This window comes from Streptomyces sp. NPDC055955, from assembly GCF_042270245.1.
In the GTDB taxonomy this organism is placed as follows: domain Bacteria; phylum Actinomycetota; class Actinomycetes; order Streptomycetales; family Streptomycetaceae; genus Streptomyces.
In genome coordinates, this window is sequence record NZ_JBHJYS010000011.1 from 1 (window position 1) to 115343 (window position 115343).

Here is a 115343-nt window from a genome sequence, read left to right on the forward strand (position 1 = left end):
TGCGGCCACGGCGGGCCCCGCCCCGGCGGCACGGGGCGGGCCCCGCCGTGGCCTCAGCCCCGCTCGCGCAGACGCCGCCAACACGGCCGAGGCGACGGCCGGTTGACCTACGGCTCCTGTCGCTCACCTCGGTGAGAATTGGTCTACACCCTTGACCCGCTCATGGGGCGGAGGGTACCCATGGTGACTGTTCGGCTGCACAGATGTGAAACCCCCCGCGATCCACGACCTAGTCGCTCGTCGAAGGGACCGTTTGTGAGACAGCAACAGAAGCAGCGCCGCAGGACCGCCCGGCTGTTCGGTTCGCTGCTGCTCGTCGCGGCCGCGGGGGTGTCCGCCGTCGGCGCCGCCCCGTCACCGGGTGCGGGATCCGCCGCCGCGACCCCGCTGGGCCAGGTGATACCCGCTCCGGCGTCGGTGGCCGCGGGCGGACCGGCGTACGAGATCACCTCGAAGACGCGGATCCGCGTCGAGCGGGACTCGAAGGAGGCGCGGAGCGTCGCCGACTACCTCGCGGGCGTGCTCAGGCCCTCCACCGGCTACCGGCTGCCGGTCACGGGCCAGGGTGGTCACGACGGCATCCGGCTCGAACTCAGCGGCAGGGAGAAGGGCTTGGGTGACGAGGGGTACCGGCTCGTGTCCGGCCGCGGCTCCGTCACCATCACCGCCCACAAGGCCGCCGGTCTCTTCCACGGCGTGCAGACCCTGCGCCAGCAGCTGCCCGCCGAGGTGGAGGAGAGCAGCAGGCAGACCGGGCCGTGGCTCGTCGCGGGCGGCACCATCGAGGACAGCCCCCGGTACGGCTACCGCGGCGCCATGCTCGACGTCTCCCGGCACTTCTTCGGGGTCGACAAGGTCAAGCGCTACATCGACGAACTCGCCCTGTACAAGGTCAACAAGCTGCATCTGCACCTGAGTGACGACCAGGGGTGGCGCATCGCCATCGACTCCTGGCCGAAGCTCGCCACGTACGGCGGGTCCACGCAGGTCGGCGGCGGGCAGGGCGGTTACTACACCAAGGCCCAGTACAAGGAGATCGTCCGGTACGCCGCCTCGCGGTACCTGGAGGTCATCCCGGAGATCGACATGCCGGGCCACACCAACGCGGCGCTCGCCTCGTACGCGGAGCTGAACTGCGACGGTGTCGCGCCGCCGCTCTACACCGGCACGAACGTCGGCTTCAGCTCGCTGTGCGTCAACAAGGACCGCACGTACGACTTCGTCGACGACGTGATCCGTGAGCTCGCCGCCATCACGCCCGGCAAGTACCTCCACATCGGCGGCGACGAGGCGCACTCGACCAGCCATGAGGACTACGTCACGTTCATGGACAAGGTGCAGCCGATCGTCGCCAAGTACGGGAAGACCGTGATCGGCTGGCACCAGCTGACCGGCGCCACTCCGGCGAAGGGCGCCCTCGCCCAGTACTGGGGTCTCGACGGGACCAGCGCGGCCGAGAAGGCGCAGGTCGCGGCGGCGGCGCAGAAGGGGACGGGGATCGTCATGTCGCCGGCCGACCGTCTCTACCTCGACATGAAGTACAACAAGGACACCCCGCTCGGCCTCGCCTGGGCCGGGTATGTCGAGGTGCAGCGCTCGTACGACTGGAACCCGGGCAGCTACCTTCCCGGCGTTCCGGCGTCGGCCGTCCAGGGCGTCGAGGCGCCGCTGTGGTCGGAGACCCTGTCGACCTCCGCGCAGGTCGAGTACATGGCCTTCCCGAGGCTGCCGGGTGTCGCCGAGCTCGGCTGGTCCCCGCAGGCCACGCACGACTGGAACACGTACAAGGTCAGGCTCGCGGCGCAGGCTCCGCGCTGGGACGCGCTCGGCATCGGCTACTACAGGTCGACGCAGGTGCCCTGGCCCGCGGGCTAGGTCACCGCAGGCGAACGAGTGGGGCTCCGACCGACGCCGCAGTCGCTGTGGACCGCGGCGTCCTGGGAGCCCCACTCACGTCTACGCGATCGGGTTCGCCAGCGTCCCGATCAGCTGAAGCGCTCCCGACGGGTCCGCGAGGTCCACCATCTGCTCGTTGTTGCGCAGCTGGAGCCGGTTGAGGCAGGACAGCGTGAACTCCGGGGCGAACATGTCGTACTGCCTGAATTTGTCGGCGAGTTGGGGAGCCGATTCCTGGTAGTCGCGGACACAGTCGGCGACCGCCTGCCAGAACGTGTCCTCGTCGAGCACGCCCTCCGTGACCAGGTTCGCCGCGAGGAAGCGGAAGAAGCAGTCGAAGACGTCCGTGAAGACGGACAGCAGTTTCTGGTCGTCGGGAACCTCGACCCGGATCCGGTCGACGCCGGGCGGGAGGACCGCGTCGGGGTCCATGACCGCGATCTCCTCGGCGATGTCCTTGAAGATCGCCCGCTGGACCGTGCCGTCCTCGCCGAGTACCAGGATGACGTTCTCGCCGTGCGGCATGTACACGAGGTCGTACGCGTAGAAGCTGTGCAGCAGCGGGGTGAGGTACGACCGCAGGTACGGGCGCAGCCACTCGGCGGGCGTCAGGCCCGAGCGCTCGACGAGGGCCGCGGCGAACGAGCGTCCGTCGGCGTCGACATGGAGCAGCGAGGCCATCGTGGCGAGGCGCTCCCCGTCGGCCAGGGACGGGACGGGCGACTCGCGCCACAGAGCGGCGAGCATTTTGCGGTACGGGGAGTAGCGGTCGGTCGCGGCCTCGTACTCCAGGTGCCGGTAGCCGACGGCCGCGCGCTCGCGGATGATCGACAGGCCGGTCGCCTTGAGGACCTCGTCGTTCTCGATGAGCTGCGCGAGCCAGTCGTTGATGGCCGGTGTGGCCTCCATGTACGAGGCGGACAGGCCGCGCATGAAGCCCATGTTGATGACGGACAGGGCCGTCTTCACGTAGTGCCGGTCCGGGTGCGAGGCGTTGAAGAACGTGCGGATCGACTGCTGCGCGACGTACTCGTCGTCGCCCTCGCCGAGGAGCACCAGACGGCGCTGGGCGACCTCGGCCGCGAAGGTGACCGACAGCTTGTTCCACCACTGCCAGGGGTGGACGGGGATGAGCAGGTAGTCGTCCGGGTCCAGGCCCTGGTCCGTGAGCGTGGCGGCGAACCGCGCGAGGGTCTGCTCACCCAGCTCGGCGCGCAGGTGGGACTCGTAGTCGAGCCCGGCGCCGGCCGTGAAAGCGGCCCGCTCCCGCGTCGCCGCCAGCCAGATCAGCCGGATCGGGCTCGCGGTCTCGGGCGCGTAGGAGAGGTACTCGTGGACGCCGAAGCCGAGCCTGCCGTTGTTGGCGACGAAGCAGGGGTGGCCCTCGGTCATGCCCGTCTCGATCTCCTGGAAGGAGCCGTCGAGGGCGAGGGAGGCCGCGGTGACCGGGGTCTTGGCGAGCTTGTAGCAGGTGCCGGAGAGGGTGGAGGAGATCTCCTCCAGGTAGACCGGCAGGATCGCGTCGCTCAGGCCGAGTGAGGTCTTCAGCTCGATGAGGAACTCCAGCGCGCTGAGCGGGAGTTCGCCGCCGTCGCGGTGGCGTGAGATCGAGTCGGCGCGGACCTGCCAGTGGTCGAGACGCAGGCGGCGGGCGCTGAAGCGGTACTCGGTCGCGCCGTCGTCGGAGCGCACCGAGTACCGGTCGCCGTCGAGGCGCTGCGGCGTGAGGAGACGCTCGTGGGTGAACTCGGCGAGAGCCTTGCGGATGAGGAGGCGGTTGGCCTCGGCCCAGCGCTCGGGGGAGAGGTGGGTGACGGCGTCGGAGAGCGTCATACGGCGGCCACCCCCGTGGCGGCGAGGAACTGCTCGCGTGTGCAGAAGCTGAGCAGCGCCTGCTTCTCGGGCTTCTGGACGACCCGCGCGGGGACGAAGCCGACGGCCTCGTTCAGGGCATGCACGGCCTTGTTGCGCACGTCGGGCTCGACGACGACGCGCCGGGCCGCCGGGTCGGCGAACAGGAACTCCATCACCGTGGTGATCACGGCACGGGTGAAGCCCGGGATGCGGACGTCGCTGGGCGCCGTCAGGAAGTGCATGCCGACGTCGCCGGGCTCGGGCTCGTACAGGCCCACGAGTTCGACGTGCGCCGGGTCGTAGCGCTCCATGAGGAAGGCGGGTTCGCCGTCGTGGAGGCCCAGGAACGCGTCGTGGTGCTCGGCGGCGGCTATCGCCATGTACTCGCGCTCCACGTCCTGCAGTTTCGCGTCCTGCATCAGCCAGAACGCGGCCTTGGGGTCGGTGACCCAGCGGTGCAGCAGCTCGGCGTCCGCGACCGGGTCGAGGGGGCGGATGCCGAAGGTGCCGGTGGGGGAGCCGGTGGGGGTGCTCATGCGGCGAACTCCTGGAACGCGATGGTCTTCTCTACGGGGTAGTACTCGGTGCCGAGCAGCTCACGGATGATGTACGCGTTGCGGTACGCGCCCATGCCCAGGTCGGGTGAGGTGATCGAGTGGGTGTGCACGCCGGCGTTCTGGACGAACACGCCACGGCCCGTGGTGTCGACGGAGTAGTTGCGGGCGAGGTCGAAGCGGCCCCGGCTGTCCCAGTTGAGCCGGTCACGGACCGGCTCCAGGAAGGCGGGCGTCTCGTACGTGTAACCCGTGGCCAGGATCAGGCCGTCGGTACGCAGCTCGAAGTCCTTGCCCTGCTCCTCCTGGCGCAGGCCGAGCGTGTACGTACCGTTCTCGTGACTCGCGCTCCGCAGAGCCGAGTTGGTGAGCAGCCGGGTGGGGACGGGCCCGGCCAGGTTCTTCTGGTAGAGCAGGTCGAAGATCTCGTTGATGAGGTCGCCGTCGATGCCCTTGAAGAGGTTCTTCTGCCGGTTCTCCAGGCGGTAGCGGGTCTCCTCGGGCAGCGCGTGGAAGTAGTCCACGTACTCGGGAGAGGTCATCTCCAGCGTCAGCTTCGTGTACTCGAGGGGGAAGAAGCGCGGGGAGCGGGTGACCCAGTTGAGGCGGTAGCCGTGGACGTCGATCTCGCTGAGGAGGTCGTAGTAGATCTCCGCGGCGGACTGGCCGCTGCCGACGAGGGTGATCGAGTCCTTCTGCTGGAGCTCCCGCTTGTGGTGCAGATAGCGGGAGTTGTGGATCGCGTCGCCACCGAGGCCCCGGCAGGGCTCGGGGATGTGCGGCGGAGTGCCGGTGCCGAGGACGAGGCGCGGCGCGCGGTAGGTCTCGCCGCCCTCGGTGCTCACGACGTACACCTCGGCGGCCTCGTCGTACGACACCTGCGTGACGGTCGTGCCGAAGCGGATGCTGGTGAGTTTCGCGGCGGCCCAGCGGCAGTAGTCGTTGTACTCGGTCCGCAGGGGATAGAAGTTCTCGCGGATGTAGAAGGAGTACAGCCGCCCCGATTCCTTGAGGTAGTTCAGGAAGGAGTACGGGGAGGTCGGGTCGGCGAGCGTGACCAGGTCCGACATGAACGGCGTCTGGAGGTGGGCGCCCTCCAGGAACATCCCCGAGTGCCACTCGAAGTCCGGCTTGGACTCCAGGAAGACACCGTTCAGTTCCGCTATCGGCTCGGTGAGGGCTGCCAGGCCGAGGTTGAAGGGGCCGAGGCCGATCCCGATGAAGTCGAGGGGATCAGGGGACTCAGGAAGCTTCGACAAGGTTCTCTCCCAGGTACTGCTCGGCGTGGCCGGCGATCAGATCGAGGACCGCGACGATGTCGTCGACGGTGGTCTCGGGGTTGAGCAGGGTGAACTTCAGGTAGTGGCGGCCGCCCACCTTGGTGCCCGCGACGATGGCGTCGCCGGAGGCGAACAGGGCCTTGCGGGCGTACAGGTTGGCGCGGTCGATCTCGGCGGGGTCGGTGACGCCGGCCGGGATGTGGCGGAAGACGAGGGTGGACAGCTGCGGTTCGACGACGACGTCGAACCGGGGGTCCGCGGCGAGCAGCCCCCAGGCCTTGCCGGCCAGGTCGCACACCTCGTCGAAGAGCTGCCCGACACCGTCGGCGCCCATCACGCGCAGCGTCATCCACAGCTTGAGCGCGTCGAAGCGGCGAGTCGTCTGGAGGGACTTGTCGACCTGGTTGGGGATGCGCTCGGTGACCATGCGGCGCGGGTTGAGGTAGTCGGCGTGGTACGTGGCGTGCCGCAGGGTGGCCGCGTCCCGGACCAGGACGGCGCTCGAACTCACGGGCTGGAAGAACGACTTGTGGTAGTCGACGGTGACGGAGTCGGCGCGCTCGATGCCGTCGAGGAGGTGCCGGTTCTTGACGGAGGCGAGGAGCCCGCAGCCGTACGCGGCGTCGACGTGCATCCAGGTGCCGTACTGGGCGCAGAGCTCGGCGATCTCGGGGAGCGGGTCGATGGAGCCGAAGTCGGTGGTCCCTGCCGTGGCGACGACCGCCATCGGCACGAGGCCCTCCTCGCGGCAGCGCTCCAGTTCCCGGGCGAGGGCCACGGTCCGCATCCGCTTGTCGCGGTCCACGGGGATGGTGACCACGGCGTCGGGCCCCAGGCCGAGGAGCGTCGCGGACTTCTTGACGCTGAAGTGGCTGACCTCGGAGGCGAACACCCGCATTTTCGTGGGGTGTTCGGGGTTCTCGGACTTGGTCTCGTCGCGGGCGAGCAGCAGCGCCTGGAGGTTGGACTGGGAGCCGCCGGAGGTGAAGACGCCGTCGGCGGCGGGGCCGAGGCCGATACGGCTCGTGGTCCAGTCGATGAGCTTGCGCTCGATCAGGGTGCCGCCGGCCGACTGGTCCCAGGTGTCGAGGGAGGAGTTGACCGCGCTGAGCACGGCCTCGCCGACCACGGCCGGGATGACGACCGGGCAGTTGAGGTGGGCGAGGTAGCGCGGGTGGTGGAAGTAGACCGCGTCGCGGAGGTAGACCTCTTCGAGCTCGTCGAGTGCGGCGGTGGTGTCGAGGAGGGGCTTGTCCAGGTCGACGGCGTCGATGCGGGGGGTGAGCTCGTCGACCGTGACCCCGGTGAACGGCCGCTCGGTGGTCGCGAGTTTGGCCGCCACCCGCTCGATTCCCTCGGTCACGGAACGGCGGTAGTGCTCCGCGGTCGTGTCGTTGAGCAGGTGCGAGCGCATGAACGGTCCTCCGGGTGGGGGCAGGAATGCGGGTGAGCGGGGAAGACGGGCGGCATGGGAGAGGGGCGAGGTCCCAGCGCCTGACTTAGGTTAGCCTAACCTAAGTTGTGCTGGCGACCCCGCCCCTCGTGAGTGGCCGGAATGTGCTGCCCGTCAGTTCTCCGCAGCCGCCTCCTGGGCCTCGGCGACGCGCAGGCCGTCCTCGCTGAGCCCCTTGCGCCAGTAACCGACGAACGTCACCGACCGCTTGTCGTAGGCGCGTTCGCGCACGAGATGGCGGCGCAGCTCCTTCATCGTTCCGGACTCGCCCGCGAGCCAGGCGTACGGACTCGACGCGTCAGGCAGCTCCGCCGCGCGGATCGCGTCCAGCGCGGACGGCGCGTTCTCGTCACGCACGAGCCAGGTGACGGTGACGTCGCCCGAGGTCTCGATCGCGGGGATGTCCTCGCGGTGCGGGACCTCCAGCCAGACGTGCGCGGGCAGCTCCGGCGGCAGCCAGGCGAGGATGCCCAGGGCGGCGGGCAGAGCGGTCTCGTCGCCCCACATCAGGACGTGGTCGGCGCCCTCGTGGGGGCGGCAGCGCACGGCGGTGTTGTCGGCGACCGCCGGGCCGAGGACCGTCACGCGGTCACCGGCCTTCGCCGCCTCGGCCCAGACGCAGGCGGGGCCCGCGCCGCCGGGGCCGTCGTGGTGCAGGACGAAGTCGATGTCGACCTCGCCGGGTTCGCCGGGCGCGCGGCGCTGCCCGCTGACCGTGTACGAGCGCATCACGGCCCGCACGTCGTCCGGGAGGGCCCGGTACGCGGCGTGCCAGGCGCGGCCGTCGTCACCCGGCTCCGCGGCCGGCAGGACGGGGGCCTGTTGGCCCGGCCGCGGCAGGAACAGCGACAGGCTCTGGTCGCGGCCCCCGGCGTGGAAGTCCACGAGGTCGGGCCCGGTGAACGTGACGCGCTGCAGCGACGGACCGAGCCGCCGCGTCCGCGTCACCTGGAGGTCGAAGAATCGGAAGGGTGCGATCGCGGGGGACTCGGTCGTCGTCATGTGTGTCAGCCGACCTTCTTCGCCTTCTCGATGGCCTCGGCGAGGTCCTCGAGGATCGGGGCGCACTTGGCGTACGAGTAGATGGGCTCGGTGACGCGCGGGATGACCTGGCCGGCCTTGACGGCGGGCAGCTTCTTCCAGGTGGCCTTGTCGAGGTCGGCGGGCTGGATGGCCGACGTCCGGTTGTCCATCATGATGATGTCCGCCGGGTGGGCGTCGATGTTCTCCCAGCTGAGGTTCTCGAACCAGCCGCCGCTGGCCTTCTTCGCCTTCTCGGTGGGCTCCACGATGTTCACGCCCAGCGACTTGAAGTACTCCAGGTCGGCGGAGAGGTTGGAGCCGGAGACGTAGAAGATGTCCTGGCTCGCCGAGCCGACGAGCACCCGGATCTCGGGACGGGCCTTGGCGGCCTTGCGCAGGCGGGCGGCCGCGTCCTCGAAGCGCTTCTTCGCCTTGACGGTCTTCTCGGCCTTCACGTCCGCGCCGAGCGACCCGGCGAGTTCGAGCAGCCGCGCCAGCGGCTGGGTCATCTGCCGGTCGTAGACGGAGATGCCGACACTCGGGGCGAGTTCGAGGATCTTGTCCGCGGACTCCTCGGGGACGTACCAGAGGGTCCCCTTGTCGTCGAACATCGTCGACACGAGGAGGTCGGGGGCGAGCGCCGCGTACTTCTCGATCTTGAACTCGCCCCAGGTGTTGCCGATGACCGTCAGCTTGCTGACGTCCATGTCGCCGGCCTGCACGTCGGCCTTGCCGCCCTTGGTGGTCGTCGGGCCGAAGACGCCCTTGACCTCGATGCCGTAGTCGAACAGGGCGGCGGCGACACCGGTGAACGCGACGATGTTCGCGGGTGTCTTGTCGCTCTTCGCCGTCGTGCCGCGGTCGTCCTTGAAGGACCAGGGGCCGGACTTGGCGCTGCCCGACTTGGCGCCCGAGCCGCTGTCCTTGGAATCGCTGCCGCAGGCGGCGAGCGCGGCTCCGAGGCCGAGGGCGCCGCCCGCGGCGAGGATGCCGCGACGGGAAGGGGTGGTGAGACGGGCATGGGACATGACAGTGGCTGCTTTCGTGACGAACGGAGGGCCGCTGGCCGGATTCTGGCTTAGGTTAACCTAACCTAAGAAGATGTCCAGAGGGCCCCCTCGTCGCCGCCCTCTCAGCCCGTCAGACCCAGCTCCCGCGCGATGAGCATGCGCTGCACCTCGCTCGTGCCCTCGCCGATCTCCAGAATCTTGGAGTCGCGCCACATGCGGGCCACCGGGTACTCGTTCATGAAGCCGTAGCCCCCGTGGATCTGCGTGGCCTCGCGCGCGTTGTCGACCGCGATCGTCGACGAGTAGAGCTTGGCGAGCGCCGCCTCCTTCTTGAACGGCTCCCCGCTCACCAGCCGCGAGGCCGCGTCACGCCACGCGAGGCGGGACGTGTGCGCCTTCATCTCCATGTCGGCGATCTTGAACTGGATCGCCTGGTACGAGCCGATGGTGCGGCCGAACGCATGCCGTTCCTTGGCGTACTTGACCGACTCGTCCACACAGCCCTGCGCCAGACCCGTGGCCAGCGCGGCGATCGCGATGCGGCCCTCGTCGAGGATGCGCAGGAACTGGGCGAATCCGCGGCCCTGTTCGCCGAGCAGGTTGGCCGCGGGGACCCGTACGTCGTCGAAGTGCAGCTCACGCGTGTCCGACGCGTTCCAGCCGACCTTCGAGTACGGCGCCGCCACCGTGAAGCCCGGCGTGCCGGACGGCACGATGATCGAGGAGATCTGCGGCTTGCCCTCGGGGGAGCGGCCGGTGACCGCCGTGACCGTGACCAGACCGGTGATGTCCGTACCGGAGTTGGTGATGAAGCACTTCGTGCCGTTGATCACCCACTCGCCGGTCGCCTCGTCGATCCTCGCCGTCGTACGGGTCGCGCCCGCGTCCGAGCCGCCGTCGGGCTCGGTCAGGCCGAACGCGCCGAGGATCTCGCCGGAGCACAGCCGCGGCAGCCACTCGGCCTTCTGCTCCTCGGTCCCGAACAGATGGAGGGGCATCGCGCCGAGCGAGACGCCCGCCTCCAGCGTGATGGCCACGGACGAATCGACGCGCGCCAGCTCCTCCAGGGCGATCCCGAGAGCCAGATAGTCGCCACCCATCCCGCCGTACTCCTCCGGGAAGGGCAGCCCGAACAGGCCCATGCGGCCCATCTCCCGCACGATCTCGTACGGGAACTCGTGCCGCTCGTAGAAGTCGCCGATCTTCGGGGCGACGACGTCGTGCGCGAACTCCTCGACGGTGCGGCGGAGTTCTTCGTGCTCGCTGCTCAGGCGGTGGTCCATCTTGTTCACTGCTCCTGTAGGGGCTGTGCCGTCTTCACGAGGGCGCGGACGGTGCGGGACGGGCTGGGCCGGCCCAGCTGTTCGGCCATCCACGCGCTGGTGGCGGTGAGACGGCCCAGGTCGACCCCGGTCTCGATGCCGAGGCCCGAAAGCATCCACACGAGGTCTTCGGTGGCGAGATTTCCGGTGGCGCTCTTCGCGTACGGGCAGCCGCCGAGGCCGCCCGCGGAGGCGTCCACGGTGGTCACTCCGTGCTGGAGCGCCGCGAGGGTGTTGGACAGGGCCTGGCCGTAGGTGTCGTGGAAGTGCACGCCGATCGCGTTCGTCGGCACGCCCTCCTCGTTGAGCTCGGCCAGGAGCGTCTGGACGTGGCCCGGCGTCGCGACGCCGATCGTGTCGCCGAGGCTGAGCTCGTCGCAGCCCATGTCCATCAGGGCCTTGGCGACCCGGACGACCTGGTGGACCGGGACGGCGCCCTCCCACGGGTCCCCGAAGCACATGGAGAGATAGCCGCGCACATGCGCCCGGCCCTCCTTGGCGCGGGTCACGACCGGCTCGAACATGGCGAGCGCCTCGTCCACCGTCCGGTTCAGATTGGCCTTGGCGAACGACTCCGTGGCGCTGGCGAACACGGCGACGCGGCGCGCCCCGAGCGCGAGGGCCCGGTCCAGACCCCGCTCGTTCGGCACGAGGACGGGCAGGTGCGGGCGGGCCGCGCCCTCGAAGTTCTGGAGCATCGGGAACAGGGCTTCGGCGTCCGCCAGTTGGGGCACCCACTTGGGGTGCACGAAGCTGGTCGCCTCGATGGTGGTCAGGCCCGCGGCCGCGAGGCGGTGCACGAACTCCGCCTTCACCTCCGTGGGAACCGTCGCCTTCTCGTTCTGCAGTCCGTCACGCGCGCCGACCTCGTGGATCCGCACGCGCGCGGGCAGATCCTGGGAGGGCACGACCATGGGCAGGGCGGTGGGTGCGGGGTTGCTCATGCCGTCATCTCCTCGTGGGGCGTGACGACCGCGAGGATCTGGTCCATCGCGACGGTCGTGCCCGGCGTGACGTCCAGTTCGGCCACCGTGCCGGCGTGCGGGGCGGAGATGACGTGCTCCATCTTCATCGCCTCGACCACCAGCAGGCTCTGCCCGGCGGCCACGTCGTCGCCGACAGCCACCTTCACCACGGTGACCGTGCCGGGCATCGGAGCGGTGAGAGAGTCGGCGCCGGAGTGCGCGGCGCCGGTCAGCGAGGCAGCCACCGGGTCGAAGTCCTGCACGTGCCAGGCGTCGCCCTCGCGGCCCAGCCAGTCACCGGACCGGTGGAAGGTGTGGGTCAGGCCGTCCAGGTGGACGGTGACGCTGTCGGCGCCGACGGTGTGGGTGCCGCGCGCGCGGTGCGTGACGGGTTCGCATCCCGCGGCCTTGAGGTGGAAGTCGACCGGCGCGGGCGTGCCGCCCAGGCGCCAGCCGGTCGGCTGCGCGAACGGGTCGGTCCAGCCGGACCCCGACGGCGTCAGGGCCGCCTGGCGGACCGCGGCCGCCGCCTCGTACACCTCCTCCGGCACCTCGCCGGGGACCAGGCCGTCGGCCTCGCGCTCCACGAGCCCGGTGTCCAGCTCGCCGGCCACGACCGCCGGGTGCGCGAGCAGCCGCCGCAGGAACCCGGCGTTCGTCGGCACGCCCAGCGTGACCGTCCCCGCGAGAGCGGCGCGCAGCTTGCGCAGGGCGGTCGCCCGGTCGGGCCCGTACGCGATGACCTTCGACAGCATCGGGTCGTACAGGCTCCCGACCTCCGTGCCCTCGCTGAGGCCGGAGTCGGTGCGCACCCCGTCGCCCTGCGGCTCGCGCAGCGAGACGACCGTGCCGCCCGACGGCAGGAAGCCGCGCGAGGGGTCCTCGGCGCAGATCCGCGCCTCGACCGCGTGCCCGGTCAGCTCGATGTCGCCTTGTGCGTACGGCAGTCGCTCACCGGCGGCGACCCGCAGCTGCCACTCCACCAGGTCGACGCCCGTGATCAGCTCCGTGACCGGGTGCTCCACCTGGAGGCGGGTGTTCATCTCCATGAAGTAGTACGACGAAGGGTCGTTGCCCGGCACGATGAACTCCACCGTGCCCGCGCCGCGGTACCCGCACGAGCGGGCCGCCTGCACCGCGGCCTCGCCCATCGCCGCGCGCGTCGCCTCGTCGAGGAGGACGCTCGGCGCCTCCTCGATGATCTTCTGGTGGCGGCGCTGGAGGGAGCACTCGCGCTCGCCCAGGTGGATCACGTGCCCGTGGCCGTCGGCCAGGACCTGGATCTCGATGTGCCGGGGGCGGTCGACCCAGCGCTCCACGAGCAGCGTGTCGTCGCCGAAGGAGGCGCGGGCCTCGCGGCGCGCGGCCGCGATCTCGTCGCCGAGCAGCGCCTCGTCACGCACCAGGCGCATGCCTTTGCCGCCGCCGCCCGCGGACGGCTTGAGCAGTACGGGCATGCCGATCTCCCGCGCCGCGTCCGCCAGTTGGGCATCGGTCAGGCCGCTGCCCGACGAGCCGGGCACGACCGGGACCCCGGCCGCCTTCACCGTCTCCTTGGCGCGGATCTTGTCGCCCATGAGGGAGATCGCGTCGGCGGAGGGGCCGATGAAGACGAGCCCGGCGTCGGCGCAGGCCCGCGCGAACGCGGCGTTCTCCGCGAGGAAGCCGTATCCCGGGTGGACGGCCTGCGCGCCCGCGCGCGCGGCCGCTTCGAGGAGCCGGTCCACGCGGAGGTAGCTCTCGCCCGCGGGCGGCGGCCCGATGCGGACGGCCGTGTCGGCCTCGCGCACATGGCGGGCTTCGGCGTCCGCGTCGCTGTACACGGCCACCGAGCGGATGCCGAGGGCCCGCAGCGTACGGATGACGCGGACGGCGATCTCGCCGCGGTTGGCCACAAGAACGGTGTCGAACATGCACGTGTTCATTGGGGTTCCCTCCCCTCACATCCGGAAGACGCCGAAGCCGCCGGACTTCTCCGGCAGTGGCGCGTGGGCGCAGGCGGTCAGGGCGAGGCCGAGGACCTGTCGGGTCTCCAGCGGGTCGATCACGCCGTCGTCCCAGAGCCGGGCCGTCGCGTAGTAGGCGTTCCCCTGCTCCTCGTACTGGGCCCGGATCGGCGCCTTGAAGGCGTCCTCGTCCTCGGCGGGCCACTGTTCGCCCCGCGCCTCCATCTGGTCGCGCTTGACGGTCGCGAGGACGGAGGCGGCCTGCTCGCCGCCCATCACGGAGATCTTGGCGTTGGGCCACATCCACAGGAAGCGCGGCGAGTAGGCCCGGCCGCACATCGAGTAGTTGCCCGCCCCGTACGACCCGCCGACGACGACGGTCAGCTTCGGCACGCGGGTGCTGGCGACGGCCGTGACCATCTTGGCGCCGTGCTTGGCGATCCCGCCCGCCTCGTAGTCGCGCCCCACCATGAAGCCCGAGATGTTCTGCAGGAACACCAGCGGGATGCCGCGCTGGTCGCACAGCTCGATGAAGTGCGCGCCCTTCTGGGCGGACTCGGAGAACAGGATGCCGTTGTTCGCGACGATCCCGACCGGGTGGCCGTGGATGCGGGCGAAGCCGGTGACGAGGGTCTGCCCGAACTCCGCCTTGAACTCGGCGAACCGCGAGCCGTCCACCACGCGCGCGATGACCTCCCGCACGTCGTACGGGGTGCGCGAGTCGACCGGCACCGCGCCGTACAGCCCCGCGGGGTCCACCTTCGGCTCGATCGCCGGGGTGACCGACCAGGGCAGCGGGCCGCGCTCCGGGAGCGTCGAGACGATCGTCCGCACGATCCGCAGCGCGTGCGCGTCGTCCTCCGCGAGATGGTCCGTGACGCCCGAGACCCGGGAGTGCACCTCGCCGCCGCCCAGCTCCTCGGCGGTGACGACCTCGCCGGTGGCGGCCTTCACCAGGGGCGGGCCGCCCAGGAAGATCGTGCCCTGATTGCGCACGATCACGGCCTCGTCGCTCATCGCCGGGACGTACGCGCCGCCCGCCGTGCACGAGCCGAGGACCGCCGCGATCTGGGGGATGCCGGCGCCCGACATCCGTGCCTGGTTGTAGAAGATCCGCCCGAAGTGCTCGCGGTCGGGGAAGACCTCGTCCTGCATCGGCAGGAAGGCGCCGCCCGAGTCCACCAGGTAGACGCACGGCAGGCGGTTCTCCAGGGCCACCTCCTGGGCGCGCAGGTGCTTCTTCACCGTCATCGGGTAGTACGTGCCGCCCTTGACCGTCGCGTCATTGGCGACGATCACGCACTCGTGGCCGCTGACCCGCCCGATCCCGGCGATCACCCCGGCGGCCGGAGCCTGGTCCCCGTACATCCCGTCGGCCGCGAGCGGCGCCAGCTCCAGGAACGGGGAGCCCGGGTCGAGCAGTGTGTCCACGCGGTCGCGCGGCAGCAGCTTGCCGCGCGCGGTGTGCCGGGCGCGGGCCCGCTCACCGCCGCCGAGCCGGGCCGCGGCCAGCTTGCCGCGCAGCTCGTCGGCCAGCGCCTCGTGCGCCGCCTCGTTGGCCCTCCAGGCCTCCGACGCGGGGTCCGCCGCGCTCGTCAGCTCCGGTGCCTCCTGCATCGCGCAGTCCCCTCATTCGGCTCGCGTCGTTCGGCTCACTCGGTTAATGAGCGTTAACGCGTTTCCCTCAGGTTAACGACCGCTAACGTCGCTGTCTAGAATTACCTTCATGGCCACCAGAACCGACGCCCCCACCCGCCGCGAGCAGATCCTCAAGGAGGCCGCGCGGCTGTTCGCCGAGCGCGGGTTCCACGGGGTCGGTGTCGACGAGATAGGTGCCGCGGTCGGCATCAGCGGCCCCGGGCTCTACCGCCACTTCGCAGGCAAGGACGCGATGCTCGCCGAACTGCTCGTCGGCATCAGCGGGCGGCTCCTGACCGGCGGCAAGCGCCGTCTGGCCGAGTCCGACGGCGGTGACCCCGAGGCGCTGCTCGACTCGCTCATCGAGGGGCACATCGACTTCGCCCTCGACGACCGTCCCCTGATCACCCTGCACGACCGTGAGCTGGACCGCCTGCGCGACAGTGACCGCAAGCTGGTGCGTCAGCTCCAGCGCCAGTACGTCGAGCTGTGGGTCGAGGCGGTGCGCGAGGTCTATCCGGGCCTGGTCGAGCAGCCCGCGAGGGCCGCCGTGCACGCCGTTTTCGGCCTGCTCAACTCGACCCCGCACCTCGGCAGGTCCGGCGGGCTGCCCGGCCGCGAGGCGACGGCGAGCCTGCTGCACCGCATGGCCCGCGGGGCCTTCGGGGCCGCCCAGGCGTGACGTGCGTCTCTGGACGCTCCAGAAACTGGCGGGTAACCTAAGCTGAGCAAGCGCTTAGTCGTGCAGTGATGCCGTTTCCGAAGGAGCAGGTCGTGCGCCGTACCGTTTACAACGAGGACCACGAGGCGTTCCGGGACACCATCCGCGCCTTCATCGAGGCCGAGGTCGTGCCCGTCTACGACGAGTGGTTCGCGGCCGGGCAGGCCCCGCGCGACTTCTACTACAAGCTCGCCGAGCTCGGCGTCTTCGGTATCCGCGTGCCCGAGGAGTTCGGCGGCGCCGGCATCGACTCGTACAAGTTCGAGGCGGTGATGTACGAGGAGACCTCGCGCGCGGGCGTCCAGTTCGGCGGCTCCGGCGTGCACGTGCTGCTCGGCCTCCCGTACATCAAGATGCTCGCCACCGACGAGCAGAAGAAGCGCTTCCTGCCGAAGTTCGTCTCCGGCGAGGAGATGTGGGCCCTCGCGATGACCGAGCCGGGCACCGGCTCCGACCTCGCGGGCATGAAGACCACCGCCAAGCTCTCCGAGGACGGCACGCACTACGTCCTCAACGGCGCCAAGACCTTCATCACCGGCGGTGTCCACGCCGACAAGGTGATCGTCTGCGCCCGCACCGACGCGCCCACCGCCGAGGACCGCCGCCACGGCATCTCCCTGTTCGCGGTGGACACCAAGTCCGAGGGCTACTCCATAGGCCGCAAGCTCGACAAGCTCGGCCTGAAGACCTCCGACACCGCCGAGCTGGCGTTCGTCGACGTGAAGGTCCCCGTCGAGGACCTCCTCGGCGAGGAGAACAAGGGCTTCTACTACCTCGGCCACAACCTCGCCTCCGAGCGCTGGGGCATCGCCTTCGGCGCCTACGCGCAGGCCAAGGCTGCCGTCCGGTTCGCCAAGGAGTACGTCCAGGAGCGCGCCGTCTTCGGCAAGCCCGTCGCCTCCTTCCAGAACACCAAGTTCGAGCTGGCCGCCTGCCAGGCCGAGGTGGACGCCGCCGAGGCCGTCGCCGACCGCGCCCTGGAGGCCCTCGACGCGGGCGAGCTGACCCCCGCCGAGGCCGCCAGCGCCAAGCTGTTCTGCACCGAGGTCGCGCACCGCGTCATCGACCGCTGCCTCCAGCTGCACGGCGGCTACGGCTTCATGAACGAGTACCCGATCGCGCGCCTGTACGCGGACAACCGCGTCAACCGCATCTACGGCGGCACCAGCGAGATCATGAAGACGATCATCGCGAAGGACATGGGCCTGTAACCCGCCCGTCCCTCCGCCTTCTGTAGAACTGGCTGTATGAATCAGGCACTGGAGTCCCTGCTCGATCTGCTCGACCTGGAGCAGATCGAGCAGGACATCTTCCGCGGGCAGTCCCGCTCCGCCGTGGTCCCCCGGGTCTTCGGCGGACAGGTGGCCGCCCAGGCGCTCGTCGCCGCCGGGCGCACCGTCCCCGGCGACCGGCACGCCCACTCGCTGCACGCGTACTTCCTGCGGCCCGGTGACCCGGGCGCGCCCATCGTGTACACGGTCGACCGCATCCGCGACGGACGCTCCTTCACCACACGCCGCGTCGTCGCCGTCCAGCACGGGCAGCCGATCTTCCATCTCTCGGCGTCCTTCCAGACGTACGAGGACGGGCTCGAGCACCAGGCGGCCATGCCGCCCGCGCCCGACCCCGAGACGCTGCCCACCGCCGCCGAGATGCTGCCGCGCTACGCCGACGCGTTCGTCGAGCCCGGCGTCGCCGAGCGGCTCCTCGAAGCGCGCGAGGCCGTCGACCTGCGGTACGTGGACGCGCCGCCGTTCGGCAGCGTGGGCACCCCGCAGGAGCCGCGCTCACAGGTCTGGTTCCGTACGAACGGCAAGCTCGACGGCGCCATCGACCAGCCTCTGCTGCACGTCTGCCTCGCCACGTACGTCTCCGACATGACACTCCTCGACTCCGTGCTGCTCGCGCACGGGCGCGGGGGATGGGCCGTGGGCGACGTGGTCGGCGCCTCGCTCGACCACGCGATGTGGTTCCACCGGCCGTTCCGCGCGGACGAATGGCTCCTGTACGACCAGGAGTCGCCCTCGGCCTCGGGCGGGCGCGGCCTCGGCCAGGCCCGCATCTACACGCGCGACGGACAGCTCGCCATCTCCGTGATCCAGGAGGGCGTCGTCCGCGTCCCGCGGTGAGCCCCCGTGGTTCGCGGCGCGCGGGGATCGGACATACCGTCACGTGCATGGGCACGAGCGCTGAGCAGAGTGGGACGGCCGCGGACGCGGGAGAGGACGGCGGGGGCGAGAGCGTCACCACCGTCCTCGTGGCGGCCGCCGCCAATCTCGGGATCGCCCTCGCCAAGGCCGTCGCCGGAATCATCAGCGGGTCGAGCGCCATGCTCTCGGAGGCGGCCCACTCGGTCGCCGACACCGTCACCGAGGTGCTGCTGCTCACCGCGCTGAAGCGCAGCGAGAAGCCCGCGGACGAGGAACATCCCCTCGGCTACGGGCCGGAGCGCTACATCTGGGCCCTGCTCGCCGCCGTCGCCACGTTCGTCGGCGGCGCCGTCTTCTCGGTCTACGACGGCATCCACACCCTGATCGCCGGCGAGGAGCTCGGCGACCCGCTCATCTCGTACATCGTCCTCGCCGTCGCCTTCGTCCTGGAAGGCTTCTCCCTGCGCACCGGGGTCAAGCAGGTCCGCGGGGAGGCCGCCCGCACGGGGGCGGCCGTGGGCCACTATCTGCGCCGCACCCCCGACACGGCCGTCAAGGCCGTCGTCATGGAGGACTCGGCCGCCCTCGTCGGCCTGCTCCTCGCCGCGGGCGGACTGCTCGGCGGTCAGCTCACCGGCTCCGGCGTCTGGGACGCCATCGCGTCCCTGTGCATCGGTGCGCTGCTCCTGTACGTCGCCTGGGTCCTCGGACGGTCCAACGCCGAACTCCTCATCGGGCGCCCGCTGCCCAAGGCGGTCCGCCTGGAGATCCGCGAACTGCTCGCCGGCGTCGAGCACATCGAGGCCGTACTCGAACTGACCACCCTCGTCCAGGGGCCGCGCGAGGCGCTCGTGGCGGCGAAGGTCGACCTGCGCGACACCTCGACCGCCGCGCAGATCGAGTGGGCCTGCGAGGAGGCGGCCGCGCGGGTGCGCGAGCGGTTCCCGAACGTGACCCGGGTCTACCTCGACCCGACGCCCGGGTTCGCGCAGCGGCGCGAGGAGGGGCTCAACCCGTGGGGCTGAGGCCCGCCGCGTCGAGGAGATAGGCCGTCATCGGGTCGTAGTGGCGCGGGCTCGTGACGTGGTCGTCGAGCGGCACCGTCACCTGAAGGGTGCCCTCCGCCTCGCCGACGAACAGCGCCGGGTCGTTGCAGTCCGCGTATCCGATGGAGTCGATCCCCCGCTGGCCCGCGCAGCCCGCCCAGCCGTGGTCGGCGACGACGAGGTTCGGCAGCGGGCGCCCCTCGCGCTCCAGGCCGTCCAGGATCCGCGCCATGGGGTCCGGGGAATGCGTGTGCCAGAGGGTCGCGCCGCGCTCCAGGACCGCCACGTCCGCGAACTGGAAGACCATGCCCTCGTCCGTCGACAGGCCCTCGGGGATCACGACGATCTCGCAGCCCGCCGCGCGCAGCGCCGCGGCCGTCGCGCGGTGCACGTCGAGGAGGCCGCCCGGGTGGCCCGTCGCGAACAGGACGCGCTCCTTGCCGGCCGCCGCCTTGCGCAGCCGGGCGCCCATCCGGTCCAGGGCGTCGACCGTGAGCTGCGGGTCGATGGTGTCCTGGCCGAAGCGGTACTCGGGGTCGTCGTTCACGCCGCAACGCTCCGCCATCACCGCGAGGACGTCCTGCTCGTCGGTCCAGCGGTCGCCGAGCTCCAGGCCGAGCCAGTAGTGGCGGTCGCCGTTCGCGAGCCTGCGGTAGTGGGAGAGGTTGTTGTCGCGGGGTGTGGCCACGTCGCCCGCGATGCGGGTGCGGATCAGATGGTCGACGAGCGCGTCGCGGCTGGGGATCCCGGGTATCGGCATGCCCCCCATTGTGCCGTCGGGCGCTGAGAGGAGCCCCGATGTCCCGGAGGGTGGGACGGGGGTCACTCAGCGTGGCGCAGAGCGAACCACAGCTCCATGCGCACGTCGGGGTCGTCCAGGTCGGTGTCCAGGAGCGTGGCGCACTTCGCGATGCGCTGCCGCACCGTGTTGCGGTGGACGGCGAGCGCGGTGGCCGTGCGGTCCCAACTCCCGTGCAGGGACAGCCAGGTGCGCAGTGTCTCGGTCAGCGCGGGGGAGTGCGCGATCGGGGCGAGGAGCGTCCGGGCGTGCGCCGTCACCTCCCCCGGGTCGAGGAGCGAGGCGAGTCCGCGCGCGTCCGCGTGGTGGTGCACGAGCGGGGCGCGGGTCGCCTTCGCCCGGGTCAGGGCACGCGAGGCCTGCGCGTCGGCCGCCGCCAGGTCGTCCGTGGGCGCCGCGCCGCTCACCCCCAGCACCCAGCCCTCCTGGGCGACGACCTCCTGGCCCGCGGGGAGCAGGGCGCGTACGAGGGAGTCGGTCGCGTCGAGGAGGGGCGTGCCGAGGGAGACGGGGGGAGGGGACGGACGGTCGGGCGCGGCGTGGACCACCCGCCACGTGCCGTCGCCGAGCAGCGCCGCGACGGCGGCCGGCTCCTCGCCGAGCAGGAGCCGGACCAGGGCCGCCGAGCGCGCCGTCTCGGCCGTCGTCTGGTGTTCGCCCGTGAGCAGGGAGAGCAGGACCACCGCCACCCCCGCGATGGTGTGGTCGCCGGGGTCGCGGTGGCCGACCGCCGTCCCCAGCGCGTAGCCCTGGCCGCCGCCCAGCGCGTACGCCGCCAGGTGCGCGCCGCCCACCGTGTCCGCAGCCGACGTGGGCGCGGGGAAGAGACGGGTCTCGCCGGGGCGCACGATCCGCATCAGCTGCGCCATCGCCGCCCTCACCTCGGCCGACGGATCGGGACCGGCCCGGCCGACCTCCGTGCCGTCCGGCGCGGTGAGCACCGCCCAGCCGCCGGTGCGCTGCGCCAGCTGCCGCAGCACCGCGGGCACCGGGTAGGGGCGTGCCGCCGCCGTGGCGAGGCCCTGCTGCGCCTCGCTGACGCGGCGCAGCTCCGCGTGGCGCGCCTGGGCCATCAGCTGCCACACCGCGCGGGTCACCCCGCTGAACGTGGAGTGGGGCGGCACCTCGAGCAGCGGCAGCCCGTGCCGCTCACAGGCCTCGACCAGGGCGCGCGGCACCGTGTCGTGCACCGGCGCGACCCCGAAGCCGAGCGCCGCCCCGCCCGCCGCGACGATCCGCGCCACGTAGTCGTCGTAATAGGGGCCCGTGCCCGCCGACTCCGTCGCGTGCACCCCGGCGGTCAGCAGCAGCTCACCGCCGAGCAGATACGGGTACGGGTCGGCCATCTCGGACGTGTGCGCCCAGTGGATCACCGTGTCGGGGCCCACGGGCGGGCCCGCGATCTGGCGCAGGCCCAGGTCCTCGCGGGCGAGCAGCGCGGTGAGCGGCACCGGCGGGGTCGGCGGAACGGCCGGTGCGGGGGGCGCGGAGGGGCCTGGCGGGCCCGCCGTCGGCCGGGTTGCGTCCGGCATGGTGGATGTTTTCTCCATCCAGTCGCGGGAGAGTGGATAAAAAGTACACTTCAGCGTTGCTTTCAGGCCACCTAAGGTCGTGCCGACCGCAGGCCCCGGGTACGGGCGGATGTCCCCACGGCCGGTCACCCACCCCCATCTGCACGACACGCCACCGAGGTGCGCGAAGGAGGGCCCTATGGCCGTCGACTACACAGTGATCGTCGTCTATCTCGCCGGCATGCTCGCCATGGGCTGGTGGGGCATGCGCCGCGCCAAGTCCAAGAGCGAGTTCCTCGTGGCGGGCCGCAGGCTCGGCCCGATGATGTACTCCGGCACCATGGCCGCGATCGTGCTCGGCGGCGCCTCCACCATCGGCGGCGTGGGCCTCGGCTACCAGTACGGCCTGTCCGGCGCGTGGATGGTCTTCACCATCGGCCTCGGCCTGCTCGCCCTGTCCGTGTTCTTCTCGGCGCGCATCGCCCGCCTGAAGGTCTACACCGTCTCCGAGATGCTCGACCTGCGCTACGGCGGCCGGTCCGGACTCATCTCCGGCGTCGTGATGTGGGCGTACACGCTGATGCTCGCCGTCACGTCGACCATCGCCTACGCCACGATCTTCGACGTGCTGTTCGACATGAACCGCACCATCGCGATCATCCTCGGCGGCTCGATCGTCGTCGCGTACTCGACGCTCGGCGGCATGTGGTCCATCACCCTCACCGACATGGTGCAGTTCGTGGTGAAGACCATCGGTGTGCTGCTCCTGCTGCTGCCGATCGCCGTCATCAAGGCCGGCGGCTTCAGCGAGATGAAGGCCAAGCTGCCCACCGAGTACTTCGACCCGCTGGGCATCGGCGGCGAGACGATCTTCACCTACGTGCTGATCTACACGTTCGGCATGCTGATCGGCCAGGACATCTGGCAGCGCGTGTTCACGGCCCGCAGCGACAAGGTCGCCCGTGTGGGCGGCACCGTCGCGGGCACCTACTGCCTGGTCTACGCCGTCGCCGGCGCCGTCATCGGCACCGCCGCGAAGGTCATGTACCCGAAGCTGCCCAGCGCCGACGCCGCGTTCGCGACCATCGTCAAGGACGAGCTCCCCATCGGTGTGCGCGGCCTGGTGCTCGCCGCCGCGCTCGCCGCCGTCATGTCGACGTCGTCCGGCGCCCTGATCGCCTGCGCGACCGTCGCCAACAACGACATCTGGTCGCGGCTGCGAGGCGCCATCAAGCCCTCCGGCCAGAACGCCGACGAGCCCCACGACGAGGTGAAGGGCAACCGCCTCTTCATCCTGATCATGGGCGTCGCGACGATCTGCATCGCCATCGCGCTCAACAACGTCGTCGAGGCCCTGACCGTCGCCTACAACCTGCTCGTCGCCGGGCTCCTCGTGCCGATCCTCGGCGGTCTGCTGTGGAAGCGCGGCACCGTGGCAGGCGCCCTCGCCGCCGTCTGCGTCGGCGGACTCTCCGTCATCGGCCTGATGTGGGGCTACGGGATCCTCGCCAACGAGCCCGTCTACTACGGCCTCCTGCTGTCCCTCGCCGCCTTCGTCATCGTCTCCCTGGCCACCAGGCCGACCGACGCCGCGGTGCTCGCCACCTGGCGCGAGCGGCTCGCCGGGCGCGGGACCGAGGCGGACGCGGAGCCGGCCACCGCCACCCAGTAATTTCAGAATGCGCTGCGTAGCCCCGTCCAGGGCTGCGCAGCGCCTTGAAGCGTAGGAAAGAAGGCAATTCGCATGAGCAGCAACGAGACGCCCCGCGGTCCGGTCGACTCCTCCCGCGTCCCGCGGTACGCCGGTCCCGCCACCTTCGCCCGGCTGCCCCGCCTCGACGAGGTGGGCACCGCGGACGTGGCCGTCGTGGGCGTGCCCTTCGACACGGGCGTCTCGTACCGGCCGGGTGCCCGCTTCGGCGGCAACGCGATCCGCGAGGCGTCCCGGCTGCTGCGCCCGTACAACCCGGCGCAGGACGCCTCCCCGTTCGCCCTCGCGCAGGTCGCGGACGCCGGAGACATCGCGGCCAACCCGTTCAACATCAACGAGGCCGTCGAGACGATCGAGGCCGCGGCCGACGACCTCCTCGGCACCGGCGCCCGCATGATGACGCTCGGCGGCGACCACACCATCGCGCTGCCGCTGCTGCGCTCGGTCGCCAAGAAGCACGGCCCGGTCGCGCTGCTCCACTTCGACGCGCACCTCGACACGTGGGACACGTACTTCGGCGCCGAGTACACGCACGGCACCCCGTTCCGCCGCGCCGTCGAGGAGGGCATCCTCGACACCGAGGCGCTCTCCCACGTCGGCACGCGCGGCCCGCTGTACGGCAAGCAGGACCTGACCGACGACGAGAAGATGGGCTTCGGCATCGTCACCTCGGCGGACATCTACCGCCGCGGCGCCGACGAGGTCGCCGACCAGCTGCGCCAGCGCATCGGCGACCGCCCGCTGTACATCTCCATCGACATCGACTGCCTCGACCCGGCCCACGCGCCCGGCACCGGCACCCCCGAGGCCGGCGGCATGACCTCGCGCGAGCTCCTGGAGATCCTGCGCGGCCTGTCGTCCTGCAACCTCGTCTCCGCCGACGTCGTCGAGGTCGCCCCGGCCTACGACCACGCGGAGATCACCGCCGTCGCCGCCTCGCACACCGCGTACGAGCTGACGACGATCATGTCGCGTCAGATCGCGCAGAGCCGCGCGGCGAAGTAGTCCTGGTCGGGTTGTGGACACCCGTTCCGCTGGGGGTCCCCCAGGTCCTTCAGACACCTGAGGGAGGAACGGGTGGGCGCAACCCGGCCACCGGGCCGCACCCGACCGACCACGCCACGCCCCGAGGGACCCATGACCCACGACCACGACCTGGAACTGCTGCCGACGGCCGCGCAGACCGAAGCCGCCCTGAACCCTCCGCCCGGCCGCAACGGCGGTGACCTCGTCGTCGAGACGCTGCACGGCCTCGGCGCGTCCACCGTCTTCGGGCTCCCCGGCCAGCACGCGCTCGGCATGTTCGACGCGCTGCGCCGCTCGGACCTGCGGTACGTGGGCCTGCGCGTGGAGAACAACGCGGGCTTCGCGGCCGACGCGTACGGGCGCGTGACCGGTGAGGTCGCGCCCCTCCTGCTCTCCACAGGCCCGGGCGCGCTGATGTCGCTCGCCGCGCTCCAGGAGGCGGCGGCCGCCTCGGCGCCGGTCCTGGCCATCGGCAGCCAGATCCCGGTCGCCGGGCTCGGCGGCGGGCGCCACGGCTATCTGCACGAACTGCGCGACCAGCAGGCCTCGTTCCGGGACGTGGTCAAGTCCGTCCACACCGTGCGGACGCAGTCGCAGATCCCCTCCGCGATCGCCGCCGCCTGGGAGTCCGCCCTCACCGCGCCGCACGGCCCGGTGTGGGTGGAGATCCCGCAGGACGTGCTCCTCGCACAGACGGCCCTTCCGGTCGTCACGGCGATGGACGCGACCCCGCGCGACCTGGTGCCGCGCCCCGAACTGACGGCCGTGGCAGCCGACCTGCTGTCCCGCGCCGAGCGCCCCGTGATCATCGCGGGCGGCGGCGTCGTACGGTCGGACGCGAGCGGCAAGCTGGTCGCGCTCGCGGAGAAGGTCGACGCCCCGGTCGTGTGCACCTTCGGCGGCAAGGGCGCGTTCCCCTGGGAGCACCCGCTCTCGCTCCAGTCGTGGATGGAGGACCGCCACACGACGGATCTCCTGGAGGACGCGGACGTCCTGCTGGTCGTCGGCTCCGGCCTGGGCGAACTCTCCTCGAACTACCACACGTTCGCGCCGCGCGGCCGGGTGATCCAGATCGAGGCGGACGCCGGAAAGCTGGAGTCCAACCACCCGGCGCTCGGCATCCACGCGGACGCGCGCCTGGCGCTCTCGGCGCTCCTGGAGACGGTCACGGAGCGGGTGGACCCGTCCGCACCCGAGCGGGTCTCGGCCCTGCTCGCCGCCGTCCGTGAACGCCTCGACGGCCAGGACCTGGCCTTCGAACGGGAGATCCTGGGTTCTGTGAGGGCGGCACTCCCGGCCTCCTCCCCCTCCTTCTGGGACATGACGATCCTGGCGTACTGGGCCTGGTCGGCGTGGCCGGGCGCGCTGCACTCGGCGCAGGGCGCGGGCGGCCTCGGCTACGGCTTCCCGGCCGCGCTCGGCGCCGCCGCGGCCGACCCGTCGAAGCCGGTCCTCGCGGTCTCGGGCGACGGCGGCGCGATGTACTCGATCGCGGAACTGGCCACGGCGAAGCAGTACAACCTGCCGGTGACCTGGCTGATCGTGGACGACGGCGGCTACGGCATCCTGCGCGAGTACATGACGGACGCGTTCGGCGAAGCCACGGCAACGGAACTGGCCCGCCCGGACTTCGTGGCGCTCGCCGAGTCCTTCGGGGTCCCGGGCGTACGCACGTCCCCCGAGACGCTTCAGGAGGACCTGGCCAAGGCCCTCGCGGAACCGGGCCCGTCGGTCGTGGTACTCCCGGCACTGCTGAAGATGTTCGCGCCCACGCATCTGGGCTGAGGTACGCATCCGGGCTGAGGTGACCGGGGCGACCGGTTGTGCGCGCGGCGGCCCCCGGGAGATGTCCTCCCGGGGGCCGTTGGCGTTTGCGGTCCCTGGTCCGCCTGGGGGTGCGTCCACGGGGTGCCCGGCAGCGCCATGACGCACTCCCGGATCTGTCGGGGTTCGTACAACCCTTCGCCCCCACCCAGGAGTCATGTGAGGCGAGTGCGCTCGATCGGAGCGTGCTCGGTTCGTTCCAGGGGGGAATCGCATGACTCGCCGCATATCCATAAGCGCTGCCCGTGTGCTCCCGGCGGTCGTCGCCGCCGGAGTCCTCGTGCCGCTCGTCGCGGGCGCCGCGCCCGCGTCCGCCGCGACCACACCGCAGGTCACCTGCACCTCCGGCAAGGCCGGCCTCGCCGCGAAGCTCCAGAAGGACATCACCGCCGCCCTCGCGAGCCGTAAGGGGACCGTCGCCGTCGGGCTCCACGACCGGACCACGAACACCACGTGTTCGCTGCGGGCCACGTCCTCGTACGACTCCGCCAGTGTCGTGAAGGTGACCGTTCTCGCCACGCTGCTCTGGGACGCCAAGAAGACCGAGCGGTATCTGACGACGCGCGAGGCGAACCTCGCCACCGCCATGATCACCAAGTCGGACAACGCGGCCACCACCTCGCTGTGGAAGCAGCTCGGCACCACCAAGGTGAAGGGCTTCCTCAAGGCCGCCGGGATGACGCGGACCGTGCCGGGGTCCGGTGGCTACTGGGGGCTGACCCAGATCAACGTCCAGGACGAGCAGAAGCTGCTCTCGCTGGTCACCGCCAAGAACTCCGTCCTCAGTGACAACTCCCGCGCCTACATCCTCAAGCTCATGGGGAAAGTCGTGTCCTCACAGCGGTGGGGGACCCCGGCCGGCGCGCCCTCGTCCGTCGCCGTGCACGTCAAGAACGGCTGGCTGCAGCGCTCCACGCACGGCTGGCGCGTGCACAGCATCGGCGCGTTCCAGGGCGGCGGACACGACTACACGATCTCCGTCCTGACGCACGGGAACAGCACCATGAGTTACGGCGTGGACACGATCCAGGGCGTGGCCAAGGCGATCCACAAGGATCTGACACCGACCGCCCCTGCTGCGTCCCGCTACACGCCGACCACCACCCCCAAGGAGGCGTTCGTCGCTGCGCCCGGGAACTGACGGAACCGGGACCTGAGGACCAGGGCGGCTCGGACCTTGGTCCCGGTCCGCTCCCCGATTTGTTGCGGCGGGATGAAATCCGCCGGTCTCCGCGTTGGGCCTCTCGGCAGGTCAGGACAACAGGAGGCGGACACGTGGCGGAGCAACGGGGCTGGGGCCGGCGTCTGGCCGGGTACGCGTGGCGGTACCCGAAGGACGTCGTGCTCGCGCTCGGCGCGTCGCTGGGCGGCATGGCCGTCATGGCGCTGGTGCCGCTGATCACCAAGGTGATCATCGATGACGTGGTCCAGGACCACACCCGCTCCATGGGCCCGTGGGCCGGCGCTCTGATCGGCGCCGCCCTCGTCGTCTACGTCTTCACCTACATCCGCCGCTACTACGGCGGCCGCCTCGCGCTCGACGTCCAGCACGACCTGCGCAACGAGATGTACGGGACGATCACCCGGCTCGACGGCCGGCGTCAGGACGAGCTGTCCACCGGCCAGGTCGTCGGCCGGGCGACCAGCGACCTCCAGCTCATCCAGGGCCTGCTCTTCATGCTCCCGATGACCATCGGGAACGTGCTGCTCTTCCTGATCTCCCTCGTGATCATGGCGTGGCTGTCCCTGCCGCTCACCCTCGTCGCGCTCGCCGTCGCCCCCGCCCTCTGGTTCATCGCCAAGCGCAGCCGCTCCCGCCTCCACCCCGCCACCTGGTACGCGCAGGCGCAGGCCGCCGCCGTCGCCGGGGTCGTGGACGGGGCGGTGTCCGGCGTGCGCGTCGTGAAGGGCTTCGGGCAGGAGGACCAGGAGACCGGGAAGCTCAGGGAGGTCGGGCGGCGGCTGTTCGCCGGCCGCCTGCGCACCATCCGGCTGAACTCCAAGTTCACCCCCGCACTCCAGGCCGTGCCGGCCCTCGGTCAGGTCGCGATGCTCGCGCTCGGCGGCTGGCTCGCGGTCCGCGGCCAGATCACGCTCGGCACGTTCGTCGCGTTCTCCAGCTACCTCGCCCAGCTCGTCGGCCCCGTCCGCATGCTCGCCATGGTCCTGACCGTCGGCCAGCAGGCCCGCGCCGGCGTCGAGCGCGTGCTCGAACTGATCGACACGGAGCCGTCCCTCGAGGACGGCACGAAGGATCTGCCCGCCGACGCTCCGGCGACGGTCGAGTTCGACGACGTGTCGTTCTCGTACGAGGGCGCCGACCGCTCCGTACTCGACGGACTGTCCTTCGAGATCCCGGCGGGCCAGACCCTCGCCGTCGTCGGCTCCTCCGGCTCCGGCAAGTCGACCGTCTCGCTGCTCCTGCCGCGTTTCTACGACGTCACGCACGGTGCCGTCCTGGTGGGCGGCCACGACGTGCGCGAACTGACCCTCGACTCGCTGCGGGCCGCGATCGGGCTCGTGCCCGAGGACTCCTTCCTCTTCTCCGACACCATCCGCGCGAACATCGCGTACGGCGCCCCCGACGCGAGCGACGAGCAGATCGAGACCGCGGCCCGCGCCGCCCAGGCCGACCGCTTCATCGCCGAGCTCCCCGACGGCTACGACACGACCGTCGGCGAGCACGGCCTCACCCTCTCCGGCGGCCAGCGCCAGCGCATCGCGCTCGCCCGCGCCATCCTCACCGACCCCCGTCTGCTCGTCCTCGACGACGCCACGTCCGCCGTCGACGCGCGGGTGGAACACGAGATCCACGAGGCACTGCGCGGCGTCATGGCCGGCCGCACCACCCTCCTCATCGCGCACCGCCGCTCGACCCTCGGCCTCGCCGACCGCATCGCCGTCCTCGACGGCGGGCGCCTCGCCGCGATCGGCACCCACGAGGAGCTGGAGGCCGGATCGGCCCTCTACCGGCGCCTGCTCACCGACCCCGACGAGCTCGGCGGTGTCTCGCCGGGCCACGTCACGCCCGCGCTGCCCGACGAGGACACCTCCGTACGCGACGAGCTGGACGCCGAGTTCGACGCCGAGCGAGGCATCACCCCCACCCTGTGGACGGGTGACCGCGAGGCGAAGAACGGCGAGGACCGGGCGCTCGCCGGGATGCCCGCGACGCCCGAGCTGCTCGCGCAGGTCGAGGCCCTGCCCGCCGCGACCGATGTCCCGGACATCGACGAGGCGCGCGCCGTGACGGCCGAGGAGTCGTACGGGCTGCGCCGCCTGCTGCGCGGATTCGGCGCGCCTTTGCTGATCAGCCTCGTGCTCGTCGCGCTGGACGCGGGCATGGGGCTGCTGCTCCCCGTGCTGATCCGGCACGGCATCGACGAGGGTGTCTCGCAGCTCGCGCTCGGCGCCGTGTGGGCGGCCGCCGGACTCGGCCTGGTCACCGTGCTCGTCCAGTGGTGCGCGCAGATCGGCGAGACCCGCATGACGGGACGCACCGGCGAGCGGGTCCTCTACTCGCTGCGCCTGAAGATCTTCTCCCAGCTCCAGCGGCTCGGCCTCGACTACTACGAGCGGGAGCTGACCGGGCGCATCATGACCCGGATGACGACCGACGTGGACGCCCTGTCGACGTTCCTCCAGACGGGCCTGGTCACCGCCTTCGTCTCCGTCGTCACGTTCTTCGGCATCATGGGCGCGCTGCTCGTCATCGACGTCCAGCTCGCCCTGGTCGTCTTCGTGACGCTGCCGCCGCTGATCGTCGGCACGTTCTTCTTCCGCCGCTCCAGCGTCAAGGCGTACGAACTCGCCCGTGAGCGTGTCTCGGTGGTCAACGCCGACCTCCAGGAGTCCGTCGCCGGACTGCGGATCGTGCAGGCGTTCCGGCGCGAGCGCGCGGGCGCCGAGCGGTTCGCCGAGCGCAGCGGCGCCTACCGCAGCGCCCGTATCCGCGGCCAGTGGCTGATCTCGGTGTACTTCCCGTTCGTGCAGTTCCTGTCGTCCGTCGCCGCGGCCGCGGTCCTGATGGTGGGCGCGGGCCGGGTCGAGGCGGGCACCCTGACGACCGGCGCGCTCGTCGCGTACCTCCTGTACATCGACCTGTTCTTCGCGCCCGTGCAGCAGCTCTCCCAGGTCTTCGACGGCTACCAGCAGGCCACCGTCTCGCTCGGCCGCATCCAGGAGCTGCTCCAGGAGCCGACGTCCACGAAGGACGCGGAGGAACCCCTCGACGTCCTCTCCCTGCGCGGCGAGATCGCCTTCGAGGACGTGGACTTCGCCTACGGGGCCGCCGACGGCTCCGAGGCGGCGCTCAGCGACGTGGCCCTGCGTATCCCCGCCGGGCAGACCGTCGCCTTCGTCGGCGAGACCGGCGCGGGCAAGTCGACCCTCGTCAAGCTCGTCGCCCGCTTCTACGACCCGACGGCGGGCCGCGTCACCGTCGACGGCACCGACCTGCGCGCCCTCGACCTGACGAGCTACCGCCACCGCCTCGGCGTCGTACCGCAGGAGGCGTACCTCTTCCAGGGCACCGTGCGCGACGCCATCGCCTACGGCCGCCCCGACGCGACCGACGCCCAGGTGGAGGCGGCGGCCCGCGCGGTCGGCGCGCACGAGATGATCGCCACCCTGGAAGGCGGCTACCTCCACGAGGTCGCCGAGCGCGGCCGCAACCTGTCGGCCGGGCAGCGGCAGTTGATCGCGCTGGCCCGCGCCGAGCTCGTCGACCCCGACATCCTGCTGCTCGACGAGGCGACCGCCGCGCTCGACCTCGCCACGGAGGCTCAGGTCAACCAGGCCACGGACCGGATCGCGGGCAAGCGCACGACCCTCGTCGTCGCGCACCGGCTCACCACCGCGGCCCGCGCCGACCGGGTCGTCGTGATGGCCGACGGGCGCGTCGCGGAGGACGGCACGCACGCCGAGCTCCTCTCGCTCGGCGGGCGGTACGCCGAGCTGTGGCGGACCTTCGCCGGCGAGCCCGAGCCCGAGGCGGAGATCAGCTCTTCGCTGTGACGGAGGACCGGTGCAACCACCGGCCCTGTGTGCGGCGTCCGTTCATCAGTACGCTGTGGCACACGTGACGGGAGGGACGACGGTGGGTGGAGGCATGAGCGAAGGCGGCATACGCAGACGGCTGGCGGCCGCGGCGGCAGTACTGACCTCCTCGGCGCTGCTGGCCCTGGCGGGTCCGGCCGTCGGCACGGCCCAGGCCGCGGCGATCTGTCCCGGCCACAAGGTGCGCACCCTGCCGTTCTCCACCGGCAGGACGGTCCTCTACCGCAGCGGCAACTACCTCTGCGCGGTCACCCTCACCAAGCGCGACGGCGTACGGCAGAAGATGTCGGTCAGCGTGCAGGCGCGCGGCAGCAGGCCGGTTCAGGACAGCGGGCGCTACACCCACCACGCGGGCCCGGTGACCGTCCACACGGGTCACCGCTGCGTGTGGGTGAGGGGTGCGGTCGGCGGGGCGTCGGTGAGCTCCGGCTGGATCCTTTGCTGAACGCGCCCCGTGCGCTCACAGAACATCAAGAACCCCTGACAGAACAGATGTTCCTCCGCTAGGTTCCGGTGCGCATCTGTGTTCTACAGGGGAGTATGCATGCGCAATGCGCTGAGATGGCTGCTGGCGCTCGTGGTGCTGATAGGCACCGTGAGCACGGCCACAGCGGCCACCGCCGCTCAGGCCCGGCCGGCGGCCGCCGACACCAGTACCGATATCAAGGACCGGCTCCTCGCCATACCCGGCATGAGCCTGGTGGAGGAGAAGCCCTACACCGGCTACCGCTACTTCGTCCTCAACTACACCCAGCCGGTCGACCACCGGCACCCGTCCAAGGGCACGTTCCAGCAGCGCATCACCGTGCTGCACAAGGACGTCAGCCGCCCGACGGTCATGTTCACCAGCGGCTACAACGTGTCCACGACGCCCAGCCGCAGCGAGCCGACCCGCATCGTCGACGGCAACCAGATCTCCGTGGAGTACCGCTACTTCACCCCTTCCCGGCCCGCCCCGGCCGACTGGTCCAAGCTCGACATCTGGCAGGCGGCCAGTGACCAGCACGCCATCTACCAGGCCCTCAAGCCGGTCTACGGCAAGAACTGGCTGACCACCGGCGGCTCCAAGGGCGGCATGACGGCCACGTACTACGAGCGCTTCTACCCGCGCGACATGGACGGCGTCGTCGCGTACGTCGCGCCGAACGACGTCGTGAACAAGGAGGACTCGGCGTACGACGACTTCTTCAAGACGGTCGGCCCGAAGGACTGCCGCGTGGCCCTGCAGGACGTGCAGCGCGAGACGCTGGTGCGCCGCGACGCCCTGGAGAAGAAGTACGCGGAGTACCTGAAGGCCAACAACTACACGGTGGACACCGTCGGTTCGCTGGACAAGGCCTACGAGGCCACCGTCCTCGACCTGGTGTGGGGCTTCTGGCAGTACCAGCCGTCGCAGACGGCGTGCGCCGAGGTGCCCGACGCCGCGACGGTCACGGACCAGGCGCTCTTCGACTACGTCGACGCGGTCGGCGGCTGGTCCTCGTACGCGGACCAGAGCCTCGCCACGTACACGCCGTACTACTACCAGGCGGGTACGCAGCTCGGCTCGCCCGACATCAAGCAGCCCTGGCTGGGCAACCTGTCGCGCTACGGCTACCAGCCGCCGCGCAACTTCGTGCCGCGCTCCATCCCGATGAAGTTCCAGCCGTCGGCGATGCGCGACGTGGACTCCTGGGTGCGTCACCACGCGACGCGGATGCTGTACGTCTACGGCTCCAACGACCCGTGGGGCGCCGAGCGGTTCCGCCCCGGCAAGGGCTCGACGGACTCGTACGTGCTCACCGCCCCCGGCGCCAACCACGGGGCGAACGTCGCCGGTCTGAACGCCGACGACAAGACCTTCGCCACGGAGCGGATCCTGAAGTGGGCCGGCGTCTCCGCCCCCGCCGCGCAGGCCGCCAAGCCGCTGGCCCCGTACGACGCCAGGCTCGACAAGCGTGACGTCCAGCGTGAGCTGACCCTGCGGCCGTAACCGCCGGGGCTGCACCCGGACCGCGCATCCCACCGGTTCGGACCCGCCCAGCGTCACGTACAACGCCGTGAGCGCGGGGCACTCGGCGCGCTCGACCGCCGCGGCGGCCACCCGGTACTGGGGTTTCTCCCTGCCGGAGCCGTCGCAGGCGGTCTCGCGGACCTGGCCGCGGCCCGCCGCGTACACGCAGTCCCCGACGATCGTGCGGGGCCCGCCGCCGCCCCCCGGATCCCCGGGGTGCGGCGGCTCCAGGTTGCGCATGCAGGCGTAGCCCCGCGGGATCTCCCCGGCGGCGGTTCCGTCGCTCCCGACGAGCGAGGGCCGGTCCTCGGTGATGTGCAGGACGAAGTCGGTGCGGGCCGGGCACATCGGCCCGTCCGCCGCCTTTCCGTCGTAGCGCGCGGTGACCCGCGCCACCGCCCGCTCACTCCTGCACGGCACCTCGGTGAACGTCTCACGCCCGTGCGAGCTGCACTCGTCCACGGCGAGGAACACCGCCCCGTACCCCGACGGCGACCGGTCGGCTCCCGGCGAAGGTCCGCCGGCCCCCGCGTCCGGCGCCCCCTGACACGCCGCGAGCGGCATGACGAGCGACGCCGCGCACACCGCACCCACCCACCGAGCCCTGTTCCACGCAAGCATGGCAAACCCCCCGATACGCACCCCCAGCGTGACCCGCCGGGGCGGGCGCACGCCAGGCGTACGGGGTGGTTCGGGCAGGGTGGGGTGGTGCGCCGGGTGTGCGGCGTACGTCTAGTACGACAACCCGTACCCGATCGGGTACAGCACCTGCGCCGGATCGTCGGCCTGCTGCACGGGCACGGGCAGCTTGCCCCGCGGCCTGGCCCGGCCGGCGATCACCCGCACCGCGGCCCGCAGTTCGACGTCGGTCCACGAGTACGAGGCGAGCGAGGCCCCGACGCCGGGCACCTGCGCGATGTCGTACGGGTTGCGGATCGCGACCGCGACGACCGGGACGCCGGTGGCGGCCAGGGCGTTCACGAGCCGCTGCTGAGCGCTGCCCTTCGTGACGTTGTACGTGCCGACCAGGACCGCGTCCTTGCCCTGAGCGGCGGCGACCGCCTCGTCGATCTTCGCCTGGTTCGGCGCCGTCCCGGTCGACAACACCGTCGCGGTGAAGCCGAGTTCGGTCAGGGCCTGGCCGAGCGTCGTCGTCGGCGGGCCCGTCGTGCCGGAGGGGGAGGCCGGGTCGGCGCCGACCACGAGGATGTTCCTGTGGGTGCGGCGCGACAGCGGGAGCAGCCCGTTCTTGTTGAGCAGGAGCGTCGTGGTGGCCTCGGCGATGCGGTCGGCGGCGGCCAGGTGCTCCCGGGTGCCGACGCTCTTGTCGACGCCACGGCCGGTGACGTACGGCTCGTCGAACAGGCCCAGCTTCTCCTTGAGGCGCAGGACGCGCAGGATCGACTCGTCGAGGCGCTCCTCCGTCAGCTCGCCGCTCTTCACGGCGTCGAGGACGGCGTTCCAGGACACCTCCAGGGAGGGCGGGTTGAGGAGCTGGTCCACGCCCGCCTTCAGGGCGAGCACCGGCACACGGTCGTCGCCGTACTTGTCGCGGACGCCCTGCATGCCGAGGGAGTCGGTGACGATGAGGCCCTCGAAGCCGAGTTCCTGGCGCAGGATGCCCGTCATGATCGGATGCGAGAGCGTCGCCGGGTCGCCCGAGCCGTCGAGGTCGGGGACCATGATGTGCGCGGTCATGATCGAATCGATGCCCGCGGCGATCGCGGCCTTGAACGGGGGCGCGTCGATCTTCTGCCACTGCTCGCGCGTGTGCGTGATGATCGGGAAGCCGAAGTGGCTGTCGGTGGCGGTGTCGCCGTGGCCGGGGAAGTGCTTGGCCGTGGAGGCGATGTCGGCGCTCTGGTAGCCCTTGACCTCGGAGGCGACCAGGCCCGCGACGGCCTCGGGGTCGGCGCCGAAGGACCGCACGCCGATGACCGGGTTGGCCGGGTTGATGTTCACGTCGGCGTCGGGCGCGTAGTTCTGGCGGATGCCTACCGCGCGCAGTTCGGCGCCGGCGATCCGGCCCAGGGTGCGGGCGTCGGAGCGCGAGCCGCCCGCACCGATGGCCATGGCGCCCGGGAAGAGTGTCGCGGGCTCGCCGACGCGGCAGACGATGCCGTGTTCCTGGTCGGTGGAGATGAGCAGCGGGATACGGCTCGGCTGGGCGAGGCCCGCGCGCTGGATGCCGTTCGACAGGTCGGCGATCTGGTGCGGGTCGCGGGTGTTGTGCGCCCAGGTGAAGTAGATGATGCCGCCGAGCTTGTACTTGTCGATCAGCTCGGCCGCGGTGCGGACGCCGATCTCGGCGAGGTTGGCGTCGATGTCGGCCTGGTCGGGGTCGGTGGCGGAGTGGCCGTAGACCCGCATCACGAAGAGCTGGCCGACCTTCTCCTCGAGGCTCATCCGGGAGATGAGCTGCTTGAGTCGCGCGTCCTTGTCCTTGCGTGACGCGTCGTCGGCCTGGGCCGGGGCGCCGGACAGGGTGACCGCGGCGGCGCCCGCGGTGGCGGCGGCGAGCAGGGTGCGTCTGGACAGACTGTGATGCACGTGCGCACTCCTTCCGGAGGAGAACTGGTGATCCATGTCCTGAAAGAAACTTCCGAGGGTCACGATTATCCGGAAAGTTTCTGCCAGTCAAGGGTGCGCGCAGTCGGGGCGGCGGAAGGGCCGAGGAAGGGGCTGTCGCCGGCGCGAGGGAGGGGGCGCGCCGCTGGAGCCAGGGGGCGGCATCCCTCCTGACTGCCGGTCGGCGGTCCTGGCCCGTCTGCTCCACCTGCTCCCCTGATTCACCCGATCTGTCCGATCCCTCTAACTCATCCGATCCCTCTAACCCGTCCGATCCCTCTAACCCGTCTGGTCCGTCTGGTCCGTCTGTTCCGGCTCCCGGGTGACCTCGCCCCACCGCTCCCGCAGCGTCCGTACGGCCTCCGCGATGGCCGGCCTGCGTGACGCACCTGTCCGCCACAGCGCGTACAGGTGCCGTACGGGCATGGGGTCCAGCGGCACGGCGACGACGCCGTCCGGCAGCGGGCCGCGGCCGAGCCGGGGGATCAGCGCGACGCCCAGCCCGGCCGCGACGAGCGCGGTCAGCGTCGGGTTCTCCTCGGCCTGGTGTCTGATGTCGGGCTCGAAGCCCGCCGCCCGCAGCGTCCGCACCAGCCAGTCGTGGCACACCCGCCCCGGCGGCTGTGACACCCACCGCTCGCCGCCGAGTTCCTCGCGGCGCACCGCGTCACGTCCGGCGAGCGGATGCCCTGCCGGTACGAGCAGGTCGCACAGGTCGTCCCCGATGGCGGCCTGCTCCACGCCGGCGGGGGCCGGCAGCGGGGCGATGTCCCAGTCGTGGGCGACGGCCAGGTCGACGGCCCCCTTGGCGACCAGGTCGACCGAAAGATGCGGGTCGACCTCCGTGAGCCGGGCATCCAGCGCGGGATGCCGTACGGCGAGATCCGCGAGGACGGACGGCAGCAGACCGCGCGCCGCCGACGCGAACGCGGCGATCGTCAGCCGCCCGGCCGGGAGCCCGCGCCGCTCCTCCAGATCGGTCTCGGCCCGCTCGACGATGACCATCAAGTCCTGTGCCGTACGGGCGAGTTCGAGGGCCTCGTCGGTGAGGCGGACGCCCCGTCCGTGCCGTTCGAGGAGCACGGTCCTCGTCTCCCGCTCCAGCTTGGAGATCTGCTGCGAGACCGCGGACGGCGTGTAGCCGAGCGCCGCCGCGGCGGCCCCGACCGTGCCGTGCACGGAGACGGCGTGCAGCGCGCGCAGCCGCTGAAGATCGAGCATGCCGGCCTCCCGGTGGGTCTGGGGCGGGATCTGGAGGTATTCGTTAGCGCTGCTGAATTCAACCATGCAGACATTCGCGCTGGTGCTACACGGTTGTGCCCGGTGATCCTCGACGCATGGCTCCTACGCTCCCCATGCGCCCTTCCCACATCGCGCTCGCCGTCCTCGTCGCCGCCATCTGGGGCGTCAACTTCGTCGTCATCGAGGTCGGCCTCGACCACTTCCCGCCGCTGCTCTTCTCGGCGCTGCGCTTCCTCGTCGCGGCACTGCCCGCCGTGTTCTTCGTGGGGCGGCCCGAGGTGGCGTGGGACGGGGTCTCCCCTGCGCGAGCGAAGGTGAGGACCTGGGGATGCGTCGTCGGTGTCGGACTGGCCCTCGGCGTCATGAAGTTCGGTCTGCTCTTCGTCGGCATGAACCAGGGGATGCCCGCCGGGCTCTCCTCCCTCGTCCTGCAGATCCAGGCCGTGTTCACCGCCCTGTTCGCCTTCGTCGCGCTCGGCGAACGGCCCGGCCCGATCCGCCTGGCCGGCATGGCCGTCGCGCTCGCCGGGATCGGCGTCGCCGCCGCCGACGAGGGTGCGAGCGGCCCCCTGCTCGGCTTCACGCTCGTCGTCCTGGCCGCCGTCGGCTGGGGCGTCTCGAACGTCCTCACCCGCAAGGCGGCGCCGTCCGCCCCCTTCACCTTCATGGTGTGGACGTCGGCCGTCCCCGTTCTGCCGCTGCTCGCGCTCTCCCTCACCTTCGAGGGCTGGGACCGCGACACACGGGCGCTCGCGGAGCTCGACTGGAGCGGCGCCGGCATCATCGCGTTCGTCGCCTGGGTCACCACGCTCTTCGGCTTCGGCGCCTGGAGCTTCCTGCTGCGCAGCCACCCCGCCTCGTCGGTCGCCCCGTTCTCGCTGCTCGTCCCGGTGTTCGGGATGTCGTCCGCCGCACTCTTCCTCGGCGAGAGCGTCAGCCCTCTGCGCTGGTGCGCGGCCGCGCTGCTCGTCGGCGGTGTCGCCCTCGCCTCGCTCGCGCCCGCTCCCCGGAACCGCGCCGTCCAGCGTGTGGACACTCCGGCGCCCGCGCCGGCCGTCGAGGACCATGAAGCGCATGCCAGTCGTTGAGATCCCCGGTTCCAAGTCCGTGACGGCGAGGGCCCTGTTCCTCGCCGCGGCCGCGCAGGGCACCACCACCCTCGTACGCCCCCTCAGCTCCGACGACACCGAGGGCTTCGCCGAAGGACTGCTCCGCCTCGGCTACGGCGTCGAACGCGGCCCGGACGCCTGGCACATCGAGGGCCGCCCGACGGGCCCCGCCACCACGGACGTCGACGTGTACTGCCGGGACGGCGCGACCACCTCTCGCTTCCTGCCCACACTCACCGCGGCCGCCGCGCACGGCACGTACCGCTTCGACGCCTCGCCCCAGATGCGCCGCCGTCCCCTCGCGCCGCTCACCAGGGCCCTGCGCGACCTGGGTGTGGACCTCCGTCACGAGGAGGCCGAGGGGCATCATCCGCTCACGGTCACGGCGGCCGGAGTCCGGGGCGGCGACGTCACCCTCGACGCGGGCCAGTCCTCCCAGTACCTCACCGCGCTCCTGCTGCTCGGCCCGCTGACCAGGACCGGACTGCGCATCACGGTCACCGACCTGGTCTCGGCGCCGTACATCGGGATCACCCTCGCCATGATGCGCAGCTTCGGGGCCGAAGTCCGCCGTGACGGGGACGTGTTCACGGTCGCGCCCGGCGGCTACCGAGCCACCACCTACGCGATCGAACCCGACGCCTCGACGGCGAGCTACTTCTTCGCGGCGGCGGCCGTCACCGGCGGCGAGATCACCGTCGAAGGGCTCGGGAAGGACGCGCTCCAGGGCGACCTGGCGTTCGTCGACGTACTGCGGCGCATGGGCGCCGGGGTGACGACGACGGCGGACCGCACCACGGTCACCGCCCCCGGCCCCGCGGGCCTGTCCGGCGTCACGGTCAACATGCGGGACATCTCCGACACGATGCCGACGCTCGCCGCGATCGCGCCGTACGCGAGCGGCCCGGTCCGTATCGAGGACGTGCACAACACCCGCGTCAAGGAGTGCGACCGCCTGGACGCCTGCGCGCAGAACCTGCGCGCGCTCGGGGTGACGGTGGCGACGGGACCCGACTGGATCGAGATCCAGCCGGGCACCCCGGCCCCGGCACGGATCACCACGTACGGGGATCACCGCATCGCGATGTCCTTCGCGGTGACGGGCCTGCGGACCCCGGGTGGCGTCACGTTCGACGACCCGGGGTGCGTGCGGAAGACGTTCCCCGGCTTCCACGAGGCCTTCGCGAAGGTGTTCGGACAGGCGTCTACGCCGACTCGTTGAGCAGCCGGTCGAGATGCTCGCGCCCGGCCGTCAGAAGCCCGGGCAGCGGGGCGGCGTCCGGGTACCAGCGCTTCTCGTACTCCCAGCACAGCCACCCGTCCCAGCCCTCGCGGCACAGCACGTCCACGACCTCGGTGAGCGGCAGCACGCCCGCGCCCAGCGCGAGCGGCGTCGTGTCGTCGGTCCCCGCGATGTCCTTCACCTGGACGTAGCCCAGGTGCGGGGACAGCGCCGCGTACGACTGAACGGGCTGCTCGCCGCCGAGCCATGTGTGCATGACGTCCCACAGGGCGCCGACCTGCCGGTGTCCGACCGTGCCGAGCACGCGTGTCGCGTCGGCGCCGGTGCGGTGCGAGTCGTGGGTCTCCAGGAGGATGCGGACGCCGAGGTCTGCGGCGTACTCGGCGGCGGTGCCCAGGCGCCGGGCGGCCGCGGCGTCGGCCTCGGCGCGGCTCTGCTCGGTTCCGCCGCCCGGGAAGACGCGTACGTAGGGCGCTCCGACGTCGCGGGCGAGTTCGAGGAGTGACCTGATCTCCGCGATCACGGGTTCGTCCTCGCCGGGAGCCGCCACCCGCGCGTACCCGGCGAGCCCGAGGATCTCGACCCCGGCGGCCTTGAACTCGGCGGCGGCGTCCGCCCGTTCGGTGGGACCGAGCCCCGGGTGTACGGGTTCCTCGGGATGGGCGCGCAGCTCGACACCGTGATACCCGTGATCGCCGGCGAGCCGGACGACATCGGCGAGGGGAAGCCCGGGAACCCCGAGCGTGGAGAAGGCCAGTTTCATGGCGGGGACGCTACCTGTCCCCTGACACGGGTCAAGGGCGCGCCGGGCGGGGCTGCGGCGGCCGGGTGACAAGGCCCACGCCGCGCGGCACCTCGCCGGCCCGGGCTCAAGGGTCTTGCCTCGTGCCCAGGCCGGTTTCCGGTGGCGGTGCGTCGGTCGTCGGCCCGTGTGCGGGCGTGGCGTCTCGCCGGCCCGCGTTCAAGGGTCGTGCCTTGTGCTCCGGTCGGTTTCCGGTGGTGGGGTGTCGGTCGTCGGCCCGTGTCCGGGCGTGGCGTCTCGCCGGCCCAGGCTCAAGGGTCTTGCCTTGTGCCCCGGCCCGCGCCCGGGCGTGGCGCCCCGCTCGTCGGCCGGAGGCCTACGCCTTGGACGGAGCCCCGGTCGACCCCCGCACCATCAACTCCCCTTGAACCACTGCCGTCCCTCCGGCGGGAGCCGCCTCGCGGCCCATGGCGATGCGGCCCGCGCGGGCCCCGGCCTCCGCCAGCGGCAGCCGGACCGTCGTGAGGGCCGGTACCGCGTCCACACTGAACGGCAGGTCGTCGAAGCCGGCCACGGAGACGTCCCCGGGGATGCTCAGGCCCGCCTCCCGCAGCGCTGCGCACGCGCCGAGCGCCACCGTGTCGTTCGCGGCGACCACGGCCGTCAACGACGGTTCTCGGCGCAGGAGTTCGACCGTCGCCTCGTAACCGGACCGCCGGTCGTACGGGCCGTGCACCGTCCGCCCGGCGTCGTCGGGCACGCCCCGTGCCGCCAGCGCCGCACGGTGTCCCTCGAGGCGGTGGCGGGTCGTCGTCCGTTCCTCGGGGCCCGCGATGTAGCCGATCCTGCGGTGGCCGAGGCCGAGCAGGTGGTCCGTGAGGGCCTTGCCGCCGCCGCGGTTGTCGAAGGCGAGCGCCACCGCGTCCGTGTCCGGCACGGGGGGCCGCCCGCACAGGACGACCCGGGTCCCGGCGTCCGCGAGGCGCCGCAGCTTCCCGGAGATCGCCCTGGCGTGCTCGGCGTCCTCGACGGCGCCGCCCGTGAGGACGACGGCCGCCGCCCGTTGGCGCTGGAGGAGCGTCAGATAGGTGAGTTCGCGCTCGGGCGACCCGCCGGTGTTGCACACGACCGCGAGCCGCTCGCCGCCCGCGCGGCCGCCGGGCCCCACGATCTCGGACTGCACGGCCCCGGCCATGATCCCGAAGAACGGGTCGGCGATGTCGTTCACGAGGATGCCGACGAGGTCGGAGGTGGCGGCGGCCAGGGCGCTGGCCGGCCCGTTCAGTACGTAGTCGAGGTCGTCCACCGCGCGCAGCACCCGCTCGCGCGTGGCCGCGGCCACCGGGTAGTTGCCGTTCAGTACGCGGGACACGGTGGCGGGGGAGACCTGGGCGCGGGCCGCCACGTCCGCCAGGGTCACGGTCATCGCATCATCCTCCGGTCGCCGTCCGGTCCCCCGTCCGGCCTCGCATCCCGTTTCATCAGCCCCCGGTCTTGTCCGACCGGCTGTGCAGAGGCTAGCTTCTTCTCATGTAGAAAGCGCTTGCTACGACGAGCGTGTTCTTCATCGGCGTCCGTAAGAAGGGACTCAAGTGACACGCAAGACGGTGCGCATCGCCATGAACGGGGTGACGGGGCGCATGGGCTACCGCCAGCACCTCGTCCGCTCCCTCCTCGCCCTGCGCGAACAGGGCGGCCTCGACCTCGGCGACGGCACGGTGCTGTGGCCGGAGCCGGTCCTCGTCGGCCGCCGCGAGCACGCGCTGCTCGCGCTCGCCGAGCAGCACGGCCTCGACCCGGCGAACGTCTCCACCGACCTCGACGCCGTCCTCGCCGACGACACGATCGACATCTACTTCGACGCACAGGTCACCTCCGCCCGCGAGGAGGCGCTCAAGAAGGCCATCGCCGCCGGGAAGCACCTCTACACGGAGAAGCCCTCGGCGACGAGCCTCGACGGCGCGCTCGAACTGGCCCGCCTGGCGAAGGCGAAGGGCATCAAGCACGGAGTCGTCCAGGACAAGCTGTTCCTGCCGGGCCTGCTCAAGCTCAAGCGCCTCATCGACGGCGGCTTCTTCGGGCGGATCCTGTCCGTGCGCGGCGAGTTCGGCTACTGGGTCTTCGAGGGCGACTGGCAGGAGGCCCAGCGGCCGAGCTGGAACTACCGCTCGCAGGACGGCGGCGGCATCGTCGTCGACATGTTCCCGCACTGGGAGTACGTGCTCCACGAGCTGTTCGGCCGCGTGACCAGCGTGCAGGCGCTGGCCTCGACGCACATCCCGCAGCGCTGGGACGAGGGCGGCAAGCCGTACGACGCGACGGCCGACGACTCGGCGTACGGAATCTTCGAGCTCGACGGCGGCGCCGTCGCGCAGATCAACTCCTCCTGGTCGGTACGGGTCAACCGGGACGAGCTCGTCGAGTTCCAGGTGGACGGCACCGAGGGCTCCGCCGTCGCCGGGCTGCGCAACTGCCGCGTCCAGCACCGTGCTTCGACCCCGAAGCCCGTATGGAACCCGGACCTGCCGGCCACCTACTCCTTCCGCGACCAGTGGCAGGAGGTCCCCGACAACCAGGAGTTCGACAACGGCTTCAAGGCGCAGTGGGAACTGTTCCTCAAGCACGTGTACGCCGACGCGCCCTACCGCTGGGACCTGTTCGCGGGCGCCCGCGGGGTCCAGCTCGCCGAGCTCGGCCTGAAGTCGTCGGCCGAGGGCCGTCGCCTGAACGTTCCGGAGATCACGCTGTGACGATCCGGCTCCCCGGCCCCGACGGCACGTTGCGCGCCTACACCCCGCGCGCCGAGCCGGCCTCCTTCACCACGGGCGCCCCGCTCGCCTCGCGGACCGTCTTCTCGGCGGCGCACGTCGTCGCCGACCCGCTCGCCGACGCCGGCCCCGACGCGGTCGCCGTCGACTGGGACGCGACGCTCGCCTTCCGCCGTCATCTGTGGGCGCACGGCCTGGGCGTCGCCGAGGCCATGGACACCGCCCAGCGCGGCATGGGCCTCGACTGGGCGGGCGCGGCCGAGCTGATCCGGCGCTCGACCGCCGAGGCCAGGTCGGCCGGAGGCGCCATCGCGTGCGGGGTGGGCACCGACCAACTGACCGGGCCCGCCACGCTCGCCGAGGTCCGCGCGGCCTACGAGGAACAGCTCGCGCTCGTGGAGGGGACGGGCGCGCAGGCGATCCTCATGGCCTCGCGGGCCCTGGCGGCCGCGGCGTCCGGACCCGAGGACTACCTCGACGTCTACGGGCATCTCCTGCGCCAGGCGTCCGAGCCCGTCATCCTGCACTGGCTCGGACCGATGTTCGACCCCGCCCTGGACGGCTACTGGGGTTCGCCGGACCTCGACGCCGCCACCGAGACCTTCCTCGACGTCATCGCCGCGCACCCCGACAAGGTCGACGGCATCAAGGTCTCGCTCCTGGACGCCCGGCGCGAGGTCGAGCTGCGCCGCCGCCTCCCGCGGGGCGTGCGCTGCTACACGGGGGACGACTACAACTACCCCGAGCTGATCGCGGGCGACGAGCAGGGCTTCAGCCACGCGCTCCTCGGCATCTTCGACCCGCTGGGCCCGCTCGCGGCCGAGGCGGTGCGTGTCCTCGACACGGGGGACACCGCCAAGTTCCGTGAACTGCTCGACCCGACCGTCGCGTTGTCCCGGCACCTCTTCGAGAGGCCGACCCGCTTCTACAAGACGGGCGTCGTCCTGCTCGCCTGGCTCGCGGGCCACCAGTCCCACTTCACGATGGTCGGCGGCCTCCAGTCGGCCCGTCCGCTCCCGCACCTCGCGCGCGCCTACGAACTCGCCGACGGCCTCGGCCTGTTCCCGGACCCCGCCCTTGCCGAGACCCGGATGAAGTCCCTGCTCAGCGTGTACGGAGTCGATCAGTGAGCCACCCCCTCGACCGCTTCTCCATCAACCAGATGACCGTCAAGCAGCTCGGCCTCGAAGAACTCGTCGCGGCCTGCGCCGAGTTGGAGGTCCCGGGCGTCGGCCTGTGGCGCGAGCCCGTGCAGACGTACGGGGTCGAGGCCGCGGCGAAGCTCGTGCGGGAGGCCGGGCTCGCCGTCACCACGCTGTGCCGGGGCGGCTTCCTCACCGCGATCGACCCGCACGCGCGCGGGCAGGCCCTCGACGACAACCGCGCGGCCGTCGACGAGGCCGCGGCCCTCGGCACGGACACCCTCGTCCTGGTCTCCGGCGGTCTCCCCGAAGGCAGCAAGGACCTGCACGGCGCGCGGGAGCGGATCGCCGACGCGCTCGCGGAGCTCGGCCCGTACGCCGCCGAGCGTGGGGTCCGGCTCGCCATCGAGCCGCTGCACCCGATGTACGCCTCCGACCGCTGCGTCGTGTCGACGCTGGCGCAGGCGCTCGACCTGGCCGAGCGCTTCCCCGCAGAACAGGTCGGCGTGTGCGTGGACACCTACCACATCTGGTGGGACGACCGAGCGCCCGCGCAGATCGCGCGTGCCGGGGCGGACGGGCGGCTGCACGCCTTCCAACTCGCCGACTGGACCACGCCGTTGCCCGAGGGCGTCCTCAACGGACGGGGGCAGATCGGTGACGGCGCGATCGACATGCGCGCGTGGCGTGGCCTGGTCGAGGACGCCGCGTACACGGGGCCCATCGAGGTGGAACTGTTCAACGACGGGCTGTGGGCACGCGACGGCCGCGAGGTCCTCGCGCAGACGGCGGACCGCTTCGTGCGGCACGCCGGCTGAGCCCTCCCGGCGGCGGCCGGACTCGGGGCGGCGGGGGAGGGTGTGCGGCTACCGGGGGCCGCCGCCCGCCTTCCTGCCCGCGGCCCGCTTGGTGAAGACCGTCAGCAGCACCGGGATCAGAAGTTCGACGACCCGCGCGACGGCCGCGGGCGGCAGGCCCGTCTTCTTGGCCACGGCGTTCGCGACCGGGCGGCTCATCTTCGAGAGGATCCCGGACATCAGCCCGCCGGCCGCCGGCCCGCCGAGCCCGCCCAGCGTGGCCACACCCTGCAACGGCTGCTGCTCCTGTGTCTCGGCGAGCGCCTGCCGGACCTCCTCGGCCTGCCCGGGATCGGCCGTCGCCTTCTCCCTGAGCTCTCCGGAGAGCTCGGAGACGGTGGTGCCCACGACGTCCTGCGCGCCGGCGGCGTCCGTACCCACCAGTTCGGCGATCTCGCCGAGCCGGTCGTCGCCGAGCTCGTCGAGCACGTCCTTCTGCAGGGAGGGTTCGGCAGAGCCGGTGTTTTCGCTCATGCCTGAAACGCTACGTCTGCCCCACTGCGTCGGCACGCCGAAAAGATTTCGGGCGGACCGTGCAACCCTTTCCCCGATGTACGGGTCGTATGTGGCATCAGGACTTCTGGAGGGGGATCCGGGGGGATCACGGGGGTTCTGATGGGGGAGGGGAAGCGTCAGGGGGTCCGGTCCGCCGACCGGGCCCCCTTTTGCATGCCCGCAAGCCATGCATGCCCTCAAGCCGTGCCCGCGAGCCAGGCCCGCAGCAGCCGGCTAGAAGAACACCCCGCAGCGCAGCAGCACATTCGCGTACGGCCGGGCCTCTCCCGTACGGACGACGAGCCGCGCGCCCCGCGAGAGCTCCTTCAGCTCCTCGTGCGGGACGAAGGCGAGCGCGGGAAGGCGCTCCGCGAGCAGCCCCGCGGCCTCGGGGTTCGCGGCCCGGATCTCCGCGGCGGCGGTCCCGCCCTCCACCACCAGCTCGTCGAGGAGCCCGTCGACGACCTCCGCGAACGACGGGACACCGGCCCGGAACGCCAGGTCCACGACCCGGGGCCCGGCCGGGATCGGCATCCCCGCGTCGCACACGAGCACACCGTCGCCATGCCCCAGCTCGGCGAGCGCGCCGGCCAGGTGGCGGTTGAGTATTCCGGCCTTCTTCACAGCGCCGAGACCTCGGCTGTCGTCGGGTAGGACGCCTGAGCGCCTTCCTTCGTGACCGCCGCCGCGCCGACCCGGGCCGCGAAGGCCGCCGCGTCGGCGAGGCTCTCGCCCGCGCCGAGCCGCCACGCCAGGGCCGCCGTGAAGGCGTCCCCCGCACCGGTCGTGTCCACGGCCGTGACCTTGACGGACGGCACGCGGCGCGTCACCGTGCCGTCGGCCACCAGCGCGCCCTCGGCCCCCAGCGTGATCACGACGGAGCGCGGCCCGAGGGCGAGCAGCGCCCGCGCCCAGTCCTCGGGCTCGCCGGTGACGTCGGCGCCGAGCACCACCCGCGCCTCGTGCTCGTTGACGATGAGCGGGTCGCAGGCCGCCAGGACCTCGGCGGGCAGGGGAGCGGGCGGGGACGGGTTGAGGACGAACCGGCTGCCCGGCGCCAGCGTCCGTACGACCTCGGCGACCGTGTCGAGCGGGATCTCCAGCTGCGCCGAGACCACCCGCGACGCCTGGAAGAGGCCGCCCGCGGCCCTGACGTCCTGCGGGGTGAGCCGGGCGTTGGCACCCGGTGCCACCACGATGCTGTTGTCCCCGGACGGGTCCACCGTGATGAGGGCGACCCCGGTGGGCGCCCCGCCGACGAGGACGCCGGCCGGGTCGACGCCCGCCGACTCCATCGAGTCGAGCAGCAGCCGCCCGTGCCCGTCGTCGCCGACCCGCGCGAGCAGCGCCGTACGGGCCCCGAGACGCGCGGCGGCGACGGCCTGGTTGGCGCCCTTGCCGCCCGGGTGGACGGCCAGGTCCGAGCCGAGGACGGTCTCCCCGGCGCCCGGGCGGCGCTCGACGACGGTCACCAGATCGGCGTTGGCCGATCCCACCACCAACAGGTCGTAGTCCTGCATCGCTGTCACTTTCTCCGTGTTCTGGACGGGCGTTCTCGATGGGCCGGCGGGGCGCCCCGGTCGGTAGCCGAAGCCGCGACGGTTACTTGAAGCTCGCGACGTTCTTCGAGGTGACGACCTTCACCGGCACCTTCACCATCTCCGCGACCTTCTTGTCCTTCGCCGCCCTGACCGCGTTCTGCACGGCGATCCGGCCGAGCTCCTTCGGCTGCTGCGCGACGGACGCGTACAGCGTGCCCGCCTCGACGGCCTTGAGGCCGTCCGGCGTGCCGTCGAAGCCGACGACGGCGACGGACTTGCCCGCCTTGGAGCCGAGCGCCTTGATCGCGCCGAGCGCCATCTCGTCGTTCTCGGCGAAGACGCCGTCGACGCCCGCGTTGGCCTGGAGCATGTTGGTCATGACGTCGAGGCCCTTGGTGCGGTCGAAGTCCGCGGGCTGCTTGGCGACGACCTTGATGCCGGGGTACGCCTTGATGCCCTCGGCGAAGCCCTGCCCGCGCTCGCGGCTGGCGGAGGTGCCGGCCGTGCCCTGGAGGATCACGATCTTCCCGCTGCCGCCGAGCTTGTCGGCGAGCGTCTTCGCCGCCTGCCGGCCGCCCGCGACGTTGTCGGAGGCGACGAGCGTGGCCGTCTTCGCCTTGTTGACGCCGCGGTCGGCGGCGACGACGGGGATGTCCGCCTTGTTGGCGCCGCGCACGGCCGGGCCGACCGCGTCGGAGTCGACGGGGTTCACGATGACCGCGCTCATGCCCTCACTGGTGAAGTTCTGGAGCTGGTTGGCCTGCTGGGACGCGTCGTTCTGGGCGTCCGTGACCGTGAGCTTGATGCCCTCCTTCCGGGCCTCGGCCTGCGCGCCCGCCTTCATCTGCACGAAGAAGGGGTTGTTCAGCGTCGAGACGGACAGGCCGAGCTTGGCCGACGTACCCGAAGAGCCCTTGTTCCACAGGGAGATGCCGCCGATGATCGCCGCGGCGACGACGGCCGCGATCACGTACTGGGCGGCCTGTCTGCCCCTGGAGCCGCCCGGCCCGGACGTGGCGCCGGCGGCCGTCGGGGTCGCGCCCGCCTTGCGGCGCACGGTGTCGAGGAGCACGGCGAGCGCGATGACGACGCCGATGACGACCTGCTGCCAGAACGCCGACACGGACAGGAGGTTGAGGCCGTTCCTGAGCACCGCGAGGATCAGCGCGCCGATGAAGGTGCCCGACGCCTTGCCGACACCGCCGGACAGCGAGGCGCCGCCGATGACGACCGCGGCGATGGCGTCCAGCTCATAACCCTGCGCGGCCTGCGGCTGCGCGGAGGTCAGACGCGAGGCGAGGACGATGCCCGCGACGGCGGCGAAAAGGCCCGACAGGGCGTAGATGACGACCTTCTGCCGCTTGACGCGCAGCCCGGACAGGCGCGCCGCCTCCTCGTTGCCGCCGATCGCGAACATGGACCGGCCGATGAACGTACGGCCCAGGATCAGCGCCGTGATCAGCCCCATGACGACCATCACGAGCACCGGCACCGGCAGCCAGCCGCCGAGCGTGTCACCGATCCGTGAGACGGACTGCGGGAACGGGATCGGGCTGCCCTGCGAGATGACGAGCGACAGACCACGCCCCACCGACAGCATCGCGAGCGTCGCGATGAACGGCGGGAGCTTGCCGTACGAGATCAGCGCGCCGTTGACGAATCCGCAGGCGACACCGGTGACGACGGCGAGGATCACGGCGATCCACACCGGGACGCCCGCGCTGGTCGCGGCCCACGCGAGGACGGTCGCCGACAGGGCGGCCACGGAGCCGACCGACAGGTCGATGCCCGCCGAGACGATGACGAAGGTGACGCCGAACGCGAGGATCGCGGTCACGGCGGCCTGTACGCCGACGTTGAGCAGGTTCTGCGTGGTCAGGAAGTCGCCGGACAGCAGCGACATCGCTATGACCAGGACGACCAGGGCGCTCAGCGCGCCGTTGTCGAGCAGGACGCGGCGCAGGCCACCCGCGTCGGCCGTGCTGCTCTTGAGCGTGTCAGTGGCCACGGGAGCCCTCCACTTCATTGTGTACGGGGGTGGTTGCCGGGGATGCCGCGGTGCTGACGGCGAGCGCCATCACGGAGTCCTGGGTCGCTTCGCCGGCCGCGAGTTCGCCCGCGATCCGGCCCTGCGCCATGACGAGGACCCGGTCGCTCATCCCGAGGACCTCCGGCAGGTCGCTGGAGATCATCAGGACGGCGTGCCCGGCCGCGGTGAGTTCGTTGACGAGCTGGTAGATCTCGACCTTCGCGCCGACGTCGATGCCGCGTGTCGGCTCGTCGAGGATGAGGACCTTGATGTCGGCGAGCAGCCACTTGCCGATGACGACCTTCTGCTGGTTGCCGCCGGACAGGGTCCGCACATGCTGGCCGAGCCCGGCCATGCGCACGCCGAGCTGTTCGGCCATGCGCGCGGCCGCGGCGCGCTGGGACCTGCGGTCCACGAGGCCCGCGCGGGTCGCCGAACGCAGCGTGACCAGGCCCAGGTTCTCCTCGACGGACGCGTCCAGGAGGAGGCCCTGTCCCTTGCGGTCCTCGGGCACGAGACCGACGCCGGCGGCCATCGCCGCGTTCACGTCGTGCCGCGGCAGCCGCGCGCCCGCGACCTCGACGGTGCCCTTGTCGTACGGGTCGGCGCCGAAGACGGCACGGACGACCTCGGTACGGCCCGCGCCCACGAGGCCCGCGATGCCGACGACCTCTCCGGCCCGGACCTCGAAGTGCACGTCGTGGAAGACCCCGTCGCGGGTCAGCCCCTCGACCCGCAGCAACGGAGCCTTTGCGGCGTCGAGTTCGGGCCGCTCGCGCGGGTACTGCTGCTCGATGCTGCGGCCGACCATGAGCCGTACGAGCTCGGCCTCGGGGGTGGACGCGGGAACCTGGCCGACGCTCCTGCCGTCGCGGATGACCGTGACGCGGTCGCCCAGCGCGGCGATCTCCTCCAGGTGATGGGTGATGAAGACGACGCCGACCCCGTCCGCGCGCAGCGCGCGCACGATCCCGAAGAGCTTGTCCACCTCCTCCGAGGTGAGCACGGCCGTCGGTTCGTCCATGATCAGAACGCGCGCGTCCAGGCTCAGGGCCTTCGCGATCTCGACCATCTGGAGCCGGGCGATACCCAGTTCACGCACCCGGGTCCGGGGCGACACCGTCAGGCCGACGCGCCGCAGCAACTCCTCGGCGTCGGCCTCCATCTTCTTGCGGTCGATCATCCCGAGGCGGCGCGGCTGGCGGCCCAGGAAGATGTTCTCGGCGACCGTCAGATCGGGGACGAGGTTGAACTCCTGGTAGATGGTGGCGATCCCGAGGCGCTCGGCGTCCTGCGCGCCGTGGATGCGCCTCTCCCGGCCGTCGACGACGATCCGGCCCGCGTCGGGCCGGTAGGCGCCGGAGAGCATCTTGATGAGGGTGCTCTTGCCCGCGCCGTTCTCGCCGAGCAGCACGTGCACCTCGCCGCGGCGCAGATCGAAGTCGACGCTGTCGAGCGCGACGACGCCGGGGAACGTCTTGCGTATCCCCTCGATACGCAGCAGCTCGTCGGGCGGCCCGGCCGACTCCTGGGCCTGCCGCTCTTCCGGGTTGCTCACGGGTTCCTCCTCGTTGAGGTCGTGGCGGTGGGGGTGTCCGCGGGAGCCGGGATCCGTGTCTCGCCGCAGGACCGGCGGACGACCAGGCGCGCCGGCAGTGTCACCGACTGCGGCGGCCGGCCGTCGATGCGGTCGATCAGGGCCCGTACGGCGGCCCGGCCGAGCTCCTTGGTCGGCTGGGCGATCGCCGTGACCGGCGGGTCGGTGTGCACGAACCAGGGGATGTCGTCGAAGGCCGCGAGCCCGATGTCGTGCGGGACGCGCAGCCCGGCGGCCCGGATCGCGTCGAGCGCGCCGAGCGCCATCAGGTTGTCGGCGGCGAACACGATCTCCGGCGGTTCGGACAGGGCGAGGAAACGCTCCGTCGCGCGCCGGCCGCTGTCCGCCTGGAAGTCGCCCTGTCCTATGTAGGCGTCCGGCAGCGCGAGCCCGTACGCGGCGAGCGCCTCGCGGAACGCCTCGACGCGCTCGCTGCCGGTCGTGGTGGCGGCGGGCCCCGCGATGATGGCGAGCCGGCGGTGGCCGAGGGCGTGCAGATGGGCCACGAGGTCGCGCACCGCGGCGCGTCCGTCGGAGCGGACCACGGGCACGTCCACGCCCGGGATCCAGCGGTCGACGAAGACCATCGGCGTACCGTCGCGCGCGGCCTCCAGCATCAGCGGCGAGCCACCGTCGGTGGGGGAGACCAGGAGTCCGTCGATGCGCCGGTCGACGAGGGTGCGTACGTGGTGGTCCTGGATGTCGGGCTGCTCGTCCGCGTTCCCGATGATGACGCTGTAGCCCAGCGCGCGGGCCTCCTCCTCGACGGAGCGGGCCAGCTCGGTGAAGTACGGGTTGAGCACGTCGCTGATGACCAGGCCGAGCGTGCGGGTCTGGGCGGTGCGCAGGGAGCGGGCCACGGCGTTCGGGCGGTAGCCGAGCGAGTCGACCGCGCCGAGCACGCGGGCGCGCGCGTCCGGGCTCACCGACGGGTGGCTGTTCAGCACCCGCGAGACCGTGGCGACGGAGACACCCGCCGCCGCGGCGACGTCCTTGATGCTCGCCATCGCAGGACCACCTCCTTGTGGCTGCTTGGTCCGGAACGGATCCGAAACCTGGTCCGACACCGTCATGGAATCGATTACACGGAGGATTGGAATCGATTACACGGGTTGTTGGCAACCCCCATTCCGCTTGTCGAGACCGGATCGTGATGTACGCCTCCCTCGCGACCGGTGCCGCACGGCCGTGTCGGTGGTGCGTGAGACGCTGGCGGAGTCAGCCACGGAACCCGCACGGAAGGGGCACACGCCCGTGAATCACGCACAGCTCACCGCGCTCGGCCGGGCCCTGCGCCTCCTCGGCGAGCACGGTGAGGGCCTCGGCGCCGACACACCCGACAGCAAGCTGCACGAGATGCGCGCGGACGTGAAGCGCGCGCTCGACCTCATCGAGGACTCCGTCGCCGGCGACCCGCCCACCACGCGCTGCCCGGAGCACCCGACGGGCCCGGTCGACGAGAACGCGCAGGACCTGTGCCTGCTCTGCGAGACCCGCCGCCGTGTCGCCCGCCGCTCGGAGATCAATGGCACGTATCCCACGAGACCCCGGCAGGGCGAGAGCGCGGACGCCCCGGCGATGTCGCGGTACGGCGTCCGCGAGGACCGCCCGCAGCCCCAGCAGCGCTGGCTCCCCGAGAAGTGGAACGGACAGGCGTGGCAGCTGTGCGGCACCCCGCGGCACGACCGCAGGGAGGCCGAGCACTATCTCGCGGCCCAGCGCAGGGAGCCCCGCGCGGCCTCGGCGTACCGCCTGGTCCACGCGTTCACGGACTACGAGGTGGTGCGGGTCTGGGGCATTCCCGTCAAGGTGGACATCGAACCCATGGGCGGCCTGTAGCCCGTAACCCGGGTACCGCCGCCCGGGTGTCCGACCCCACCGGTACGGTCGCCTCATGCCGAACCCGGGGATGGCGGTGCTCGAGGGGGTCCTCGAGCGGATCACGTACGCCAACGAGGAGAGCGGGTACACGGTCGCCCGCGTCGACACCGGCCGCGGCGCCGGTGATCTGCTCACCGTCGTCGGCGCGCTGCTCGGCGCGCAGGCCGGCGAGTCGCTGCGCATGGAGGGCCGCTGGGGCTCCCACCCGCAGTACGGCAAGCAGTTCACCGTGGAGAACTACACGACGGTCCTGCCCGCCACCATCCAGGGCATCCGCCGCTATCTCGGATCCGGCCTGGTCAAGGGCATCGGCCCGGTCTTCGCCGACCGGATCACCCGTCACTTCGGCCTGGACACCCTCGACATCATCGAGCAGGAGCCGGGCCGCCTGATCGAGGTGCCGGGCCTCGGCCCCAAGCGCACCAAGAAGATCGCCGACGCCTGGGAGGAGCAGAAGGCCATCAAGGAAGTGATGGTCTTCCTCCAGAGCGTGGAGGTGTCCACCTCGATCGCGGTGCGCATCTACAAGAAGTACGGCGACGCGTCGATCTCCGTGGTCAGGAACCAGCCCTACCGGCTCGCGTCCGATGTCTGGGGCATCGGCTTCCTCACCGCCGACCGCATCGCGCAGTCCGTCGGCATCCCGCACGACAGCCCCGAGCGCGTCAAGGCGGGCCTGCAGTACGCACTTTCGCAGTCCACCGACCAGGGGCACTGCTTCCTGCCGGAGGAACAGCTGATCTCCGACGCGGTCAAGCTCCTCCAGGTCGACACGGGCCTGGTCATCGAGTGCCTGGGCGAGCTGGCGGGCGAGGAGGAGGGCGTCGTACGGGAGCGGGTGCCGGGCCCGGACGGCGGGGAGGAGCTGGTGACCGCGGTCTACCTCGTTCCCTTCCACCGCGCCGAACTCTCCCTGTCCGCCCAGCTGTTGCGCCTCCTGCGCACGGACGAGGACCGGATGCCGGCGTTCCGGGACGTCGCGTGGGACAAGGCCCTGACCTGGCTCGCGGGGCGCACGGGGGCCGAGCTCGCGCCCGAGCAGGAGGAGGCGGTGAAGCTCGCCCTGACGAGGAAGGTCGCCGTCCTCACCGGAGGGCCCGGCTGCGGCAAGTCCTTCACGGTCCGCTCGATCGTCGAACTGGCCCGCGCCAAGCGGGCGAAGGTCGTCCTCGCCGCTCCCACGGGCCGCGCCGCCAAGCGCCTGGCCGAGCTGACCGGCGCCGAGGCGTCCACGGTCCACCGCCTGCTCGAACTCAAGCCGGGCGGTGACGCGGCCTACGACCGGGACCGTCCGCTCGACGCCGACCTCGTCGTGGTCGACGAGGCGTCGATGCTCGACCTCCTGCTGGCCAACAAGCTGGCCAAGGCCGTGCCGCCGGGCGCCCATCTGCTGTTCGTGGGCGACGTCGACCAGTTGCCGAGCGTCGGCGCGGGCGAGGTGCTGCGGGACCTGCTCGGCGAGGGCGGCCCGGTCCCCGCGGTCCGCCTCACCCGCATCTTCCGCCAGGCCCAGGAGTCCGGCGTCGTCACGAACGCGCACCGCATCAACGCGGGTCAGCATCCGCTCACACAGGGCCTCAAGGACTTCTTCCTGTTCGTGGAGGAGGACACGGAGGAGGCGGGCCGGCTCACCGTCGATGTCGCCGCCCGCCGCATCCCCGCCAAGTTCGGCCTCGACCCGCGGCGGGACGTCCAGGTCCTCGCCCCGATGCACCGCGGCCCGGCCGGCGCCGGCACCCTCAACGGCCTGCTCCAGCAAGCCGTCACTCCCGCCCGCCCCGACCTCCCCGAGAAGCGCTTCGGCGGCCGGGTCTTCCGCGTGGGCGACAAGGTCACCCAGATCAGGAACAACTACGAGAAGGGGGAGAACGGCGTGTTCAACGGCACCGTCGGCGTCGTCACCTCCCTCGACGCGGACGAGCAGCGGCTGACCGTACTCACCGACGAGGACGAGGAAGTTGTATACGAATTCGATGAGCTGGACGAGCTGGCTCACGCGTATGCCGTGACGATCCACCGCTCCCAGGGGAGTGAGTATCCGTGCGTCGTGATCCCGGTCACGACCGGCGCCTGGATGATGCTGCAGAGGAACCTCCTCTACACGGCGGTCACGCGGGCCAAGAAGCTGGTGGTGCTCGTCGGTTCACGCAAGGCGCTCGGCCAGGCGGTGCGCACGGTCTCCGCGGGGAGGCGTTGTACAGCACTCCGTTTCCGGCTCTCCGGAGGCACATCCTTCGGTTTGGTAACTTTTGATCGATCAAATGAGTCGGAAACGTCACACGGGCTTTCCGCAAGCGGGGCGAAGGGGGCAGGATGAGCAGGTTCGCGGCACTCAGTGCCGCGAATAGGCCCAATGGTCGACCCCGAGTGCACTCTGCTGGGCCAAGTGGGGGATGGTAGAGAACAGTCAGGGCACCTCGAAGAAGAGGCACTACGTCGGTGAGGGATGACGTGAGCGACAACTCTGTAGTACTGCGGTACGGCGATGGCGAGTACACCTACCCGGTGATCGACAGCACCGTCGGTGACAAGGGCTTCGACATCGGGAAGCTCCGGGCCCAGACCGGTCTGGTGACCCTCGACAGCGGATACGGCAACACCGCCGCCTATAAATCCGCGATCACCTATCTCGACGGTGAGCAGGGCATCCTCCGGTACCGCGGCTACCCGATCGAGCAGCTGGCCGAGCGTTCCACCTTCACCGAGGTGGCCTACCTGCTGATCAACGGCGAGCTTCCGACCGTCGACGAGCTCTCCACTTTCAAGAACGAGATCACCGGGCACACGCTGCTCCACGAGGACGTCAAGCGCTTCTTCGACGGCTTCCCGCGTGACGCCCACCCGATGGCGATGCTGTCCTCCGTGGTCAGCGCCCTGTCGACGTTCTACCAGGACAGTCACAACCCGTTCGACGAGCAGCAGCGCCACCTGTCGACGATCCGGCTGCTCGCCAAGCTGCCGACCATCGCGGCGTACGCGTACAAGAAGTCGATCGGCCACCCGTTCGTCTACCCGCGCAACGACCTCGGCTACGTCGAGAACTTCCTGCGCATGACGTTCTCCGTGCCGGCGCAGGAGTACGACCTCGACCCGGTCGTCGTCTCCGCGCTCGACAAGCTGCTCATCCTGCACGCGGACCACGAGCAGAACTGTTCGACGTCCACCGTGCGTCTGGTCGGCTCCTCGCAGGCGAACATGTTCGCCTCGATCTCCGCCGGTATCTCCGCCCTGTGGGGCCCGCTGCACGGCGGCGCCAACCAGTCGGTCCTGGAGATGCTCGAGGGCATCCAGGCCAACGGCGGCGATGTCGACTCCTTCATCCGCAAGGTGAAGAACAAGGAGGACGGCGTCCGCCTGATGGGCTTCGGCCACCGGGTGTACAAGTCCTTCGACCCGCGCGCCAAGATCATCAAGGCCGCGGCGCACGATGTCCTCTCGGCCCTCGGCAAGTCCGACGAGCTGCTCGACATCGCGCTCAAGCTGGAGGAGCACGCGCTCTCCGACGAGTACTTCGTCTCGCGCAACCTCTACCCGAACGTCGACTTCTACACGGGCCTCATCTACCGGGCCATGGGCTTCCCGACCGAGATGTTCACGGTCCTGTTCGCCCTCGGCCGGCTGCCGGGCTGGATCGCCCAGTGGCACGAGATGATCAAGGAGCCGGGATCGCGCATCGGCCGCCCGCGCCAGATCTACACCGGCGAGGTCCTGCGTGACTTCGTGCCCGTCGAGGCCCGCTGAGGTCTCGCGCCGCGCGCCTCGCGCTGCGTGACCGCACACCACGCAGCGCCCCCCCGCGTCGAGCGGGTGCAGAAGTGAAGTGAAAGCGGAAAGCGCCCCGCTGCCAGTCCCCCCACGGGCCGGCAGTCGGGGCGCTTTCCTTTTCCCGGTGCGGATTCCCCCCACGGGATCCGTCCGGGCGTCTACGGTGCGGTCTGCCGGGACGCGTACACGGGAGGGCCGCTCAAGCTCTCCGTGGCACGTGTCCCGGCCAACGCAGTCGGGTCCGTCCCCCAAGACGGCCCCGGTCAACACAGAAACGCCCCCCAAGACGTTCCTGCATCGCCTCCTTAGACTCACGAGAACCTCAAATGGTTACGTTCAGATCACTGTGATCTGCGTCTCTTGCATATGTCCTGATCGTGCGCAAGAGACCCCATATGTAGATCGAGGTTCGGACGTGAGAATGCTGCGGTTGTGATGTGAGGCGAATGTGAAGACCCCTTGATTCTGGGCCAGAGCAGGGGCGATGTGAAGTCCTTCCAGAAAAAGGGCCGCTCACCTTCAGGAAAACGTCCTCAGCCGGAGGCTGTTCGTCACCACGAACACGGACGAGAACGCCATCGCGGCGCCCGCGATCATCGGGTTCAGGAACCCGGCGGCGGCCAGCGGCAGCGCGGCCACGTTGTAGCCGAAGGCCCAGAAGAGGTTCCCCTTGATGGTGGCGAGGGTGCGGCGGGAGAGCCGGATCGCGTCGGCGGCCACGCGCAGGTCCGCGCGCACCAGCGTCAGGTCGCCCGCCTCGATCGCGGCGTCCGTGCCGGTGCCCATCGCCAGCCCCAGATCGGCGGTGGCGAGCGCCGCCGCGTCGTTCACGCCGTCGCCGACCATGGCGACGGTGCGCCCCTCGGCCTTCAGGTGCCGGACGACGTCGACCTTCTCCTGCGGCAGGACCTCCGCGTACACGGCGTCCTCGGCGATCCCGACGGCCCGCGCCACGGACTCCGCGACGATCCGGTTGTCGCCGGTCAGGAGCACCGGCGTGAGGCCCAGTGCGCGCAGTTCGGCCACGGCCCGGGCGCTCGTCGGGCGAACCGCGTCGGCGACCGTGATGACACCCCGTGCCTCCCCGTCCCAGGCGACGGCGACGGCCGTGCGGCCCGCGGCCTCGGCGGCGGTCTTGGCGGCGGCGAGCGCGGGCGGCAGGGCGATGCCGTGCTCGGCGAGGAGGCGCTCCCGGCCGACCAGGACGTCGTGCCGGTCCACCACGCCGCGGACGCCGAGCCCGGCGAGCGCGGTGAAGCGGGTGACGGCGGGCAGCGTGCCGGCCCGGTCGGCGGAGCCCTCCGCGACGGCGCGGGCGACGGGGTGCTCGGAGGCGTGCTCCACGGCCCCGGCCAGCCGCAGCAGGGTCTTCTCCTCGACGCCGTCGGTGACGTACGCGTCCTGGAGCGTCATCCGGCCGGTCGTCACCGTGCCGGTCTTGTCGAGGACGACGGTGTCGACGCGGCGCGTGTTCTCCAGGACCTCGGGGCCCTTGATGAGGATGCCGAGCTGGGCACCGCGGCCGGTGCCGACCATGAGCGCGGTGGGCGTCGCGAGGCCGAGCGAGCAGGGGCAGGCGATGATCAGGACGGCGACGGCGGAGGTGAACGCGGCGGTCACCTCGCCGGTGGTGAGCAGCCGGCCGGCGAACGTGCCGAGCGCGATGACGAACACCACCGGCACGAACACGCCGGCGATCCGGTCGGCGAGGCGCTGCACCTCGGCCTTGCCGGTCTGTGCGTCCTCGACGAGGCGCGCCATGCGGGCGAGCTGGGTGTCGGCGCCGACGCGGGTCGCCTCGACGACGAGCCGGCCGCCGGCGTTCACGGTCGCGCCGGTCACGGCGTCGCCGACGGTCACGTCCACGGGCACGGACTCGCCGGTGAGCAGGGCGGCGTCGACGGCCGATGCGCCCTCGACGACGGTGCCGTCGGTCGCGATCTTCTCACCGGGCCGCACGACGAACCGGTCGCCCGGCCTCAGTTGTCCGACCGGCAGACGTACTTCCGCGCCCGAGGGGTCCAGTACGGCGACGTCCTTGGCGCCGAGTTCGAGCAGGGCGCGCAGGGCGGTGCCGGCGCGGCGCCTGGAGCGGGCCTCCAGATAGCGGCCGAGCAGGATCAGGGTGACGACGCCCGCGGCGACTTCGAGGTAGATGGTGGAGGAGGCGGCGGTGCGGTCGACGGCGAACGTGAAACCGTGCCGCATCCCGCTCCTCCCGGCGTCGCCCAGGAACAGGGCCCACAGCGACCAGCCGAACGCGGCGAGCGTCCCGACACAGACGAGCGTGTCCATGGTGGCGGCGCCGTGCCGCGCGTTGGTCCAGGCGGCCCGGTGGAAGGGGAGCCCGCCCCAGACGGCGACGGGGGCGGCGAGCGTGAGGGAGAGCCACTGCCAGTTGTCGAACTGGAGGGCGGGCACCATCGCCAGCAGGACGACGGGCAGGGAGAGCAGTGCGCAGACCACGAGCCGCCGGCGCACAGGGGCGGTGGGGTCGGTCTCGACGCCGGTCCCGGCCCCGGTCCCGGCTTCCGTGCGGACCTCGTCCGAGGATGCGTCGCCGGCCCCGTCCGGACCGTCGGCTGCGACCAGCTCCTCCCGGACAGCCGGCTCCTCCCGGACGACCGGCTCCGCCGTGTATCCGAGCTTCTGCACCATGGCGACCAGGTCGGCGACCTCGACCCCGGGCGCGTACGCGATCTTCGCCTTCTCGGTCGCGAGGTTGACCGTCGCCGTCACGCCGTCGAGGCGGTTGAGCTTCTTCTCGATACGGGCCGAGCAGGAGGCGCAGGTCATCCCGCCGACGGCGAGCTCCACTTCGGAGAGCGGCCCGGCCGTGGTGTCCGTGGGCGTGGTCATCGCGGTTCTTTCCAGGGGCGTACGGGACTACCGCCGAGCGTACGACCACGGGCGCCGGGCCGTGGTGGGCGGCCCGGCGCTCCCTGAGGTCTCAGGCCCTGCCGGTCAGCTCGTAGCCCGCCTCGTCGACGGCGGCCCGGACCTCCTCCTCGTCGAGGGGCGCGGCGGAGACCACGGTCACCTGCCCCGTGGAGGCCACGGCCTTCACCGACATGACGCCCGCGAGCCCCGAGATCTCGTCCGACACCGCGCCCTCGCAGTGGCCGCAGGTCATGCCGGTCACCTGGTACACCGTGGTGACGGCTCCCTCGGCGCCCCCGGCGGCGTCCGAGTGGCACGAACCGCCGGGCGAGCAGCAGGAACCGGTCGACTCGGTGCCGATCTGGGGGAGCTCGGTCTGGGCGCTCATGTCGTTCTCCTTGTCGAAGGCCGCGTGCGTCCCGGTCTGCGCAGGCGTGCGGCGTACCGTGCGAGTGAGGTCCCCGGGCTTCCCCGAGACCTCCTGACGCTCAAGACTGTATACCCCTAGGGGGTATTTCTCCAAGAGGGATCGCAGTGGGCGAGCTGACGTACCCAGGCGATCCCCGCGAGCGAGACGATCACGAGGCCGCCCACCGAGAAGAGCGTGAGGAGATGCGTCTGGGTGCCGGTCGGCTGCGGGAGACGGCCGTCGGCGAAGACCGAGAGGGGCAGGTCCGTGACGGTGAGCCGGGCGACGATCCAGATCGCGATGCCGTGCATCGAGTCCCACAGAGCGTGCAGCAAGGAGACGCCCAGGCAGGTGAGCACCACCGGTGCCGCGAAGCGATGACGCCCGTTCGGCTTGCGGAAGGCCAGCAGGACGGCGCCGGAGATCGCCGTCCACAGCCCGTGCCCGAACGGTGCGAGCAGCCCGCGCAGCACCTCCGGCTCCAGGAGCGAGCGCAGGTCGATGCCCTGCGTGCCGACGGCCGCGTCGAACGCGTGGCCCGCGCTCTCGAGGGCCGCGAAGCCGAAGCCGACGGACGCGCCGAGGACGAGTCCCGCCCGCGGCCCGCGCACCCGCGGCTGTGTGCGCAGCACGTACATCAGGGCGGCGAGCTTGACCGCCTCCTCGATCAGACCGACCCCGACGAACATCCCCAGTGAGGGGTGCAGCAGGTGGTACTCCATGACCGAGGCGCCGAGCACCCCGAGGATGCCGCCGACGGCGAAGCAGCCGAGCATCAGGCTCACGCCCAGGTCGCGCGCGTGACGCTCGTACGCCCACAGCACGAAGGTGCCCGGGGCGAGGAAGCTGCCGAGCAGGATCAGCGTCGGCAGGAGTGTGGTGTTCCTGGTCGCGTAGGTGACCGCGGCGGCCAGGGCCCACAGGGCGAGTCCGCCCCACAGGAAGTGTTTCCACAGTCCCGCCCGGATCCGCGGCACGGACGAGGGGGGCCGCTTGGGGCCGGGGATGCGGGCTCGGGGTGCGCCGGGCGGCTGTGCTTGGGTCACGGCAATTCCCTCTGAGTGGGGAAGATTTGTGACGGAGTTTACGGAGAGGCGTGTTTTGTCGCACCGCGAGGTGGTGCGGGGGCGGGGTCCTGGTGTCCGGGCCGGGGGCTACGTTCGTCCGGTCGGGTGACCGTCAGGGTCTTTCGTTCGGTGGAAGTTTCGGTGGAAGTGAGGCGCGAGGGCGATGCGGGCTGTGGTGTTCGAGAAGTTCGGGGAGCGGGCCGAGGTGCGGGAGGTGCCCGATCCGGTGCCGGCGCCGCACGGCGTGGTCGTACGGGTCGAGGCGACGGGCCTGTGCCGCAGCGACTGGCACGGCTGGATGGGCCACGACCCGGACATCCGTCTGCCGCACGTGCCCGGGCATGAACTCGCCGGAGTGGTCGAGGCGGTGGGCGCCGATGTCCTGGACCGGCGGCCGGGCGACCGGGTGACGGTCCCGTTCGTGTGCGCCTGCGGCACCTGCGCTTCCTGCGCGGCCGGCGACCACCAGGTGTGCGAGCGCCAGACGCAGCCCGGCTTCACGCACTGGGGCTCCTTCGCCGAGTACGTCGCCCTGGACCACGCCGCCGTGAACCTGGTGGACGTGCCGGACGAGCTGTCGTTCGCGACGGCGGCGGGTCTCGGCTGCCGTTTCGCCACCGCGTTCCGCGCCGTGGTCGCGCAGGGCCGGGTCGCCGCCGGGGAGTGGGTCGCCGTGCACGGGTGCGGCGGCGTCGGCCTGTCCGCCGTGATGATCGCGGCGGCGAGTGGCGCGCGGGTCGTCGCGGTCGACGTCTCGCCCGCCGCGCTGGACCTCGCCCGCACCTTCGGCGCCGCCCACTGCCTGAACGCCGCCGAGGTGCCCGATGTGGCCGCTGCCGTGCGGGAGCTGACCGGCGGCGGGGCGCACCTGTCGCTCGACGCGCTCGGCTCCCCGGTCACGTGTGCCGCCTCGGTGGGCGGGCTGCGGCGACGGGGCCGCCATGTGCAGGTCGGCCTGCTGCCGCGGGACCCGGTCGTGCCCATGGGCCGCGTGATCGGCCTCGAACTCGAACTCCTCGGCAGTCACGGGATGGCCGCGCACGCCTATCCCCGGATGCTGGAGACGGTCCGGGCCGGGGTCCTGCGACCGGACCTCCTGGTCACCTCCGCGATCACGCTGGACGCGGCACCGGCGGCGCTCGAGGCGATGGGGACGACGCCCGGCGCGGGCGTGACGATCATCGAGCCGTGGGCCTGAAGACGATCCCCGGTGCCGGGCCGGCCCCGGACCGGGCGGCCGACTGCTGCTCCAGGAGCCGCAGTCGGCGCCGCTGTCCACGTCGGTTCCCGTGGGGCTAGGGCCTGTTGTCACATTCCCGTCTGCCCGGCGGCGTCTGGCACGCACTCCCGCTAGCTCTCGGCTTTGCTTGAGCAGGGGGGGACCCCCATGCGGCGTTGCCGAAAAGCCCTGGTAGCGGAGCTACCAGGGCTCTCCGGCGCCTTGCGATCGCACGCACCAGACGCCGCCGGGCCCGCCCCTCGGGCGGACGACGGGAATGTGACGACAGGCCCTAGGGGAGCCGGGGCCGCCCCTGATGTTCCGCCCACTCCGGGGCGAGGACCGACATCAGCGTCGAGTCGTACCACTGGCCGTCGCGCAGCACCGACTGCCGGGCCACGCCCTCCTCGACGAAGCCCACCTTCTCGTAGACGCGGCGGGCCCGGTGGTTGTGGCTGAAGAGGTCGAGGGCGATGCGGTGCAGGCCCAGGCGCTCGAAGCCGTGGCCGACGATGAGGCGGACCGCCTCCGTGCCGAGGCCCCGGCCGCGGCCCTCGGGGCCGACGAGCGTGCGGAACGTGCAGCTGCGGTGTTCCGGGTCCCAGTCGTACAGGACGACCTCACCGACGAGTCGGCCGGTGGCGCGGTCGGTCACCGCGAGGTCGAGGCGGTCGTCCTGGGCGCCGCGTGAGCCGTACCAGGAGCGCAGGAAGTCCACGGTGAGCTCGTTCGACGGGTCGCCGGTGAAGCGGCGGACCTCCGGGTCGCCGATGATCTCGGCCATCGTGTCCGCGTCGGCGGCGGTGAACGGCCGCAGGACGGCCTTCTCGCCGGTCAGTACCGGCTTGACGGAGAAGCCGGCCGTCAGAGGTTCTCGGGTCATCCGGGGATTGTCGGGAGAGGCGGTCGCGCGGGGCAATCGAATAACAGGGGCGCCCGCCCCGCACGGTGGCGTGCGTGCGGGGCGGGCGCCCGTGCGACGGAGGGCGGTCACTGTTTGAGGCCGCGGTTGCGGGGGCGGGAGGCGACCCAGGCGCGGACGGTGTCCGCGTACCAGTACGGCTTTCCCGACTCCACGTGGTCGGGCGGGGGCAGGAGACCGTGCTTGCGGTACGAGCGCACGGTGTCCGGCCGTACCCGGATGTGCGCGGCGATGTCCTTGTACGACCAGAGCCTTCGGTCGGTCATCTGTGGCTCCTTGCTGCGGGTGCCGCAGCGGCGGCTCGGGGTGGCCGTCGGGGGCTTGCGGCGCGAACGCTGGCGATCAGTCAGCCTGTGCCCGGACAACGACCCGCCCGGAGCGGAGGCGTGGGGCTGTCGACGGGGTGTGACGCAAGACCCGCGTATACGGGACATGTGTGACAGGAAAGTGGTGTTTGTGACGCGAGTGACGCATGGGCGGCGCAAGGAAGGCGCGTACGCGGGCGTGACCGTGCGTCCGGTGGCGCCGTCCTCCTACACCCCGCACGACCTCAGATAGCCCCTGGTGCGACGGGCGACGGGCAGCGGACGGTCCGGCTCGCACGGGTACATGTCCTGCTCGACGATCGCGAAGAGATCGACGTCCAGGCGCTGCGCGGCCGCGATGACGGGCTCCAACGCGGGCTCCCCGGACGGGGGTTCGCACATCACCCCGCGCGCCACGGCGGGCCCGAACGGGACCCCGCCCGCGCGGACCTCGGCGAGCACGGCCGGGTCGACCTGCTTGAGGTGGAGGTAGCCGATGCGCTCGCCGTACGTCTCGATGAGCTTGACGCTGTCGCCGCCGCAGTACGCGTAGTGGCCCGTGTCGAGGCAGAGGGAGACGAGGTCCTGGTCCGTGGAGTCGAGGAAGCGGGCGACGTTCTCCTCCGAGTCGATGTGCGTGTCGGCGTGCGGGTGGACGACGGTCCGCAGGCCGTACCGCTCGCGGACCTCGTGGGCGAGCCGCTCGGTCTGGGTGGTCAGGTCGCGCCACTGCGCCGCCGTGAGCGAGGAATCCTCTATGACCTCGCCCGTCTTGTCGTCGCGCCAGAACGCGGGGATGACGACGAGATGCCCGGCGCCGGTGGCGCGCGTGAGGTCGGCGATGGCCGAGACGTGCTCCCACGTCGCGTCCCAGACGCCGGGGCCGCGGTGCAGGCCCGTGAAGACCGTGCCGGCGGAGACCTTCAGACCGCGCCGCCCCGTCTCCTCGGCGAGCACGTCCGGGTCCGTGGGCAGATAGCCGTACGGGCCGAGCTCGATCCACTCGTAGCCCGCCTCGGCAACCTCGTCGAGAAAGCGCCGCCAGGGGACCTGGCGGGGGTCGTCGGGGAACCACACGCCCCAGGAGTCGGGTGCCGAGCCGATGCGGATACGGGGTGACATCGTCGTCATGCAACCAGCCTTCAGGGCGCCGGAGACGAGTGTCAAGACGTGGTCCGAATGTCCGGACAAAATGTTGACAGGGTCTTGAGGCAGGGCTAGACCTGAGCCTGAGACCGCCGAAGGGGCGCGCGCCCCGCCGAAGGGAATCCGTATGCAGCCCAGCCCCGGCGAGCCGTACGACCTGATCACCATGGGCCGGATCGGTGTGGACCTCTATCCGTTGCAGACGGGCGTGCCGCTGGCGGAGGTGGACACGTTCGGCAAGTTCCTGGGCGGATCGTCGTCGAACGTCGCGGTGGCGGCGGCCCGGCTCGGCTGCCGCACGGCGACGGTCACCCGCACCGGGGCGGACCCCTTCGGGGAGTATCTGCACCGCCAACTGCGGGAGTTCGGCGTCGACGACCGCTGGGTCACCCCCGTGCCGGGCCTGCCGACGCCCGTCACGTTCTGCGAGGTCTTCCCGCCGGACGACTTCCCCCTCTACTTCTACCGCCGCCCCAAGGCGCCCGACCTGGAGATCCACACCGCCGAACTCGACCTGGACGCCATCGGGGCGGCCCGGGTCTTCTGGATGACGGGGACCGGGCTGAGCGAGGAGCCCAGCCGCTCGGCGACCCTGGCCGCGCTGGCGCACCGGGCGAGGGCGGGCATCACCGTCTTCGACCTCGACTGGCGGCCGATGTTCTGGCCGGACCCGGGCGCGGCCCGCCCCTTCTACGCCGAGGCGCTGCGCCATGCGACCGTCGCCGTCGGCAACGTCGACGAGGTCGAGATCGCCACCGGTGAGCGCGAACCGGGGGCGGCGGCAAGGGCGTTGCTCGCCGCCGGAGTGCGCCTCGCCGTCGTCAAACAGGGCCCCAAGGGCGTACTCGCCATGGCCGCGGACGGCAGTTGCGCCGAGGTGCCGCCGCTGCCGGTCGACGTCCTGAACGGGCTCGGCGCGGGCGACGCGTTCGGTGGCGCCCTGTGCCACGGACTGCTCGCCGACTGGGAGCTGGAGGACGTCATGCGGTACGCGAACGCGGCGGGCGCGATCGTCGCGTCCCGCCTGGAGTGCTCGTCGGCGATGCCGACCCGCGACGAGGTTGAGGCCGCGCTCACGGCGGGAGAGGTCCGATGACCCGGGCGGGCCGGGTCGGCGGGAGCGGCCCGGGGCACGTACTCGCCCGAGGCGGCCGGGACTTCGGCGTCGATCCCCTGAAGCTCGTGCGGCTGCGGGCCCACCACCCCGAGGCCGTCGCCGAGGCGGCGGCCCGGCGGCCGCGCAGGCCGCTGATCGCGCACGAGGCCGGGCGCCTCCTGATCGTCGCCGCCGACCACCCCGCGCGCGGCGCCCTCGCCGTGGGGGAGCGGCCCTTCGCCATGGCCGACCGCGCCGACCTCCTCGGACGGCTCTGCCTCGCCCTGTCGCGGCCCGGCGTCGACGGGGTCCTCGCCGCCGCCGACATCCTCGACGACCTGCTTCTGCTCGGTGCGCTCGACGGCAAGGTCGTCCTCGGCTCGATGAACCGCGGCGGGCTCGCCGGGGCCTCCTTCGAACTCGACGACCGGTTCACCGGACACCGGCCCGCGGACCTGCGCCGGCTGCGGTTCGACGCCGGCAAGCTGCTCCTTCGCATCGACTACGACGACCCGGGATCGCTGCGCACCATGGAATCCGCGGCCCGCGCGGTCGACGAGATGGCCGAGCTGCGCCTGCCCGTGTTCGTCGAGCCGTTCCTGTGCCGTCGCGACCCGGCGAGCGGGACCCTGCGCAGCGACCTCGGCGCCGAGGCCGTCACCACGTCCATCGCCATCGCCTCCGGCCTCGGCGGCAGTTCCGCGTACACCTGGCTCAAGGTGCCCGTCACCGACCACCCCGACGACATGGCGCGCGTCATGGCGACGTCGACGCTGCCCGCGGTGCTGCTCGGCGGCGACGTGGGTGACGACCAGGACGCGGCGTACGAGAAGTGGCGGCACGCGCTCCAACTGCCCACCGTGCAGGGCCTGGTGGTGGGGCGCTCGCTGCTCTACCCGGCCGACGGCGATGTGGCGGCCGCGGTCGACAGTGCCGCGTCGCTGCTGTAGGAGGGGACGGTGACCGACGACAGGGACCTCATGAACCCGTACCTGCCCCGGGGGAGCGCCGCCGACGGGCCGTACGCGCTGGCCGTCGGCCCGGAGCGGGCCGGCTGGTCCCGCGCGGGGCTGCGAGTGATCGAACTGGGACCCGGACAAACCCACGATCTGGACACCGGTGCGAGTGAATGGATCGTGCTGCCCCTGACAGGTGGTTGCACGGTGCGCACGGGAGGCCGGATCATCGAACTGCTGGGCCGGGAGAGCGTGTTCGGCGGGGTCAGCGACTTCGCATACGTGCCCCGCGACGCCCATGCGCAGATCGCCTCCGGTGCGGGAGGCCGCTTCGCCCTGGCAGGAGCGAAGTGCGAGCGTCAGCTCCCCGCCCGCTACGGCCCCGCGCCGGAGGTTCCCGTCGAGCACCGTGGCTTTGGCACCAGCGCCCGCCAGGTCCGCAACTTCGCGTCCGCCGACGCCTTCGAGTGCGACCAGCTCATCGCCGTCGAAGTGATCACGCCCGGCGGGAACTGGTCCTCGTATCCGCCCCACAAGCACGACGAGCACCGGCCGGGAGTCGAGACCGAGCTGGAGGAGATCTACTACTTCGAGATCGAGGGGCCCGGCGGGTACGGGTACCAGCGCGTCTCGCCGTCCAGGCCCGGCGGCACCGACCTGCTCGCCGAGGTCCGTACGGGCGACGCCGTCCTCGTTCCCGACGGGTGGCACGGCCCGTCGATCGCGCAGCCGGGACACACGATGTACTACCTGAACGTGATGGCGGGACCGGGCGAGGAGCGGGAGTGGCGGATCTGCTTCCACCCCGATCACCTGACGGAGGGATACCGATGACGCGGCTCACCACAGCACAGGCCCTCGTGCGGTTCCTGTCCCGGCAGTACACCGAGCGCGACGGCGAGCGGCACCGCCTGATCGACGCGACCTGGGGCATCTTCGGGCACGGGAACGTCGCCGGGATCGGCCAGGCGCTCCTGGAGTACGCCGACGACATGCCCTACCACCAGGGCCGCAACGAGCAGGCCATGGTGCACGCGGCCGTCGGCTTCGCCCGGCAGAGCGGCCGGCTCGCCGCGCAGGCCGTGACCACGTCCATCGGGCCCGGCGCCACCAACCTCGTCACCGGCGCCGCCCTCGCCACCGTCAACCACCTGCCCGTCCTGCTGCTGCCCGGTGACACCTTCGCGACCCGGCCCGCCGACCCCGTGCTCCAGCAGCTCGAAGTCCCCTACGCGGGCGACGTGTCGGTCAACGACTGCCTGCGCCCCGTCTCCCGGTACTTCGACCGGATCACCCGGCCCGAGGCCCTGATCCCCGCGGCCCTCGCCGCGATGCGCGTCCTCGCCGACCCGGTCGACACGGGCGCGGTCACCCTCGCGCTGCCGCAGGACGTGCAGGCCGAGGCGTACGACTGGCCCGACGCCTTCTTCGACGAGCGGGTCTGGGCCGTGCGCAGGCCCGCGCCCGACCCGCGCGAGCTGGACGAGGCCGTCCGCGCGGTGCGCGCCGCGCGCAGGCCGTTGCTCGTCGCGGGCGGCGGCGTGCATCACAGCCGCGCCGAGGAGACGCTGAAGGAGTTCGCCGACGCGACCGGGATCCCCGTCGCGTCCACCCAGGCCGGCAAGGGCTCCCTGCGCTGGGACCACCCCTCGGACGTCGGCGGCATCGGACACACCGGCACCGCGACCGCGAACGAACTCGCCCGCACCGCCGACCTCGTCATCGGTGTGGGCACCCGCTACACCGACTTCACGACCGCGTCCGGCACCCTCTTCGGCTCCGGCCGCGTGCGCTTCCTCAACCTCAACATCGCGGCCTTCGACAGCCACAAGATGGCCGCCCTGCCGCTGGTCGCGGACGCCCGCACCGGCCTGGAGGAGCTCACGGCCGGGCTCCGCGGCCACCGCGCGGAGCCCTCGTACGTCATGGAGTACACCGACGACAAGGAGCGCTGGGAGTACCGCGTCGACGCCTGCTTCACAGCCGACGACGACCTGGCGCACCCCACCCAGCCCCAGGTGCTCGGCGCCCTCGACGAACTCGTCACCGAGGACGACATCCTGATCAACGCGGCCGGATCGCTCCCCGGTGACCTGCACAAACTGTGGCGGGCCCGGTCCCGCGACCAGTACCACGTCGAGTACGGCTACTCCTGCATGGGCTACGAGATCCCGGCCGCGATCGGGGTCGCGCTCGCCGCGCCGGGCCGGCCTGTGTGGGCGCTCGTCGGCGACGGCACGTATCTGATGATGCCGACCGAGATCGTCACCGCCGTCCAGGAGAACATCCCGGTCAAAGTGGTGCTCCTGCAGAACCACGGGTACGCGTCCATCGGCGGGCTCTCGGCCTCCGTGGGCGGCGAGGGGTTCGGTACGGGCTACCGCTTCCCGGCCGCCGACGGCACGTACACGGGCGCCCCGCTGCCCGTGGACCTGGCGGCGAACGCGGCCAGCCTCGGCATGACGGTGCTGCGCGCGAAAACCGTCCGTGATCTGCGAGAAGCCCTCGCGGCGGCGCGTGCGGCGGACGGTCCCACATGTGTCTACGTGGAGACCGAAACGGCAGACACAGTGTCGGGCGCGCCCCCCGCGCAGGCGTGGTGGGATGTGCCCGTGGCCGAGACAGCGACCCGACCGTCGGCGGTCAAGGCCCGCGAGGAGTACGACCGGCACGTCACCGCTCGGCGCCGCCGGCTGTGAAAGCGCGCGGAACACGCGGAACGCGCAGAACGCGCGCAACACCCGAAACACCCGTAGGACCCCAAAGGAGCTTGCCCTCATGACGACCGACGTCAAGACCGTCAACCACTGGATCGGCGGGAAGACCGTCGAGGGTGTCTCGGGCAATTTCGGCCCGGTCACCGACCCCGCGACCGGCGCTGTCACGACGCAGGTCGCCTTCGCCGACGTCGACGAGGTCGACGCCGCGGTCGCCTCGGCCAAGGCCGCGTACGCGACGTGGGGCACCTCGTCCCTCGCCAAGCGCACCGCGATCCTCTTCAAGTTCCGCGCGCTGCTCGACGCCAACCGCGACGCGATCGCCGAGCTGATCACCGCCGAGCACGGCAAGGTCCACTCGGACGCGCTCGGCGAGGTCGCCCGCGGCCTGGAGATCGTGGACCTGGCCTGCGGCATCACCGTGCAGCTGAAGGGCGAGCTGTCCACCGAGGTCGCCTCGCGCGTCGACGTGTCGTCGATCCGCCAGCCGCTCGGCGTCGTCGCCGGCATCACGCCGTTCAACTTCCCGGCCATGGTGCCGATGTGGATGTTCCCGCTCGCCATCGCGTGCGGCAACACCTTCGTGCTGAAGCCGTCGGAGAAGGACCCGTCGGCGTCCATGAAGATCGCGGAGCTGCTCTCCGAGGCCGGTCTGCCCGACGGCGTCTTCAACGTCGTGCACGGTGACAAGGTCGCCGTGGACCGCCTCCTGGAGCACCCGGACGTCGCGGCCGTCTCCTTCGTGGGCTCGACCCCGATCGCCCGCCACATCCACACCACGGCCTCGGCCAACGGCAAGCGCGTGCAGGCGCTCGGCGGCGCCAAGAACCACATGCTGGTCCTGCCCGACGCAGACCTCGACGCCGCCGCCGACGCCGCGGTCTCCGCCGCGTACGGCTCCGCGGGCGAGCGCTGCATGGCCATCTCCGCCGTCGTGGCCGTGGGCTCCGTCGCCGACGAGCTCGTCGCGAAGATCAAGGACCGCGCCGAGAAGATCAAGATCGGTCCCGGCAACGACCCGACCTCGGAGATGGGCCCGCTCATCACCGCGGCGCACCGCGACAAGGTGGCGTCCTACGTCACCGGCGCCGCGGCCGAGGGCTGCGAGGTCGTCCTCGACGGCACCGGCCTGCGCGTAGAGGGCCACGAGAACGGCCACTGGATCGGCCTCTCCCTGCTCGACCGCGTCCCCACGACCGCCAAGGCCTACCAGGACGAGATCTTCGGCCCGGTGCTCTGCGTGCTGCGCGTCGACACGTACGAGGAGGGCGTGGCGCTCATGAACGCCTCGCCGTTCGGCAACGGCACCGCGATCTTCACCCGCGACGGCGGCGCCGCCCGCCGCTTCCAGCTGGAGATCGAGGCGGGCATGGTCGGCGTGAACGTGCCGATCCCGGTGCCGGTGGGCTACCACTCCTTCGGTGGCTGGAAGGACTCGCTCTTCGGCGACCACCACATCTACGGCAACGACGGCACGCACTTCTACACCCGCGGCAAGGTCGTCACGACGCGCTGGCCCGACCCGTCCGACGCCCCCGCGGGCGTCGACTTGGGCTTCCCGCGCAACCACTGAGGTCCCGGCAGTACGAGGTGCCCCGGCCGCCGCACGGCGCGTCCGGGGCACTTCTGTAGGGGTCCGGGGCGCCGGGAGGGTGTCCGGAGTGCGGACAAATTCCGACGGACTTCGGAGCGGGGGCTGCGGTTCCCGTACGTAGGGGATGTATCGGGTGTCCCAGACGACATCGCCTGTTCACCTGGGAAAGCAAGGTCATTAATCCGGGATGCCTGATGGAATGCACTTGCTGCGGCGAACCGTCTTGGAAGTGGCCGTAGTTAGAGCACGTGCCCGGTGCGAAATCCGCAGCTGAACGGCCGTTGACGTTCCGGATTTCGCACGGTGCAATGACGCGCCGGGAGCGGACGAACAACCCCCCATCGCGACAGCCCTTCGGAGGCGATAGCGCTCCCGGCCCGAGTATCAGAAACATCTGCCGCACGAGTCGATCGGAACCGCTCCCCCATGTCCGACACGCTTCGCACAAGCCCCACGACCGTCACCGAGGAGCCCCTCGCGCCCCTCGGCAACACGGCCAGTCCCCAGAAGCTCAAGCGTTCCATCGGCGTCGTCGGCGGCACCCTGCTCACGCTCTCGTGCGTGACACCCGCCTCCACGCTCTTCGTGGTCGTCCCCGACCTGTTCTCCTCGCTCGGCACCGCCACCGCGCTCACCATCGCGATCGGCTCGCTGCTCTGCATAGCCGTCGCGTTCTGCTACTCGGAGCTGGGCACCCTCATCCCCAGCGCGGGCGGCGAGTACGCCATGGTGTCGACACTCGCGGGCCGCCTCGCCGGCTGGCTCGTCTTCGTGCTCTCGCTGCTGGTCGTCATGATCGTGCCGCCCGTCATCGCGATGGGCACCGCGGACTACCTCGCCCCGCTCGTGCACCTGCCCGCCGCCGGCGCCGGCGCGGGCGTCATGCTCCTCGCCACCCTCGCGGGCCTGCTCGACCTGCGCGCCAACGCCTGGATCACCGGCATCTTCCTCGTCCTCGAGGTCATCGCCGCCGGAGTCGTCGCCGTCCTCGGCTTCGCCCACTCCGAGCGCGGCGCCGGCTCCCTCGTCGACCTGCACGTCTCCGGGGCGGGCGGTCACACCGACACCGTCACCGCGATGCTGATCATCTCCGGGCTCGCCATCGCCCTCTTCATCACGCAGGGCTTCTCGACCGCGGTCTACCTCTCCGAGGAGCTGGAGAACCCGCGCCGCAACGTGGCCCGCACGGTGCTCGCGACCCTCGCCATCTCCACCGTGGTCATCCTGGTGCCGGTCGCCGCCATCACCATGGGCGCCCCCGACCTCGCCGCCCTCAGCAGCGGCGACATCAGCGGCATGGTCGAGGCCTGGTCCAACTCCGCCGTCGGCACGTTCGTCAGCCTCTGCGTGGCCCTCGCGATCATCAACGCGGGTATCGTCATGGTCATCCAGAACTCCCGCGTCCTGTTCGCCTCCGCCCGCGACAAGTCCTGGCCCGAGCCGGTCAACAACGCGCTCTCCAAGCTCGGCCGCTTCGGCTCCCCGTGGGTCGCGACCCTCGTCGTGGGCGTGCCCGGCGCGGCGCTCTGCTTCGTCAACCTCGACACCCTGTACGGCGTGACCGGCGTCTCCGTCACCGGCATGTACCTCCTGGTCGCCGTCGCCGCGCTGCTCGCCCGCCGCGGCTCCCACCGCGACCAGCCGGCCTGGCGCATGCCGCTGTGGCCCGCGGTGCCGGTGCTCCTGATCGCCGTACTCGCCTACATCCTCAGCCAGCAGGAGGTCTCCTACCTCCTGTGGACCGGCGGCATCACCGCCGCGGCCACCCTCTACTGGGCGCTCTACCTGCGGCCGCGCAAGGACACCCGCTGGCTGGTGTCGATCCCCGAGGACGAGCAGGCCTGAGCCTCGGCGCCGCCCGGGGCGGCGCCCGGACGAACGACCGCTCGACGACGGCGCACCCACCGCCGTCCCGGCCGCCCGCGCCGCGATACGTCGCGAGCGCGGGCGCGTTGTCCGTGTCCACGCCGCCCCACATCCCGTGACAGCCCCGCTCCCTGGCCGGCGCCTCGACCAGGGAACGGCCGATGCCGCGGCGCCGGTACGCCTCGGCCACCGACAGCTCGTACAGGAACATCTCCACCCCCTTGTCCGGGTGGATCGTCTCCATCCCGCTGACGAAGCCCACGGGCGCGTCGTCCTCGTCAGGCCAGGAAGAGACGGTGGCCCGGGGTCCGAAGGAAACGGGCCGACCGCCCCCACTGCCTGAAGGGCGTGGGGGTACCCCCAGGCAGGGCGGGCCCGTCGAACAGAGGCCCGGCGGCGGTCGGTTCGTCGACGGTGCGCGCACGGCGGATGCCGGATTTCTGCCTGACGCTTCGTACCGCGAGCGGTGTACGCGGGGGCGGGACCCTACTCCCCAGGGAGGTCCGCCGGTTCACCCCGGGGGTTGCCCCCGTTGTCGGCGGTCGCCCGTACCGTTGACGCATGGATCTACGACTGACCGGTCCGCGGGCCAGGCCGCAGCGGTGGGCGGCCGCCGCCGCTGCCGTCGTGGTGCTCGCCGGCGCAGGCACGTGGACGGCCGCGGCCGCCTCGGAGGACGCGCCCCCCGTGCAGCGCCGCGACGCGGTGATGGACATGGGCGGAGCCAGAATCGACACGTCGTACTTCACGACGCCCGGTTCCGAGCGCCGCCCCGCCGTCCTGCTCGCCCATGGCTTCGGCGCCAGCAAGGACGAGCTGCGCGCCCAGGCGGAGGGCCTCGCCCGCGACGGATACGCCGTGCTGACCTGGTCGGCGCGCGGCTTCGGCCGCTCCACGGGCAAGATCGGGCTCAACGACCCGAAGGGCGAGGTCGCCGACGCGTCCAGGCTCATCGACTGGCTGGCGAGGCGGCCCGAGGTGCAGCTCGACATGAAGGGCGACCCGCGCGTCGGCGTCACCGGCGCCTCGTACGGCGGAGCGGTCTCGCTCCTCGCCGCCGGGTACGACGACCGGGTCGACGCGATCGCCCCGCAGATCACGTACTGGAACCTCGCCGACGCACTGTTCCCCCAAGGCGTCTACAAGAAGCTCTGGGCCGGGCTCTTCATCAACACCGGCGGCGGCTGCGACCGCTTCGAGCCGCAGCTGTGCCGCATGTACGAGCGCGTCGCCGAGGCCGGGAAGCCGGACGCCGCGGCGCGCAAGCTGCTGGAGGAGCGCTCGCCGATCGCCGTCGGCAAGCACATCAAGGTGCCCACGCTCCTGATGCAGGGCCAGACCGACTCCCTGTTCCCCCTCGGCCAGGCCGACGCGGCCGCCAAGGCGATCCGGGCCAACGGCGCGCCTGTCGACGTCGACTGGATCGCGGGCGGCCACGACGGCGGCGACCGCGAGACAGGGCGCGTCGACGCCCGCGTCGACTCCTGGTTCGACCGCTATCTGAAGGACGACAAGGCCGCCGACACCGGCCCCGCCTTCCGCGTCACCCGCACCGGAGGCATCGACTCCACCGACGGCGCCGCCCAGCTGCGCGGCGCGAGCAGCGACACGTACCCGGGCCTCGAGAACGACCCGCGGCGCGTGCCGCTCACCGGGCGCGAGCAGCGCGTCGACAACCCCGCGGGGGCCAGCCCGCCCGCCATCTCGAACCTGCCGGGGTTCGGGGGCGGGGGCGGCGGCGGCCTCGGCCAGCTCTCCTCCCTGGGCGTCGGCCTCTCCCTCGACTTCCCCGGGCAGTTCGCCCAGTTCGAGTCGGCGCCCCTGCGCGACGACCTGCACGTCACCGGGTCCCCGACGGTGACGGTGCACGTCGCGTCCGACAGCGACGACGCCGTCCTGTTCGGCAAGGTGTACGACGTCGCGCCCGGCGGCGGGTCCCAGCCGGTCCTGCCCTCCCAACTCACCTCGCCCGTACGGGTGGTGGGCTCCGGGACCGGCGGCGGCAAGGACGTCACGCTCACGCTCCCCGCCATCGACCACGAAGTGCAGAAGGGCCACCGGCTGCGCCTCGTCCTGTCCTCCACGGACCTCGGCTACGCGTCCCCGACGCACCCCGCCACGTACACCGTCTCTCTCAAGAGCGACCTGTCCGTGCCCACCGCACCCGCCGTGCGCACGGCCGCCGCGCCGCTGCCCGCCTGGGTGTGGTGGCTGCCCCTCGCCGGCGTCCTCGGGGCGCTCGCCCTGCTGCTCACCGGACGCCGCCGCGAAAGCGCGGGAGCCCCCGACCCGGACCTCGCCGAAGTCCCGCTCCAGATCACCGACCTGAGCAAGAAGTACGCGAAGTCCGCCGACCGGTACGCGGTCCGTGACCTGTCCTTCCGCGTGGAGAAGGGCCAGGTCCTCGGCCTCCTCGGGCCGAACGGCGCGGGCAAGACCACGACCCTGCGCATGCTGATGGGCCTCATCGGGCCCGACGGCGGCGAGATCCGCGTCTTCGGGCACGCCGTCAGGCCGGGCGCGCCCGTCCTGTCGCGGGTCGGCGCGTTCGTCGAGGGCGCGGGCTTCCTGCCACACCTGTCCGGCCGGGAGAACCTGGAGCTGTACTGGGCGGCCACCGGCCGCCCCGCCGAGGACGCCCACCTGGAAGAGGCCCTGGAGATCGCCGGGCTCGGCGACGCCCTGGCCCGCGCCGTGCGGACCTACTCGCAGGGCATGCGCCAGCGGCTCGCCCTCGCGCAGGCCATGCTGGGCCTGCCCGATCTCCTCATCCTCGACGAGCCGACGAACGGCCTCGACCCTCCCCAGATCCGCGAGATGCGCGAGGTGATGATCCGGTACGCGGCCGCGGGCCGCACGGTCATCGTCTCCAGCCATCTCCTCGCCGAGGTCGAGCAGACCTGCACACAGCTGGTGGTCATGGACCGCGGCCGCCTGGTGCAGGCGGGACCGGTCGCCGACATCATCGGCTCCGGCGACACCCTCCTGGTCGGGCTCGCGGCGGACATCTCCGACGCGCTGGTGGAGAAGGTGGAGGCGCTGCCCGGCGTGGAGTCGGCGGCCCGCGCGGACAGCGGACTCCTGGTCCGGCTCGCCGCCCCGGCGCACGCGGGTGTACCGGCGGCGGTTCCGGAGATTCCCGCGGCGCTCGCCACGAAGAGCGCCCCGGCGGCACCCGAGGACCCGGCTCGGTCCGCGGTCCTCATGCCTCCCGCCGGCGACCGGGAGGCGGCCGCCGCCAGGCTCCTCGCCGAGCTGGTCCGGCTCGACGTGCCGGTCGCGTCGCTCGGCCCGCACCGCCGCCTCGAAGACGCGTTCCTGACCCTGATCGGAGGCGAAGCCGGATGACCGCGCTCGTCGAGTCCCCCGAGGTGGCGCCCGGATACCGCGCGCGCCGCACCCTGCCCCTGCGGGTCGAGGCCGTACGCCAGCTGATGCGGCGGCGCACGCTCGTCATGGGCGCCGTCCTCGCCCTGCTGCCGTTCGTCCTGGTCGTCGCGTTCGCCATCGGCGGCGACCCGGGCGCGCGCAACGGCCGGGTGACGCTGATGGACACGGCCACCGCGTCCGGCGCCAACTTCGCCGCGACATGCCTGTTCGTCTCGGCCGGGTTCCTGCTCGTGATCCCGGTGGCCCTGTTCTGCGGGGACACGGTCGCCTCCGAGGCCGGCTGGTCCAGCCTGCGCTACCTCCTCGCGGCGCCCGTGCCCCGCGCCCGCCTCCTGTGGAGCAAGCTCACCGTCGCGCTCGCCCTCAGTCTCGCCGCGATGGTCCTGCTGCCTGTCGTCGCCCTCGCGGTCGGCACGGCCGCGTACGGCTGGGGCCCGCTGGAGATCCCGACCGGCGGCGCGCTCACCGCGGGCACGGCGGCGCAGCGCCTGATCGTCGTGATCGCGTACATCTTCGTGTCCCAACTGGTCACCGCGGGGCTCGCGTTCTGGCTGTCGACGAAGACGGACGCGCCGCTCGGCGCCGTCGGCGGCGCGGTCGGGCTCACCATCGTGGGCAATGTGCTCGACGCGGTGACGGCGCTCGGCGACTGGCGCGACTTCCTGCCCGCGCACTGGCAGTTCGCGTGGGCGGACGCCATCCAGCCGCGCCCGGAGTGGGGCGGCATGATCCAGGGGACGGCCGTCTCGGTAACGTACGCCGTCATCCTGTTCGCCCTGGCCTTCCGGGGATTTCGCCGCAAGGACATCGTCTCGTAGGTCTCCGGAGGATCGCCCTCCGGTCTCGGCGGGCCCCCTTCGTAGCCGCATCGAGATTCATCCGCAACGCCATCGACTGCTCGTTCCGGCCGTCTCGGACGTCACATTCACGAGTGCTGACGCAGCGATCGGCGAACCGAGGGGGCACGGATGAGGCCTGACAGCGAGCACCGGACAGGGGACCGCGACGGTACGCGGGCATCGGCGCGGGCGCGAAGGCGGACACGCGCGCGGACACGGGCTCGGGCGGCCGGCCTGCTCGCGGCGGCGCTCGTGGGCGGGCTCCTCGTCACCGGGTGCGGCGGCGGGAGCGACGGCTCCTCGGCGGACCACGGCAAGGCGCGGCGCGCGGGCCCGCTGCCCGCGCCCGCCCCGGCGCGCCCGTCCGCACCCGCGACACCCGTACCGGGCACCGACGCCGACGGCGAGCAGCGCGACATCGCGCCGACCGGCACCCCGTCGCCGACGCCCGCGGACTATCTCTCCACGTTCGCCCTCGACGTCGACACCGCGTCCTACGGCTACGCCCGCCGCACCCTCGCCGACGGGCGCCTGCCCGACCCGAAGACCGTGCGGCCCGAGGAGTTCATCAACAGCTTCCGCCAGGACTACCCGCGACCGGAGGGCAACGGCTTCTCCGTGACGGCCGACGGGGCCCGCGCCGGCGCCGAGGGCTGGTCCTTCCTCCGCGTGGGCCTCGCCACCGGCCCGGCTTCCCCGGCGTCCCGGCGACCGCCCGCGGCGCTCACCTTCGTCATCGACGTCTCCGGCTCCATGTCCGAAACCGGCAGGCTCGACCTGGTCAAGCAGTCCCTCGGCGTCATGACCGACCGGCTGCGCCCCGACGACTCGCTCGCACTCGTCACCTTCAGCGACACGGCCGAGACGGTGCTGCCGATGACACGCGTCGGCGACGGCCGGGGACGGGTCCACGACGCGATCGACGGCCTGGAGCCCCGGTCCTCCACGAACCTCGACGCGGGCGTCCGCACCGGCTACGACACCGCCGTCGAGGGCGCGCGGCCCGGCGCCACCAACCGCGTCGTCCTCCTCTCCGACGCCCTCGCCAACACCGGTGAGACCGACGCCGACGCGATCCTCGACCGGATCTCCGACGCCCGCCGCGAGCACGGCATCACCCTGTTCGGCGTAGGAGTCGGCAGCGAGTACGGCGACGCCCTGATGGAGCGCCTCGCCGACAAGGGCGACGGCCACACGACGTACGTCTCCACCCCCGAGGAGGCCCGGAAGGTCTTCTGCGACGAGCTGCCGCAGAACATCGAACTGCGCGCCCGCGAGGCCAAGGCGCAGGTCGCCTTCGACCCGCAGACCGTGCAGCGGTTCCGGCTCATCGGCTACGACGACCGGCAGGTCGCCGACGACGACTACCGTAACGACCGCGTGGACGGCGGCGAGGTCGGTCCCGGCCACACCGTGACCGCGCTGTACGCGATACGGCTGCGCCCGGGCGCGAGCGGCCACGTCGCGACGGCGGGCGTGCGCTGGCTGGACCCCGACACGCGAGCCCCGCACGAGCAGACGACCCAGATCGAGGCGTCCGCGCTGGACACGGACGTATGGCGCGCGAACCGAGGCCTCCGGCTGACGGCCACGGCGGCCTATTTCGCGGACGCTCTGAGGCAGGGCGCACTGCCGGGAGCGCCCACGCTGCCCCAACTGGCGTCGCACGCGGACAAGTTGGCCCGCGCGGCGGAGGACAAGGACGTGCGGAAGCTCGCGGAAGCGATACGCAGGGCCGACGACCTGCGGACCTGAGGGCGGTCCTACCTGCTCCCGCAGATCGGGGAAGCTGTCATTTCGCCCTGTAATTTCTGAGTGAATATCGAGACGTAATCGTGGGTGCTCGAATGGGGTGGCGTAAATTCTGTGTGAATGGCTGTTCAGTTCCTGAAGGGTGATGAGAATTGAACTCAGACGTAACTGATCGAGTTCTCATCCCATTTGGTGATTCCGGGTCTTGGGGCCGCGTAATGTTTTCCGTGTCGAAGCCGAACAGGGCTTACGGCAAACGGAAAAGCGTCACCGAGAAAGGGACCACCCTCATGAGCTTCCACAAGGTCGCCCCCGTCAAGAAGACCCGCAAGCCCGGCGCGAAGCCGGCCGCCGCACACCAGCCGCTGCCCAAGCCGAAGCGGCAGCCCCGCCGCCGTCCGGTCGGCAACAAGGCCGGCAAGGACTGCTGAACCGTGCCGTCGAGGCGGGCCCCCGGCGTGTGCCGGGGGCCCGCCTCGGCCGTGTTCCCGGTTCGGACAGAGGGAGTTGAGAAAAACGGAGGATTCGGATGGGACGGGGGAATTGATGGAGCACAGAGGCACGGGTGCTCGTCAGGCGTTCCGGCGTTTCTGGCCTTTGACGCGTGGCGGCCGCAGATGGCTGGCCCTGATCATTGTCTGCGTCGTGGTCGCCGCGCTCGCCGAGACGGCCTCGATCCTGATTTTCGCGCATCTCACCGACCATGCGCTGGCCGCGGGGTCGCTCTCCGCGTTCTGGATGCCCGCCGCGCAGTGGCTCGGTGTCGCCGTGATCGGCGCCGCGGTCGGGTACGCCGGAAACTCGCTCGCTGTATGGACCGCGGAGCGGTTCGTCCGGAGGCTGCGCGCCGGCGTGTTCCGTCATGTGCAGGGGCTGCCCCCGCACTTCTTCCAGAAGCACCGGCAGGGCGACCTCGTCGAGCGGCTCACCGGTGATGTCGAGGCCATCGAACAGATGGTGGTGTCCGGCGTGGTCGGCACCGTTTCCGCGTCGTTCTCCACCGTCTTCTACGCGGCCGCTGCACTCTGGCTCCGCTGGGACCTCGCCCTCGTCACCTTCCTGCTCGCCCCTCTCTTCCTCGTCGCCGCCCGCCGCTTCGCGACCCGCATCAAGTCCGCGGCCCGTGACGAGCGCACCGCCGACGGCGCCATCACCTCGGTCGTCGAGGAGTCCCTCGGCAATGTCGTCCTCACCCAGGCCTACAACCTGCGCCGGGACGAGGAACGCCGGCTCGACCGGGAGGCCCGTGCGTGGATGCGCGCCTCCGTGCGCGGCGCCCGCGCGAGCGAGCTGTACGAGCAGTTCGTCGAGGTCGTCGAGACGCTGTGCGTGCTGGCCGTCATCGGATTCGGGGCCTGGGAGATCGCCGCGGGCCGCATGACGCTCGGTGATCTGCTCGCCTTCGCGGCCTTCATCGGCTACCTCTATCCGCCGGTCCGCACCCTCGGGCAGCTGGGCCTCACGCTCACCGCCGCCACGGCCGGAGCGGAACGGATCCAGGAGGTCCTGGACGCCGAGCCCGCGGTGACCGACCCCGTCTGCCCCCGGCCGGCCTGGCCCGTGCACGGCCGCATCAGCCTCGAGGGCGTCTCCTTCCGCTATCCGGACGCTTCCGCGCAGTCGCTGACAGACATGTCACTGACGGTCGAGCCCGGCGAACTCGTCCTGATCACAGGGGAAAGCGGAGCGGGCAAGTCGACCCTCTCCAAGCTGCTCCTGCGCTTCTACGACCCGACGGCGGGGACCGTACGCCTCGACGGGGTGCCGCTCACGGACGTACCGCTGGAGTTCCTCCGCGAGAACGTGGCCCTGCTGCCCCAGGAGACCCTGATCCTGCACGGCACCATCCGCGAGAACATCGCCTGCGGTCTCCGGGGCGCCGGCGAGCGGGAGATCCGGCAGGCCGCGCTGGACGCGGCCGCCCACGAGTTCATCACCGACCTGCCCGAGGGCTACGACACCCGGATCGCTCCGGGCACCGCCGCCCTCTCCGGCGGTCAGCTGCAGCGCATCGCGATCGCCCGCGCCATGCTGCGCGGAGCCCCCGTCCTCGTTCTCGACGAGCCGACCGCCGGACTCGACGCGCCGGCCGCGCGACGCGTGGTGCAGCCGCTGCGCCGGCTGATGGCAGGCCGTACGACCATCGTGATCACCCACGATCTGGGCCTGGCGCCGGAAGCGGACCGCATCCTCGTCGTGGACGGCGGCCGGCTCGTGGAGTGCGGTACGCACCGGGAACTCCTCGCCCGGGGCCGGGCGTACGCGCGGCTGCGCAGCGCCTAGGGCCTGTCGTCTGGATCATGCCGGGCTCGAGGGTCCGGCCTGCCGAACGAAAGCCCCCGGCCCCGGGGCATGCCCTTGCCTTCCCGACTGCCCCGCAGGCGCTGTGAAGGCATGCCCTAGGGGAGCGCCGCCCCCCGAGCCGTGACCCACAGCTCGTACCACTCCTCGTGGGTGAGGTCGGGGTCCCGGTGGGCGGCGTCGCGGCAGGCTCGGATGCGGGTGGGGTTCGCCGTACCGATGACCGGGGCGATGCGGGCCGGGTGGCGCTGGAGCCACCACAGGATGATCGTCTCCGGGGTGGTGTGCTTCTTCTCGGCCAGGGCGGTGACCAGCTGGGCCGTGGCGTATTCGGCGGGGGTCGCCTCGCGCCCGGTGTAGCTGCCCTGGGCGAGCGGGCCCCACGCCTGGAGGCGGATCCCGTGGGTGGCGCAGTGTTCCAGGGTGCCGGCAGGGAAGCCGTTCGCGGCGGCCGCGGGCGTGTTCACCAGGACCCCGGCCTCCACCCAGTCCCGGCTCTTCAGGCTCATCTCCAGCTGGTTGGCGACGAGCGGGAAGTCCAGGTGGGACTGGAGGTGGGCGATCTGGTGGGCGTTCATGTTGGAGACGCCGAAACTCCTGACGAGGCCCTGCTCCTGGAGCGAGGTGAGGGCCTTGGCCACGTCGCCCGGGTCGGCCAGCGGGTCGGGGCGGTGCAGCAGCAGGACGTCGACGTGATCGGTCCGCAGCCGGGTCAGGCTCTCCTCGACGCACCGCACGATGCGGGCGCCGCTCAGGTCGTACACCCCGGGGCGGTCCCCGTCGGCGAGGCGGATCCCGCACTTGGTCTGTACGGTGATGCGCTCGCGCAGCCCGGGCGTCCGGGCGAGCACCTCGCCGAACACGGCCTCGGCCTTCCCGTCGCGGTAGATGTCGGCGTGGTCGAACGCGGTGATTCCGCTGTCGAGGGCCGCCTGGACGGCGGCCTCGGCGGCGTCGATGTCGGCGGCCTTGTAGGGCGCGGAGTCCCAACTCCCGCCCAGCCCCATGCATCCGTAGATCAGCCGGTCCTGGTCGGTGTGCGCGTGCGCGTGCGGTGTCGTGGTCACCCCGGCAGCGTAGGCCCCGTCGTCACGGCTTGGGGATGTCGAAGTAGCGGTTGAGGCCCGCGGCGAGTGCGACATCGCCGGTGATCCTGACCTTGCGCATCATGAACATCATGACGGGGCTCTGATTGCCGGAGACCAGCTTCAGGAAGTCCGCGTCGCCCATGGCGAGCGTGACGCGCGGCGTGGTGTCCGAGCGGCCCTCGGTGACCGTGCAGGTCCCGTCCGCGATCTCCGTCTCGTAGACGGCCTCCGCCCGGTCCGCGCTCGTGACCTTCCAGCGGATGACCGCCCGGAGCGAGCCTGCGGCGTCCGGCTTGAACTGCCGCTCCATGCGCGCGAAGACCTCCTCGAGGATGCGGGCCCGCAGCTCGCCGTCCCGTGCGATCCGGTCGATCTCCTTGGCGGACAGACCCTTCACGATCTTCGCGAACTGCTCGGGCGTGACCGCCGAGAAGTCGAGGCCGGCAATTCCGTCGCGCGTGCTCGCACCCTCGCTCATGGAACCCTCCGTGTGCCGAAACTGCTTACCATTCAGTAAACTTACCAATCGGTAAGGTTACGGCCGCGATAGATGGGCTGACAAGCGTGACGGGTACAACGGGCGATCAGGGAGAAGGCCACGGGGGGCCCGGGGAGCCTTCCGGGGTGCGGGGCGGCGGACCGGGCGCCGTCACCGGCCGACGGCGCCGTGTCCCGCGCCGCGAGCGCGAACAGCAGATGATCGACGTCGCCGTGCGGGTCTTCGCCAAGCGCGGGTACCACGCCGCGTCCGTCGACGAGATCGCCGAACTCGCGGGTGTCTCCAAGCCGATGGTCTATCTCTATCTCGACTCCAAGGAAGGGCTGTTCCTGGCCTGTCTGCGCCGGGAGTCGGACCGGCTCGTCGCCGCGTTCCAGGGGGCGGCGCGGGCGGGCGGCGAGCCCGAGGAGCGGCTCCACGCGGGCCTCGTCGCGTTCTTCGCGTTCGTCGCCGGACACCGTGACTCCTGGGTCGTCCTGCACCGTCAGGCCTCCGAGCTCAGCGCCGCCATCGCCGCCGCGGTCGCGCAGGCGCGCCGGGCCGTCATGGCCGAGGTCGCGGCCCTGGTCGGGGACGGCATCGCGGACAGCGGGCGGGGAGCCCTGCTCGACGCCGAGGACGCCGACTTCGTGGCGCACGCGCTCGTCGGCGCCGCGGACGCGCTCACCGACTGGATGGAGCGCCACCCGGGCCAGTCGCCGGAAGGGATCGCGCTGCGGCTGATGAACATGGTGTGGGTGGGGATGCGGCACGTGCTCGACGGTGAGGTCTGGACCCCGCGCGACGCCTGACCGCGCAGGATCCCTCACCCGCCCGCGCCGTTCGGTCACGTCAGGCCCATTGAATTTCCCTTACGCGTGAGTAAGTTGACGGCCGAGTAAGTCTGCAAGTCTGCGTGGGACGAGCGAGACGCAGGGATCACGTCAGCCGCGACCTGGAGCCGTCATGGGCGTACGCAAGGATCTTCAACGGGCACAGCAGCGCAGCGACTTGACGGGCCGGGCCACCGTCGAGACCGTCAAGGACGCGCACGGAACCGTGCGCGAGGTGCGCACCGTCGCCCTCGCCGCGGACCCCGGCGGGAGCACGCCCGCCGACATCCCCTTCACGAACGCCGCCGAGGCGCCCGACGCCGTGGTCCTGCGGCGCAAGGAGGGGGACCACTGGCGTCCCGTCACGGCGGCGGCCTTCGCGCGTGAGGTCACCGCGGCGGCCAAGGGACTGATCGCGGGAGGCCTCGAACCCGGCGGGCGCGTCGCCCTCATGTCCCGTACGCGCTACGAGTGGACTGTCCTCGACTTCGCCATCTGGGCGGCCGGCGGGCAGACCGTGCCCGTCTACGCCACCTCGTCGGCCGAACAGATCGAGTGGATCGTCCGGGACTCGGGCGCACGCCACCTGATCACCGAGACGCCCGAGAACACGGCCACCGCGCGGGCCGCGCTCGCCACGCTGCCCGAGGAGGAACGGCCGCGCTGCTGGGAGCTGGACGCGGGCGCCGTACTCGAACTCGCCACCCTGGGGCGGGAGGTGGACGACGACGAGGTGGCCGAGCGGCGCGCCGCCCTCACCCCCGACGGCGTCGCGACCGTCTGCTACACCTCCGGCACCACCGGGAAGCCGAAGGGCTGCGTCCTCACCCACGCCAATCTGCACGCCGAGGCCGCGAACACGGTGGAGCTGCTGCACCCCATCTTCAAGGAGGTGACCGGACAGGTCGCCTCGACGCTGCTGTTCCTTCCCCTGGCGCACATCCTCGGCCGCACCCTCCAGATCTCCTGCATGCTCGCCCGTATCGAACTGGGCCACTGCCCCGGCATCAAGCCCGACGAGCTGCGGCCTCAACTGCGCTCCTTCCGGCCGACGTTCGTCGTCGGGGTGCCGTACCTCTTCGAGAAGATCCATGACACGGGCCGGGCCACCGCGGAGAAACTCGGCCGCGGAGCGTCGTTCGACCGGGCCGACCGGATCGCGGTGAACTACGGCGAGGCACACATGGCCCGCCTCCTCGGCCGCGGCGGCGATCCCCGCGGCAACGGCCCGTCCCTCGGCCTCCGCGCCGCCCGCGGCCTCTACGACCTGCTGGTGTTCCGCCGTGTGCGCAAGGAGCTCGGCGGGCGCCTGCGCTACGCGATCAGCGGCGGCTCCCCCCTCGACCGGCGCCTCAACCTCTTCTTCTACGCCGCCGGGATCCTCGTCTACGAGGGCTACGGCCTGACGGAGACCAGCGCCGCCGCCACGATCACCCCGCCGCTCGCCCCGCGTCCCGGGACGGTCGGCCTCCCGGTGCCGGGCACGGCCGTGCGGATCGCCGACGACGGGGAAGTGCTCGTCAAGGGCGGCATCGTGTTCGGCGGATACCGCAACAACCCCGAGGCGACGGCGGACGTGCTCGACGACGGCTGGTTCGCCACCGGTGACCTCGGGGCCCTCGACGAGGACGGCTATCTCACCATCACCGGCCGCAAGAAGGACATCATCGTCACCTCCGGAGGCAAGAACGTCTCGCCGGCCGTCCTGGAGGACCGGCTGCGCAGCCGCCCGCCGGTCGGCCAGTGCATGGTCGTGGGCGACAACCGTTCCTACGTCGCCGCGCTGATCACGCTGGAGCCGGAGGCGGTCGCGCACTGGCTGTCCGTACGGAAGATGCCCGCCGACACCCCGATGGCCGACGTCGTCCGTGACTCGCGGATGATCGCGGCGGTGCAGCAGGCCGTCGACTATGCGAACGAGGCGGTCTCGCGGGCCGAGTCCATACGTGAGTTCGCCGTGGTGGACGGCGAGTTCACCGAGGACAACGGGCTGCTCACCCCCTCGTTGAAGATCAAGCGGCATGCCGTCGCGGCCGCGTACGAGCGGGAGATCGAGGACCTCTACCGGGGGTGACCGCCCGCCGTCGGCATCGGAATCGCCGTCGGCATCGGAATCGCCGTCGCGACCGGGGCCGCGGTCGGGGTCCGGCGTGGGGGTGCCGCGGCCGGCAGGACATGGGCGAACAGCGCGGCGCGTTCGGCGGGCGTGGCGCCCGTGCGCTCGCCGGCCAGGTCCCACAGATCCAGCCAGCCGCGGCGGAGCCGCGCGGCGAACGCTTCCTGGCCCGGTGACGCGGCCGTGGCGGCGGCCTGGAGCAGCATGAGGGCGACGTCCCGGTCGGCGCGCGCCTGCGCGACCGCCCGGGACATCCCCTCCAGGGTCGCGGGCGCCTCGCCCAAGGCCTGGGCGAGGCGCTGGAAGCAGCGGTCGGTGGCCGCCTCGAACAGGGCGTGCTTGGTCGGGAAGAACCGGAACAGGTACGGCTGCGACACCCCGACCCGCCGCGCGATCGCCGCCGTCGACGTGCCGTGGTACCCGCGCCCGGCGAACTCGACGCAGGCGGCCCGCACGACGGCCTCCCGCCGCTCGCCGGCGCTCAGCCGCATCGCGTGCCCACCCCGCACCGCCCGCTCACGCCTGCTCGGCAGCGGTCGATGCGGGCCACGATCACAGGGGAATGCATCGGTGGTCTCCCGTCTCCTTGGGGGGCGGCTCAGAGCAGGACGTCGTCTCCCCTGGACCCGTCCAGCGGGTCCCAGTCCTCGCCTCGCTCCGGGAGCAGGGACGGGTCCGACAGGACGGATCCGGTGTGCACCTCGTGCATCAGGCGGCGGTCCAGGATCCGGCCCGCGCAGGCGATGCCGCTGACCGCCGACCCCGTGATGCCGTTGCCGAAGCGGGTGTCCGCGCCGGCGATGTAGAGGCCCTCGACGAAGGTCGCCGAGTCCGGGCGGGCCCCGGCCGCGCCCCAGTGCGCCATGCCGAAGGGCGTACCGCCGCTGGAGAGCGTGTAGCGCTCGTGGGTGAGGGGCGTCGCGGTCTCCAGGTGCGTGATGTGCCCGCGCAGCGGGCCGAGCAGCTCCTCCGCCGCGTCCAGGACCGCGTCCGTGAGGCGGGCCTTCTCCTTCTGGTAGGCGGGGTTGCGGCGGTACTTCTCGCCGTCCGCGGGGCCCGTACGCACACCCCACTGCTCGAATCCGGGCGGGCACAGCGTCATCAGCTGGAAGTTGGAGTGGCCCGGAGGGCAGATACGGGGGGTGACGTCGTCCTTGCCGGAGGCGAACGACGCGAAGAGGAAGTCCGAGCCGCCCTTAACGGTGCCGGCGCGCAGCCCCGCGTAGAACCGCTCGATGTCGTCGCCGCGGTACCACCACAGGTTGGCGTGCTGGTCGATGTCCCGGTCGAGGGCCACGTAGACGGCCGCCCAGGGGAGCGCCATCCGCGCGTCGCGCGTCTTGGCGGCGAGGCGGCGCGGCAGGTTCCGCGCGCCGACGAGGTCCAGCATGGTGCGCCGGTAGTCGGCGTTCGAGACGACGACCGGGGCGAGGGCGCGGCTGCCGTCGGCGAACTCGACGCCGCGCGTGCGGCCCTCCTCCACGGCGATCCGCGTCACCCTGCTGTACGTGCGCAGCGCGCCGCCGTGCGCGCGGATCACTTCGAGGAGCCCGGCCGCGAGCATCTGGCCGCCGCCCTGCGGGTAGTAGGCGCCCCGGATGTAGTGGTCGGTGACCGTGGCGTGCAGCGCGACGGTCGCCTCGTCGGGCGCCATGCCGTAGTTGGGCGACTGGGCGGCGAGCAGCGTACGGGCCTGTCTCGACAGGCCGCAGTGGTCGAACAGCTCGGCCAGGGTGCGGCGCCCCCAGGCCACCGACTGCGGTGCGCGCCGCGGGAGTTCGGACATGGGAAGGTCCTCGGCGGCGACGATCGCGTCCCGCCGCTCGGTGCCGAGCCCCGCCACGACGTCGAGGAACGTGTCGATCCCCGCCGCGTCGGACGGGCACGCCTCCTGGAGCCGCTTGCGGTACGTCACCCAGTCCGCCGGCATGTCGAGCGTGGCGCCGGGGATCACGATGCGGTCGAAGCCGTCCGGGTTCATCTCTCGGTACGTGAGCCGCTCGCGCAGGCCGAGCCCGTCCAGGACCGCCGGCAGCAGGCCGTCCGGGCCGCAGTCGCCGAGATAGTGCACGCCGACATCGAACTCGTAGGCGCGGCGCCTGCGGAACACATGGCTGTTGCCACCCGCGACGCCGCCTTGCTCGGCGACGAGGACCCGCTTTCCGCAGGCCGCGAGATACGCGGCGCAGACGAGACCACCGATGCCGGAGCCGACGACGACCGCGTCCCAACTCTCCGTGTTCTGCGTGGAGTTCATGCCACGCTCCGGGTCGGCGTCGACGGGAGCGGGGTCGGCACCGCGGGCAGCTGCCCCGGTTCGCCGACCGTGAGCCGGGAGACGCGCGGCGCGGTCTTGCGGGCCAGGCCCGTGAGCGTACGGCCGGGACCGATCTCGACGAACATGTCGCAGTGCAGCTCGTCGGCCATCGTGCGCACCGAGTCGGTCCAGCGCACCGGCGACGTCAGCTGCCGCTTCAGGAGCTCGGGCCAGCCGTCGGAACCGCGGTGGGGGCGGGCGTCGACGTTCGCCACGACCGGCGCGAAGCCGTGCAGGAACTCGGTGCCCGCCAGCGTCCGCGCGAACGACACGGCGGCGGGAGCCATCAGCGGTGTGTGGAAGGCGCCGCCCACCGGGATCGACACGACACGCGTCGCCCCCAGCTCCACGGCCACCGCCGCGCACCGCTCCACGGCGCCGGCCTCGCCCGAAAGAACCGTCTGCTGAGGCGAGTTGAGGTTCGCGACCCAGACCCGGCCGCCGTCCTCACGCACCGACGCGGCGGCCTTCTCCAGGTCACCGGCGGGCAGGCCGAGCACCACGGCCATCGTGCCCGGTGCGTCCGCGCACGCCTTGCGCATCGCCTCGCCGCGCGCCGCGACGAGCCGCACACCGTCCTCGAAACCGATGACGCCGGCCGCGACGAGCGCCGCGTACTCGCCGAGGCTGTGGCCCGCGCAGACCAGGGGGCGGCCCGCGGCGGGCAGGACCTGCCGCAGCTCGCTCAGGATCACCATCTCCAGGACGAACGTGGCGAGCTGCGCGTTGTCGGTGCGCCGCAGGTGTGCGTCGTCGGCGCGGAGCAGCAGCTCCACCACGTCACGCCCGGACACCTCGCTCGCCCGCTCGGCCAGGAACCAGCCGGGGCTGGACGCCCACGGCCGGCCCATGCCCGCCTGCTGCGCGCCCTGCCCCGGAAACACCAGAGCCAATCGCGGACCTGTCATGTCGTCCATCGCCTTCTTCTGTCTCCCGGAATTACGGCTACGGCGATGATTCCAGAGGGATTTGGAACCGCCGTAGAGGGCAGATAAAAGGTCTCCGAATACCCGCGCTGGGCGGGGGAGAAGCCTTTGCTGTCACTTTCGGGGAATGTCCTGCCTCTTTCGTTGGGCGCCCCTTGTCCGGCCCGCTCCGGCCCGCTTACGTTCCCTTCGTCAAGGCAGCAGGCGATGAGAGGAACCCACATGACTCAGCAGACCGTGGCGTCGGCGGCCGGCTACCACGAGCAGGTGAGCCGGATCGTCATCGAGGAACTCGAACTGGAAGAGGGAGAGCTGACGGACGGTGGTCATTTCATCGACGACTACGACAGCGACTCGCTCTCCCTCATCACCGTGGTCTCCCGAATAGAGAAGGAATTGGGAGTCGCCATTCCGAAGGACACCCTCGGTGATCTGGTGAATCTGCGCCTCCTCGTCGACGCCGTCGCGCAGCACGCGGGGGACCAGCAGTCGGGGGAGAGCGCGAATGGCTGACACCGCCGGTGCGGCGCGCCCCTCGCGCCGCGTCGTCATCACCGGACTCGGCGCGGTGTCGCCCGTAGGCATCGGCGCCGACGTGTTCGCCGCCGCCGTCCGGGCGGGCGTCGACGGCACCGCCCCCATCGAGTCCTTCGACGCGAGCGCCTTCCCGCGCCGCAAGGCCGGCGAGGTCCTCGACTTCGAGCCCGCCGACCACCTCAAGCGGCTCGACCCGCCGCGCTGGGGTCGCAGCGGCCTGCTCGCGGCGGCCGCCGCCCGGCTCGCCGTCGCCGACGCAGGCATCGACGAGGAGCAGCTCGACACGGCCCGCGCGGGCGCCGTCATGGGCACCACCAGCGGCGAGTCCGCAGTCGTCCAGGCGCTCGCCGAGCAGTGGATCGAGGGCGGTCTCGCCTCGATCGACGGCGAACTCGCGGGCCAGACACCGGCGTCCAGGATCGCCAACGCGGTCAGCGCCGAACTGCGCCTCACCGGCGAGACGCAGACCATCCCGACCGCCTGCTCCGCCTCCAACTACGCGCTCGGCTACGCCTACGACCTGGTGCGCAGCGGCGAGGCCGAGGTGATGCTCGCGGGCGGCGCCGACGCCGTCAACCGCCTCACGCACGCCGGGTTCTACGCGCTCGGCGCGATGGCCGAGGACGTGCCGCGGCCCTTCGCCGCCGACCGCTCCGGCATCGTCACCGGCGAGGGCGGCGCCGTCCTCGTCCTGGAGACGTACGAGCACGCCGTGGCCCGCGGCGCCCGGATGTACGCGGAGATCCTCGGCTACGCGGCCAACTGCGACGCCGCCCACATGGTGCACCCCGACGCGACCAGCATCGCCGCGGGGATCAGGGCCGCGCACGAGGCGGCCGGTGTCGAGCCCGCGCAGATCGACTACATCTGCGCGCACGGCACCGGCACACCGACGAACGACTCCACCGAAGTGGCCGCCGCCCGAGAGGTGTTCGGCGACCGCATCCCGCCGATCAGCTCCATCAAGTCGATGCTCGGCCACACCATGGGCGCCGCGTCCGGCTTCGGCGCGATCGCCTGCTGCAAGGCGTTCGAGCAGGACTTCCTGCCGCCCACGGCCCACGTCACCGAGCCCGACCCGGCGCTCGGCGAGGGCGTCGACTGCGTGCCCGGCGTCGGCCGCGAGGCCCGCCTGGACATCGTGCAGAACCACGGGTTCGCCTTCGGCGGGAACAACGTCATCACCATCCTGGGGAGGGTCTCGTGACGACCGCGACTGCGACCGCGGCCACCACCGCCGTCGCGACCGCCGCACCGCTCTACGTCACCGGCGCCGGAGTCGTCTCCGCGGCCGGGTACGGACTCGCCCCGCTCGGTGAACTCCTGGCCGGACAGGTCGAGTTGGAGAAGACCCCGGTCGGTGAGGACGCCGAGGCGTACCCGCCGCGCCCCGTCCGCGCCGTCCACGGCTTCGACGTCAAGGCGCACCTGGGCCGCAAAGGCACCAAGTACCTCGACCGGCTCACCTCCTTCGGCCTGGTGGCCTGCAAAGAGGTGCTCGAAGGGGCGGAGGTGAGCGGTGGCCGCACCGGCGTGGTGCTCGCCACCAACACCGGCTCCGTGTCGACCCACAGTTCCCTCCTGTACGACACGCTGACCCTGGAGAAGCCGTACCTGGTGAACCCGGGCCAGTTCCCGAACACCGTCATGAACAGCACCTCCGGGCAGATCGCCATCCGCAACGGCCTGCGCGGCCTGAACGCCACGGTCGCCGGCGGTCAGACCGCCTCGCTGCTCGCGTTCCGGCACGCGCGCCTCGCGCTCGGCCTCGGCCGCGCCGAGCGGCTCCTCGTCGGCGGCGTGGAGGAACTGAGCGCCCCGGCGGCATGGGCGTGGCACCGCACCGGGGTGCTCCGCGAGGGCGCGGCACTCGGTGAGGGCGCGGCCGTCTTCACCGTTCAGCAGGACCCTGCGGAGGGGGCCCTGGCCGAACTCCTCGCGTGCGAGGTGCGGTTCACACCGGACCCGCGGCAGTACGCCGAAGGTCTCGCGAACGCCGTCTCGCGGGCCCTCGACCGCAGCGGGATCCGCCCCGAGGAGGTGACGGCCGTCTCCCTCGGCGCCGCCCATCACCGCGGCCTGGAGCGGATCGAGGAGCGCGGCGTGCGGGCCGCGCTCGGGGGCGGACTGCCGCGCGCCGTACGGGTCGCCGATGTGCTCGGCGAGACGTACAGCGCCAGCGGCGCGCTGCAGCTCGCCGCCCTCCTCGCCCTGTGGCGGGCCGAGCCGCCGGCCTCGCCGGTGACGGCGCTCGTCACCTCCGTGGGCCGGGACGGCAACGCCGCGGCCCTGGTGGTGCGCAGCCCCCGCTGAGGCCTGCCCCGATGACGGCAGCGGCGCCCGCGAGTCTCCCCGCGGGCGCCGCTGCCTTTTTTCGTCCACCGCCCCTGAAGGAGCCCGTATGCCCGCCGCCGCCCTCGACCCGGCCTGCGCAGGCCGCACGTATCCGCCCACCGAGCCGTACGAGGTGGGCCGCGAGAAGATCAGGGAGTTCGCCGCCGTCCTCGGGGCGCCGGCCGGTGACGGCGCCGTCGCGCCGCCCACCTTCCCCATCGTGCTCTCCCTGCACGTCATGAAGCAGATCCTCGACGATCCGGACCTCGGCTTCGACTTCGCGCGGGCCGTCCACCGCGACCAGCGCTTCGAGTCGGTCCGTCCGGTGCGCGCCGGGGACCGGCTCACCGTCACCGTCGAGATCGTCGCCGCCGAGACGGTCGACGGGAACGACGTCGTCACCCTGCGCGGACACCTGCGCGAGGCGGACGGCGGCGCGCCCGTGTGCACGACGACCTCGACCCTCGTCTCCCGTAAGGAGGAAGCCGCATGAGCCAGGCACCGCAGCCCGGGGACCGGCTGCCCACCCGCACCTTCCGCTACACCCGCGAGCGGCTCGTGGCCTACGCCGCCGCGTCCGGCGACCACAACCCCATCCACTGGTCCGACTCCCGCGCCGCGGCCGTGGGCCTGCCCGGTGTCATCGCGCACGGCATGCTCGGCATGGGCGTCGCCGCGACCGCCGTCACCGGGTGGGCGGGCGAGCGGGCCACCCTCATCGAGTACGGCACCCGCTTCACCCGCCCCGTCCTCGTCCCCGACACCGCCGACGGCGTGGACCTCACCGTCGACGGCACCGTGGGCGACGTCAGGGAAGACGGGACGGTTCGGGTCGATCTGACAGTGCGCTGTGGGGAGCAGAAGGTACTGGCGCGGACGCGCGCGGTACTGGCGTACGACCGATAGCGAGCCCCGCGAACGCCCCGGCGAACACCACGGCGGCCCCCGTCAGCACCGCGCTGCGGAGGCCGCCGTGCGTGTACACGGCGGTCAGGACGGCGATGCCGAGGGCGCCGCCGAACTCACGGATCGTGTTGTTCACGCCGGACGCGAGATTGTGCTCGTGCTCCGCGACCGAGCCGATGACCGTCGCCGGGTTCGCCGCGAACACGAGACCCATGCCGACGCCCGCGAGGACCATGGCGCCGACCATCTGCCCGTACGCCAGACCGGGCTTCGAGATCAGCGCCAGCCACACCAGCGCGACCGCCTGGAGCAGACACCCCGCCGCCTGGAGCGGACCGCCGCCCACCCGTCCGACCAGCGCGCTGGCCAGCGGCACGATCACCATGGGCGCAGCGGTCCACGGCAGCGTACGCAGACCCGCCTCGAACGGCGAGTAGCCCATCGGGCCCTGCATGAACTGCGCCAGGAAGAAGATCGCGCCGAACACCCCGAAGTACATGGTCAGGGCCAGCGCGTTGCTCAGCATGAACGGGCGTACCCGGTAGAGGTGCAGCGGCGCGAGAGGCGTCGGGGTGCGCCGCTGCCACCGGGCGAAGCCGGCGAACAGCGCGGCGGACACGGCGAGTCCGGCCAGCGGGCGCACGGCGGCCCAGCCGCTGTCGGCCGCCTGCACGATGCCCCACACGGCCGCCACCACCGCACCCGTGACGAGGGCGATGCCCGGCACGTCGAGGCGGCGCGGCGCGCCCCTGGACTCGCGGATCGCCCACAGGGCGAGGGGGAGGGCGACGGCGCCCACCGGCACGTTGATCCAGAAGATCCAGTGCCAGTCGAGGCCCTGCGTGACCAGGCCGCCGGCCATCGGGCCGAGCGCGATGCCCAGGCCGTTGACCCCGCCCCACACACCGACCGCGAGCGGCCTGCGCTCCGGGGCGACGGCCGCGACGGCCAGCGTCAGCGAGACCGGCAGGACGGCCGCGGCCCCCGCCCCCTGCACGACGCGGGCGGCGACGAGCAGGCCCGCCGAGTCGGAGAGCGCGCACGCAGCGGACGCGACGGTGAAGAGCCCGATGCCCCACACGAAGACGCGCCGCCGGCCGATCCGGTCGCCGAGAGCCGCTCCCGCGAGCAGCAGCCCGGCGAACGCCAGGATGTATCCGTTGACGACCCACTGGAGGCCGGACTGGCGCACCCCCAGGTCACGGGAGATGACGGTCAGCGCGTTGGTCACGACGAGGTTGTCGACGGCCACCATGAACATGGGCAGCGAGGTCGCGATCAGCGCCCACGCCGCCCCCTTTGCTCGCACGATGTCTTTCCTTCCTTACGGCTCGGGGACGCGCGGAGGCCGCCGGCCCTCGATCGAGAGGTCCGGCGGCCTGGCCCGCGCACAGGAACGGCGTTACGCCTGCGTGCCCGCCGGCGGCAGCTTCAGCTCGACGGCGCCGATCTGCGCCAGCAGGAACAGGTCCTGGCGGCAGGCCCAGTGCTCGTGCACCAGACCGTCGTCACCGACGCGGTAGATGTGGATGTGCTCGACGTCGACCTTGTTGCCGGTGCCCTCGAAGCCGAGGAAGTCGCCGGTGTGGATGCCGGTGAAGCGCACCCGGATGACGGCCTTGTCGCCGTCGGCGAACGAGTCGATGTGGTCCCAGCTCGCCTCGGAGAACACGGAGTTCATCCAGCGGGCGGTGCCGAGGTAGCCGGCGGGGCCGCCGGGGGTGCCGGGCGGGGCCTCGTAGTCGACGAAGCCGGGGGCGACCAGCTCGTGGGCGACCTTCTCGTCGAGGTCGTTGAAGATCCTGCCCATCTGCTGGGCGATCTCCAGAACGGTGGCGTTGGACATGGAGTTCCTTTCCTCTGTGGGGAGTCGGTGGGGTTCAGTGGCCGACGCCGAGGCCGCCCGTGACCGGGAGGATCGCCGCCGTGACGTACGAGGCCTCCTCGCTCGCCAGGAAGCGGACGGCGGCCGCGACCTCGTCCGGGGTGCCGGCCCGGAACAGGGACGTCTGGCCGAGGACGTGCTGACGCCGGGCGTCGGTGACGTCCTTGACCATGTCGGTCTCGATCAGGCCGGGCGAGACGACGTTGACCGTGATGTTGCGGCGGCCCACCTCGCGGGCGAGCGAGCGGCCGAAGCCGATCAGCCCGGCCTTGGACGCGGCGTAGTTGGTCTGGCCGGGGGCACCCGCCATCGCGCTCATCGAGGACATGAGGACGACCCGGCCCCAGCGGGCCTTGAGCATGTCCGGCACGACCTCCCTGGCGACGGTCACCGCCGACATCAGGTTCGTCTCGATGACGGCGCGGAAGTCCTCGTCCTCCATGCCGACGAGGAGCTCGTCGCGGGTGATCCCGGCGTTGGAGACGAGCACCTGGATCGGCCCGTGCTGGATGCGGGCCTCGTCGACCGCGCGCCGCACGGACGCGGGGTCCGTCACGTCGCAGCGCACCCCGAACAGGCCCTCGGGCGGCTCACCGGTGCGGTACGTGACGGCGACCTTGTCGCCCTGTTCGGCCAGGGCGCGGGCGGTGGCGAGGCCGATGCCCCGGTTCCCGCCGGTGACGAGCACGGAACGGCTCACGGAGTCAGCTCCTAGGGGTGTGGGACGGGGCCGCGGACAGGAGGGCGTCGAGCCGCTCCGCCGCCTCGGCCGTGTCGGTGAAGTGGATCGCCTGCCAGCCGGCCGCCTCCGCGCCCGCGCAGTTGTGCGCCAGGTCGTCGACGAGCACGCAGTTCTCGGCCGGCACCCCGGCCCGCTCGGCGGCGAGGGCGAACATGCCGGGCGACGGCTTGCGGTGGCCGACCTCGAAGGACAGCAGGACGTCGTCGAAGAGCTCCGCCGGGTCGACCATGCGGCGCCAGTGCGCGTCCCAGGTCGGCACCATGTTGGAGAGCATCCCGACGAACGCGCCGCGCTCGCGCGACGTGCGCAGCGCCGCCACCCACGCGTGGTTGGTCTCCCGCCCGTCGAACCAGGCGTCGGCCAGCGTCGTCAGGTGTACGCCGGCCACGCCGTGGTCGGCGGCGAGTACCTCGGAGACCTGCGCGAGCCACTCCTCCTCGGAGACGAGAGGGGTGTCGATCGGCTCCATGACGTCGCTGGTGCCGTAGCGGGCGGTCACCTTGCCGAGCGCCTGCTGAAGGGCCTGTGGATCGATGCCCTGCGCCGTGCAGAAGGTGCCCATCGTGTGGGCGATCGGCGGCGTGAGGACCCCGCCGAAGTCGGTCCAGACGGCGAGGCGCCGGGGCGCCCGCGCGTCCTGCGCGCTGCTCACAGCTCACTCCCGGGTGCGACGGTGACGGTGACGTGCGCGATCTCGGCGTCGCCCTGGAGGAAGCGCACGGGGGTCTGCGTCCGGCCGCCGTCCGCGCGCGTCCGCGGCGCCTCGGCGTGCACCGGCTCGTCGAGCTCCGCGAACCGCGAGAAGCGCGCCTCGAACCCGACGGCGTACGTCGTCCGCGGCTCGCCCGTGGACAGCAGGGCCAGCTGCCGCGCCGCCTCGACGAGGGTCATCGCGGGCAGGTGGTCGTAGACGTGGTCGAACAGCGCGCGGTTGTCGAAGCGCGGGGTGACCTCGGCCGAGACCGCGGCGGGGGACGTCTCGGGGCGGGACAGGACGACGTTCAGCGGGTTGCCGCGGCCCACGCGGGCGGGTTCGGCCTGCCCGCTGTCGTCCACGGCGGCCCCGTGGTCGCAGAAGTCCGAGGTGAGCGGGGCGGGCGTGCCGCGCTGGGCGTGCCGCAGGACCTCGTTCTCGTGCTGGTTGAGGAAGAGCACGTCCATCTCGTGCTCGCCGACCTCGGTGTCGTCGACGAAGTACCGCTGGGCGACCTTGCCCTTGCGGTAGCGGCCGCGCCGCGTCGGCTGCCCGATGTACTCGGTGTCGATACGCAGCCGGCCGGGCTCCGGGCCGACGACCAGTTCCTTGAGCCCGTACAGGTCGAGCCGGAACGTGTCGACGATCATCGTGGTGCCCTTGGAGAGTCCGATGTGCGCGTGCGACCCGGCGATGGCCGCCTGCCGCCCCGACTCCAGGAGCAACAGCGCGTCGTAGACCGCCGGACGCTGCACATGGTCGCTGTAGTAGCCGTGGGTGAGCGGGAGTTGGACCGCGGAGCGGACCTTCTTGGCGGCCAGCGCCCTGATGTCCGTGACGAAGACCTCGGAGACCGCGGCCCGGTGGACCAGGGAGCGGTCGACGGTGCGCCCGTAACTGAGTTCGGCGGGCGCCGAAGGAATGTCCGGAGCCACGTGTGTGGTCATACCTGTTTCCTTTGGCTGGGGTCCCTCGAAGACTTCTCGCGCGGACATCTCGTGAAGACATCCGGTGAGGCTTCCGTCTGAGCGGAGGGGTTCGCTGCCGAATGAGCGTCGCAGGGGCGCATGGAAGCGCGATGGCGCGGGAATTCAACGGCGATAAAAGCGTCTTCGCATTTCCGTGCGCCGGGCGGGGAGCAGGCCGCGGGGAAAGCGCAGTATCCTCATGGAATGCGTATCGGAGAGCTGGCGCGGCGTACCGGAGTTCCGGTCCCCACCATCAAGTACTACTCGCGCGAGGGCCTGTTGCCCCCGGGTGAGCGCACCAGCCCGAACCAGGTCGCGTACGACGATTCCCATGTCCGCAGGCTCAAGCTGATCCGGGCGATGCTGGAGGTCGGCGGCCTGTCCATCGCCGCCGCGCGTGATGTCCTGTCCGAGGTCGACTCCCCGACCCGCACGGTCCACGGCATGCTCGGCGTCGCCCAGTCCGCGGTGACCAGGGCCGCCGTCGAGCGGGGCACCGACGAGGACCGGGAGCGGGCCGAGGGGGAGGTCCGTGAACTCGTGCTCCGGCACGGCTGGGCGGCCAAGCCGGAGAACCCGGGCTGGCAGGCGCTCGTCCAGATCGTGCTGACCTACCGCGACCTCGACCGGGGTGACCTGCTCACCCTGCTCGACAAGTACGCCGCCGCGGCGGGGGAGTTGGCGGTCGCCGAGCTCGGCGCGCTCGCCGATGTGCCCAGCGCCGACGGCAAGGTCGAGGGCGTCGTCCTCGGCACGGTCCTCGGCGACGCGGCCATGGCGGCGCTGCGCCGGATCGCCCAGGAGGACGCCTCCGGCCGGATCCGCAGCGGGCGCAGGCACAGCGCGTAGCCCTCGCCGGCTCACCCGGCGTACGCCAGCAGCGGCGCCACGGGCGCCAGATGGTGCACATGGGCGGGCGGCAGATTCCCCAGCACCGTCTCCGTGCGGAACCGGTGCCTGTCCAGGGTGCGCCCGAGGACGGCCTGCACCGCGAGGGTCCGCTCGCGCGCCCCTCCCGTCGTGAACACCCGGCGCAGCGGCGGCATCCCCGCGTAGGCGAAGAACGACAGGGTCCCGCCGGGACGCAGCGCCGCGAGGAGTCGGCCGAAGATGTCCTCGACCGTGCCCGCGTCGAAGTTGGCGAACGGCAACCCGCACACGATGGTGTCGTAGCTGCCCAGTTCGTGTTCCTGCACGAGCCCGGTGAGCAGCCGCACCCGCTCGTCGCCGCCGTAGTCGCGGTGCAGGAGCTCGGCGAAGCGGGGGTTGGCCTCGACGAGGTCGAGGGTGTCCAGGGCGCCGAGCGAGGCCCTGACGCGCCGGGTCACGGCGCCCGTGCCGGGGCCGACCTCGAGCACCGCGCGGGCGCGGCCGGGGCTGGGGATCACATAGCGGGTCAGGGCCCGCGCCAGCAGGGGACTGCTGGGCGCGATGGCCCCGGTGTCCCGGCGGGTGCGGGCGAACTCTCGGAGGAACAGCGTCACATCGGTCATGGCCACCTGCGTCATTAGTGATAGTGAAACTATCGATAGCGTAGGTTACTGTTGGAGCTCAGGACACGCCCAGCCGCTGCCCACAGCGACGCTAATGGGCCTCTGACCTGGGAACACGCCTCACCAAAGACCCAGCGCATGCCTCCAAAGAGGCATCGGGCCCAGGGAAAGGGAGACCGATGGACTTCGCCTCACTCATGTCGTGGGTCGACTTCACGTCCGGCCTGTCCACCCGGATGTCGGGCGCCGCCTGCTGGGCGTACGCGATCCTCGCGGTCACCACGCTGCCGCCCCTGCTGCCCAACGCGGTGCTCCTGGTCACCGGCGGGATGCTCGCCGCGCGCGGCGAGATGTCCCTCGTCCTGGTCCTGCTCTCGGTGGCCGGCAGCGCGCTCGCCGGTGACGTCCTCATCCACCGCTTCGGCCGGTCCGCCGGCCGCAGGGTGCGCGGCGGCGCCGCGGGGCGCGGACGCAGGGGCGAGCTGTTCGACTGGGCCGCGGGGCGGGTGCAGCGCGGCGGGATCCCGTTCGTCGTCGGCGTCCGCTTCCTGCCCAGCGGGCGCCTCCTCGGCGGGCTCGCGGCCGGGGCGGCGCGCTACCCCGCCGGCAAGTTCGCGATCGGTGCCGCACTCGCCGAAGTCGTCTGGGCCGCCTACTCGGTGGGCGTGGGCTACTTCGGCGGAGCGGTCAGCGACGACCCCGTGTACTCCGTGGCGATAGGCCTCGGCCTGTCCGTCGCCGTCGGCGCGGTCGCGGCACTGGCCCAACGCAGGGCGACCGCCACGGCCGCGGATGTCCCGAAGGGGGCATAGCGCCTTCCCCGAAACGCGAATGTCGGACGCCCGCCTCTCCTGAAAGCCTCGGAATTCGTGTGCTGCGCAACGGAATTCACCGCAGCCACCCCCTGCCGACGTCACATGAAACAGACGCTCGCCACACGCCATTTGATTGATTCAGGGAGACAGAAGTGTTTGCCGCTATCGGAAAGTTCACCGCGCGGCGCCGGAAATGGGTCGTCATCGCGGCAGTCGTCTTCACGCTGTTCGCCGGCGTGTGGGGCACCGGGGTCTTCGGCTCGTTCACCGGCGGCGCCGGCTTCGACGACCCGGCCAGCGAGTCCGTACAGGCCGACAAGGTCCTGGACGGCCCGCTGGGCCGCGAGTCCAACGACCTCATCGTCCTGTACGAGTCGAAGGACAAGAACGCCACGGTCGACTCCTTCGGCGCGGCCGTCCGCGCCGCGCTGGACGACGTCCCGCGCGCCGGCATCGCCCGCCTGGACTCGTTCTGGCACCCCGGCACCCAGAGCCCGAGCGCGTACGTGTCCAAGAACGACCGACAGACGTACGCGACCGTCCAGTTCACCAGCGACGACGACCAGAAGCAGGTCGAGGCGCTGGAGAAGATCAAGGACGACTTCGCGGTCGACGGCGTCACCGTCCGCTACGGCGGCGTCGCCGCGATGACCGACCAGGTCAACACCCTCACCGGCTCGGACATCGCGCGCGCCGAGATGCTGTCGGTCCCGATCCTCCTGATCCTCCTGGTCCTGATCTTCCGCAGCGCGATCGCGGCGCTCCTGCCGCTGGCCGTCGGCTCGTTCGTGGCCCTGGGCTCCTTCGTCGTGCTCCGCGTCCTGACGATGTTCACGGAGATCTCCAGCACTGTCATCAACGTCATCACGATCCTCGGCCTCGGTCTTGCGATCGACTACGCGCTCTTCCTCGTCAACCGCTTCCGCGAAGAGCTCCACGCGGGCGCCGACGTCGACACGGCCGTGGAGCGCGCCACCGCGACGGCGGGCCGCACGGTCGCCTTCTCCGGCATCGCCGTGGCGATCTCCTTCGCGGGACTGGCCTTCTTCCCCTCCCGCTTCCTCTCCTCGATGGGGTACGCGGCGGTCGCCGTGGTCGCGTTCGCGGTGGTCGGCTCCCTCACCCTCCTGCCGGCGCTCCTGCGCTACACCGGGCACAGCATCGACAAGTGGCGTATCCCGCTGGGCGGCCGGAACCGTGCCCCCAAGCCGGAGAAGGAGGGCCGCTGGTACCGCACGGCCCACGCGGTCATGCGCAAGCCGCTGATCTCCTCGCTGGCGATCGTCGCCGTCCTCGTCGGACTCGGAGCCCCGCTCCTCGGCGTCAACTGGGCGCGCCCCGGCGAGTGGGTGCTGCCCTCGGACGCCGACGCGAAGGTGGTCAGCAAGACGCTCGCATCAGACTTCGGGACGAACCCCGCACAGATCATGACCTCGGTCGTCCAGGGTTCCACCGGCCCGGTGGACCGCGCCGAAGTGACGGCCTACGCGGCCAGGTTGGCCAAGGTCGACGGAGTGGCCTCGGCGACCCCGACCGCCTTCGAGGGCGACGACGCGCGCATCACGCTCCGCTACACGCCGGACGCCATGTCCGACGCCGCGCAGAGCATGGTCCACGACCTGCGCGCCACGACGCCCCCCGCCGGCGCGGACACGCTCCTGACGGGCATGCCCGCGTCCCGGGTCGACATCGTCGGCATGATCGGCGAACGCCTCCCGTGGATGGCCCTGTTCGTGGCCGTTGTCTCCTTCTTCGTGCTCTTCCTGGCCTTCGGCTCCCTGCTGCTCCCGCTGAAGTCGGTGATCCTCAACCTCCTCTCGCTCCTGGCCGCGTTCGGCGCGATCAAGTGGATCTTCCAGGACGGCCACCTCTCGGGCCTCCTGGGCTTCGAACCGATCGGAGCGGTGGACGCCAACTTCCCGGTCCTTGTCGTGGCGATCGCGTTCGGACTCGCCATGGACTACGAGGTGTTCCTGCTCTCCCGCGTCCGCGAGGAGTGGGAGGTGAGCGGTGACCCGGTCGAGTCGGTGGCACTGGGCGTCCAGCGCACGGCCAAGATCATCACGAGCGCGGCACTGCTGCTCGTCGTGGTCGTCGGCGGCTTCATGGCCTCCTCGATCCTCTTCATGAAGATGATCGGGGTCGGCCTGGTCATCGCGGTCCTCGTCGACGCGACGATCGTACGAGGCCTGCTGGTACCCGCGACGATGGCGCTCCTCGGCCCATGGGCCTGGTGGGCACCGGCCCCGCTGGCGCGCTGGTGGTCCAAGTACGGCTTCCGCGAGTCCTCGGCCCCACCGCCCCCGCCCGCGCCCGCCCCGGCGCCGCGCACCGAGGCGCTGCGGTGACGTTGCCCTCCGCAGGACGGTCGGGTGAGGCGCCTGCCCCGCCCGCCCCCCGAACCGGGACGGCCGGCAACCCCGGTCCGGCCGTCCCTTCCGGCGCGCCGCGCCCCGGCCCCGTCACTCCCCCGTCGACGGCAACCCGGGGCGCGGCGTCCCCCCGCACCGATGACGAGCCCCTCCCGGGGGACCGGGCCGCACGCGCCGGGAACGACCGGGACGACCGGCTCGCGCTCGCCGGAATCATCGCGGCCGGCGTCACCGCGGTGCTCGCCGCGCTCTTCGGGGACTGGGGAACCTGGACCGCGCCGTTGGGCGACGGCCTGCCCGGATTCCCCCTCGCGTGGGGAGTGACGGCGGGACCGCCGGTCGTCCTCATAGGGCTGGCAGGCGTGTTCGTGGCCTGGGCGGGCGCGCCCTCCTTCGCACGGACGTGGGCGCACACCGCCGCCGCGCTGGCAGCGGCCACCGGTCTCCTGGCCCTGTTACGGCTGCCCGTGGGCCCCGACACCACGTGGGCGGCGCTGGCCGAGGCCTCGCACGCGGGCCTGTTCGGCGTGCTCGCGGGCTGGGCCCCGGCACTGGCGGCGCTGGCTGTCACCCGACGGCGCGCGGACGGCCGTACGGGACTCACCCCGTATGTCTGGGTGACGGCCCTGGCGGCCATGGCGCCTCTGCTCGTCCTGGCCGCCGGTACGGCGTGGAGCAGCCCGGCCCACGCGACCCTGTGCACCGCGTCGGAGTGCATCAGCCCGCGCGCAGGCCTCCTCTTCACCGGCGAAGTCACCCTCCGCCTGGCCCTGCCCGCCTGGGCGGCGGCGATCGCCGTACTGGCGGCGGCCCGCCGGGCACCCCGGTTCCGCAACCTGCGCGCGACCTGGCAGATCCTCCTGGCCCTGGTGGCGGCGGGCTCAGCGATCCTGCTGGCGCCCGGACTGGTACTCGGAGCCGAGATCTGACGCGCGGGCCCATGGCCCGGCCACCCACCGACGAGAGGGGCCACGGCCCCACCGACGGATGGGCAGCGTACGAGAGGCCGGGCGACGGGGAGGAGACACCCCACCGAACGATCAGCTGCGTACGAGACGTGCGCGGCCGGGAAGGCGGAGAGTCCCACGGCCGATCAGCCGCGTACGACACGAGCCCTCGCGCACAGCGAGGGGCAGCGCCAGCGAACGATCAGCTGCGTACGAGACACGTGCGGGGCCGGGAAGGCGGAGAGTCCCACCGGCGATCAGCCGCGTACGAGACGAGCCGCTGTGCAGAGCGAGGGGCAGCGCCACAGAACGAGCAGCCGCGTACGAGACACGTGCGCGGCCGGGAGGGCAGCGAGTCCCACCGGCGATCAGCCGCGTACGAGACGAGTCCTCACACAGAGCGAGGGGCAGCGCCACCGAATGATCAGCCGCGGACGAGACGTGCGCGGCCGGGAGGACACCGAGTCCCACCGGCCGTGAGACGCCGACGAGACGGGAGGGGACGTGGGGGCATGTGCGCGCGCAGCCACCAGCACCACGTACCGGCGATCAGCTCGCCGACGTACACCCGTAGAACAGCGAGCACGTACATGCCCCCGCGGCCCCGCACCCGAAAACACCACGGCCGAGGACAGCCGGCACAGCAATCGATGCCGAAGCCCAAATCCACCACTCGTCGCCATGACGCTGCCCCGACCATCCCTCCACGACAACGGAGAGCCGAACCATGAACGCGACGCACCACCCAGACCGCCGAAGGCTACTCGCAGCATCCGCGGCCGGAGCCGTCGCCGCGCTGGCCTGGGCCGGAACCACCGCCGTCGCGGGTGACGCCCCGCGCCCCCGCGCCAGACGCGCGTACATCGGCGGTTTCACGCTCGGCGAGTACGGCCTGCCGGGCCTCCCCGGCATCGGTATCGCCCGGGTCGGCGCGGCCGGACAGCTCGAACCCACCGGCTGGCAGCGGGACATCGTGAACCCCTCCTACCTCGCCCTCGCCCCGAACCACCGCCACCTGTACGCGGTGAGCCAACGCCCCGGCGGCGCCACCGGCTCGCTCCACGCGTACCGCATCGACGGCGACCGGCTGCACCCTCAGGGCCCACCGCGCTCCAGCCACGGCGCCGCCCCCGTCCACCTGGCCGTGCACCCCGCCGGCCGCTTCCTGCTCACCGTGAACTACGACTCGGGCCACCTCGCCGTCCTGCCGGTGCACCCCGACGGCTCCCTCGGCGAAGCCGTCCAGGTGCTTCGCCACCACGGCCACGGCCCGCACCCGCAGGAACAGCGCGGCCCCCACCCGCACATGATCGCCTTCGACCCCACGGGCCGCCGCGTCCTCGTCCCCGACAAGGGCAACGACCACATCTACGTCTACGACTTCGACAGCCGCACGGGCCGTCTAGAGCTCGCTGACCGGACCTGGGCCGGCCGCGGCATCGGCCCACGCCACCTCGTCTTCCACCCCTCCGGCAAGCTGGCCTACGTCACCAACGAACTGGGCCACTCCGTGACCGTCCACGCGTACGACGCGCCCACGGGCCGGCTCACGCCGGTCTCGCACGCCTCCGTGGCCCCGCCCGGCATCAACCCGCGCAACGCCCCCTCCGCCGTCCACCTCACGCGAGACGGCGGCACCCTGGTGACCGCAGACCGGGGCCTCGACACGGTCGAGTCGTTCCGCGTGGAGAACGCGGGCCGCACCCTCACGCTCCTCGCGTCGCAGCCGGTCACAGCGAAGGCTCCGGGGACCCGCTGGCCCAGGGACGTGGCACTCGACGCGTCGGACCGGTTCGTCTACACGGCGAACCAGGCGGGCCAGTCGGTCAGCGCGTTCCGCCTGGACCCGGCCACGGGCCGCTTCGCCCCGGCGGCCCCGCCCCTCCGAGTGGCGAGCCCCAGCTGCGTACTTCTGGCGTAGACCGCAACGCGAGCAGCCCGCAACGCAAGACACGCCACGACACGAGTGAGGGGCGACTCCCGGATCCGCAGATCCGGGAACCGCCCCTCACTCACAGGCACGCACTCATAGGCACCACCCCCCTTAGGGCCGCCAAGGCACCACGGTCACTCTGGCGTCGGCCCGCCCGCAGGCCACCGAAGCGGCATAGCCGTCGGGCGAGCGCACGCTCCGTACGAACCACTCATGACCAGAGCCCGGCACGCGCGCCGCCCGCCAGGTGCCGAAGACGTGCCCGGTGTAGCGAGGCGGCGTCCGGCTCAGGCCCGTACCCGCGGCCTTCACCAGCGCCTCGGCGCGCGTCCACTGTTCGAAGCCGTGGGTGTTGCGGCCGCCCTGGACGCAGGGGATCCGGCTCCAGTCCATGTCGGCCCTGACCCGCTCGATGTCGACGCCGACGGGTACGTCGGCCGGGTAGCCGACGGCGATGAGCGCGTACGCCGCCGAGTGCGACAGGCTCGCCGACAGTGTGGTCCCGTCGGGCGCGAAGGGCACGGGTTTGCCGTGCGCTTCGTCACCGCAGCGCGCACAGAACCGGCGGAAGCCCACGTCGGCCGGGTCGACCCCGAGCGCCTGCCCGAGCACGGTCCGGTACACGTGGTGGACGGCCAGATACCGCATCCGGTCACCGCCCCGCCGAAAGCGCGCGTAGCGCTCACGCTCGGCGGGGCCGAGAACGCCGTACGCCTCTTCATGGGGAACGGCGGATGCCGCCGCGGCGATGGAAACGGTCCAGACCCGAATGAGCCCGGAACGAACCGAACTCACCGAACTGCCCGCGGAACTGACCACCGAACCGCTGGCCGATCGACTGACCGAACCGCTCGCGGAACTGACCGCCGTACCGTTGGCTGAACGACTGACCGAACCGCCCGCGGAACTGACCACCGAACCGCTGGCCGACCGACTCACCGAACCGCCCGCCGAACCGCCAACTGAGCGACTGACCGAACCGCCCCCGGAACGACTCGCCGCCCCACCCCCCGTACTGACGAAGACACCGCTCACGCCGCAGACCCGCCCGCCAGGATGTGATGCTGAAGCTGCCGCAGGTCCTCGGAGGGCTCCAGCCCCAGCTCCTCGGCCAGCACGGCCCGTACGTCATGGAAGGCGCGCAGCGCGTCCCCGCGGCGCCCGCACCGGTGCAGCGCGTCGATGAGGCGCGCGTGGAGCCACTCGTTGAGGGGGTCGACGGCGACCAGGCGGCGCAGCTCGGGCACGAGCTCGCGATGGCGGCCGAGCCCCATGGCGGCCTCGATGCGCAACTCCTGGGCACGCACGCGCAGTTCCTCGATGCGCGCGGCATGCCCGGCGAGTACGCGGCCGTGGCCGACATCGGACAGCGTCCGTCCACGCCACAGCCCGAGCGCGGTGTCCAGGCGTTCCAGAGCCTTCTCGCGGCGCCCGGCACGCAGCTCGGCGCGCCCCTGCCCGTACAGGCGGGTGAAGTTCTCCAGGTCGAGACGGCCCGGCGCGGTGCGGAGCGAGTACCCGGTGGCTTCGGTGGAGATGACGTCGCGGACGGCGCCGGCGCCGAGCTCGCGCTCCAGCTCCTGGCGCAGGTGGTAGATGTGCGTGCGCACCGTGCTGACGGCGGTGGGCGGCGGCGCCCCGTCCCAGAGCTCCTCGACGAGCGTGTCCACCTCGACGATGTCGTGGGCGCGCACGGCGAGGAGCGCGAGCAGCTTGCGCACCTTGGGTCCGCGTGGCCGGTGTGTCACGCCGCCACCGACGGCCTCCAGCGGGCCGAGGATGCGGAAGCCGACGCTCCCGTCGGGTTCCGAGGCCGTGACGCCCGGTATTCGGAAGCGGGCCTGGGTGTCGCGCATCGTGGGTCCCCCGTTTCTGTCGGAACTGCTCATGCGATGGGCTGGGCGAAGGTGACGAGATGCGCCGCGTACTGGGTGACCATGAAGATCCGGTACGGCAGCCGGCGCCGGGCGCGTGAGTCGTCGCGGCGGGCGGTCAGCGCGGCGGCGCTCAGCGCGAGCGCCCCGCACAGGACCACGCAGGCGGGCGCGAGCAGCCCGTACGTGGCCGTGGCCACGGCGCACACGAGGAGCGCGGCGCCGATCCCCAAGGCGCTCAGCGACACGATGAGCGCGGTGACGGCGCGGCCCCAGACGACGGTCCAGTTGCGGCGGCCGTGCTTGGCGTCGCCCTCGGCGTCGGAGAAGTCCTTGGCCACCGCCCCGACCATGCCCATCCACAGGCACATGGCGGCCGAGAAGGCGAGCAGCGCGGGGGACAGGGGCGCGGCGCCGCTCAGGGCGCCCGCGGTGTAGGCGAGGGCGCCGCTGGCCACGACGACGGCGATGGTGCCGGGGGTGCGGCTCTTGAGGGCGAGGCCGGGCGCGGAGTACGCGTATCCGAGCAGCAGCATGCCGGCGGTGACCAGGAACATCAGCGGGCCGAGCACGGCGCCGCCGGTGAGGGCGAGGGCGGCGAGCACCCGCGCGGTGGTGCGGGCGAAGCGGACGGGCAGGGCGCCTCGTGCGATGGGCCGCGCGGAGCCGTTGGCCCGGTCCTCGTGGATATCCGTGACACCGTTGTAGAGATAGGTGAATGCGACGGAACAGAACCAGACGGCCGCGCCGAGAACGAGTGACGGCCGAATGGTGAGGTGGGACACGTAAGAAGCGGTTCCGGCCGTGCCGGCCACCAGGAAGCGCAGCAGAAAGATGACCTGCACGGCATACCTGGATTCCTGTGCGCACAGAGCCAGGAGGCGGAACTTCCCCAGGACACCGGCCGATTTTCCGGATCGCGGAGTCGTGGTGGGTATCAGGGTTTTCGCAGGCGTCGCTATCGACATACCTGCGAATCTAATCCGAGTGAGGGAGAGGTGACAGACTCTCCATGGGCCACGGGGATACTCCCTAAGGTGTATCCCCGTGACTCAACCTGCCTAGGGGTGGGGTGATTTCGCGTCACGTCCCGGACCTTGCGGTCTTCTGATCAGTTGCGCGTCCACCGCTTTGTTCACGGCATCGATACGTGATACGGCGTGGAGTTTCTCGAAGATGTTGCGCAGATGCCGCTTCACGGTGCCTTCGGTAATCCGCAGCCGGGTGGCGATCTGGCGATTACTCAGGGCGGCCGCCGCCTGTGTGAGCACTTCCCGTTCCCTGGGGGAAAGGGTCTGCTGCGGCTCGCTGAATCCGGATTCTGGAATTCCGCTGCGGGGCACGGCGATCGTCACATGCGGATCGCGTGCCGCCGTGTTCCGGATCGCCGACAGGAGCGACTCGCGCGGCACGCTCTTGTGCAGATAGCCGCGCGCGCCCCGGGCGAGCAGCTCCTGCACCAGCTGTGCGTCGTTGTACATCGTCAGCATCAGCACGTGCAGGTCCGGGAAGCGCCCTGTCAGCTCGCTGACGACGCTGGGCGCGTGGTGGTCGGGCATCTCCACGTCGAGCAGCACGACCTGCGCGCCCGTGCGCTCCACCAGGTCGCCCAGGCCCTGCGAGGTGTCGACGTCCGCCACGACGCGCAGGTCGTCCTCCGCGTCGAGCAGCTGACACAGGGCGGTGCGCAGCAGGGAGTGGTCGTCGACGGCGATGATGCGGATCGGCTCAGCCGTGCCGTGCCGTCCTTCGTCCGTCGTCTGCATGTTCCTCCTCGTCCAGGGGGACGGACAGCTCGATGGCCGTGCCGTGCCCGGGGGCACTGTTGATGGTGAGCCGGCCGGCCAGGAGCTGGGCCCTCTCGGTCAGCGACGCGAGCCCGTTCCCCTCCCGCTGCCCCGGTACGAAACCGATGCCGTCGTCGTGCACGGACGCCCGGACGTGACGCGCGTCGACCTTGACGTCGATGGTGACGCGGGAGGCCGAGGCGTGGGCCAGCGCGTTGCGCAGGCACTCGCGGAGCATGATGAACAGGTCGTCGCTGACGCCGCGGGGCAGCAGGTCGTCGGGGTCGTCGACATGGATCTCCACCACGGGTTCGTCGATCGCCATGGCGCTGACGAACGCGGACAGGGCGAGCTGGAGCGAGCGGCAGGTGTCCGACCTGGTGCGCAGCTCGGTGACGATGTCCCGGGTGGTGTAGAGCGTCTCCAGGATCGCCTGCTTGAGGCTGCCGAGCCGGGCGTCCGACGAGGCGGCGTGCTGCGTGAGTTCGTAGAGCTCGAGCTGGCGCAGGGCGAGGCTGGCGGTGCTGCCGATCCGGTCGTGGATCTCGCGCGCCATGCCGTGCCGGCCCTGCTGCGCGGCGTCGCGCACGATGTCGAGCAGGAAGAGGTCGTATCCGCTGGACCCTTCCTCGAGGCGCCGCGTGATCGCGGACTGCAGAATGGGCGGCACCTTCATCAGGTAATGCTCGGAGCCGGGCCGGTCCGCGGAGATCCGTCCCAAGAACTCCATGGTGACCTGGAAGAACATGGATCCCGCGCGGACCGAGTAGACCGGCGGAATTCCCTGTGAGATCCGGGCCCCGCCGAGTCGCCGGGTCTTCTTCATGAGCTGGGGATTGAGTGGCGCTTCGGTGCCGTACCGCAAAGCGTGCACGCATTCCCCGAGAATGTGCTGGGCCTGCTCGCGGCAGGATGTCCAGGCTTCCTGATCCATGCCGAGCGGATTGTTCTGCTCGAGCAGAGCGCGCCGATAGGCGTCGAGCAGTTCCGCTTCCAGTGCCTGTAATTCCGCAGCGAGCGTCGCGCCTTCAGGATCCGGAGTCTCCCCCTGGATTTCCTGCGGCGATGCGTCGTGCACGTTTCCTTCCCCCCGTCGATACCCGTCGCCGCTTCCAGGTCCGGACTACGTTGTCAAGAGGGAAGACGGTTCGAAGATCGGATTGAGCATGCCTCGTGCCGCGACGGGGTGTCAAGCGACAACCGGGTTACCCGGCCGTATAGGCACGGCCTTCAACTACCTGTATTTTCCGGCCTGCCGACAAGGCAATCAAAGGCGCCGCCGTCAGCTCTCGCGGGCGGTATCCATGGCTTCGTCACGAGCGGAACGCGCAGTTTCCCGTCCCGTCACGTCGGTCGGCACGCCACGGGGCGTATCGCCTGTTTCGGCCAACTTCTGGGCCGAGCACGAGAAATGTTCATGAATCAGCCGGCGCAGAGCGGAAAGCGCGACGTCGCCGAGTACGGTGCCGGACACCATGCTCGCCGCGGCACTCTCGGGGTCGGGTTGCCGGCGCAGCAACTGCACCTCGATGTCGACGACCCGTTCGAGCGCCTCCGCGTACGTTTCCAGGAGCCGCGGCAGATCGCGCTGTTCCAGCCATTCGCAGGTGACCAGGACCTGGGTGAGCGTCTGCCAGGCCGGATTGTCCGGGCTGACCTGCCACGACCGCTGCTCGGCGAGCGCCGTGGTCCGCTCCCTGGCGCGCTCCCACTCCTGGTCCTGCGACACGGACCCGCGCGCGGGCAGCGCGTACTGGACCGCGCCGAGCAGTTCGTGCAGCGGCGGCGAGGTGTCGATCCGCCCGACGATCTGCCGGATCGCCGAGGGGGAGAGCCCGCCGACATCGAGCAGCGTCCGCACGAGCGCCACGCGCCGGACGTGGGACTCGTCGTACTCCTGGGACTCGTCCAGAGCCGGCAGGAGGTCCATGCGCAGATAGAACCTGAGCATGCGGTCGGGGACGCCGGTCCGGCGGCTCAGATCGGAGAGCTGCGGCACGTCTCACTCACCTTCGGGCCAACTCGGCTGAACAGCCGTCTACTTCGGGGTGTACGGGCGGATCCGTGCGGAATGGCGCGGGGAATCAGCGGGACCATATGCAGCATCGGAACACGGGCACAAGACGGCCCGAGCGAACTCGATGACCACTACAACCAAGGAAGTACCCACGCTGTGCCCTGCGACCGGACCGATCGCCGCTCGGGCGTGTCGGGGGTGGTACCGGCGGGGGTGGCCGCCGGATCTGCCGGTGCGGCCGCCGGTGTGCATCGCTTACGCCACCGCTACGGCCGGGTCGCTAGCGTCCGAGGAACCCCATGAAAAAAGCCCTCCCTGAGGAGGGCCGGCAACCCGGAAACAATGAGGCGCCCCCGGCAGGACTCGAACCTGCGGCCAAGCGCTTAGAAGGCGCCTGCTCTATCCACTGAGCTACGGGGGCCGGTGTGTGGGCCAGTGGCTCGGGACGGATGTGGGGGAGATCCGTGACCTTGCCGGGATCAAGGATAGGGCTCCCGGATCCCTGTCCTTGCTGCTTCGCCTCCGTGGCACGATGTGGAGTTTCGGTGAAGCGGTCCTGATAATCGCAGGCGGGTACGAATCCTGCACCGCTTTTGGCGTCTCGCGCCCCGGGTGTTGTGCACTCGTTATGCCTGCGCCCCAGTCGTCCCTTCCGTCCCATGGACCGGATGGGCCGCATCGGCGCGCAGAGACGTCCATATGCTTCAGAAAGACGCCAAAATTGGGCATTCTTCGCATGTGGTGACCTTGGACGTTCGGCCTCAGCTGCTCGACGCACTCTCCGCGCTGCGCGACCGTGTCGCCGCCGCGCGCTTCCCCCTCCCTCTCCCGGGGGCGCCGCGTGCGCGGGCCAACCGGGCGGAGCTCCTCGCGCAGCTCGACGACTACCTCGTGCCCCGGCTGAGAGACCCCGAAGCTCCCTTGCTCGCCGTGATCGGAGGGTCGACCGGCGCCGGGAAGTCGACCCTCGTCAATTCCCTGGTCGGGCGGAAGGTCAGCGAGGCCGGGGTGCTGCGGCCCACGACCCGCACCCCCGTCCTCGTCTGCCACCCGGAGGACCACCGCTGGTTCTCCGGGACCCGCGTCCTGCCCGACCTCACCCGCGTATGGACGCCGCGGCGGCCCGACGACACCGAGCTCGGCGCCTCCGCCCCCGCCGACGACGGCGAAGACGTCCTGCGCGTCGAGACCTCCGGCAGCCTGCCCCGCGGACTCGCCCTCCTCGACGCGCCCGACGTCGACTCCCTCGTCGCCCACAACCGCCTGCTCGCCGCCCGGCTCATCAGCGCCGCCGACGTCTGGATCATGGTCACCACCGCCTCCCGCTACGCCGACGCCGTGCCCTGGCACCTGCTGCGCAGCGCCAAGGAGAACAACGCGACCCTCGTCACCGTCCTCGACCGCGTGCCCCACCAGATGGTCGCCGAGGTCTCCCGCCAGTACGGGGCCCTGCTCGCCAAGGCCGGACTCGGCGACGTGCCGCGCTTCACCGTGCCCGAACTGCCCGAGTCCACCGGCGGCGGCGGCCTCCTGCCGGCCTCCGCCGTCGCCCCCCTGCGCGCCTGGCTCACCCACCGTGTGCAGGAACCCACCGCCCGCTGCACGGCCATCGCCCGCACCGCCGACGGTGTCATCGACTCGCTCCGGGTCCGCACCCCCGAGCTCGCCGGCGCCGTCGCCTCCCAGTACGCCGCCGCCCTGCGCCTCACCGCCACCGTCGACGAGACGTACGCGAGAGAGGAAGCGCGCGTGCGCACCCGGCTCCAGAGCGGTGGCGTGCTCGCCGGGGACGCCCTCAAACGGTGGCGCAGCTACCCCCTCGACTGCGCGCCCGCCGAGCTCCTCGACGCGCTCACCGAGAGCCTCGGCGCGCTCCTCCTGTGTGCCGTCACCGCCGCCGACGAACGCATCGACGAGGCCTGGCGCCGCGACCCCGCGGGCGCGGCGGACGGACTCGCCGCCCGCGACCCCGACCTGGAGACCGCGGAACACCGCATCGGCATGGCCGTACGCCGCTGGCGCCGCATGCTCGAGGAGTACGCCGAGGAACAGGTACGCACCCTGGACATCACCCCGCCGCCCGACACCGAGCTCGTCGCCGCCCTCCTCGCCACCGCCCTCCTCGGCGGGAACCGCGCCCGCAGCGCGGGCGAGAGCCTCGCCGAACGCATCGGCGCCCAAGGGGCCCTGCGCCTGCGTGACCGGGGCGGGCGGCTGCTCACCGACTACCTGGACAAGGTGCTCGCCGTGGAGCGCGAACGCAGGCTCGCGCCGCTCGACGCACTCGACGTGCACCCCGAGTCCCAGGCAGAACTGATCGCCGCGCTGTCCGTACTGCAGAAGGAGAGGTGACCGCGGTGACCGCCGTCACGGACCACACCGACCACGCCGAGCACGCCGACGGGACGGAACCGGCCGGGCGGGTGGATCCGCCCGGGGACGACGCGGACGGCTTCGTCGGCGGCGCCTGGGACGACGGGCTCATCGCCCGCCGCGTCGCGGACTCCGGCGTCTTCGACGTGGACGTACCCGAGCAGTACGCCCACGGCGACGAACGTCAGGGCGCCGACGCGGAACTCGTCGCACGCCTCGACGCGCTGCGTGAACTGGTCGCGCTCTCCCGGGCCCGCGTCGACGGCGAGGCCCTCGCCGAGGCGGGCCAGGTGCTCGACCAGGCGGCCGCCCGGCGCCGGCTCTCCCACCGGCACACCGTCGTCGCCATCGCGGGCGCCACCGGCAGCGGCAAGTCGACCCTCTTCAACGCCCTCGCGGGCGTGCCCCTGTCCGAGACGGGACTGCGCAGGCCCACCACCTCCGCGCCCATCGCGTGCAGCTGGACGGACGGCGCCGCGGGACTCCTCGACCGGCTCGGGATCCCCGGCCGGCTGCGCCGCCGCCCGCTCCAGGGGCAGGGCCCCCAGGGCGTGAGCGCGCCACTCAAGGGGCTCGTCCTGGTGGACCTGCCCGACCACGACTCGGCGGCCGTCGCGCACCGTGAGCAGGTCGACCGGATCCTTGAGCTCGTCGACGCCGTCATCTGGGTCGTCGACCCCGAGAAGTACGCCGACGCGATGCTGCACGAGCGCTATCTGCGGCCCCTGGCCGGCCACGCCGAGGTCAGCTTCGTCGTCCTCAACCAGGTGGACCGGCTGCCCGGCGAGGCCGCCGACCTCGTACTCGACGATCTGCGGCGCCTTCTCGACGAGGACGGGATCGCGCTCGGCGAGCACGGTGAACCGGGCGCGACCGTGCTCTCCCTGTCCGCGCTCACCGGTGACGGTGTCGATGAACTGCGCGAGTGCCTGGACCAGTTCACCCGGGAGCAGGGCGCCGCCGCCCGCCGGATCGCGGCCGACATCGACGCGGCGGCGCTGCGGCTGCGGCCCGTCTACGCGACCGGGCGCAAGAGCGGGCTCAGCGAGGACGCCCGCGAGGAGTTCACCGACCGGCTCGCCGACGCCGTGGGCGCCGAGGCCGCGGGACAGGCGGCCGAACGCGCCTGGCGCCGCAACGCCAACAAGGCGTGCGGCACCCCCTGGCTGCGGCTCTGGCGCTGGTACGAGGGCCGGCGCAGCCCGAGCACCACACTGACGGTCAGGCCCGTGCCCTCCGACGAGGAGGCGACGGCGCGCCAGCGCGTGGAGCACGCGGTGCGCATCGTGGGCGAGCGGGCGTCGACGGGACTGCCGGGGCCCTGGGGGCAGGCGGTGCGGGAGGCGGCGACGCGGGGAGCGGAGGGGCTTCCGGAGGCGCTCGACGACCTGGCGGTCTCGGCGGGGTCGCCGCCGACTCGGCTGCCGAGGCCCGGCTGGTGGCCGGTCGCGGTCCTCGCCCAGATCTCCATGACGATCGTTCAGGTCATCGGCGGGCTCTGGCTGTTGGGGCAGATCATCGGTGTCCTCGACCCGAACCTCGGGGTGCCGGTGCTGTTGATGCTGTGCGGCATCGTCGGCGGACCGTGCGTGGAGTGGGCGTGCCGGATGGCGGCGAAGGGGCCGGCGCGGCGCTACGGACTCGACGCGGAACGGCGCCTGCGGGAGGCCGCGGCGGGGTGCGGCCGGGCCCGGGTCCTCGATCCGGTGGCCGCCGAGCTGCTGCGGTACCGGGAGGTCAGGGAGCAGTACGCGAAGGTGGCGGGGTGAGGGGCGGACTCCCGTCGGGGTGAGGGCGGACTCCCGTCGGGGCGAGGCGCGGGCTCCGGGTGGGGTGAGGTGCGGTCCTCCCGCCGTGCCCCGGCCGGGTGGCGGGGTTTTCCACAACCGGCCGGTAGAACACAGGCTTCAGCGGGCTCGTCCCGGCACAGGCACTCTGAGATCGCGGACCCGGAACCGACCGGGAAGGCGGTACGGACGAGGCCGTGCGGGACGGGCCCGCACGCGTCCGTGCGCAGGGGAGGGGTGGACCGACATGAATGAGACGACGGTGACGGTCGTGGGGAACGTCGCGACGACGCCGGTGTACCGGGAGTTGCCGAAGGGGCCGGTGGCGCGGTTCCGGCTCGCGGCGACCGCCCGGCGCTTCGACCGGGTGCGCAACGAGTGGGTGGACGGGCACACGAATTTCTTCACGGTGTGGGCGTGGGGCGCGCTCGGCACGAACGTGCAGGGCTCGCTCTCCATCGGTGAACCGGTGCTGGTCCAGGGGAGGTTGAGGGTGCGGGACGAGGAGCGGGGCGGGCAGCACTGGACGTCGGCGGACATCCAGGCGTCGGCCGTCGGACACGATCTGTCGCGCGGGACGACCGCGTTCCGGCGTGCCCGGCAGGGGCAGCCGGGACGCCAACCGGACGGCGACGAACCGTCGTTCGAGATCGAGCCGCAAGCAGAGGGCGAACCCAAGGAGCGGGCCGAACCCGGCGAACAGCGAGAACCGGCCGCCGTCGGCTGAAACAGGCCGCCGAGCGCTCGGGTCGAGGCACGTGGCGAATGCGGCCCGAAGTGCGGCTTATCGGTGAATGAACACCGGTTCCATGCCGTTGATTTGTCGATAAGCCAGGGTCGTAATCATTAGTTGCGATAACGATTCCGATTCGGATCGCTCTGGCACCGCTCTGACCTGGGGACTGTGGTGCGCGGTTTCCTTAGGATGCCGGGCGTAGCCCACGGGGCCATTGTTTCGGGTGTCTGCTCAAGCGTCCGATTCACACATCGTTCTGTCGGCGGGACGTCACCCCCCTCGTGCCAATGTCTCCCGCCTGAAGGGGAATTCTGTGTTCTCTGCGGTATCTGTGTTGTCGGCGGTCACCCCACGCGGGCGGGGCGCCGCCCGCCTCGCCGCGGCGGCCCTGGTGTCCGGACTCGTGGCCACCGCCGCGATATCCGGCGCCGGCGCGGCCTCTGCGGACGAGGTCCCTCAGCAGCAGGGCGGCGCGACCGCCACGATCGGCGGGCTCAAGACCTACGGCCAGGCCGTCATCCACGACCACGGCCAGGACCAGCCCGTCTCCGCCGGACTCTTCGAGATGTCCGTCGACAACGGCGGCACGCTGCAGACGTACTGCATCGACATCCACAACCCGACCCAGCGGGACGCCAAGTACCAGGAGACCCCCTGGAGCGGCACCTCGCTGAACGGGAACGCGGACGCGGGCAAGATCCGCTGGATCCTGCAGAACTCCTACCCCCAGGTCAACGACCTCGCCGAGCTGGCCCGCAAGGCCGGTGCCGGCAGCCTCACGCAGAAGGACGCGGCGGCCGGCACCCAGGTCGCCATCTGGCGCTACTCGGACGGCGCGGACGTGGACGCGGTCAGCCCGGCCGCCGAGAAGCTCGCCGACTACCTGCACAAGAGCGCCCAGCCCCTCGCCGAGCCGAAGGCCTCGCTGAACCTGGAGCCCTCCGCCGTCTCCGGCCGCGCCGGTGACCGGCTCGGTCCCGTCACGGTCCGTACGAACGCCGACAGCGTGAGCGTGACGCCGCCCGCCGACGCGGCCGCCAGTGGGGTCAAGGTCGTCGACAAGGACGGCAAGCCCGTGACCTCCGCCGTCGACGGCGGGCAGCTGTTCTTCGACGTCCCCGCGGACGCCGCCGACGGCACGGCCGCGCTGACGGTGCAGGCGTCGAC

At 71.7% G+C, this 115343-nt stretch carries 94 protein-coding genes, 1 tRNA gene and 1 pseudogene (1 of these 96 running past the window's edge); 48 read left to right on the forward strand and 48 right to left on the reverse strand.

Going from position 1 to position 115343, the window contains the following annotated elements:
• The first annotated feature begins 180 nt into the window (after positions 1-180).
• On the forward strand, positions 181-1875 hold the full coding sequence (locus ACFC96_RS22355) for a beta-N-acetylhexosaminidase (protein ID WP_376256453.1): 1695 nt from the start codon (positions 181-183) through the stop codon (positions 1873-1875).
• An 81-nt stretch (positions 1876-1956) separates the two neighbouring features.
• On the opposite strand, the gene ACFC96_RS22360 is transcribed toward ACFC96_RS22355, so the two are convergent.
• From ACFC96_RS22360 to ACFC96_RS22405, 10 genes are all read right to left on the reverse strand, one after another.
• The gene (locus ACFC96_RS22360) at positions 1957-3729 is read right to left on the reverse strand and encodes an IucA/IucC family protein (RefSeq protein WP_376256451.1); all 1773 of its coding nucleotides are present in this window, start codon (positions 3727-3729) and stop codon (positions 1957-1959) included.
• A complete protein-coding gene (locus ACFC96_RS22365) occupies positions 3726-4286 on the reverse strand; it encodes a GNAT family N-acetyltransferase (protein ID WP_376613767.1) in 561 nt (186 codons plus the stop codon). Before ACFC96_RS22365 ends, ACFC96_RS22360 begins: the two co-directional genes overlap by 4 nt.
• The gene (locus tag ACFC96_RS22370) at positions 4283-5563 is read right to left on the reverse strand and encodes a lysine N(6)-hydroxylase/L-ornithine N(5)-oxygenase family protein (RefSeq protein WP_376613769.1); all 1281 of its coding nucleotides are present in this window, start codon (positions 5561-5563) and stop codon (positions 4283-4285) included. Before ACFC96_RS22370 ends, ACFC96_RS22365 begins: the two co-directional genes overlap by 4 nt.
• The gene (gene desA / locus ACFC96_RS22375) at positions 5547-6998 is read right to left on the reverse strand and encodes a lysine decarboxylase DesA (protein ID WP_376613771.1); all 1452 of its coding nucleotides are present in this window, start codon (positions 6996-6998) and stop codon (positions 5547-5549) included. The genes ACFC96_RS22370 and desA overlap by 17 nt, the downstream gene beginning before the upstream one ends.
• Before the next feature lie 153 nt (positions 6999-7151).
• On the reverse strand, positions 7152-8039 hold the full coding sequence (locus ACFC96_RS22380) for a siderophore-interacting protein (RefSeq protein WP_376613773.1): 888 nt from the start codon (positions 8037-8039) through the stop codon (positions 7152-7154).
• A gap of 5 nt (positions 8040-8044) precedes the next feature.
• Positions 8045-9088 carry an ABC transporter substrate-binding protein gene (locus ACFC96_RS22385; RefSeq protein ID WP_376613775.1) on the reverse strand — a complete coding sequence of 348 codons (1044 nt, stop codon included), beginning with the start codon at positions 9086-9088 and terminating at the stop codon, positions 8045-8047.
• Positions 9089-9192: 104 nt separating this feature from the next.
• Positions 9193-10353 carry an acyl-CoA dehydrogenase family protein gene (locus ACFC96_RS22390; protein WP_376256442.1) on the reverse strand — a complete coding sequence of 387 codons (1161 nt, stop codon included), beginning with the start codon at positions 10351-10353 and terminating at the stop codon, positions 9193-9195.
• A 5-nt stretch (positions 10354-10358) separates the two neighbouring features.
• Positions 10359-11336, reverse strand: coding sequence for a hydroxymethylglutaryl-CoA lyase (locus tag ACFC96_RS22395; RefSeq protein ID WP_376256441.1), 978 nt, complete (start codon positions 11334-11336; stop codon positions 10359-10361).
• Positions 11333-13270: an acetyl/propionyl/methylcrotonyl-CoA carboxylase subunit alpha gene (locus tag ACFC96_RS22400; RefSeq protein WP_376613777.1), complete on the reverse strand. Its 1938-nt coding sequence runs from the start codon at positions 13268-13270 to the stop codon at positions 11333-11335. The genes ACFC96_RS22395 and ACFC96_RS22400 overlap by 4 nt, the downstream gene beginning before the upstream one ends.
• Before the next feature lie 27 nt (positions 13271-13297).
• Complete coding sequence (locus tag ACFC96_RS22405) at positions 13298-14920, reverse strand: carboxyl transferase domain-containing protein (protein ID WP_376256440.1); 1623 nt, start codon at positions 14918-14920, stop codon at positions 13298-13300.
• A 109-nt stretch (positions 14921-15029) separates the two neighbouring features.
• Between ACFC96_RS22405 and ACFC96_RS22410 the strand changes: the two genes are divergently transcribed.
• The 4 genes from ACFC96_RS22410 to ACFC96_RS22425 all read left to right on the forward strand — a co-directional run bounded on the left by ACFC96_RS22410 (position 15030) and on the right by ACFC96_RS22425 (position 18837).
• Positions 15030-15623 carry a TetR/AcrR family transcriptional regulator gene (locus ACFC96_RS22410; RefSeq protein WP_376256439.1) on the forward strand — a complete coding sequence of 198 codons (594 nt, stop codon included), beginning with the start codon at positions 15030-15032 and terminating at the stop codon, positions 15621-15623.
• A 92-nt stretch (positions 15624-15715) separates the two neighbouring features.
• Entirely contained in the window at positions 15716-16873 is a 1158-nt protein-coding gene (locus ACFC96_RS22415) for an acyl-CoA dehydrogenase family protein (RefSeq protein WP_100594312.1), read from the forward strand.
• A 36-nt stretch (positions 16874-16909) separates the two neighbouring features.
• Positions 16910-17791: an acyl-CoA thioesterase gene (locus ACFC96_RS22420; protein WP_376256437.1), complete on the forward strand. Its 882-nt coding sequence runs from the start codon at positions 16910-16912 to the stop codon at positions 17789-17791.
• A 47-nt stretch (positions 17792-17838) separates the two neighbouring features.
• On the forward strand, positions 17839-18837 hold the full coding sequence (locus ACFC96_RS22425) for a cation diffusion facilitator family transporter (protein ID WP_376256435.1): 999 nt from the start codon (positions 17839-17841) through the stop codon (positions 18835-18837).
• On the opposite strand, the gene ACFC96_RS22430 is transcribed toward ACFC96_RS22425, so the two are convergent.
• Positions 18821-19618 (reverse strand): phosphatase, encoded by a 798-nt coding sequence (locus tag ACFC96_RS22430; RefSeq protein WP_376613779.1) that lies wholly within the window; start codon positions 19616-19618, stop codon positions 18821-18823. The two genes, ACFC96_RS22425 and ACFC96_RS22430, sit on opposite strands and share 17 nt — an antisense overlap.
• Positions 19619-19680: 62 nt before the next feature.
• Positions 19681-21189, reverse strand: coding sequence for a PucR family transcriptional regulator ligand-binding domain-containing protein (locus tag ACFC96_RS22435; protein WP_376613781.1), 1509 nt, complete (start codon positions 21187-21189; stop codon positions 19681-19683).
• 178 nt (positions 21190-21367) lie between these two features.
• On the opposite strand from ACFC96_RS22435, the gene ACFC96_RS22440 reads away from it, so the two are divergent.
• The 7 genes from ACFC96_RS22440 to ACFC96_RS22470 all read left to right on the forward strand — a co-directional run bounded on the left by ACFC96_RS22440 (position 21368) and on the right by ACFC96_RS22470 (position 32759).
• Positions 21368-22840 (forward strand): sodium:solute symporter, encoded by a 1473-nt coding sequence (locus ACFC96_RS22440; protein WP_376613783.1) that lies wholly within the window; start codon positions 21368-21370, stop codon positions 22838-22840.
• Between the two features lie 72 nt (positions 22841-22912).
• Positions 22913-23884, forward strand: coding sequence for an agmatinase (gene speB / locus ACFC96_RS22445; RefSeq protein WP_266564021.1), 972 nt, complete (start codon positions 22913-22915; stop codon positions 23882-23884).
• 132 nt (positions 23885-24016) lie between these two features.
• Entirely contained in the window at positions 24017-25690 is a 1674-nt protein-coding gene (locus tag ACFC96_RS22450) for a thiamine pyrophosphate-binding protein (RefSeq protein ID WP_376613785.1), read from the forward strand.
• Between the two features lie 253 nt (positions 25691-25943).
• Positions 25944-26870, forward strand: a complete 927-nt coding sequence (locus ACFC96_RS22455; protein WP_376613787.1) for a serine hydrolase — start codon at positions 25944-25946, stop codon at positions 26868-26870.
• A 134-nt stretch (positions 26871-27004) separates the two neighbouring features.
• Entirely contained in the window at positions 27005-30745 is a 3741-nt protein-coding gene (locus ACFC96_RS22460) for an ABC transporter ATP-binding protein (RefSeq protein WP_376613789.1), read from the forward strand.
• A gap of 94 nt (positions 30746-30839) precedes the next feature.
• Positions 30840-31232, forward strand: coding sequence for a hypothetical protein (locus tag ACFC96_RS22465; protein ID WP_376256411.1), 393 nt, complete (start codon positions 30840-30842; stop codon positions 31230-31232).
• A 99-nt stretch (positions 31233-31331) separates the two neighbouring features.
• A complete protein-coding gene (locus ACFC96_RS22470; RefSeq protein WP_376256409.1) occupies positions 31332-32759 on the forward strand; it encodes a S28 family serine protease in 1428 nt (475 codons plus the stop codon).
• 21 nt (positions 32760-32780) lie between these two features.
• Here the strand turns inward: ACFC96_RS22470 and ACFC96_RS22475 are convergent.
• The 3 genes and pseudogenes from ACFC96_RS22475 to ACFC96_RS22485 all read right to left on the reverse strand — a co-directional run.
• Positions 32781-33344 (reverse strand): annotated as a pseudogene (locus ACFC96_RS22475) (hypothetical protein); the annotation flags it as partial.
• Between the two features lie 168 nt (positions 33345-33512).
• Entirely contained in the window at positions 33513-35366 is a 1854-nt protein-coding gene (locus tag ACFC96_RS22480) for a glycoside hydrolase family 3 protein (protein ID WP_376613791.1), read from the reverse strand.
• A gap of 261 nt (positions 35367-35627) precedes the next feature.
• Positions 35628-36569: a LysR family transcriptional regulator gene (locus ACFC96_RS22485; RefSeq protein WP_376613793.1), complete on the reverse strand. Its 942-nt coding sequence runs from the start codon at positions 36567-36569 to the stop codon at positions 35628-35630.
• Between the two features lie 134 nt (positions 36570-36703).
• Here ACFC96_RS22485 and ACFC96_RS22490 point away from each other — a divergent pair, with 134 nt between their 5' ends.
• Complete coding sequence (locus ACFC96_RS22490) at positions 36704-37678, forward strand: EamA family transporter (RefSeq protein WP_376613981.1); 975 nt, start codon at positions 36704-36706, stop codon at positions 37676-37678.
• Entirely contained in the window at positions 37665-38921 is a 1257-nt protein-coding gene (gene aroA / locus ACFC96_RS22495; RefSeq protein WP_376256401.1) for a 3-phosphoshikimate 1-carboxyvinyltransferase, read from the forward strand. The genes ACFC96_RS22490 and aroA overlap by 14 nt, the downstream gene beginning before the upstream one ends.
• Here aroA and ACFC96_RS22500 read toward each other — a convergent pair.
• Together ACFC96_RS22500 and ACFC96_RS22505 are read right to left on the reverse strand one after the other, a co-directional pair.
• On the reverse strand, positions 38905-39705 hold the full coding sequence (locus ACFC96_RS22500) for a sugar phosphate isomerase/epimerase family protein (protein WP_376613795.1): 801 nt from the start codon (positions 39703-39705) through the stop codon (positions 38905-38907). The two genes, aroA and ACFC96_RS22500, sit on opposite strands and share 17 nt — an antisense overlap.
• 355 nt (positions 39706-40060) lie before the next feature.
• Positions 40061-41110 carry a LacI family DNA-binding transcriptional regulator gene (locus ACFC96_RS22505; protein ID WP_376256397.1) on the reverse strand — a complete coding sequence of 350 codons (1050 nt, stop codon included), beginning with the start codon at positions 41108-41110 and terminating at the stop codon, positions 40061-40063.
• A 166-nt stretch (positions 41111-41276) separates the two neighbouring features.
• On the opposite strand from ACFC96_RS22505, the gene ACFC96_RS22510 reads away from it, so the two are divergent.
• From ACFC96_RS22510 to ACFC96_RS22520, 3 genes are read left to right on the forward strand one after another with little or no spacing between them, the layout of a single operon-like run.
• Positions 41277-42434 (forward strand): Gfo/Idh/MocA family protein, encoded by a 1158-nt coding sequence (locus ACFC96_RS22510; protein WP_376613797.1) that lies wholly within the window; start codon positions 41277-41279, stop codon positions 42432-42434.
• On the forward strand, positions 42431-43582 hold the full coding sequence (locus tag ACFC96_RS22515) for a dihydrodipicolinate synthase family protein (RefSeq protein ID WP_376613799.1): 1152 nt from the start codon (positions 42431-42433) through the stop codon (positions 43580-43582). The genes ACFC96_RS22510 and ACFC96_RS22515 overlap by 4 nt, the downstream gene beginning before the upstream one ends.
• A gap of 32 nt (positions 43583-43614) precedes the next feature.
• Positions 43615-44412, forward strand: a complete 798-nt coding sequence (locus ACFC96_RS22520) for a sugar phosphate isomerase/epimerase family protein (protein WP_376613983.1) — start codon at positions 43615-43617, stop codon at positions 44410-44412.
• A gap of 48 nt (positions 44413-44460) precedes the next feature.
• Here ACFC96_RS22520 and ACFC96_RS22525 read toward each other — a convergent pair whose 3' ends face one another.
• The 6 genes from ACFC96_RS22525 to ACFC96_RS22550 form a co-directional block, all read right to left on the reverse strand.
• Complete coding sequence (locus ACFC96_RS22525; RefSeq protein WP_376613801.1) at positions 44461-44925, reverse strand: DUF937 domain-containing protein; 465 nt, start codon at positions 44923-44925, stop codon at positions 44461-44463.
• 255 nt (positions 44926-45180) lie between these two features.
• Positions 45181-45570 (reverse strand): D-ribose pyranase, encoded by a 390-nt coding sequence (rbsD, locus tag ACFC96_RS22530; protein ID WP_376256389.1) that lies wholly within the window; start codon positions 45568-45570, stop codon positions 45181-45183.
• The gene (locus ACFC96_RS22535; protein WP_376613985.1) at positions 45567-46466 is read right to left on the reverse strand and encodes a ribokinase; all 900 of its coding nucleotides are present in this window, start codon (positions 46464-46466) and stop codon (positions 45567-45569) included. Before ACFC96_RS22535 ends, rbsD begins: the two co-directional genes overlap by 4 nt.
• Before the next feature lie 82 nt (positions 46467-46548).
• A complete protein-coding gene (locus ACFC96_RS22540) occupies positions 46549-48495 on the reverse strand; it encodes a substrate-binding domain-containing protein (protein ID WP_376613803.1) in 1947 nt (648 codons plus the stop codon).
• The gene (locus tag ACFC96_RS22545; protein ID WP_376256383.1) at positions 48485-50074 is read right to left on the reverse strand and encodes a sugar ABC transporter ATP-binding protein; all 1590 of its coding nucleotides are present in this window, start codon (positions 50072-50074) and stop codon (positions 48485-48487) included. The genes ACFC96_RS22540 and ACFC96_RS22545 overlap by 11 nt, the downstream gene beginning before the upstream one ends.
• Positions 50071-51120, reverse strand: coding sequence for a LacI family DNA-binding transcriptional regulator (locus ACFC96_RS22550; RefSeq protein ID WP_376613805.1), 1050 nt, complete (start codon positions 51118-51120; stop codon positions 50071-50073). The genes ACFC96_RS22545 and ACFC96_RS22550 overlap by 4 nt, the downstream gene beginning before the upstream one ends.
• A gap of 247 nt (positions 51121-51367) precedes the next feature.
• On the opposite strand from ACFC96_RS22550, the gene ACFC96_RS22555 reads away from it, so the two are divergent.
• From ACFC96_RS22555 to ACFC96_RS22565, 3 genes are all read left to right on the forward strand, one after another.
• Positions 51368-51952: a hypothetical protein gene (locus tag ACFC96_RS22555; RefSeq protein WP_376256380.1), complete on the forward strand. Its 585-nt coding sequence runs from the start codon at positions 51368-51370 to the stop codon at positions 51950-51952.
• Between the two features lie 55 nt (positions 51953-52007).
• The gene (locus ACFC96_RS22560; protein ID WP_376613807.1) at positions 52008-54311 is read left to right on the forward strand and encodes an ATP-dependent RecD-like DNA helicase; all 2304 of its coding nucleotides are present in this window, start codon (positions 52008-52010) and stop codon (positions 54309-54311) included.
• Positions 54312-54445: 134 nt separating this feature from the next.
• The gene (locus tag ACFC96_RS22565; protein WP_116512889.1) at positions 54446-55735 is read left to right on the forward strand and encodes a citrate synthase; all 1290 of its coding nucleotides are present in this window, start codon (positions 54446-54448) and stop codon (positions 55733-55735) included.
• 543 nt (positions 55736-56278) lie between these two features.
• Here ACFC96_RS22565 and ACFC96_RS22570 read toward each other — a convergent pair.
• The 3 genes from ACFC96_RS22570 to ACFC96_RS22580 all read right to left on the reverse strand — a co-directional run bounded on the left by ACFC96_RS22570 (position 56279) and on the right by ACFC96_RS22580 (position 60094).
• Positions 56279-58618 (reverse strand): heavy metal translocating P-type ATPase, encoded by a 2340-nt coding sequence (locus ACFC96_RS22570; RefSeq protein WP_376613809.1) that lies wholly within the window; start codon positions 58616-58618, stop codon positions 56279-56281.
• Between the two features lie 91 nt (positions 58619-58709).
• A complete protein-coding gene (locus tag ACFC96_RS22575; RefSeq protein ID WP_376256374.1) occupies positions 58710-59027 on the reverse strand; it encodes a heavy-metal-associated domain-containing protein in 318 nt (105 codons plus the stop codon).
• A gap of 116 nt (positions 59028-59143) precedes the next feature.
• Positions 59144-60094, reverse strand: a complete 951-nt coding sequence (locus tag ACFC96_RS22580; protein WP_376613811.1) for a PrsW family intramembrane metalloprotease — start codon at positions 60092-60094, stop codon at positions 59144-59146.
• 184 nt (positions 60095-60278) lie between these two features.
• Between ACFC96_RS22580 and ACFC96_RS22585 the strand changes: the two genes are divergently transcribed.
• Complete coding sequence (locus tag ACFC96_RS22585; protein WP_376256370.1) at positions 60279-61313, forward strand: zinc-dependent alcohol dehydrogenase family protein; 1035 nt, start codon at positions 60279-60281, stop codon at positions 61311-61313.
• 313 nt (positions 61314-61626) lie between these two features.
• On the opposite strand, the gene ACFC96_RS22590 is transcribed toward ACFC96_RS22585, so the two are convergent.
• From ACFC96_RS22590 to ACFC96_RS22600, 3 genes are all read right to left on the reverse strand, one after another.
• Positions 61627-62217 (reverse strand): GNAT family N-acetyltransferase, encoded by a 591-nt coding sequence (locus ACFC96_RS22590; RefSeq protein ID WP_376256368.1) that lies wholly within the window; start codon positions 62215-62217, stop codon positions 61627-61629.
• Between the two features lie 107 nt (positions 62218-62324).
• Positions 62325-62522 carry a helix-turn-helix transcriptional regulator gene (locus ACFC96_RS22595; protein WP_376256366.1) on the reverse strand — a complete coding sequence of 66 codons (198 nt, stop codon included), beginning with the start codon at positions 62520-62522 and terminating at the stop codon, positions 62325-62327.
• A 267-nt stretch (positions 62523-62789) separates the two neighbouring features.
• Positions 62790-63692, reverse strand: a complete 903-nt coding sequence (locus ACFC96_RS22600) for a sugar phosphate isomerase/epimerase family protein (RefSeq protein ID WP_376256365.1) — start codon at positions 63690-63692, stop codon at positions 62790-62792.
• Between the two features lie 142 nt (positions 63693-63834).
• On the opposite strand from ACFC96_RS22600, the gene iolC reads away from it, so the two are divergent.
• The 6 genes from iolC to ACFC96_RS22630 all read left to right on the forward strand — a co-directional run bounded on the left by iolC (position 63835) and on the right by ACFC96_RS22630 (position 71915).
• The gene (gene iolC / locus ACFC96_RS22605; RefSeq protein ID WP_376613813.1) at positions 63835-64803 is read left to right on the forward strand and encodes a 5-dehydro-2-deoxygluconokinase; all 969 of its coding nucleotides are present in this window, start codon (positions 63835-63837) and stop codon (positions 64801-64803) included.
• Positions 64800-65753: a deoxyribose-phosphate aldolase gene (locus ACFC96_RS22610; protein WP_376613815.1), complete on the forward strand. Its 954-nt coding sequence runs from the start codon at positions 64800-64802 to the stop codon at positions 65751-65753. Before iolC ends, ACFC96_RS22610 begins: the two co-directional genes overlap by 4 nt.
• A gap of 30 nt (positions 65754-65783) precedes the next feature.
• Positions 65784-66593: a 5-deoxy-glucuronate isomerase gene (gene iolB, locus ACFC96_RS22615; protein ID WP_376256836.1), complete on the forward strand. Its 810-nt coding sequence runs from the start codon at positions 65784-65786 to the stop codon at positions 66591-66593.
• Positions 66590-68458 (forward strand): 3D-(3,5/4)-trihydroxycyclohexane-1,2-dione acylhydrolase (decyclizing), encoded by a 1869-nt coding sequence (gene iolD, locus ACFC96_RS22620; protein ID WP_376613817.1) that lies wholly within the window; start codon positions 66590-66592, stop codon positions 68456-68458. The genes iolB and iolD overlap by 4 nt, the downstream gene beginning before the upstream one ends.
• Before the next feature lie 79 nt (positions 68459-68537).
• The gene (gene mmsA, locus ACFC96_RS22625; RefSeq protein WP_376613819.1) at positions 68538-70049 is read left to right on the forward strand and encodes a CoA-acylating methylmalonate-semialdehyde dehydrogenase; all 1512 of its coding nucleotides are present in this window, start codon (positions 68538-68540) and stop codon (positions 70047-70049) included.
• Positions 70050-70496: 447 nt separating this feature from the next.
• Positions 70497-71915, forward strand: coding sequence for an APC family permease (locus ACFC96_RS22630; RefSeq protein ID WP_376256355.1), 1419 nt, complete (start codon positions 70497-70499; stop codon positions 71913-71915).
• On the opposite strand, the gene ACFC96_RS22635 is transcribed toward ACFC96_RS22630, so the two are convergent.
• Complete coding sequence (locus ACFC96_RS22635) at positions 71821-72180, reverse strand: GNAT family N-acetyltransferase (protein WP_376613987.1); 360 nt, start codon at positions 72178-72180, stop codon at positions 71821-71823. The genes ACFC96_RS22630 and ACFC96_RS22635 overlap by 95 nt on opposite strands.
• 317 nt (positions 72181-72497) lie before the next feature.
• On the opposite strand from ACFC96_RS22635, the gene ACFC96_RS22640 reads away from it, so the two are divergent.
• From ACFC96_RS22640 to ACFC96_RS22660, 5 genes are all read left to right on the forward strand, one after another.
• Positions 72498-75284 (forward strand): alpha/beta fold hydrolase, encoded by a 2787-nt coding sequence (locus ACFC96_RS22640; RefSeq protein ID WP_376613820.1) that lies wholly within the window; start codon positions 72498-72500, stop codon positions 75282-75284.
• Positions 75281-76144 (forward strand): ABC transporter permease, encoded by an 864-nt coding sequence (locus tag ACFC96_RS22645; RefSeq protein ID WP_376613822.1) that lies wholly within the window; start codon positions 75281-75283, stop codon positions 76142-76144. The genes ACFC96_RS22640 and ACFC96_RS22645 overlap by 4 nt, the downstream gene beginning before the upstream one ends.
• Positions 76145-76294: 150 nt before the next feature.
• Complete coding sequence (locus ACFC96_RS22650) at positions 76295-77920, forward strand: von Willebrand factor type A domain-containing protein (protein WP_376613824.1); 1626 nt, start codon at positions 76295-76297, stop codon at positions 77918-77920.
• Positions 77921-78207: 287 nt separating this feature from the next.
• Positions 78208-78348: a hypothetical protein gene (locus tag ACFC96_RS22655; protein WP_376256347.1), complete on the forward strand. Its 141-nt coding sequence runs from the start codon at positions 78208-78210 to the stop codon at positions 78346-78348.
• Between the two features lie 115 nt (positions 78349-78463).
• Positions 78464-80200: an ABC transporter ATP-binding protein gene (locus ACFC96_RS22660; protein ID WP_376613826.1), complete on the forward strand. Its 1737-nt coding sequence runs from the start codon at positions 78464-78466 to the stop codon at positions 80198-80200.
• A 116-nt stretch (positions 80201-80316) separates the two neighbouring features.
• On the opposite strand, the gene ACFC96_RS22665 is transcribed toward ACFC96_RS22660, so the two are convergent.
• Positions 80317-81285, reverse strand: a complete 969-nt coding sequence (locus tag ACFC96_RS22665) for an aldo/keto reductase family oxidoreductase (RefSeq protein WP_376256343.1) — start codon at positions 81283-81285, stop codon at positions 80317-80319.
• Positions 81286-81307: 22 nt separating this feature from the next.
• The gene (locus tag ACFC96_RS22670) at positions 81308-81784 is read right to left on the reverse strand and encodes an SCP2 sterol-binding domain-containing protein (RefSeq protein WP_376613828.1); all 477 of its coding nucleotides are present in this window, start codon (positions 81782-81784) and stop codon (positions 81308-81310) included.
• 218 nt (positions 81785-82002) lie between these two features.
• Between ACFC96_RS22670 and ACFC96_RS22675 the strand changes: the two genes are divergently transcribed.
• The gene (locus tag ACFC96_RS22675) at positions 82003-82596 is read left to right on the forward strand and encodes a TetR/AcrR family transcriptional regulator (protein WP_376256832.1); all 594 of its coding nucleotides are present in this window, start codon (positions 82003-82005) and stop codon (positions 82594-82596) included.
• Positions 82597-82750: 154 nt separating this feature from the next.
• A complete protein-coding gene (locus ACFC96_RS22680; RefSeq protein ID WP_376613830.1) occupies positions 82751-84691 on the forward strand; it encodes an AMP-dependent synthetase/ligase in 1941 nt (646 codons plus the stop codon).
• Here the strand turns inward: ACFC96_RS22680 and ACFC96_RS22685 are convergent.
• The 3 genes from ACFC96_RS22685 to ACFC96_RS22695 all read right to left on the reverse strand — a co-directional run bounded on the left by ACFC96_RS22685 (position 84679) and on the right by ACFC96_RS22695 (position 87958).
• The gene (locus tag ACFC96_RS22685; RefSeq protein WP_376613832.1) at positions 84679-85224 is read right to left on the reverse strand and encodes a TetR/AcrR family transcriptional regulator; all 546 of its coding nucleotides are present in this window, start codon (positions 85222-85224) and stop codon (positions 84679-84681) included. The genes ACFC96_RS22680 and ACFC96_RS22685 overlap by 13 nt on opposite strands.
• 107 nt (positions 85225-85331) lie before the next feature.
• Positions 85332-86990 (reverse strand): phytoene desaturase family protein, encoded by a 1659-nt coding sequence (locus ACFC96_RS22690; protein ID WP_376613834.1) that lies wholly within the window; start codon positions 86988-86990, stop codon positions 85332-85334.
• Entirely contained in the window at positions 86987-87958 is a 972-nt protein-coding gene (locus ACFC96_RS22695) for an ACP S-malonyltransferase (RefSeq protein WP_376613836.1), read from the reverse strand. The genes ACFC96_RS22690 and ACFC96_RS22695 overlap by 4 nt, the downstream gene beginning before the upstream one ends.
• Before the next feature lie 240 nt (positions 87959-88198).
• Between ACFC96_RS22695 and ACFC96_RS22700 the strand changes: the two genes are divergently transcribed.
• The 5 genes from ACFC96_RS22700 (at position 88199) to ACFC96_RS22720 (ending at position 91753) form a co-directional block, all read left to right on the forward strand.
• The gene (locus ACFC96_RS22700) at positions 88199-88489 is read left to right on the forward strand and encodes an acyl carrier protein (protein ID WP_376256331.1); all 291 of its coding nucleotides are present in this window, start codon (positions 88199-88201) and stop codon (positions 88487-88489) included.
• On the forward strand, positions 88482-89720 hold the full coding sequence (locus ACFC96_RS22705; RefSeq protein ID WP_376256329.1) for a beta-ketoacyl-[acyl-carrier-protein] synthase family protein: 1239 nt from the start codon (positions 88482-88484) through the stop codon (positions 89718-89720). Before ACFC96_RS22700 ends, ACFC96_RS22705 begins: the two co-directional genes overlap by 8 nt.
• Entirely contained in the window at positions 89717-90826 is a 1110-nt protein-coding gene (locus tag ACFC96_RS22710) for a beta-ketoacyl synthase N-terminal-like domain-containing protein (protein WP_376613838.1), read from the forward strand. The genes ACFC96_RS22705 and ACFC96_RS22710 overlap by 4 nt, the downstream gene beginning before the upstream one ends.
• A gap of 88 nt (positions 90827-90914) precedes the next feature.
• Positions 90915-91340, forward strand: coding sequence for a MaoC family dehydratase N-terminal domain-containing protein (locus ACFC96_RS22715; protein WP_376256325.1), 426 nt, complete (start codon positions 90915-90917; stop codon positions 91338-91340).
• Positions 91337-91753, forward strand: a complete 417-nt coding sequence (locus tag ACFC96_RS22720) for a MaoC/PaaZ C-terminal domain-containing protein (protein WP_376256324.1) — start codon at positions 91337-91339, stop codon at positions 91751-91753. The genes ACFC96_RS22715 and ACFC96_RS22720 overlap by 4 nt, the downstream gene beginning before the upstream one ends.
• Here the strand turns inward: ACFC96_RS22720 and ACFC96_RS22725 are convergent.
• From ACFC96_RS22725 to ACFC96_RS22745, 5 genes are all read right to left on the reverse strand, one after another.
• Entirely contained in the window at positions 91656-93062 is a 1407-nt protein-coding gene (locus ACFC96_RS22725) for an MFS transporter (protein ID WP_376613840.1), read from the reverse strand. The genes ACFC96_RS22720 and ACFC96_RS22725 overlap by 98 nt on opposite strands.
• Before the next feature lie 93 nt (positions 93063-93155).
• Positions 93156-93599, reverse strand: coding sequence for an ester cyclase (locus tag ACFC96_RS22730; protein ID WP_376256320.1), 444 nt, complete (start codon positions 93597-93599; stop codon positions 93156-93158).
• Between the two features lie 34 nt (positions 93600-93633).
• On the reverse strand, positions 93634-94338 hold the full coding sequence (gene fabG / locus ACFC96_RS22735; protein ID WP_376256318.1) for a 3-oxoacyl-ACP reductase FabG: 705 nt from the start codon (positions 94336-94338) through the stop codon (positions 93634-93636).
• Between the two features lie 4 nt (positions 94339-94342).
• Entirely contained in the window at positions 94343-95032 is a 690-nt protein-coding gene (locus tag ACFC96_RS22740) for an HAD family hydrolase (protein WP_376613842.1), read from the reverse strand.
• Complete coding sequence (locus ACFC96_RS22745; RefSeq protein ID WP_376256314.1) at positions 95029-96021, reverse strand: AfsA-related hotdog domain-containing protein; 993 nt, start codon at positions 96019-96021, stop codon at positions 95029-95031. The genes ACFC96_RS22740 and ACFC96_RS22745 overlap by 4 nt, the downstream gene beginning before the upstream one ends.
• A gap of 225 nt (positions 96022-96246) precedes the next feature.
• Here ACFC96_RS22745 and ACFC96_RS22750 point away from each other — a divergent pair, with 225 nt between their 5' ends.
• Positions 96247-96891, forward strand: a complete 645-nt coding sequence (locus ACFC96_RS22750; RefSeq protein WP_116512916.1) for a MerR family transcriptional regulator — start codon at positions 96247-96249, stop codon at positions 96889-96891.
• An 11-nt stretch (positions 96892-96902) separates the two neighbouring features.
• Here the strand turns inward: ACFC96_RS22750 and ACFC96_RS22755 are convergent, their stop codons facing one another.
• Positions 96903-97550 (reverse strand): class I SAM-dependent methyltransferase, encoded by a 648-nt coding sequence (locus ACFC96_RS22755; protein WP_376256312.1) that lies wholly within the window; start codon positions 97548-97550, stop codon positions 96903-96905.
• A 164-nt stretch (positions 97551-97714) separates the two neighbouring features.
• On the opposite strand from ACFC96_RS22755, the gene ACFC96_RS22760 reads away from it, so the two are divergent.
• From ACFC96_RS22760 to ACFC96_RS22775, 4 genes are all read left to right on the forward strand, one after another.
• Positions 97715-98347 (forward strand): DedA family protein, encoded by a 633-nt coding sequence (locus tag ACFC96_RS22760; protein WP_376256310.1) that lies wholly within the window; start codon positions 97715-97717, stop codon positions 98345-98347.
• Between the two features lie 155 nt (positions 98348-98502).
• The gene (locus tag ACFC96_RS22765) at positions 98503-100698 is read left to right on the forward strand and encodes an MMPL family transporter (RefSeq protein ID WP_376256308.1); all 2196 of its coding nucleotides are present in this window, start codon (positions 98503-98505) and stop codon (positions 100696-100698) included.
• The gene (locus tag ACFC96_RS22770) at positions 100695-101651 is read left to right on the forward strand and encodes a hypothetical protein (RefSeq protein WP_376613844.1); all 957 of its coding nucleotides are present in this window, start codon (positions 100695-100697) and stop codon (positions 101649-101651) included. Before ACFC96_RS22765 ends, ACFC96_RS22770 begins: the two co-directional genes overlap by 4 nt.
• A gap of 745 nt (positions 101652-102396) precedes the next feature.
• On the forward strand, positions 102397-103590 hold the full coding sequence (locus ACFC96_RS22775; RefSeq protein ID WP_376613845.1) for a lactonase family protein: 1194 nt from the start codon (positions 102397-102399) through the stop codon (positions 103588-103590).
• Between the two features lie 123 nt (positions 103591-103713).
• Here the strand turns inward: ACFC96_RS22775 and ACFC96_RS22780 are convergent, their stop codons facing one another.
• The 7 genes from ACFC96_RS22780 to ACFC96_RS22810 form a co-directional block, all read right to left on the reverse strand.
• A complete protein-coding gene (locus ACFC96_RS22780; RefSeq protein WP_376613846.1) occupies positions 103714-104397 on the reverse strand; it encodes a 4'-phosphopantetheinyl transferase family protein in 684 nt (227 codons plus the stop codon).
• A 236-nt stretch (positions 104398-104633) separates the two neighbouring features.
• Positions 104634-105458: an AfsR/SARP family transcriptional regulator gene (locus ACFC96_RS22785; protein ID WP_266670659.1), complete on the reverse strand. Its 825-nt coding sequence runs from the start codon at positions 105456-105458 to the stop codon at positions 104634-104636.
• Between the two features lie 29 nt (positions 105459-105487).
• On the reverse strand, positions 105488-106321 hold the full coding sequence (locus ACFC96_RS22790) for a UbiA family prenyltransferase (RefSeq protein WP_376613848.1): 834 nt from the start codon (positions 106319-106321) through the stop codon (positions 105488-105490).
• 216 nt (positions 106322-106537) lie between these two features.
• Positions 106538-107242, reverse strand: coding sequence for a response regulator (locus ACFC96_RS22795; RefSeq protein WP_376256298.1), 705 nt, complete (start codon positions 107240-107242; stop codon positions 106538-106540).
• Entirely contained in the window at positions 107205-108341 is a 1137-nt protein-coding gene (locus tag ACFC96_RS22800) for a sensor histidine kinase (protein ID WP_376256296.1), read from the reverse strand. The genes ACFC96_RS22795 and ACFC96_RS22800 overlap by 38 nt, the downstream gene beginning before the upstream one ends.
• 204 nt (positions 108342-108545) lie before the next feature.
• Positions 108546-109262, reverse strand: a complete 717-nt coding sequence (locus tag ACFC96_RS22805; protein ID WP_376613850.1) for a MerR family transcriptional regulator — start codon at positions 109260-109262, stop codon at positions 108546-108548.
• Between the two features lie 366 nt (positions 109263-109628).
• Positions 109629-109701: transfer RNA gene (locus tag ACFC96_RS22810), tRNA-Arg, on the reverse strand.
• Positions 109702-109979: 278 nt separating this feature from the next.
• Here ACFC96_RS22810 and ACFC96_RS22815 point away from each other — a divergent pair.
• The 4 genes from ACFC96_RS22815 to ACFC96_RS22830 form a co-directional block, all read left to right on the forward strand.
• Positions 109980-111632: a dynamin family protein gene (locus ACFC96_RS22815; protein ID WP_376256293.1), complete on the forward strand. Its 1653-nt coding sequence runs from the start codon at positions 109980-109982 to the stop codon at positions 111630-111632.
• 5 nt (positions 111633-111637) lie between these two features.
• The gene (locus ACFC96_RS22820; RefSeq protein ID WP_376256830.1) at positions 111638-113422 is read left to right on the forward strand and encodes a GTPase; all 1785 of its coding nucleotides are present in this window, start codon (positions 111638-111640) and stop codon (positions 113420-113422) included.
• Positions 113423-113687: 265 nt separating this feature from the next.
• On the forward strand, positions 113688-114167 hold the full coding sequence (locus ACFC96_RS22825; RefSeq protein ID WP_376256291.1) for a single-stranded DNA-binding protein: 480 nt from the start codon (positions 113688-113690) through the stop codon (positions 114165-114167).
• 322 nt (positions 114168-114489) lie between these two features.
• Positions 114490-115343, forward strand: partial view of a Cys-Gln thioester bond-forming surface protein gene (locus tag ACFC96_RS22830; protein WP_376256290.1) — the 5' portion only. It continues 562 nt past the right edge of the window; only the first 854 of its 1416 coding nucleotides appear in the window; its start codon is at positions 114490-114492; its stop codon lies off the right edge, out of view.

Excerpts from the sequence above, each read along its gene's own strand:
- ACFC96_RS22355 (WP_376256453.1), top strand. The coding sequence starts at position 181 with ATGGTGACTGTTCGGCTGCACAGATGTGAAACCCCCCGCGATCCACGA.
- ACFC96_RS22360 (WP_376256451.1), bottom strand. The coding sequence starts at position 3,729 with ATGACGCTCTCCGACGCCGTCACCCACCTCTCCCCCGAGCGCTGGGCC.
- ACFC96_RS22365 (WP_376613767.1), bottom strand. The coding sequence starts at position 4,286 with ATGAGCACCCCCACCGGCTCCCCCACCGGCACCTTCGGCATCCGCCCC.
- desA (WP_376613771.1), bottom strand. The coding sequence starts at position 6,998 with ATGCGCTCGCACCTGCTCAACGACACGACCGCGGAGCACTACCGCCGT.
- ACFC96_RS22380 (WP_376613773.1), bottom strand. The coding sequence starts at position 8,039 with ATGACGACGACCGAGTCCCCCGCGATCGCACCCTTCCGATTCTTCGAC.
- ACFC96_RS22385 (WP_376613775.1), bottom strand. The coding sequence starts at position 9,088 with ATGTCCCATGCCCGTCTCACCACCCCTTCCCGTCGCGGCATCCTCGCC.
- ACFC96_RS22390 (WP_376256442.1), bottom strand. The coding sequence starts at position 10,353 with ATGGACCACCGCCTGAGCAGCGAGCACGAAGAACTCCGCCGCACCGTC.
- ACFC96_RS22395 (WP_376256441.1), bottom strand. The coding sequence starts at position 11,336 with ATGAGCAACCCCGCACCCACCGCCCTGCCCATGGTCGTGCCCTCCCAG.
- ACFC96_RS22400 (WP_376613777.1), bottom strand. The coding sequence starts at position 13,270 with ATGTTCGACACCGTTCTTGTGGCCAACCGCGGCGAGATCGCCGTCCGC.
- ACFC96_RS22405 (WP_376256440.1), bottom strand. The coding sequence starts at position 14,920 with ATGCAGGAGGCACCGGAGCTGACGAGCGCGGCGGACCCCGCGTCGGAG.
- ACFC96_RS22410 (WP_376256439.1), top strand. The coding sequence starts at position 15,030 with ATGGCCACCAGAACCGACGCCCCCACCCGCCGCGAGCAGATCCTCAAG.
- ACFC96_RS22420 (WP_376256437.1), top strand. The coding sequence starts at position 16,910 with ATGAATCAGGCACTGGAGTCCCTGCTCGATCTGCTCGACCTGGAGCAG.
- ACFC96_RS22425 (WP_376256435.1), top strand. The coding sequence starts at position 17,839 with ATGGGCACGAGCGCTGAGCAGAGTGGGACGGCCGCGGACGCGGGAGAG.
- ACFC96_RS22430 (WP_376613779.1), bottom strand. The coding sequence starts at position 19,618 with ATGCCGATACCCGGGATCCCCAGCCGCGACGCGCTCGTCGACCATCTG.
- ACFC96_RS22435 (WP_376613781.1), bottom strand. The coding sequence starts at position 21,189 with ATGCCGGACGCAACCCGGCCGACGGCGGGCCCGCCAGGCCCCTCCGCG.
- ACFC96_RS22440 (WP_376613783.1), top strand. The coding sequence starts at position 21,368 with ATGGCCGTCGACTACACAGTGATCGTCGTCTATCTCGCCGGCATGCTC.
- speB (WP_266564021.1), top strand. The coding sequence starts at position 22,913 with ATGAGCAGCAACGAGACGCCCCGCGGTCCGGTCGACTCCTCCCGCGTC.
- ACFC96_RS22450 (WP_376613785.1), top strand. The coding sequence starts at position 24,017 with ATGACCCACGACCACGACCTGGAACTGCTGCCGACGGCCGCGCAGACC.
- ACFC96_RS22455 (WP_376613787.1), top strand. The coding sequence starts at position 25,944 with ATGACTCGCCGCATATCCATAAGCGCTGCCCGTGTGCTCCCGGCGGTC.
- ACFC96_RS22465 (WP_376256411.1), top strand. The coding sequence starts at position 30,840 with ATGAGCGAAGGCGGCATACGCAGACGGCTGGCGGCCGCGGCGGCAGTA.
- ACFC96_RS22470 (WP_376256409.1), top strand. The coding sequence starts at position 31,332 with ATGCGCAATGCGCTGAGATGGCTGCTGGCGCTCGTGGTGCTGATAGGC.
- ACFC96_RS22480 (WP_376613791.1), bottom strand. The coding sequence starts at position 35,366 with ATGGATCACCAGTTCTCCTCCGGAAGGAGTGCGCACGTGCATCACAGT.
- ACFC96_RS22485 (WP_376613793.1), bottom strand. The coding sequence starts at position 36,569 with ATGCTCGATCTTCAGCGGCTGCGCGCGCTGCACGCCGTCTCCGTGCAC.
- ACFC96_RS22490 (WP_376613981.1), top strand. The coding sequence starts at position 36,704 with ATGCGCCCTTCCCACATCGCGCTCGCCGTCCTCGTCGCCGCCATCTGG.
- aroA (WP_376256401.1), top strand. The coding sequence starts at position 37,665 with ATGCCAGTCGTTGAGATCCCCGGTTCCAAGTCCGTGACGGCGAGGGCC.
- ACFC96_RS22500 (WP_376613795.1), bottom strand. The coding sequence starts at position 39,705 with ATGAAACTGGCCTTCTCCACGCTCGGGGTTCCCGGGCTTCCCCTCGCC.
- ACFC96_RS22505 (WP_376256397.1), bottom strand. The coding sequence starts at position 41,110 with ATGACCGTGACCCTGGCGGACGTGGCGGCCCGCGCCCAGGTCTCCCCC.
- ACFC96_RS22520 (WP_376613983.1), top strand. The coding sequence starts at position 43,615 with ATGACCGTCAAGCAGCTCGGCCTCGAAGAACTCGTCGCGGCCTGCGCC.
- ACFC96_RS22525 (WP_376613801.1), bottom strand. The coding sequence starts at position 44,925 with ATGAGCGAAAACACCGGCTCTGCCGAACCCTCCCTGCAGAAGGACGTG.
- ACFC96_RS22535 (WP_376613985.1), bottom strand. The coding sequence starts at position 46,466 with ATGCAGGACTACGACCTGTTGGTGGTGGGATCGGCCAACGCCGATCTG.
- ACFC96_RS22550 (WP_376613805.1), bottom strand. The coding sequence starts at position 51,120 with ATGGCGAGCATCAAGGACGTCGCCGCGGCGGCGGGTGTCTCCGTCGCC.
- ACFC96_RS22560 (WP_376613807.1), top strand. The coding sequence starts at position 52,008 with ATGCCGAACCCGGGGATGGCGGTGCTCGAGGGGGTCCTCGAGCGGATC.
- ACFC96_RS22570 (WP_376613809.1), bottom strand. The coding sequence starts at position 58,618 with ATGACCACGCCCACGGACACCACGGCCGGGCCGCTCTCCGAAGTGGAG.
- ACFC96_RS22575 (WP_376256374.1), bottom strand. The coding sequence starts at position 59,027 with ATGAGCGCCCAGACCGAGCTCCCCCAGATCGGCACCGAGTCGACCGGT.
- ACFC96_RS22585 (WP_376256370.1), top strand. The coding sequence starts at position 60,279 with ATGCGGGCTGTGGTGTTCGAGAAGTTCGGGGAGCGGGCCGAGGTGCGG.
- ACFC96_RS22590 (WP_376256368.1), bottom strand. The coding sequence starts at position 62,217 with ATGACCCGAGAACCTCTGACGGCCGGCTTCTCCGTCAAGCCGGTACTG.
- ACFC96_RS22595 (WP_376256366.1), bottom strand. The coding sequence starts at position 62,522 with ATGACCGACCGAAGGCTCTGGTCGTACAAGGACATCGCCGCGCACATC.
- ACFC96_RS22600 (WP_376256365.1), bottom strand. The coding sequence starts at position 63,692 with ATGACGACGATGTCACCCCGTATCCGCATCGGCTCGGCACCCGACTCC.
- iolC (WP_376613813.1), top strand. The coding sequence starts at position 63,835 with ATGCAGCCCAGCCCCGGCGAGCCGTACGACCTGATCACCATGGGCCGG.
- ACFC96_RS22610 (WP_376613815.1), top strand. The coding sequence starts at position 64,800 with ATGACCCGGGCGGGCCGGGTCGGCGGGAGCGGCCCGGGGCACGTACTC.
- iolB (WP_376256836.1), top strand. The coding sequence starts at position 65,784 with ATGAACCCGTACCTGCCCCGGGGGAGCGCCGCCGACGGGCCGTACGCG.
- iolD (WP_376613817.1), top strand. The coding sequence starts at position 66,590 with ATGACGCGGCTCACCACAGCACAGGCCCTCGTGCGGTTCCTGTCCCGG.
- mmsA (WP_376613819.1), top strand. The coding sequence starts at position 68,538 with ATGACGACCGACGTCAAGACCGTCAACCACTGGATCGGCGGGAAGACC.
- ACFC96_RS22630 (WP_376256355.1), top strand. The coding sequence starts at position 70,497 with ATGTCCGACACGCTTCGCACAAGCCCCACGACCGTCACCGAGGAGCCC.
- ACFC96_RS22635 (WP_376613987.1), bottom strand. The coding sequence starts at position 72,180 with ATGGAGACGATCCACCCGGACAAGGGGGTGGAGATGTTCCTGTACGAG.
- ACFC96_RS22640 (WP_376613820.1), top strand. The coding sequence starts at position 72,498 with ATGGATCTACGACTGACCGGTCCGCGGGCCAGGCCGCAGCGGTGGGCG.
- ACFC96_RS22645 (WP_376613822.1), top strand. The coding sequence starts at position 75,281 with ATGACCGCGCTCGTCGAGTCCCCCGAGGTGGCGCCCGGATACCGCGCG.
- ACFC96_RS22650 (WP_376613824.1), top strand. The coding sequence starts at position 76,295 with ATGAGGCCTGACAGCGAGCACCGGACAGGGGACCGCGACGGTACGCGG.
- ACFC96_RS22655 (WP_376256347.1), top strand. The coding sequence starts at position 78,208 with ATGAGCTTCCACAAGGTCGCCCCCGTCAAGAAGACCCGCAAGCCCGGC.
- ACFC96_RS22660 (WP_376613826.1), top strand. The coding sequence starts at position 78,464 with ATGGAGCACAGAGGCACGGGTGCTCGTCAGGCGTTCCGGCGTTTCTGG.
- ACFC96_RS22670 (WP_376613828.1), bottom strand. The coding sequence starts at position 81,784 with ATGAGCGAGGGTGCGAGCACGCGCGACGGAATTGCCGGCCTCGACTTC.
- ACFC96_RS22675 (WP_376256832.1), top strand. The coding sequence starts at position 82,003 with ATGATCGACGTCGCCGTGCGGGTCTTCGCCAAGCGCGGGTACCACGCC.
- ACFC96_RS22680 (WP_376613830.1), top strand. The coding sequence starts at position 82,751 with ATGGGCGTACGCAAGGATCTTCAACGGGCACAGCAGCGCAGCGACTTG.
- ACFC96_RS22685 (WP_376613832.1), bottom strand. The coding sequence starts at position 85,224 with ATGCGGCTGAGCGCCGGCGAGCGGCGGGAGGCCGTCGTGCGGGCCGCC.
- ACFC96_RS22690 (WP_376613834.1), bottom strand. The coding sequence starts at position 86,990 with ATGAACTCCACGCAGAACACGGAGAGTTGGGACGCGGTCGTCGTCGGC.
- ACFC96_RS22695 (WP_376613836.1), bottom strand. The coding sequence starts at position 87,958 with ATGACAGGTCCGCGATTGGCTCTGGTGTTTCCGGGGCAGGGCGCGCAG.
- ACFC96_RS22700 (WP_376256331.1), top strand. The coding sequence starts at position 88,199 with ATGACTCAGCAGACCGTGGCGTCGGCGGCCGGCTACCACGAGCAGGTG.
- ACFC96_RS22705 (WP_376256329.1), top strand. The coding sequence starts at position 88,482 with ATGGCTGACACCGCCGGTGCGGCGCGCCCCTCGCGCCGCGTCGTCATC.
- ACFC96_RS22715 (WP_376256325.1), top strand. The coding sequence starts at position 90,915 with ATGCCCGCCGCCGCCCTCGACCCGGCCTGCGCAGGCCGCACGTATCCG.
- ACFC96_RS22720 (WP_376256324.1), top strand. The coding sequence starts at position 91,337 with ATGAGCCAGGCACCGCAGCCCGGGGACCGGCTGCCCACCCGCACCTTC.
- ACFC96_RS22730 (WP_376256320.1), bottom strand. The coding sequence starts at position 93,599 with ATGTCCAACGCCACCGTTCTGGAGATCGCCCAGCAGATGGGCAGGATC.
- ACFC96_RS22745 (WP_376256314.1), bottom strand. The coding sequence starts at position 96,021 with ATGACCACACACGTGGCTCCGGACATTCCTTCGGCGCCCGCCGAACTC.
- ACFC96_RS22750 (WP_116512916.1), top strand. The coding sequence starts at position 96,247 with ATGCGTATCGGAGAGCTGGCGCGGCGTACCGGAGTTCCGGTCCCCACC.
- ACFC96_RS22755 (WP_376256312.1), bottom strand. The coding sequence starts at position 97,550 with ATGACGCAGGTGGCCATGACCGATGTGACGCTGTTCCTCCGAGAGTTC.
- ACFC96_RS22760 (WP_376256310.1), top strand. The coding sequence starts at position 97,715 with ATGGACTTCGCCTCACTCATGTCGTGGGTCGACTTCACGTCCGGCCTG.
- ACFC96_RS22775 (WP_376613845.1), top strand. The coding sequence starts at position 102,397 with ATGAACGCGACGCACCACCCAGACCGCCGAAGGCTACTCGCAGCATCC.
- ACFC96_RS22785 (WP_266670659.1), bottom strand. The coding sequence starts at position 105,458 with ATGCGCGACACCCAGGCCCGCTTCCGAATACCGGGCGTCACGGCCTCG.
- ACFC96_RS22795 (WP_376256298.1), bottom strand. The coding sequence starts at position 107,242 with ATGCAGACGACGGACGAAGGACGGCACGGCACGGCTGAGCCGATCCGC.
- ACFC96_RS22815 (WP_376256293.1), top strand. The coding sequence starts at position 109,980 with ATGCTTCAGAAAGACGCCAAAATTGGGCATTCTTCGCATGTGGTGACC.
- ACFC96_RS22825 (WP_376256291.1), top strand. The coding sequence starts at position 113,688 with ATGAATGAGACGACGGTGACGGTCGTGGGGAACGTCGCGACGACGCCG.